Source organism: Saccharospirillum sp. MSK14-1 (genome assembly GCF_003054965.1).
In the GTDB taxonomy this organism is placed as follows: Bacteria; Pseudomonadota; Gammaproteobacteria; order Pseudomonadales; family Natronospirillaceae; genus Saccharospirillum.
This window is the reverse complement of sequence record NZ_MIES01000005.1, coordinates 1-83,347: the sequence shown is the minus strand read 5'-3', so window position 1 is coordinate 83,347 and position 83,347 is coordinate 1. Positions and strand designations below refer to the sequence as shown.

Sequence of the window (83,347 nt, the reverse complement as noted above, 5' to 3'; positions counted from 1 at the left end):
TTTGCTTGACGACCATAGAGCTGTGGAACCACCTGACTCCTTGCCGAACTCAGTCGTGAAACGCAGCCTCGCCGATGGTAGTGTGGGGCTTCCCCATGTGAGAGTAGGTCATCGTCAAGCTTTTAATACCGCCCCGGACCAGAGATGGTTCGGGGTTTTTTATTGTCTGCAACACAGGCACCACGATGACCTCCTCTACGAGTAGCGGAGTGCCGCCCAGCGGGATGCCGCCCAGCGGAACGCCGCCCGGGTCATCGTCTGCGAACCCCCGGTCAGAGATGGCTCGGGCGGTTCGACGACTCGACATTTTTGGACTCGAAGTTCACAGCCTTAACTCATTCACTGCCCTGCTCTACTGCGGTGCGCGATAGACCAATGTTCCGGTTTTTCAACGGCCCCGTTACTGGTTATACTTGCGCCACCTTCGAATACCTAAAGATGCAGGTCCGATAATGAAAAAACTGCTAGTGCTGATGACCTTCACATTGTTAGCTGGCTTGGCCTGGGGCGAGTCGTATGAAGACCAGGTGCGTGATCGTTTGACCCCTGCCGGTAATGTCTGCATTGAGGGGCAGCCCTGTGAAACGGCTAATGTTGCTGCGGCTTCCTCAGCGAATGAGGGTCCGATGAGTGGTGACCAAGTCTATTCTAATGTCTGCGCTGCCTGTCATGGCAGTGGCGTGCTCAACGCGCCGCGTTTGGGCAATGCTGGAGACTGGTCGGCACGTATCGATAAAGGCGTTGAAACGCTCTACGACCACGCCATTAACGGTTTTAATACCATGCCTGCGAAAGGTGGTAATGCTAGCCTGAGTGATGAAGAAGTTCAGGCCGCAGTGGATCATATGCTGGCATCCGTTCAATAAAGCGATGTTGAGCACTAAAAAGGCGGCTTAGGCCGCCTTTTTTGGTTTTAGGGGTAACCTTCCCAAATGACTCGGTCACGGCCTTCCGATTTAGCTTGATAGAGTGCCTTGTCGGCCCGGGCAAGCAGTTCGTCGGGGGCGACAGAGCCGGGCTTGCAACTGATGCCGCCAATGGACAATGTCAGACGGAAATCTGCTTCAAAACCAGACCAGCGATGCTCACCAACCGTTTTACGAATTCGTTCTGCGATTCGGTGCCCTTCCTGAGCCTGGGTATCGGGCAGAAATACAGCAAATTCTTCGCCACCGATCCGTGCTGCCTGATCATAGGGCCGTAGTAGGTCCGGAAGCAGATAACTGAATTCTTTTAACACCTGATCGCCACTGGCGTGGCCGAAGTTGTCGTTGATCGATTTAAAAAAATCTAAGTCGATCATCAACAAGCTGGAATCACCCGGTAAGCCGTCTTGTTGCGTCAGGGTGCGATGTAATTCTTCCAGAAAAAAACGTCGGTTATGCAGGCCGGTCAGGTCGTCGTGACTGACCAGTTCTTCAAGTTGCCGTTTGGTCTCGACCAATTGTAGTTCCAATCGCTTCTGGCGGGTGTTTTCCGTCGCCTGAAAAACTAAACAACCGGAAGGGTGGCGGTATTCCGAGCAGAGAAACCAGCGGCCATCACGTGTGTCCATTTCGAAGGTACGGTAGCGGTTGAATTGGCGTTTTTGACGAGCCGTCTCAAGCCAGCCTTCTATGTCGTCGGTATCGATCGCTAAGGTGCCGTCCCCATAGTAGCAATGACGCATGACGTCATACCAGGAACGGCCAAGCACGCCTTCGACAGGAAGATTAAACAACTGGGCACAGGCGGGATTGCAATAAATCAGTCGATCCTGAGGGTCGCAGATATTAATCCCCACCTGAGTCGCATCCAGCGTTTCGTTCAGGATTGTCTGAACATCCATTCTATGCAACGCAACTTCATCAGCTTTGCCGTAAGCATAGTTCAGCTTGCTCGTAACGTCCTTACGCAGCGCTTCAAATATTCTGAAGGCCAGCGTCAGGATGTTCTGCTGTGATTACAACGCATCGGAACTAACATAGCCTGAGGATAATGAATAAATCGATCAGTCAGTGCGTCTAAGGGTGCTGAAGCGAGGATAAGATGGGTCTTTTGGTTAACGGACAATGGCAAGATCGCTGGTACGACACCAGCAAGACAGGGGGCAAGTTTCAGCGCGAAGACGCCTATTTTCGTAACTGGGTGACGGTCGATGGCGAGCCAGGTCCATCCGGTCGCGGCGGGTTCATGGCCGAGTCCGGTCGTTACCACCTCTATGTTTCCATGGCCTGCCCCTGGGCGCATCGCGCGCTGATCTTTCGCAAACTGAAAGGGCTCGAGTCGCACATTGGTGTATCCGTTGTTCACCCGGATATGCTGGAGGACGGCTGGGTCTATGATGGTCCCGAATTGCCCAGCGCTACGCCAATCGGCGACGACCTCTACGGGCTCAAGCGTCATTACGAGCTGTATCTGCGAGCCAAAGAGGATTACACCGGCCGCGTTACCGTCCCGGTATTGTGGGACAAACAGCAACAAACCATTGCCAGTAACGAGAGTGCCGAAATCATCCGCATGTTCAACTCTGCCTTCGATGGTATTACCGGCAATACCTTGGATTATTACCCAGCATCACTGCGTGACATCATCGATGAAGTGAACGAACGCGTGTATCACACCGTTAATAATGGTGTTTACAAGGCCGGCTTTGCGACCACCCAGGATGCCTATGAAGCGGCTTTTAATGACCTGTTTGAAAGCCTGGATTGGTTGGAAGACAGACTGTCTCAACAGCGTTATTTGGCGGGCGATCAAATTACCGAAGCGGACTGGCGTTTATTTACCACTCTGGTTCGATTTGATGCGGTCTATATCGGCCACTTTAAGTGCAATCTGCGTCGTATTGCTGACTACCCGAACTTGCAAAACTACGTTCGCGATCTGTATCAGCAGCCAGGCATCGCTGAAACGGTCGATTTGGTTCACATCAAGCGGCACTACTACTACAGCCACGACACCATCAATCCGCATCGGGTTGTGCCAAAAGGGCCTCAGCTGAGCTTCGATGCGCCCCACGATCGGGATCGTTTCGGTCGTTGAATCGCTCGGCGAAACTGAGGACGGCAGTCATAGGAGCGCCATAGCGCCTCTGGTATGATGCCGTCTTCAGCATTGAGGACGCGCCGATGATTCACCCGCAATTTGATCCGGTTGCGCTGCATATCTGGGGACCAATCCAGGTGCAGTGGTATGGTTTGATGTATCTGCTTGGCTTTGTGGCCGGGCTGTACTTAGGCATATGGCGTGCCAAGCGCCAAAGCTGGCGTGGTTTTACACCGGAACAGGTCAGTGACCTGCTGTTCTATATTGTCCTCGGCATTGTGCTCGGTGGCCGTATTGGCTATGTCCTGTTCTACCATTTGGATCTGTTCTTCCAGAACCCGCTTTATCTAATCCGCATCTGGGACGGTGGCATGAGTTTCCATGGCGGGTTTATTGGCGTTGCTGTGGCCGTCATCCTCTTTGCCAAACGCCGTAACATGGCCATTTTCACGGTGGGCGATTTTGTCGCACCTCTGGTGCCACCAGGCTTGTTTTTCGGTCGTCTGGGTAACTTCATCAATGGCGAACTTTGGGGCCGGTCGACGGACGTTTCCTGGGGCATGATCTTTCCTCAGGTTGATGGCCTGACGCGCCATCCGTCTCAGCTCTATCAGATGGCCGGCGAAGGCCTGGTTTTATTTTTGGTGTTGTGGTGGTTCAGCCGCAAACCGCGTCCGCGTATGGCCGTATCGGGTTTCTTTATGATTGGCTACGGGGTACTGCGTATTGCAGCTGAATTCTTCCGCGAACCCGATGCTCATCTGGGCTTCCAGGCGTTAGGCTTTGTGACTCAAGGCATGCTGTTGTCCGTTCCTATGATTCTGATCGGCATTGGCATGTTGGTCTGGGCTTATCGTAAACCCGTTTATGAAACCGACGCAGCGGTACAAAAAGGCAAGAAGGCATGAAGCAATACCTGGATTTGATCCGTCACATCAAAGCGCACGGGGCGACGAAAGAAGACCGCACCGGCGTCGGCACAAACAGTGTGTTCGGTTACCAGATGCGCTTTGATCTGCAGCAAGGCTTTCCGTTGGTGACCACGAAAAAGCTGCACCTGCGCTCGATCATTCATGAGCTGCTGTGGTTCCTCAGCGGTGATACCAATATTCGCTATCTGAAGGAAAACGGTGTCCGAATCTGGGACGAATGGGCTGACGAGAATGGCGATTTGGGACCGGTTTACGGCCAGCAATGGCGCAGCTGGCGTACGCCGGATGGCGACACCATTGACCAGATCAGCCAAGTGTTGAATACGCTCAAGACCAACCCGGACAGTCGCCGCATGCTGGTGGTGGCTTATAATCCGGCCGATGTCGACCAGATGGCCCTGCCACCCTGCCACAGTTTGTTTCAATTCTATGTGGCCGATGGCCGGCTCAGTTGCCAGCTCTATCAGCGCTCTTGCGATGTTTTCCTTGGCTTACCGTTCAACATTGCCTCCTACGCATTGCTGACCCATATGATGGCGCAACAAGTGGGTCTGGACGTTGGTGATTTCGTCTGGAGTGGTGGCGATGTGCATATCTATTCGAACCACGCCGAACAAACCGATCTGCAACTGACCCGTGAACCATACCCGTTGCCACGCTTGTCGATTCACCGAAAACCGGCCAGTCTGTTTGACTATCGGTTCGAAGATTTCGAAATCCTCGACTATCAGGCCCACCCGCACATCAAGGGCGAGGTAGCCGTTTGACGTCGGGCACTGCCCGCTGAAGGACCTCCATGTCTCAGTACGACTCCGCTTCCTTGCGCCCTTTGGCGGCGCATCAACTCAAGGCTCAGGTCGACCTGAGTCATCTGAATATCGAAACCACAGCAGACCTCGAAGGAAACAGCGGTTTTCTGGGGCAGCCGCGCGCCAAGGAATCCCTGGAATTCGGCATCGCCATGCGCGGGACCGGTTACAACCTCTATGTGATGGGTGAATCGGGCACCGGACGGCAATCGCTGGTCTCGAACTACGTTAAGGATTTGGCCGAAAGCCAGGCGGCCCCCTCCGAGTGGGCCTATATCAACAACTTCGAAACCCCGCGCGAGCCAATGACGTTGGAGCTGCCTGCGGCTCGTGGCGAAGACTTGTCGAAAGCAATCAACAGCTTCATCGAAGACCTGATGGACACCTTCCCGGCGGCGTTTGAAAACCCAACGTATCAGCGCAAGCGCACCGCCCTCGATCGTGGTTTTAATCAAAAGTACGACGCCGCCATGGCAACGGTCGAACGTTTCGCCAACCAGCAGGACGTGGCCGTAGTTTCCGATTCGAACAGCGTCATGCTGCTGCCGGTCATTGATGGCAAAGCCTTGGATGAAACCGAGTTTGCCCAATTGCCGGAAGACCTGCGCACTGAGTTCCAAAAGCGCATTGGTGAAATTGAAGAATACCTCAACGAGCAGCTGCTTGAGCTGCCGACCTGGCGCCGTAATACCTCGGAACAGTTGCGTCAGCTGAACACTGAAACGGTGCAGCAAGCCATTAAACCCATGCTCAAAGAGCTGGAAGTAAAATACCAAAGCCAGCTCAGTGTTTTGCGATATTTGCGCGCCATTAAAACGCACTTACCACCATTAATTCTCGAGCTTTATGCCGATGAATTAGGCTTGGAAGCGCGCAGTGATCAGGAGCGTAAACAGGCGCTGCAGGCGTATCTGAAACCGAACCTGTTAACACAGCGTGAAATGAACGCCGGTGTGCCGGTTGTTTATGAAATGCTGCCGACTTATCAGAACCTTTTTGGTCGCATTGAGTACGCGACTCAACAAGGTATGCCGGTCACCAATTTCCAATTAATTCGCCCAGGCAGTTTGCTCAAAGCCAATGGCGGTTATTTGATATTGGATGCTGAAAAATTATTGATTGAACCCTTTGCTTGGGACGCATTGAAGCTGGCTCTGAAAACGCGCGAACTGAAAATGGAGTCGCCCTTTATCGACGCCAGCTTGATGCACTCGGTGACGCTCAGTCCGCAGAGCATTCCGTTGAACGTGAAAATTATTCTGCTTGGTTCGCGCGATATTTATTATCAGCTGCAAGAGTGGGATCCGGAATTTAATGAACTGTTTCGGGTACCTGTCGATTTCGATAATTTTATTCCGCGCAATCAAGAAACTGTCGATAACCTCATTCTGCGCATTAAAGCCTATGGTGAAGACAAAGGTTTGAGGCCATTAACGCGCAGCGCTCTGGAACGATTAATTGAGTACAGTTTGCGCGAAGCCGAACACCAGGGTCGGTTGTCAGCTCAGGTGATCAAAGTCTTTAAAGTTTTCGCTGAAGCTGATTTTTTGTGTCGTCACGATGAAGCCAAAGTGATTGATTACGAGCACGTTGAGCGAGCACTCACTGCTGCAGAATATCGCAATGGTCGTATTGCCGATCAGATGCTGACGGAGATTCAGGAAGGAACCGTTCTGATTGATACCACCGGTGAGCGAGTGGGGTGCGTTAACGGTCTGACCGTGATGGAAATTGGTGAAAGCCGTTTTGGTTCTCCGGCACGCATCACCGCGACGGTCCATGTTGGCGCGAAAGGCGTGGTCGATATTGAGCGTGAAGTTGAGCTTGGTCAGGCCATTCACTCTAAAGGTGTGATGATTCTCGGCGGCTTTTTAGGGCACGATTTCGGCCGGCGTTTTCCGTTGACACTGTCCGCTCACATCGCCATGGAACAAAGTTATGGTCATGTTGACGGTGACAGCGCAACCGTTGCGGAATATTGCGCGCTCTTGTCATCCATTGCACAAGCGCCCGTGCAACAATGTTTGGCTATTACCGGTTCGATGAATCAGTTGGGTGAAGTGCAAGCGGTCGGTGGCATTAACGAAAAGATCGAAGGCTTTTTCAAACTCTGTGAGCAGCGTGGTTTGACCGGTCAGGAAGGCGTTATTATTCCGGTGGATAACCTTAAGCATCTGATGTTGCGTAAAGCGGTGATTGACGCCGTCGAGGCCGGTCAGTTCCGTATTTTGGCCGTGCGTCACGTATATCAGGCATTGGAGATGTTAACGGGTCAAACACCCGGGCAAATGGACAGCAGCGGCCTGTTCCCGAAAGACACGGTGAATGGTCGTGCCCAGGCCGCACTTAAACAGCTGTTTGAGAATTATCAGGAGACCGAAGAAGATGGCTGAGCGCTGGTATCGCTGAGTAAAAATGCAGCGGTGGCTTAGGCCGATGGCCCGGCGATTGACCGGGCTTTAAATGCGGATCGACTAATGTCTCATTGTGAGTCGACAACGCAGCACAACAATGTAGTCCCTAAGACTGAACTTAGAACAAAAACAGGGGAAACAAAATGGAAAGCAAAGTCTATCCGGTGCCCAGTGCAGCCCGCGATCGGGCACTGATCAAAAGCGACGATTACCAGCGCCTCTATCAGCAGTCAGTCGATGACAACGAAGGCTTCTGGCGTGAACAGGGGCAACGGCTGGACTGGTTCAAACCCTACACTCAGGTTAAAGACGTCAGCTTCGACAAAAACGACCTGCACATCAAATGGTTCCACGATGGCACGCTGAACGTTGCTTACAACTGCATCGATCGCCATTTGGAAACTCGCGGTAACCAGCCGGCCATTATTTTCGAGCCGGACGAGCCGACCGATGAAAAACAAACCATCAGCTATCGCGAATTACACGGTCACGTCTGCCGCCTGGCGAATGCGCTGAAAGACCTGGGCGTGAAGAAAGGCGACCGGGTGACCATCTACATGCCCATGGTGCCGGAAGCGGCCTACGCCATGCTGGCTTGCGCCCGTATCGGCGCGATTCACTCTGTGGTTTTTGGCGGGTTCTCTCCGGATGCCCTGGCCGGCCGTATTGAAGACTGTACCTCCAATGTGGTGATTACGGCCGACGAAGGCTTGCGCGGCGCCAAGAAGGTCCCACTCAAGGTCAATGTCGATAAAGCATTGGAACAAGCCGGTACCGACTGTGTTGATAAGGTGCTGGTGGTCCGTCGTACCGGCGGCAAGGTTGATTGGAAGGACGGTCGTGACGTCTGGTATCACGATGCCGTCGCTCAGGCATCGGACGATTGCCCGGCTGAAGAAATGAAGGCGGAAGACCCGTTGTTTATCCTCTACACCTCGGGTTCCACCGGTAAACCGAAAGGCGTATTGCACACCACAGGCGGTTATCTGGTCTATGCCTCGATCACGCATCAATACGTGTTCGATTACAAAGACGGCGACGTTTACTGGTGCGCAGCCGATGTCGGCTGGGTCACCGGTCACTCCTACATTCTGTACGGACCTTTGGCCAATGGAGCCCAGACACTGATGTTTGAAGGGGTGCCGACCTATCCATCGGTCAAGCGTATTGGCCAGGTGATTGAAAAGCACAAGGTCAATGTCCTCTACACAGCGCCAACCGCCATTCGTGCGTTGATGGCTAAAGGCGATGAAGCTTACAAAGGCGTTGATCTGTCGTCACTGCGCCTGCTCGGCTCGGTGGGTGAGCCGATCAACCCGGAAGCCTGGGAGTGGTATCACCAGAACTTCGGTAACGCCAAGCTGCCCATCGTCGATACTTGGTGGCAGACCGAGACCGGCGGCATTTTGATCAGCCCGCTACCGGGTGCGACGGATCTGAAGCCCGGCTCAGCGACGCGTCCCTTCTTTGGTGTGAAGCCGGCATTGCTGGATAACGCTGGCCGTACGCTGGAAGGGGCCGTTCAAGGCAACCTGGTCATTACCGATTCCTGGCCAGGCCAGATGCGCACCGTTTACGGCGATCATGAACGTTTTATCCAGACCTACTTCAGCACTTACGAAGGCGTCTACACCACCGGGGATGGCGCTCGGCGCGATGAAGATGGTTACTACTGGATTACCGGTCGCGTTGACGATGTTCTGAACGTCTCCGGTCACCGTCTTGGTACGGCCGAGATTGAAAGTGCGCTGGTAGCGCACCCGGCGGTCTCTGAGGCTGCGGTGGTCGGTTATCCGCATGACGTCAAAGGTCAGGGCATATACGTCTATGTCAGTCCCATGGCCGGTATTGCACCGACGGATGAACTGACCAAAGAGCTGGTGCAGTGGGTGCGTAAGGAAATTGGCCCCATCGCCTCGCCCGATTTGATTCAGTGGGCCGATGGCTTACCCAAAACCCGCTCGGGTAAAATCATGCGCCGTATTCTGCGGAAGATCGCGGCCAATGAGCACGATGCTCTGGGTGATACCTCGACCTTGGCCGATCCGTCGGTGGTTGATGATTTGATTGAGCATCGTCTGAATCAGTAAATAACCATCTGTCGGGCATTGCCCGCCTCTCGAAGCCCGGTCTGACCGGGCTTTTTTATGTGTCACGGTTCACACTTGGTAAAAAAAGCGTCAAACTGCGACCGAACGAAAACAATAATACAGAACGGTCACCGTTAAGCTTCGCTCACCGTTCTGCGCCAGGAAACCCTTGATGTCTTACCAGTTACTTATTGCTGATGATCATCCGCTGTTCCGTGATGCACTGACCATGGCGTTACAGACCGGAGAACTGGCTGACAGCCGAATCGACCTGGCTTCGACGCTTGATGAAACCCGCCAGAGGCTCAGTGCCGGCGACGAATACGATCTGCTGCTGCTCGATTTGCGCATGCCCGGCAGTGAAGGTTTTTTCGGTCTGGTACAGATTCGCAAAGAATTCCCTGATGTGCCGCTGGTGGTGATTTCCGGCAGTGACGATCCGGCGATTATCGCCCGAACCCGGGCGCTGGGTGCGCTGGGGTTTATTGCCAAGTCGACCTCGACCCGTGATATTCAGGCCGCTGTGACTCAGGTGCTGGCGGGCGACGAAGTGTGGCCAGATGGTTTGCCCGATCGTGAAGACGACGCCGAGATGGCCGATATTGCTCAGCGCATTCAAGACCTGACTGACCAACAGTTGCGCGTTTTGCAGCAATTGCAGCGAGGTCGTCTGAACAAACAGATCGCCTATGATCTGAGCATTTCAGAAGCCACCGTCAAAGCGCATGTCACGGCCATATTCCGCAAGTTGGGCGTGCTCAATCGCACCCAGGCCGTGATATTGGCCAACCGCCTGGCGATGGAATCCGATCCTTCCTTACAGAACTAGCACCGGGCTGTTTAGCCGACGCGGGCGCGTAACAAGGCCCGCAACGCCGCCGGTTTGACCGGTTTGCGCAAGAAACCCAACCCCAACGCTTCCGCCTGGCCCCGCAGTTGCTCATCAGGATGGGCGGTGATCAGGATGCCAGGAATTTTCTCGCCCCACTGATCGAGCAAGCGCGGATAGAGACTCAGGCCGGTGTCGGCTTCGCCCAGGTGGTAATCGAGCAAGACCAAGTCCGGTGGGGGTGATTGCAGCGCCTGTTCACAGCGGTTGGCGAAATCTGTCTGGCAGCCCCAACGTTGCAGCAGTGTAACCAGCGCATCCACATTCTGGGGTTCGTTGTCGATGACCAGGACTCGGAATCCAAAATCGCCTTGCTCGCGCGCCAGTGTGGGCAACATAGGTACCACCCGATCGAGCTGGCCGCGAGGCAGGCTGACTTCAAAACACGAGCCAAAGCCTGGGCGAGAACGCACCGTTACCGGATGGTTCAGTAATTGACTGAGTCGAGCCACAACGCCCAGCCCCAGACCGACGCCTTGGGCTTCCTGACTGTGTTGATCGAGGCGGGTGAAATCCTGAAAGATGCGTTTGAGGTCTTGATCATCGATGCCCAGGCCGGTGTCCCACACCTGGATAACGACGCGGTCGCCGCGTAAGCGAGCGCCGAGCAGAACACCGCCGGAACGGGTGTATTTAATGGCATTGGACACCATATTCTGCAGAATCCTGCGCAGCGAATTGGGGACGGACATCACCGTCAGGTGACTCGCTCGTACGCGCAGAATGAGGTTTTTCTCTTCGGCGACGGGCGTGAATTCGTTACGAATGCTTTCGAACAGAGTGGCTAAGCTCAGCGGCTCCGGTTGGACCGGTTCGTCGTTACCATCCAGGCGGGCAATTTCCAGCAGCGTCGACATCAGTTCTTCTGTGGTGCGCAACGATTGGTCGAGCTTCAGCAAGGTGCTTTCGCCTGGCCATTGCTCACTCAATGACGCCGCATAGAGGCGCGCTGCGTTTAACGGTTGCAGAATGTCGTGGCTGGCCAACGCCAGAAAGCGAGTTTTACTGGCGTTGGCGCGTTCCGCGTCGCTCTTGGCGGCCAGCAGTGCCGATTCGGCACGTTCGCGTTCTTTGATTTCCTCACGCAATGCCTCGGTGCGTTCGGTGACGCGCAGTTCCAGCGTATTCTTGGCGTCTTCCAGTTCATCCTGCGCGCGAACGAATTCGGTAATGTCGTTGAAGGTGGTAACAAAGCCGCCGCCGGGCAGTGGGTTGCCGCGCATCTCGATCACGGAGCCGTCGGTGCGTACCCGGATAAACCGATGCGAGGAGCCTTGCTTGAGGTGGTCCAGGCGCCGGCGCACGTGTTCGTCGGGCGAACCCGGGCCGCATTCGCCACGCTCGGCGTTGTAACGCACCAGACTGGCAACCGGAACACCCACCCGGATCATGCCTTTGGGGTAGGAATACATTTCCAGGTATTTGCGGTTCCAGGCGACCAGGCACATATCACGATCAATCACCGAAACGCCGTGATCGATGTTTTCCAGTGTGGCCGACAGCACCTTTTGGTTGAACTGGATGGCCTGAGTGGTTTCATCGAAGAAGGTGACGACATCTTCAAAATTCAAATGCCGACCCGACAAGGCAGAATGCATCAGTGCGCGGGCTGAACTGGCGCCTATGACACCGGAAAGCGTGCGTTCGACGTAACGAATAAAATCCGGGGTCGGCGGTTCCTGATCGTGCAATTGCAGGTGGTTGACGCGTTCGAAGTCTTCCACCAGTTCGCGGCTGCGGCCGACCCCGGCAAAACGCTCCAGCATTGAAACCAGGTCGGCTACGCGAATGGTGCTCTTTTTGGGCAATTGACCGGGCTGATGCAGATGCTCGTCCATTTTCACATAAGCGGTGGCCTGCATGCGGTCGTTGAGACTGGGGTAAGTGCGTCGTGATACCCAGACATAGAGCGTGATGTTGGCGATCAGGCTGAAGAAAACGCCGTGGCTTAACGAATCGGAAAACTCAAATCCAAACATGGCTTCCGGGCGCAGCCAGCTCAGACCAAACAGTCCGTCGGTGAGCAGTGCTTCCGGGAGCATGGTCGAGCGCACCAGTGTGGGTACCATGAGCGTCCAGGCCCAGATCAGTGTGCCGACGGTCATGCCTGCGTAAGCGCCCCAGGCATTGCCTTTGGTCCAGTACAGGCCACCGAGCAACGCCGGCATCAGTTGTACGACCAGTGAAAAAGCCAGCAAACCGATGGTTGAGAGTTCATCAATGCCGCCAAAGGAATGGTGATACAGCCAGGCGGCAAGAATCACCGCGACGATGGCGCCACGGCGCAGCAGAATCAGCATCGGTCCAACCTGGGCGTGAGGTTCGGCCAGGCGGCGATGCATAACCAGCGGCAGCACCACGTCATTGCTGAGCATGGTGGACAGCGTGAGGGTGGTGATCACGATCATCGCGGTCGATGCCGAGAAACCCCCAATAAACATCAGTGCTGATAACCAGTTCTGTTGGCTGGCCTGTGGAATCAACAGCACGTAGGTATCGGCATTCACACTGCCGACGGGAAACAGCGATAGCCCAGCGGTGGTGATCGGCAGAATCACCAGGCTGATCAGTATCAGGTAGCCGGTAAATATCCATCGCGCGACCTTAACGTGGTCTCTGTCGGTATTTTCGACCACGGTCACATGAAACTGTCGCGGCAAAACCAGAATGGCACTGGCGGCGAGAATTACCTGCGTCAGAAAGTTCAGTGACATGCCGTGCCATTCAAAACGGCCCAGTTGCTGATACACCTGGGAAAATTCACTGGGCCCGGTGAAGAACACAAAAATGACAAAGACCGCCAGGCTGATCAGAGCGGCCAGTTTGACGATCGACTCAAAGGCAATGGCGAACATCATGCCCCGATGGTGTTCAGAGACATTGACCTGACGGGTGCCAAAGAGTGTGGCGAAACCGATCATGGCCATGGCCACCACCAGGGCGGTATCGGTAATGCCGTTTTGAACCATCAAGGCAGGGTCAACCAGTACTTCCAGACTGGTCGACACCGCCTTCAATTGCAGTGCGATATACGGCACACCGGCCAGCGTGCAGATGCCGGTGACCAGCAAGGCAATGCCATTGCGTTTGCCGTACCGGGAAGCGAGGAAATCGGCGATGGAGGTGGTGTTCTGGCGTTTGCCGATTTTCACAATCTTGTGCAGCAAAGAACCGCCAAACACGAACACCAGAATGGGGCCGAGGTAGATGGGCAGAAAATCCCAGCCGCTGCTGGCCGCGCGGCCAACACCGCCATAATAGGTCCAGCTGGTACAGTAAACAGCCAGAGACAGCGCATAGATGGTCGCGTTGACCCAGTTTGGCCAGCGACGTTCCTTTTGCCGATCACCAAAGAGCGCCAAGCCAAACAGCAGCGTCACATAGGCGATGGCCAGCATAAAGATGGACCAGGGGTTCATCACGATTGCAGCCTTGTCTTTGTTATTATGGCGCCGCTCGCGCCGGCAGTGATCCTGGACGGCGGCTTGAACGAATAGTACCAGAAAGCCTCAGCGGCGCCGCATCGCCTTGATAGGGCCGATCAATTTTAGGTCGGTGGTGTTCTGGCGTATAACGATCAAAAATACAACGCTCGTTATCGCCGATCATCCGTGAAAGCGGCGTGAAATTTTCTGTGCGTCATCGGTGTTTATGATGATCGCCATGTTCTGGATGCAGTGAATGAAAGACGCAGCGCAACACCCTCCCGTCTCCTATGGTCGTCTAGGCGTTTTGTTGGTCAACCTCGGCACACCCGATGCTACCGACTACTGGAGCGTGCGGCGTTACCTGAAAGAGTTTTTGTCCGATCGCCGGGTGATCGAACTGCATCCACTGCTGTGGTGGCCGGTGCTGAATGGTCCGATACTCACCTTCCGTCCGCGTAAATCGGCCGAGGCTTATCGCAAGATCTGGCTCGAAGAGAGCAATGAATCGCCGCTGCGTTACTACACGCGGCGTCAGGCGGAGCGGTTGCAGCAACGCTTTGACGATGTGGTCGTTGACTGGGCCATGCGTTATGGCAACCCATCCATTTCTGAGCGTCTGGATGCCTTAACCGACGCAGGCTGTGATCGGCTCTTAATTGTACCGCTCTATCCGCAATATTCCGCGACCACCACGGCTTCGGTGACTGATGCTGTCTTCGATGCGCTGAAAGCCAAACGTTGGCAGCCGACATTGCGGGTAGCGCATCCCTGGTACGATCACCCGGCCCACGTTCAGGCGCTGACCCAACGCATACGCAGTCAGTTGGCAACGCTGGAGCAGGAACCGGATGTCTTGTTGTTTTCCTTCCATGGGTTGCCGCAAAAATACTTTGATCTGGGCGATCCTTATTACTGCCATTGCCAGAAAACAGCGCGTCTGGTGCGTGAAGCTTTGGGCTGGCCGGAAGAGCGTGTACGAGTCACATTTCAAAGCCGATTAGGGCCAACCGACTGGCTTAAGCCCTATACCGCCGAGGTGCTTGAGCAGTTACCGGGTGACGGCGTTAAGCGCATTGCTGTGGTGATGCCGGCGTTTGTGTCGGATTGCATTGAAACACTGGAGGAGATTGGCATCGAAGGCCGTAAAACATTTCTCGAGGCCGGTGGCGAAGCCTGTGAGGTCTTGCCTTGTTTAAACGACAGCGATGACAGCATTGAGATGCTTGAAACGATTGTTACACAGGAATTGTCCGGCTGGCGTTGAAGCAACCGAGGCATAACGCTGAGGGGATGCAAATGAGAGAGGGTCGTGCGGACGTTAAGCGGGCCCTCTTATTGTTTTTGGAAGGCCTTAAATAAAAACAGCGCCCTTATTCTTGTTTTTGGATGGGCGCTTATCGTTCTTATCTCACCCCTTTATTGTTGTTATTGAGGGGTGTCTTTATCGTTGTGCGTTGTATAGAGCAGGTGCTGTGCCAGGTTTTAAAAAACCAATAAAAACAATAAGTTACGATCTTTCGATTAATAATCGATCAATTTCATTCTCGTTTACGGCTTCTTGACGTGTGAATCGGTAACACTTCACGGACGTCGGTAACATCAGCAGCGTGGTGTGTTCGAGTTTTGTAATCGATTTCAAAGCCCGTGATCTACGAAGGCGTATTTTTGACACCATCTGACGGCAAAGGCGTTACAATCCCGACCGATTTCTCGTAGGAAGGGTCAATCGATGTTCAAACGCATTAAAGATTGGTTAAGCAGTTCCGCTTCAACCGGTGGTCAGCAGGTTCAGGGCGAGGCGGTCGAATACAAAGGCTATCGCATTACACCAACGCCGCTGGTGGAAGGCGGTCAGTTCCGGGTCAGTGGCATCATTGAGTCGTTGACCGATGCGGACAAACGCCACACCTTTATCCGATCCGATTTGGTGGCGGGTCAGGATGAAGCCTGTGATTTTACCGTGGTAAAAGCTCGGTTGATGATCGATCAGTTAGGCGATTCACTGTTTGATCGCTGAGTGATCCGGTTGCTTAGCGGTCATCCTTTAACCCATAGTGATCAAGAAAGAGCGCTACGCTGCTCTGAGCAATGCGAGCTTGTTCCGCGGCGGTTGGAATGGGCGCGTGCTCAATCATCTGGGGCCAGAATGCCCGTCCTTTGATCAGGCTGAAAAATTGTGTGGTGGCGGTTTCGGCGTCGTCTGTATTCAGGCGTCCTGCTGCTACCGCCTGATCCATCCAGCGCCGTGCACCGCTCTCCTCCTGCTTTACCCAATCACGAGCCTGGGTCGCTAACTCCTGTGACCGGGCAAATTCGGCCAGTACCACAGCCGTTAGCCTCAGGTAGTGGGGCGATTCCAACAAGGCCAGCTCGCGTTCGGCAATGTTCAGTAATTGGTCGGCGATGGCGACGTCTGCCTGAAACGGCACATCGGTCGCCGTCTGAGCCTGATGCCAGATTTGGCGAGTAATGCTCTCAAACAGGCTTTCTTTGCTGGCAAAGTGGTTATAGACGGTGCGCTTGGAGACTTCAGCCCGGCTGGCCACTCGGTCCATGTTGGCACCCTGAAATCCAAACTCCATAAATTCTTCGGCTGCAGCGTCAAGGATGGCCTGGTGTTTTCGCTCGCTAAGGCGTTTTTTGGTCACAGTCATAACAGGCAGTCGGTCTGGGTAAGAAGTCACTATATTACACTGAGCGGTTTACTCTGTGCATCCGAAAAGTAAACTGGCGCGTATAGTTTATGGTTGTCGGGTGATTGCCTGGCATTTCCCTTGATTGATGATGCAACTGAGATTCGCCAATGAAACGCTGGATATGGCTGATGGCCATCGTGGTGATACTTCTGTTGGGAGGCTTTATGGCACGAGAACTCACAGCACCGCAACCAACCGCAGATACCGCCGATGGTCGCTACGCCAACATCGACCCGATGCGACCCAATGCATCCGGTTTTCGCATGTTCAGGCGCTTCCTGTTTGAAAAGGATGACCGCTCTCAACCCGAGGCCGGGGTCGTGCCGGTGGAGCCTATGTCGGCAGCCGCGTTATTGAAGGATGCCGAGGATCAGCTCTACCGACTGGGGCACTCATCATTGTTGCTGCGCCTGGACGGCGATCTGTGGTTGACCGATCCGGTGTTGTCCAAGCGAGCGTCACCGGTGCAGTGGGCCGGCCCGAAACGGTTTCACGAATTGCCCATGAACCCAGCCGACTTGCCGCCCATCAAAGGTGTGCTGATTTCACATAACCACTACGATCATCTCGACAAAGCCAGTATTCGCCAACTGAAAGACAAAGTGTCGCAATTTTTGGTGCCCGAAGGCGTGGCGACCACCTTGGTGAGTTGGGGGGTTGCGCCGGAGAAGATTCAGGAGTTTCGCTGGTGGCAAGAAACCACCGTTGGCAATGTGCGTTTTACCTCAACGCCAGCGCAGCATTTTTCCGGGCGTGGGCTGTTTGATCGCAACATGACGTTGTGGATGTCGTGGGTGATTGAAACGCCAACACAGCGAATTTTCTTCAGCGGTGACAGCGGCTACTTCTCAGGATTTAAAACCATCGGTGCGGCTTTCGGTCCGTTTGATCTGGCTTTAATGGAAACCGGCGCCTATGACCAAGCCTGGCCGGGTGTGCACATGACGCCTGAAGAAACCTGGCAGGCCTATCGTGATCTGGGTGCGCGCCGCCTGTTTCCTATCCACAACAGTACCTTTGATTTGGCCTTGCACGCCTGGTTTGATCCGCTGGAGCGCCTGGCAACAATTGCCGAAAGCAACGGCCAGCAACTGCTGACACCGCGCATTGGTGAAGCGATGCCGCTGGCCAATGTTGGTGATATTCAAACCGACGCCTGGTGGCGGGCGCTGATTAATTGATGGTCAGGACCGTCTGAACTGAGCGCTGGGCTCAGTTCAGATTCTGGCGATACTCTGCAAAGAGCGTGGTGATGTCGTCTCGGTCAAAGCGGTATTGCTGGTGGCAGAATTGGCAGTCACTGTGTAAGACGCCTTCTTCTTCTACCACGTTGAGTGCTTCTTCCTCACCCAGCGTCAGAATGGCATTGGCGCAGCGTTCGCGACTGCAGGTGCATTCAAAGCGCAATTCATGAGATTCAAACAGACGCAGTTGCTCTTCGTGGAACAACCGGTGCAGCAAGGTCTGGTTGTCGAGTTGCAGTAACTCGTCGTTGGTCAGGGTGTCGGCCAAATGCGTAACCCGATCCCAGGCGTCGGTGTCTGGGTTTTCGAGGCTGCCTTCACTGGCTGATTCCGGCATGGCCTGAATCAACACGCCGCCAGCACGCTGGCCGTCGGCCGCCAACCAAAGCCGGGTACGAATCTGTTCGGATTGGCGGAAATAATCTTCCACGGCGCGACTGAGTGACTGGTCTTCGTCATCGATCGGCACGATACCTTGATAACGCTTGCCTTGGTCCGGTTCGATGGTGATCGCCATCTGGCCTTGTCCCAACAGCGGCGCCTGGGCGCTGAAGTCGTCGGTGTACTGAGCGATGGCGCGCACCGCTTCGTGGTTACGGCATTCAGCCATCAACATGCGCACCTGACCGGCACCGCGCACCTGAAGGCTCAGTCGACCCTCGAATTTCAGTGTGTCGCTGAGCAATGCCACCGCTGCCATAAATTCACCCAACAGGCGTTGTACCGGTTCGGGGTAGTTGTGCTTGTCCAGCACGTCCAGGTAGCTCTGGTTTAAGCCGGTGATTTCGCCGCGAATCTGCGATTGATCGAAAAGAAAACGTTGCGTTTGGTCTGGGCTGCTCATGAAACTCGGGTCATCCGCGGTCAGGTATTAAGAGTGTCTTTAAGGCGACGAATATCACGTCGCTGTTTTTTGCTCGGTCGTTGGTCCGGTGCCAGCCGGTGCGCCTGTTCGGCTTTGCGCTGGGCAGTGCGTTGCTCGCGTTGCTCTACCGAGTCGGCCGTTTCGTTGTAGAGCAGCCGGGCTTCGGGTGCGCCACGGCGTTTGTCGCTGATGGCTTCGATCACCACCGTCATCTCATCCCAGCCTAGACGTAACCGAACCGTTGCGCCGGTTTCTATGGTGCGACTGGGTTTGGCTCGAGCACCGTTGTAATGCACTTTGCCGCCTTCAATGGCTTCTTTGGCGAGGTTGCGCGTTTTGTAAAAACGGGCGGCCCAAAGCCATTTGTCGAGCCGCACCGGCGTGCTGTCGTTCATGCCGATTCCGCTGTTGATGCATGAAGCGCCCAAGATGCGGGCCCCGATCGCCTTCTGCAAGGGGTGGCGTGTTAAACTCAGGGTTCACTCTGACCGCAAGTTGTCCTCTTATGTCGCTCGATCCTCAATTTGGCCCAGATCGCATCGCGTCGCTGTACCGGCTGATGCAAAGCGCCGGGGATCGTATTCTGGCGGTCTATGGCGATGCCAGTCGTTGGCAGACCGACCATAAAGCCGATGATTCGCCGGTGACGGCCGCCGACATCGCCGCCAGTGAAACGCTGGTGGCGGGCTTACCTAAGCTGATAGACCGGCCGGTATTGTCCGAAGAAGCGGTGGTTGCCTGGGAAGAACGACGCCATTGGCAGCAGTATTGGCTGGTCGATCCGATGGATGGCACGCGGGAATTTCTGCATCGCAGCGGCGAGTTTGTCATCAACGTCGCTTTTATGGACGACAACCAGCCGGTGTTTGGCATGCTCTACCAGCCAGTGACAGGATTGGCCTGGTGGGGCGGATTAGAAGTTGCACCTCAGATAGGTCATCCCGATGAGTGTCAGCCATTGCGGGCCGGTCGTTCGGGGGAGGCGGTGCGGGTGCTCGGCAGTCGTCGTACCGACTGGCGAGGACAGTGGCGGCCACGATTGGAAGCGGCGGGGTATCAGGTGGAAACTCAGTCGTTGGGATCGGCGTTGAAATTTATGCATCTGGCCGAGGGTCTGGCTGACTTATATCCGCGCCTGGGACCGACCAGTGAATGGGATACCGCAGCGCCACAAGCCATTTTGGAAGCAGCGGGTGGCGCCTTGGTGCAGTGGGATGGCTCGGCGTTGGAGTATGGCAAAGCCAATACGCTCAACCCCGAGTTTGTCGCCGTGTCCGATCCTGATTTATTGCCGACGTTGCTTAACCCAAAGTAACGGGTTTACTCGGTAAATAAATCCAAACCCAATTGGCGTGACAGCGTGTTGAAGTCGACTGCGACTTGAGCCACTGCCTGACGGGTACTCTGCCACGTGTCCGGGTCGATCTCGCCAAAGGTATAGTCTTCTGGCAGGGCGGATATCGCCGTTCGTGCATTGGCCAAGTGCTCATTGACCAGGTCGCTGGTTATGTCGGTATCGGCACGGTCGAGCCAGGAAGCCAGGGAGCCAGCGTCTTCCTCGTTCGCTTGCATCAACGCTTGAATCCCATCCAAACGCGCCAGCAAATGACGGCGGCCCTGGCCAGCTTCGGCGCTGAGGTGATGCCAGCTGCTTTCGTCCAAAGTGCCGTCGGCAAAGCTGTAACTGAGCAGCTCAACCTGAGCCAGGCGTTGCAGACTTTGCCAGATCAACCGCAATTGACCTTCTTCGGTGAGCACATCAAAGCCGGTTTCGCCCTGCCAGCGGTTGGCCGCGCTTTGCAGTTGCGTCAGCAGGTGTTCGGTCGCCAGACGCAGATAGCGATGGCGGCGTTCAACCACGGCGGCATCGTTGTTAGCGACCGGTAACCAGGATTCGGTGAGCGGTTCGCGCCAGAGAAATGTTTCCACCACTGGAAATCCCAGAGACGGCGATTCGGCATCCATCATTTGATGCTGATCGACGAGGTTTTCCAGGGTCAGGTCCAAGCCACTTTCATGCACGAGTCCGCTGTACGGGTAGTCGGGCAGGCCATCGATATAACCGGGTTGGAAAGGCCGGATATTGATCAGGCTTTCAGTGCGGCGGAATTGCGCTTGCTCAGTCACGGTGAACGCGCGCTGATTAAACGGACGGAAACGATTCCATTGTTCATAGCAATGATGCCAGGCGGCGCGCGCCAGATCGCGATTGGCGCTGTTGGGCTCGGCGAGAAAATCGGTGACGCCTGCCTCAAGATCGGAGCAGGCTTGCATCAGCGACGCACCCTGGCGTTGCGCCGTCGAGCGCACGAGGTCGGCTGCGGCTGCAAAGCGCGGTCCGCTGTCGACGGTCTCGTCCTGGGCGGCTTCTGATGGCAACAAAGACTCCAGCTCGATCGCCTCCGGGTCGGGGTCTGAGCAGGCGCTGAGAAAGAATCCCAGCCCGATCAGGATAGCGCCGTGTCGAATGCCGGAGCACTTAAAATTCGGCATGTGTTTCCCTCAAACTGATGATGGACCAACCACGTTGTTCTGCTTCGGCCTGCAAGCGAGCGTCTGGATCGACGGCAACCGGGTGATCGACCAATGACAGCAAGGGCAGATCATTGTGCGAATCGCTATAAAACCAGGCACCGTCCAGCGTTTCAGCGTGTTCTTTCAGCCAGGCTTCCAGGCGCGTCACCTTGCCTTCGCGGAAGCTGGGAACGCCTTCGGGGCGGCCGGTGTAGCGACCATTAACTTGCTCAGCCTCGCAGGCGATCAGATGTTCAATGCCGAGATATTGGGCGATAGGGCCGGTAACAAAACGGTTGGTGGCGGTGATGATCATCAAGGTGTGACCAAGATCACGGTGCTTATCGAGCAACGCCTGAGTACCTGCCTGAATCATGGGGATGATTTTGGCGTCCATAAAACGACGATGCAGTTCGGCCAGTTCGGCGGGATCTTTGTGTGCCAGGAATTCCAGCACGAACAGCAGGTAAGCCTGAATATCGAGCCGACCGGCTTGATAGTCAGCAAAAAACTGGTCGTTGGCGGTTAATACGGTTTCCGCATCAACGAGACCGGACTCAACCAGAAATTCGCCCCAGGCGTGATCGGAATCGCCGGTTAGCAAGGTTTGGTCAAGGTCAAAAATGGCCAGGGTCAAGACAACTTCCTTAGAGACAAAACGCGCCCAGAACGGGCGCTCAAGGGTGCTAAGAGTACGGATTCTAACCAGGCGGTACAAGCGTCAGGCGGTCTCAGGCGCGCCCGTTTGGTGTTTGCCAAGGCTTGTGGAACAATGCCTGCATGGGGGTTTGGCTTCAGGGTCGCCCCCACAGACCCCTCAGGGGCCCGGTTAACCGGCCGGCACCCCGTGCCGGCCCTGCGATAAAGCGGCAGTGGCGATGATCGATTCTGATGGCTATCGCCCCAATGTGGGCATCATTCTGACTAACGGCCAGAACCAGGTTCTGTGGGCTCGTCGTATCGGTCAGGATGCTTGGCAATTTCCTCAGGGTGGTATTCGCGCTCAGGAGACGCCGCTGGACGCGCTTTATCGCGAATTGCGTGAAGAAGTTGGCCTGGGTGAGGACGACGTTGAAGTCCTCGCCTGCACCCGCGACTGGCTGCGTTACCGCCTGCCCAAACGCATGATTCGTTATAACGCCCTGCCCATCTGTATCGGACAAAAACAAAAGTGGTTTTTGCTGCGCATGCTGTGCGCCGATGAAGACGTTCAGCTTAATGGCAGCGATGACCCGGAATTCGATGGCTGGCAGTGGGTGTCTTACTGGTACCCGCTGGCCAAGGTCGTGTCGTTCAAGCGGTCGGTTTACCGGCAGGCGTTGGCTGAATTGGCACCACGCATCAATCGGGAGCAGCGTATTCGTGGCTGACATGTTGCACCTGCTTCGCCAGGTAGTCGAAGAAGTCAACAGCGCGCGGGATCTGCAAAGTTCTCTGCGCACTCTGGTTGGCCGCATTCGCGCCGGTATGGAAGTGCAGGTGTGTTCGGTATTCCTGTGGGATGCGCATGTCGAACGTTACGTCTTGATGGCCACCGACGGCTTGAGTGCTGACGCCATTGGCAAGCTGACGCTCACTCAGAATCAGGGCCTGATCGGTTTGGTCGGCAAGCGTGAAGAGCCGATCAATCTGGGCGATGCCACTCGCCATCCTAATTATCATCTGGTGCCTGGCCTGGGCGAAGAGCCCTACAAAGGCACCTTAGCGGTTCCGATTATTCACCACCGTAAATTGCTCGGTGTGTTGACCATCCAGAAAACCGAAGCCGGTCGCTTTGGCGATGAAGAAGAAGCCTTCCTGGTGACGTTGTCGGCTCAGCTGGCGGGTGTCATTGCCCACGCTGAAGCCACCGGAGCCCTGTCAGGCTTGAACTTGCTGGGTGATGAGCAAACCGATGTGCGCTTCCAGGGCGTGCCCGGTGCGCAGGGTGTTGCCATCGGTCAGGGGCATGTGTTGTTGCCGCCTGCCGATCTAAAAGCCGTGCGCTATCGCCCAACTGACGACATCGAAGCTGAGGTGGCCCTGTTTCATCAGGCGCTGGGCGGCGTCCGGACTGAACTGCGCGCCACCCGGGATAAATTGCAGATCGAGCTGCGCCCGGAAGAGTTGGCCCTGTTTAACGTGTATGTCGATATTCTTGATGATGCTGCCTTGGGCGAAGCCGTTATCGAGCGCATTCGTCAGGGTGAGTGGGCGCAAAGTGCTCTGGCCGGAGTGATGCGCGGTTACATCGATCATTTTGAGAAAATGGACGATGCCTACTTGCGCGAGCGCGCGGCGGACATGCGCGATCTGGGCCGGCGCGTGCTGGCTTATTTGCAAGAATCAACACCGACTCAGGCCATCCCGGACGATGCCATCCTCATCGGCGAAGAAATCTCGCCGACGGTCTTTGGTGAACTGACCGGTGCCAAAATTGCCGGCATCGTCTGTACTCGCGGCTCCGCCAACTCCCACATTGCCATTCTGGCGCGGGCGCTGGATATCCCGACGGTGATGGGCGTTCAGGAATTGCCCTGGCAGGCGTTACAGGGCGAGGCGCTGGTGATCGATGGCTATCGCGGCCATCTGTATTACCGCCTGTCGGATGAAAAACGCCGACATTTTGAAGCCGTGTGTCGTGAAGAGGCCGCTCGTGAGGCCGGGCTTGAATCGCTGAAAGATGAGCCGGGCACTACGCGGGATGGGCTGGCCATTACGTTGCTGGTTAACACCGGTTTACAGACCGACATTCTCCGCTCGCAGGACAGAGGCGCCGACGGTGTGGGTCTGTTCCGGACCGAAGTGCCCTTTATGATGCGCCAGCGCTTTCCGTCGGAAGAAGAGCAGGCGGCGATCTATCGCGCTCAGTTAGAGGCATTTGCGCCGCGCCCGGTCACCATGCGGACACTCGACGTCGGGGGCGATAAAAGCCTGACCTATTTCCCCATCGTTGAAGACAACCCCTTCCTCGGTTGGCGCGGTATTCGCGTAATGCTCGATCACCCTGAGCTGTTTATGGTTCAGGTGCGGGCCATGCTGCGTGCCAGCGAAGGGCTGAATAACCTAAAGGTCATGCTGCCCATGGTGACCAGTGTCAGCGAAGTCGAAGAAGCGCTGGCGATCATCCATCGGGCGGCGATGGAATTGAACGAAGAAGGCCTGTCGGTTCGGGTGCCGGACGTGGGTGTTATGGTCGAAGTGCCGTCCGCGGTCTATCTGATTTCCGAACTGGCCAGCCAGGTGGATTTTATTTCCGTCGGCAGTAACGATCTGACCCAATATTTGCTGGCCGTCGACCGCAATAACCCGCGTGTTGCCGCCATCTACGATGCCTTGCATCCGGCTGTCCTCAAAGCGCTCAAAGTGGTGATCGATGCGGGCAACCATGCCGGGGTTCCGGTCAGTTTGTGTGGTGAGTTGGCCGGTGATGCGTTAGGCGCGGTCATTTTGGTCGGGCTGGGCTATCGGCAACTGTCGATGAGCAGTTCTAACTTATTGCGTGTTAAATCGGTGTTGCGACAAATTGATACCGATTGGGCCGAACAGGTGGTGGCGGGCCTACTGCATCTGGACAACCCGCGCCTGGTTCGCTCGACGCTGCAATTGGCGTTGAAGAAAATTGGCATTCCGTTGTCGGCGTTAGGCCTGGCCCCTGCCGGGTGAGTTTTTTCCCACAAATCTCCCATTTATGACAACCTGGTCTAGGCTTAGTGGATTGCAATAATTGCTTTGCCCGGGAGGCGTGGCGGTTGTGAAAGTAAGTACCAACCGGGTGGTTCTGAGTCTCGCAGTGATCGGGGTCGGTTGTTTGGCCGTTTTGTCGCGCAGTCTGTACAACAATGAAAGCGCGGCAATACAGCAAAGCTTTCAAGCCGAAGTTGACCAACACGTCGTGGCGTTTGAACGTGAAGTGTTGCTTAACCTGGAAATTCTGTACGCCCTCAATCAAGCCTTGTCGACGGTTGATAACATCAATCTGCCGTTATTCAATCGTGTGACCCAAGGGGTATTGCGGCGCTCCCCAGCGATCCAGGCGTTTGCCTGGGCGCCCTGGGTGAATCAGTCACAGTTGCAGCCTTTAGAGCAGCAAATGCGTCAGTCGATACCCGATTTCGAAGTGTTTGAACGGGCCGATACCGACAACGGCAAGGCTGTTGTGGCGCAACGTGACCGCTATGTTCCGGTTGTTTTCATCGAACCACTGGCCACCAATCAGGCCGCCGTTGGCTATGATCTGGCGAGTGAGGAGCGTCGTTTGCGCGCCCTGCTCGAAGCCCGCGACAGCGGACGATTGGTTGCGACGGCAGGCATTCAGTTGGTACAGGAGCCGGAAAATCAGCAAGGTTTTCTGGTGTTTTCCGCGCTCTATGACGGCCTGCCAGAGCAGCCGCAGGAACGACGCGCCCAATTGCGAGGGTTTTTTAATGGCGTGTATCGGGTTGCTGCGTTGTATCAGCAATCCATAGGTGCGTCCTCTTCGGGTGATATCTGCATCCGCATCATCGACCGGAGCAGTGGCACCGATGAAGTGCTGTTCGAAAACATTCCGCCGGGCGTTAAGGCCTGGCATCTACCCTGGCGTTATGAATCAGAGGCGTTTGATGTCGGCGGCCGCCAGTGGCTGATTGAAGCCATTCCCGCTCGAGGGTTTGCTGTGGGGCAACGCAGCTACCTGCCCTGGTTGGTGTTTGGTGGCGGCCTGCTGTTTATCGTCCTGATCAGTGGCTATGTCATTGCCACCTTGAAGCGCAACCGCGAGTTGCAGGCCGCGCGTGATCAGTTGGAACGTATTTCCTTGACCGATGGGCTGACTGGCTTGGCGAATCGGCGTCACTTTGATCAACACTTGTCACAGGAATGGGCGCGGGCTCAGCGTGAGGGGACGGCCGTCGCGCTGGTCATGATCGACATTGACCACTTCAAAAACTACAACGATGAATACGGACACCCGGCCGGTGATCAGTGCCTGCGTCGTGTGGCCGAAGCACTGCAGAGCATCGCTCAGCGACCGCTTGATCTGGTGGCGCGTTATGGTGGGGAGGAATTTGCCATCATTTTGCCGCACACTGAAGCGCCGGTTCAGGTGGCTGAGCAATGCCGACAGGTGGTGGAGAATTTGCAGTTGCCGCATGCCTTCTCAGAAGCAGCGTCAGTGGTGACCATCAGCGCCGGTGTGTGTGCCGGCCAGCCTGGGCTCAATGATTCACCGGAGATGCTGACCGAAGGCGCCGACGACGCCCTTTATGAAGCGAAAGAAGCCGGGCGCAATCGGGTAGTGGCGTGTCACAAGTTACAGGAGGTGGATTAAAAATCGCGCACCAGCGCACCCACATCGGTGTGCTGGCCGATCAATTGCTCTAACCCGGTCGGATTGATGAGTTGGTAAAGGCGGCCGTCGCGCTCTGCCGTGGCCTGAATATAACCACCAGCCATATTGGTGTCGGCGTCTTCGGTATTGAAGTATTGCACCCCTTCCACGCGCGCCACGGCCAGGCCCATACGCGACTCCGGAAAATCGACAATCAGCATAAACTGTGGATCATCCAATTGGCCGTGTCCGGTCATGCGCAACAGATCGATCACCGCCAGTGTTTCACCGCGCAATCCCACCAACCCCATGACGCCCAGCGCCGTGCTGGGTACTGGATTGAGCGGTTGCCAGGGCACCACTTCTTTGATCAGCGTGGCCGGAAAGGCCAGCGGTTCTTGGTCGAGAAACACCACGACCCACATTTCGTTCGACATCGTCATCGATCGGCTCCTTATGGTTGGTTCACACCAACCCTCCTATTCAGCCTAGTCAGGGGTCCGCCAAGCTGCAAACCAGAACATCGGCCGGGTGGCGTCAAGCTTGAGACTGAGTCGCGGATGACTAAGACATCGCAAGGCGCTTCTGGTACCTTGAGCGCCCGCCGCGAGGACCGCCATGCACTTCACCGACGAACAACTCGCCATCATTGCACATCCGGCCGGCCACGCCCGCATCGTGGCGGTTGCCGGCTCCGGTAAAACCTCGACACTGACGGCCTATTTAGCGCGTCGTTTAAACGAGGGCGCCAATCCGCGCCGCCTGCTGGTGCTGATGTACAACAAGGCGGCACAGCAAGACGTGTCACGGCGTCTGGCGAGCGAGCAACCCCAGCAGACACTGCCCGAAGTGCGCACCTTTCATTCGTTGGGGTATCGCATTCTGCAACGGCTGGTGCACGACGGTGACCTGCCGCCGGTGCATTGGGATTTACTCAATGACGCTCAAATTGAGCCGGTGGTGTGGCGCTTGCTGCGCGCGGCAGCGGTGGACGAGGAACAAGCCGAAGACATCCTCAGTCGTAAGAAAAAATGGGTCGAGCCAGCGCTGAATTATTTTGAGCTGGTGAAGAGCAGTCTGGCGAGTCCGGCTGAAGTCTTTGAGCAAAGCGGCCTGCCCAAAGTCTGTCGGATTTTTATCGACGTGTTTGCGCAGTTTGAACAGTGGCGCGCCGATCAGCGTCGGCTGACCTTCGCCGATTTACTGTACGACCCGGTGCGGTGTTTGATCGCCAAGCCAGACGTCGCGCAGCGCTTTGCCGGCCATATGGACGAAATTCTGGTCGACGAATATCAGGACATCAACCCAATTCAGCAAGCGTTGCTGGACATCCTCCACGGCGGGCGCGGTCAAGTGATGGTGGTCGGTGATCCGGACCAGACCATTTACGAATTTCGCGGCTCTCAGCCGTCTTTGCTGACCGAAGCCTTCCAGCAGCAGTTCGCGGACCCGCAGGATTACCAACTGAGTTGGACCTTCCGTTACGGCCATCAATTGTCGCTGCTGGCCAACCATTTGATTCAGGCCGGTGCAGATCGCACCGCGGCCTCGACCTTGTGTTTTTCGCACGCCAGTACAGCCAACACCCGAGTGCGGCAAATTCGCAGTGACGACAGCGCTCAGGCCGCACTGGACTGCATTCGTCACTGGCAGGGTGAACGCCCACTCACCGACATCGCCGTGCTTAACCGGCTCTGGGCCAACAGCGCCCGGCTGGAGTTGAAACTGCTGGCGGCGAATCTGCCGTATCGGCTGGAGAGTCATCGCACGGTTCTGGAACGCTTTGAGCTGTCGCCATTTTGGGTGTTGCTCGATTTAGCCAGCGGCGAGTTCAGTTGCTACAACGAAGAACAACGACGCCAGGCGTGGCGCACCTTGCTGACTCAGCCTTACCTGAAAATCCGCAAAGCGGTGGTTGATGACCTGCTTAGCCGGCTGGCGGGGGTCGCCCATGACACCGCCCGGCATCTGCGCAATGCATTGCCGGAGAATCTGACCAGCTTTCAGGCCGACCAATTGCTCGAACGCGCCCGCTTGATCCAGCGAGCAGAAGAAGGCCGGGTGAACGCCAGTGAGTTGGTCAGCGGCTGGATGATCGGCACCGATTATCTGAATGCGCTGCGCGATAACGCCTTTTCGGCCCAGCAGGTCGACGACCAGGTAGCCACGGTCACCGCCTTTGTCGACTTTATCGCCGCGCAGCGGTGGCCAGCGGCTGAAGCCGGTGATCAACTGCGCGCGTTGCAGGCGCAGCGACGGGCCTCCGGCCAGAACGGCGTAACGCTGACCTCGATTCACAAAGCCAAAGGCCGCGAATGGCCCTGTGTGTTGATTCCGGAACTGAATGCGCGTTTCTATCCCTACCACCCCGAAGGCGATTTAAGTCGTCCGGCGTCGGAAGACAGCGAACGCCGCCTGCTCTATGTGGCGCTCACCCGTGCCCGTGATGAGGCCATTCTGCTGACTCCGCTGACGCGGCAGGACACACCTGACAGTCCGTTTTTAAAGGAAATGAATTGGGACGGTTGCCGGACATTGGCTGAAGCTCTGGCGCAATCGCACAGCGAAGTCAGTCTGCCAGCCTCGATGAATTCTCAGGTCGTCGAGCGGTATCTCAAGGCCCAGCAAAGCGCGTTGCAGATTCATTGGCAGGCGCCACAGGCTGAAGACCCGAGCACCGAACCGCAGCGTCGTTTACGACACCCTAAATTCGGTGCGGGACGTCTGCTCGACGATGATGGCACGCGACTCAGCATCCGTTTTGTGCGCGATGGTCAGGTGCGGCAGTTTGATCGGGCTCAGGCCTGGCCCATGCTGGAATGGCTCGACGACTAACATCCGTTGCGCGCACTGGCGCGTATTCTCTGCTCCGTCATCTGTTCAGGAGCGTCCTTGTGTTTCGATTACTCAGTGTTGCCGTTTTGGCGATCATGCTGACCGGCTGTGCCGGTGTCTCGGTGTCTGACTACGCCGATCGTGAACCCACCTTCGATCCCTTGGTATTCTTCAATGGCCCTCTGCAAGCTCAGGGTGTGGTATTCAGTCGCAGTGGCGAAGTGCGACGCCATTTCACCGCGACCATCGACGCCCGCTGGAATGCTGACGGCGGTGTCCTTGACGAAGTGTTTCAGTGGAGCGATGGCGAACGCCAGACGCGGGTGTGGCGCTTTGAACGCGACGGTGAGCGTTCCTATGTCGGCCGTGCCGGAGACGTGAAAGGCACCGCGCAAATGCGGTATGCCGGCAACGCCGTCAACATGAATTACCGCTTGCTGGTGCCTTTGTCGAGCGGCCGTACCATTGCCGTGAGCATGGATGACTGGCTCTATCAGGTGGACGCCAATACCCTGATTAACGTGACCGATATGAGTAAGTTCGGTTTTGATGTCGGTCAGGTGGTGCTCACCATGCGCAAACTCTAAGCGCATTGGGCCGCGGCTGTTCAACGGCGGTTACCTCTGGCTTAATACGGCCTCATTTTTCTGGAGCAGGGCGTTATGTGGTTAGCCTGGTTGGCGGTTCTTATCGGTTTGGTGGTGCTGGTCTGGAGTGCGGATCGCTTTGTCGATGGTGCGTCTGGAACGGCCCGCTACGCCGGAATGTCGCCGTTGTTGATCGGTATGTTGATCGTCGGTTTTGGCACCTCGGCACCTGAGCTGGTGGTGTCGGTGATCGCCGCAACCGATGGCAATCCAGGTCTGGCATTAGGTAACGCCTACGGTTCTAACATCACCAACATTGGTTTGGTGGTGGGCTTGGTGGCGGTGATTGCCCCCATCCAAGTGCAGTCCGGCATTGTGCGTCGGGAGTTGCCCATCCTGTTGATGATCACCCTCTTTGCTGGCTGGCAATTGCTCGACAACGATTTGTCGCGGCTGGATGGCTTCCTGCTGTTGCTGCTGTTTGCCGGCACCATGGGTTGGTCCGTGTTGCAGGGGCGTCAGCCCGGCGATGTGCTCGAAACCGAATACACCGATCAATTAGACAGCCACGCCATGACCCTGCGTGCGGCGTTACTTTGGCTGGTCGTCGGCTTGGTGGGTCTGGTGCTCAGCTCGCGCGCCCTGGTCTGGGGCGCGGTGGAAATCGCCATCAATCTCGGGGTCAGCGATCTGATTGTTGGTTTAACAGTCGTTGCCATCGGTACTTCTTTGCCGGAGCTGGCGTCATCGCTGGCGGCGATTCGTAAAAACCAGCACGACCTGGCACTGGGGAACGTGATTGGCTCGGGGTTGTTCAATACCTTGGCCGTGGTTGGTCTGGCGGCGAGCATCAGCCCGATGCAAACCGAGTCAGCCGTGCTGACCCGAGACTGGGTGTTGATGACGGCGCTGACCGTTCTGTTGCTGATCATGGGCATCGGCACGCGTAAGCGTCAGGGTCGTATTAACCGGGTAGAGGGCAGCGTTTTGCTGGTGATTTACCTGGCATATACAACCTATTTGGTTCAGTTGGCGTTGAGCGGTGGTGCCTCTCCTGTGGGCTGAATGGTTTCGAAATGACGCGATCTTTATTTCATTTGGCGTTTAACGTCACCAATCTGGATGAAGCTCGTCGCTTCTATGGCGACGTGCTCGGCTGTACCGAAGGCCGATCGACCGACACCTGGGTCGATTTTGAATTTTACGGCCATCAATTGTCGTTGCATCTGGGGGAGGTCTGGACCACTCGCAACACCGGCCAGGTCGATGGCGTCGCTGTGCCCATGCCACATTTCGGTGTGGTGTTACCGCTGGCGGACTGGCAGACGTTGGCAGCGCGTTTGGAACAGGCAGGCACGGACTTTGTGATACCACCAACCCAACGCTATGTCGGCCAAGCCGGGGAACAATCCACGTTGTTTTTCTACGATCCGTTCGGCAACCCGATTGAAGTCAAAGGCTTTGCTGATTTTGCCGGACTGTTTGAACGCGGACCGCAGTCAGGCTGATCGAGACACGGCACGGTCATCGATGCCGTAGCGGTGTTTAAACGCACGTTCTCCCGCGGTACTGAAGCTCAGACTGCGCGATTGCAGATCGCGTTTGGCCCAGCCGCGTTGCAGTAAATCCTCGACAATCCATTGCCCCAATTGACCGGCCAGATGACTGCGCCGTTCACTCCAGTCCAGACAGGCACGACACAGCGGACGTCGGCTGCGTTGGGCCACAAAACCCCAGTGTGCGAAACGGGCAGAGCCTGCGGTGGTGAGCTGACACTGGTCGGCGTTGCTGTCGATAAGGCCTTGAGTGCACAGCGCGTCGTGCAATTGCACGCCCAATTGGCCCGCCAGGTGGTCATAGCACAGCCGGGCATAGCGCAAGGCTAAGTCGTCGGGGCCGGTTGCCACCGTCGGCGCCTGAGCCGCCGATATTGCCAGCAATTGCTCTAATAACGCGGCCAACGATGCACCGCTGAGTTCGAAATAGCGATGCCGACCCTGTTTGCGCAATTGAATCAGACCACAGCGTTCCAGGCGGGCCAAATGGCTGCTGGCCGTGGATGGACTGATCTCGGCGCACAACGCCAGTTCGGTCGCTGTAAGCGCTTGGCCCCCCAGCAGAGCGGTGAGCATTTGGGCGCGGCTGGGGTCGCCGATCTCGGCGGCCAGTAATGCGATATCCGGTTGCATGCTGTGGTCTCATCGTTGTTGCTGACAGGGTGCGCTGTGTCAGTGGTCGATACTTCGATGATCATCGAAGCGACACAGACGCTGAGGACCTAGGCTGACGGCTCCCATGATCAGGAGTTTTGCCATGACCATCAGCTGTTTAATTGAGTATCGCATCGATCCGACCCAGCGCGAGCAATTCGCCGAATACGCACGCAATTGGGGCCGTATTATTCCCGCCTGCGGGGGACAATTACTGGGTTATTTTCTGCCCTGGGAAGGCACCAACTATCAAGCCTGGGGGCTGATCAGTTTTGCCAGTCTGGCCGATTATGAAGCCTACCGAGCGCGCTTGCGAACCGATCCGCAAGGTCGCGCCAATTTCGAGTTTGCCCAGCGCGAAGGTTTTATTCTCGAAGAACGACGGACGTTTTTAGCGCCGGTGCCGGAAAGTTGTGACTGGCTGACGGAGGCCACGTCATGATCGCGGTGATCTTCGAAGCGCTGCCCAACGAAGGCCAACAAGAAAACTACTTGGCCACTGCTGAGCATTTACGCGCGTACCTGATAACCCAGTCGGGCTTTATTTCCATAGAACGGTTTCAGAGTTTGAGCGAGCCGACCAAATTGTTGTCGCTGTCGTTTTGGCAAGATGAAACCGCCGTGCGTTTGTGGCGTGAGCAGAGTGATCATCGCCAGGCACAGCAGGCAGGACAAGAGTCTGTGTTTGCGGATTATCGATTGCGAGTGGCGCAGGTAATGCGTGATTACGGTAGGTTTGACCGCGCACAGGCGCCGGCCGACTGAGCCGGCGCCTGCGATCGATCAGAACAGTTGCTTGGTCGCCAAGGCCGCGCCTTCGGCCAGTGACGCCAGCTTCTTCCAGACGATTTTGGAGTCGACCTTGCCAACACCGGCAAAGGTGGCGAAACCGCAATCGGTGCCGGCCATCACCCGTTCACGACCGACGATGTCGGCGAATTGGGTGATGCGCTGGGCAATCAGTTCTGGGTGTTCGACGTAGTTGGACGTGGAATCAATCACGCCCGGAACCAGAATTTTGTTGTCCGGCAGCTTGGTGTCTTTCCAGATTTGCCATTCGTGGGCGTGACGCGGATTGGAGGCCTCAAACAAAATCGCCGACGGCTTGGCTTTCAAAATCACGTTCATGATTTTGCGCAGGTCGATGTCGTGTGTGTGCGGGCCTTCATAGTTACCCCAGCAAACGTGCATGCGCAGTTTTTCCGCAGGGATGTTCACCAAGGCGGCATTCAGTGCTTCCACCTGCAACTCGGCCTGTGCCAGGAATTCCGCTTCGCTCAAATCCTGGAAACCGGTGTGGCGCGCCATGGCGAGATCCGGGCAATCCAGTTGCAGAATAAAACCAGCATCGACAATGGCTTCGTATTCGGCCTGCATCGCTTTGCTGATGGCTTCGAGGTATTCGGCAATGCTTGGATAGAACTGGTTCGGCTGAAACGCAGAAACCACGCCTGGGGAGGCCGCGTTCATAAAGGCCTCGGTGACGCCGGCGCCATCGACCGCGCTTTTGAAATTCTTCAGATCAAATTCCAGTGGTTCGGTGGTCGACACTTCGACCGGGCCGGTGCAGCACAGACGTTTAAAACTCTGCTTGCCGGCGACCAGCGCCATCTTTTCCTGATATTCCGGATAGTCGGCCAGATCCAGTGCAACCTTGCGCGCCTGGTGACCGTCAAAGCCTTTAAGCCGATCTTTGATGTAGGTGGCGTAACCGATCTTGCTCAACTCGCCATCGCTGATGACATCGATGCCTGCTTCGGCCTGCAGTTTCACCACCTCACGTACGGCTTCAGCAACCACCGCTTCAAATTTGCCGCGATCGGTTTCCTCGCCGTGTTCGCGGGCCATCAGCACATCCACCACCGCCTGCGAGCGTGGCAAGCTGCCAACATGGGTGGTGAGAATGCGGTCAGTGCTCTGTTTCATCGGAGTTTCCTTTTTGTTAGGCCGCGGCGCCGCTCGGCACCGGTGTTAATGGACGGCAGTGTACAACCTCAGGCACGGCTCGGCATCTTAAGCGAGCCAGAGCTGGTAGGCGTGCAGGGCGATAAAGTCGATGGCCAGCACCGTGGGGGCGTACAGTCGGTTTAGGCGCAACAGCGTTCGGGCGGAGACGCCATAACGCGATTGCAGTGCCAATTGAATGCCAGAAAATGGCGACAGCGCCACGCCCAGCGACCAGCTCATTAAAAACACCAGCCCGAGTAAATTGGGATCGTCGATGGCCGGCATCAGTAAACTGCCCGCCAGCGCGACCGTGGTGACCGGATGCATGCCGATCATCGCCAGACCAATCATAATGACCAACACCGCGAAGGCTTGATTGGCACCGAAATGCTCAAAGCGCACTTCGACGTTAAACGACGCCAGCGTTGCTGCGACGCCAGCGGCCATCACCGCGGCGGCCAAAAACAGTGAGACCTCGCCGCCCAGTCGCGGCAGGCCAAGCTGAATGTGGTCGAGGGTAGCGCCAACACCGGCGCGGCCCTGACGCAGGGTCACCCACAACGGGGCAAACAGCACGGCGATCATCGTGACCAGCGTCAGCACCGACACATCAGGCCACCATCGATGCGCCGCCATCACCAGAACCGCAAGCAACATGGGCAGCCAGAGCGAGCCCAGATGCATGGGATAACCGAGCGTATGGTCAACCTCAGGATGTCGGCTGATCTGCCAGACGGTAAAGGCTAACGCCGCTGCAGCGGCGGGCAAACCCACGGTCACCAGCGTGGCCAAATGCGCGCCCGGAGCGCTGATCAAGGCAATGCCCATGGCCGCAAAAAACGGCGACCAGAACGCTGCTGTGCTGAAGCCGCGCAAAATAACCAGCGCTTGCAAAGCACTGAGTCGACCGGCCTGGGATAATCGGTCGCCGAGAATGGCGATGGTCGACATATTGATGACTGAGCCGATGAGGTGTCCGCCGAGCAATGTGCGAATCAACGCGCTTTTACCGGTGGGGCGATCATCGCTGCCGTCAACCGGTGCGCTGCCGACCAGCCGTAAAAAGCTGACGCCCATCAGCATGGCGATGACGGTTTGATTGGCGTCCAGTGCCTGACGCAGGTAGAGCCAATCGGCGCCACGTAACAGGCCCAAACAGAGGCCAATCACGCCGGTGGCAAACATGGCGCGGACCTGCCAGCGTTGAGGGCCTTTGAGGCTGCCCAGCAGCAGGAGTGCGGCGAACCACACCAAGGCGCCAGCCGACCAGGCAGGCCAGGCATCATAGAGCGCAGCGGTGATGGCCAGAAAAATAACCCCAACCAAGGTCCAGCCGGCCAAGCGTAAACGCCAGCGCGATAGGCGGGATGGGGGTGTTGAGGTCATGGCAGGAGGGCGGCTGTTTGCATCCGCCAAGCATAACCGAAGCCGTTGGGTGGACTCGACCGCTGCCTTTGAATGGAGCGTTCCAACGCAGCAGCGATCCGACGTTGCGGCAATTGCGTATTGTGGCGGTTAATAACGCAATGTTTAACGAGGTTTGCATGCGCTTGAACGCACCCTGCATCGGTCAGGACTTTGCCGTCACCGACGTCTACGGTCAGCCAGTGAGGCTGAGCGACTATCGTGGCCGCCGGGTCATGCTGAGTTTTTTCCGCGATGCGGCCTGCCCGTTTTGCAGCTTTCGTGTGCATGAACTGACGCATCGTTATGCCCAATGGCAGCAGCAGGGTTTGGAAATTCTGGCTGTCTTTAGCTGTTCCGATCAGGATGTGCGCCAGCATGTGGCGCGCCACCCGCGTCCATTCCGGCTGATTGCTGACCCGCAGTTGGCGATCTATAACGACTACGGCGTTGAGCAATCGACGTCAGCGTTGTTCAAGGCGGTGCTGTTTAAATTGCCGCGCATCCTGCGCAGTTTGATGGTGGGCGGTCGTCCCGATCCGAACAATCCGCACATCCGCCTGGTACCGGCTGACTTCTTGATTGACGAAAACGGCCGGGTGGTCGATCTGTGGTATGGCCGCGATACCAGCGACCACATTCCGCTGCAGCGTGTTGATGCGTTTGTGCAGGGTCAAAACCGGTTGTTGTCGAACGCTGCCTGACCACCCTTTGCACGACGCCGGTCAGGCCCTAGAATCAGAACAAATATTAGCCACAGGCGTGCCATGACCACCGATCGTTCCCTGTCCAGGCTGCGCACCGCGCTGCAGACACGCATTCTGGGTCAGCCGGAGCTGATCGAGTCATTGATGTTGGCCTTGCTGGCTGACGGCCATTTACTGGTAGAAGGCGCGCCGGGGCTGGCTAAAACGACGGCTATCAAGGCGCTGGCGGCTGCGATTGACGGCGATTTCCAGCGCATTCAGTTTACCCCCGATTTGTTACCCGCCGATGTCACCGGTTCGGACATCTACCGCGCGCAAACCCATCAGTTCGATTTCCAGCCGGGCCCGGTGTTTGCCAATCTGGTGTTGGCCGACGAAATCAACCGTGCGCCCGCCAAAGTGCAGTCGGCGTTGCTGGAAGCCATGTCGGAGCGTCAGGTAACGGTGGGCGGCACCACCTATTCGCTGCCCGATCCGTTTCTGGTGATGGCCACCCAAAACCCCATTGAACATGAAGGCACCTATGCCTTGCCGGAGGCGCAGCTGGATCGCTTTCTGATGCGCGTTCGGCTGGATTATCCCGATGCCGCCACCGAACGCCGCGTGCTGGAACTGGCCCGGCGACGTGAAGCGCAGGTCGAGGCTGAGCCAGTGACCCTCGCCAGCCTGGCTGAATTGATCGACGCGCGGCGGGCGCTCAGTGATGTTCATGTTGCCGAAGCCGTCAGTGATTACATCGTGCATCTGGTCGATGCCACCCGACGCCCGGCCTATTACAGCGGACGTCTGGCCGATGTGATCGAATTCGGCGCTTCTCCGCGTGCTACCTTGGCGCTGGAACGTTGCGCCCGTGCCTTGGCCTGGCTCGAAGGCGAAGACTTTGTCACCCCCGATCAGGTGCACCGGTTGGCGCATCGCATTCTTGAGCATCGACTGGTGTTGTCGTTGTCCGGTCAGGCGGAAGGCTGGACGCCCAGTGCCGTTGTCGATCATCTGCTGGACAGCGTGGCGGTGCCCTGATGCAGCCAGACCTGGCGCCAACGGGCACCGAAGTCCGTCTGGCGGAACTATTGGCGTTACGGCTGATCGCGACCGATTTGTCTCGACTGCCTGCGCGACTGTCACGTCATCACCTCGATGGCGAACAACGCAGTCGACAGCGCGGTCAGGGGCGGGAATTTGCGGAACTGCGTGCTTATCAAGGCGGCGACGATGTACGCCGCATCGATTGGCGCGTGACCGCCCGGCGCAATGAACCCTACCTGCGGGTGTTTGAGTCAGAGCGGCGTCAGCCGCAACTGATCTGGCTTGATCTCAGTGCCAGTCTCTATTTCGGCAGTCGCACAGTTTTTAAGTCGGTCTTAGTCAGTCATTGGGCGGCCTTTCTGGGCTGGCGCCTGGTCGGTCTGGGCCAGCCAGTGCGATTGTTGGTGACCGGACCGGGCATCGAGTTGTGGCTCAACCTGCGTCGCCCAGCCGATGTGGCGGCCGCTTGTCAGCGCCTGGCGCAGGCCCATGCTCAATTAGCGCACACCCATTTGCGCGATAGCGAAGCGCCGGCCGTCGGCCGGATCCAGGCTGTGTTGGCGGGGCGGCCGACGCTTTGGATGCTGTCTGACCTGGATCACTGGACACCGGCCTCACTGGATCTGGCTTTGCCGATGCAGCGGTTAAATGCCTTGACCCTGTTGCAACCCATCGATGCAGTTGAAGCCGAGTTGCCCGCCGTGGGAACGCTGTCGGTTGAAAGCCGGTCGGGCGATCGTAAAGCCCGTGAACAGCGCCTTTCGACGGACTCTGCCCGGGTTCGGCACCGTCATCGCCAAGCCTTTAACGAGCGTCAGGACAGCTGGCAACAATGGTCCGGACGGCGCCAGGCTCGCTGGTTGCCGATAACCAGCCAAACGTTTAACTGGTCGGAGGTGCGCCAATGGCCGCTGCCGATCTGAACCGTCTGAGCGAGCAACTGCTGGCCAACACCGCACCGCCAGCTCCCTCGGCCTGGCCGCCTCCCTGGCCGGTCTGGGCTTTGGGTGTGTTGCTCGTGGGTGCGTTGCTGGCGGGGTGGTATTACCGGCACCGCAGCAAACGCCAGCGTCATTATCTGAAGGCGTTGCGACACCTGAAAAAACGCCCGCCACAAAGTCGCTTACGTTTGTTGCATGCCTTGTTGCGCAATGCCGGTGGCGCCCAGGTGCGACAGCTCAGTGCCGAGGCGTTTGCCGAGCAAGTCGCCCGGACCTTGGGGCAATCGACCGCTCCGGCTTGGGTGAATGCTCACTATCGGCCGCGTACCGTGCGCATTAATTGGCGCGACGCGCGCCGGCTGATTCGTCGGTGGTGCCGGTGATCTTTGCCTGGCCCTGGGCGTTATTGGCGCTGCCATTGCCCTGGTTGCTGTGGTGGCAATTGCCCGCGCGCGCAACGGCCGACCGTTTGCAGCATCCTTTGATGCAACGGTGGTTGGGGTCCCATCGTGATCAGGAACCGGCTCGGTCCGGCCGCAGTGGTTTTTGGTTATGGCTGGTGTGGCCTTTGTTGATCGTGGCGCTGGCGCGACCCCAGACGCTGGGACCGCCACTCATTCCGGCGCAGCCGGGTCGCAGCCTGATGCTGGTGGTCGATCTGTCGATGAGCATGGCTGAAGCCGATATGCGTTGGCAGAACCAGACGATCAGTCGCTATCAAGCAGTCCAGGCCGTGGTCGGTGATTTTGTACGGCAGCGTCGCGGCGACGCTTTGGGACTGATCGTTTTTGGTGATTTTGCGGCCTTACAGGCGCCACTCACTCCGGACGTTGATGCTGTTGAAGGGGTGCTGGCCACCTTGCAGCCGGGCATGGCCGGCAGTCGCACCGCCATTGGCGATGCACTGGCACTGGCGGTGCAGCGACTGCGCCAGTCACAAGCCGACAATGCGGTGATCATTCTGCTGTCCGATGGCGCGAACACCACGGGTGAAGTCTTGCCGGCACAAAGCGCGGAAGCGGCCGAGGCCAGTGGTATTCGGGTGCACAGCATTGGTTTTGGTGCCGAACCTCGGTTGGGTGTGTTTACCATGAGCAACAGCGCGGTCGATGAAGCCGCGCTGTCAGCCATTGCCGACCGAACCGGCGGACGCTATTTCCGCGCCCGCTCCACCGAAGAACTGGCGGCGGTGTACCAACAGCTCAATGCGTTGGAGCCCAGCCCGCAGCGATCTCTGAACAGTCGCCAAACCCACGATTGGTTTTGGGTGCCCGCGCTGGTGGCTCTGGTGCTGTTGGCATTAGGCCGTTGGTTGAGCGGCCGAAGGAGCCGCGCATGACTTGGTTGCGTCCCTGGCTGTTGCTGCTGATTTTGCCTTGGGTTCTGGGCTGGCTCTGGTGCTGGCGTCGGCGCCGCAGTGGCAGCTGGTCACGGCTGATTGAACCGGACTTGCTGAAAGCGCTCGATCATCAGGCCGGACGTGACCCCGTGGGTCATCAATGGATGCTGGGTCTGGCGGGTGTACTGATCATCGTCGCCTTAGCCGGACCGGCACGGACCCAGACCAGCACGACCGGTTTGAGTACCGGCAATCTGGTGGTGATCCTGGACAATACACTGTCGATGGCGACGGAAGACCTGACGCCGTCACGGCTGGAGCGAGCCCGCCGTACCGTACTCGACTGGGCCGGCTCCGGCTTGTTTGAACGCACCGCCGTCATTGTCTATTCCGCCTCAGCGCATTGGTTGATGCCTTTGACCGAAGACGCCCAGACTCTGGCGTTGCAGTTGGAGCAGCTCGATCCCTTTCAAATGCCACGTTACGGCAACCGCCCGGATCTCGCCTTCCAGTTGCTGGCGGAGAAAGAGGCGCAACTGGCTGGCCAACCGCTGCATCGGCTCTGGCTGACGGACGATCCGGGCGGCGACAGGCTCGACGTGATCAACAGTGACAACAGCAGCGGTGGCAGCACCTGGATTATGCCCGTCGGGACCGAAGAAGGTGGGCCGATATCCTTGCCCAATGGCGATGGGTTTGTGACCGACGGTGACCGTCTGGTGGTCGCCAGTCTGAACCGCGACGCCTTTCAACGCGCGGCCCGGCGACTCGATGGTCAATTGCTGGCGTTGGGGTCTGAACCACCCGTTGAGTGGTTGACGGTTCGCCGCAGTATCGGTCTGGCCGGGTCGTCGCTTCAGGATATCGGTCCGTGGTTATTGCTGCCCGCCCTGCTGTTGCTGCTGCCCTGGTATCGACGAGGGCTGGTGTTCCTGGTGCCATTGATGGGCACCTCGGCATTGCTTTGGCAGCCGCTGCCGGTGGCCGCCGACACACTGTGGCAAAACGCCGAACAAAAGGCTTATCAAGCTTGGCGTCAGGGGGATATCGATCGGGGACGAGACTTAACCGAGCGCCCAGAATTACAAGCTCAGCTCGCCTTCGAAGCCGGTGACTATGCCACGGCTGCGCAGTATTGGGCGCAGCTCAATGATGCCGATGCACATTACAATCGCGCCAATGCACTGGTGCATCTGGGCGAACTGGAGGCGGCGCTGGAGGCTTATGATCAGGCGCTGGCTCAGAGTGATCACCCGGCGGCGCAGTACAATCGCCAGTTGGTGGCCGACTTTCTGGCGCGGCATCCGCCGCCACAAGCGGATGAGTCGGAAGAGGCAGACGACCGACCGAGTGAATCGCTCGACCTTGAGCAAGGTGACTCTTCCGCCCAATCGTCAGCGGGCGAAAACTCCGCCGAAGCCGCCTTGGAGGCCCAGCAGCGGGTGCAGAATGCGCGGCTCGAACAACTGCTGAATCGAGTGCCACCACCCCGGGGCAATCTGTTAGAACGCCGGTTGCAGCAGGAATACCGGCAGGCACCGACTACCGATCCAGGGGCGACGCTATGGTAGCTCGTCGGCTGTGTCTGGTCTTGGCGCTCGTATTGGCTCAGACAGCCGCCCGGGCGGCGGTGGAGGCCGAGGTCGACCGCACTCGGCTGTATCAGGACGAACACCTGGAACTCACCATCCGCGCTAATCCGGACAGTGCTCGTTACCCGCTGGATCTAACGCCCCTGTCGGCGCTCTTTGACATCGATCAGCAAACCCAGGGGCAGCGTCTGCGTCGCTCCAGTAACGGCAGTATTCAAGCGTGGCGCGAATGGCATCTGTGGTTACGCCCGCGTCATATTGGCACCTTGCAGGTGCCGTCCTTCCGTTTTGGGGATGAGCGCAGTGAACGCATTCTAATTGAGGTGCTCGACCCGGCTAACCGAGGCGATGCCTTACCGGCCGATGCGGTCCGGCTGGAGGTCACGGTTGATGAACGCGAGCTTTATATCGGACAGCCCACCCAGATAACGCTCGACCTGTGGTATCAGGTGCGTTTGCAGGGCGAATACGACGATCTGAGTTTTGGCGATTTCAACATCGAGCTGCTTGATGAAAGCAACGTCACTGAATACCGCAATGGCAGCCAGATTCGACGCTTTCGGCTGAAGTACCGCCTGATCGCGGACCACCCCGGGCAACTGGAGATTCCGCCGATTCGCTTTGTGGGTCGGTATCAGGCCGGGCCTTATGGCGAGTGGCGGTCGGTGGAGCGGACTCATCCGGGCATCCACATGGCCGTCAAACCCATCCCCGATGAATACCCCGATGACGCTGCCTGGTTACCTGCCAGAACCTTAACGCTCAGCGATAATCTGCCCGAGCAGTTACAACTGACCGCTCATGCGCCCCAGGACTGGACCGTGATTACCGAGGTCGATGGGTTGCCGCCGACGCGGCTGCCCGATCCCCTGGCCAATATGACGGACGAAAGCTGGCGGCTGTATCGCAACGCACCGGAGTTCAATGATCGTCAGCGCCGCGATCTGGCGGCCTTGGTGTTGACGGACCCCGGTCGTCAGCGTCTGCCGGCCCTAAGGTTGCCCTGGTGGGATCTGCAGCGCGATCAGTTAGCCTATGCGGAGTTACCTGCGCGGACCATTGACGTACTGCCCGAAGCCAGTCAGGCATTGCAGCCAACGCCGCTGCCGACCGAGGCGCTGCCGGAATCCGTCCTGCCTGTGCGCACCATCTGGCCCTGGATCAGCCTTGCCCTGGGTTTGGGCTGGTTGCTGACGGGTATGCTGATCTGGCGTAAGCGCCGCAGCCGGCCCGCCGCGCCATCCACGCGGCCCGTTAAGCCAAAGCCATTGCGACCGGCCCAGTTACTGGATGAGCGTGATCCATTGCGCTTTCGACGGGCCGTACTGGATTGGTTGGTGCAGGAAGGGGTTGAGCCCTACCAATCACTGGCGCAACTGCCCGCGTCCGCAGCCGCCATTTGGGGGCGAGTAAATGCCAGCCTCTATGGCCCCGAACCGTCTGCGGCGCCCAGTCGCGCCGAGCGGAAGCGGTTATTGAGCGCGTTGCTAAAGCAACAGCGACAGGGGTCACCGAGCAAAGCCGATCCGGCGCAGCTTTACCCCGACTGATCCGACGGTAACCAGCGCGCTAACATGGCGGCTAATGCCTGGCGGCGCAGGGGTTTGGTCAGATAACCATCCATGCCCGCCTCCAAGGCTTCGCGCTGATGGTCCATCATGGCGTGAGCGGACAACCCGATGATGGGAATCTGTCGCAAGACATCATCCTCAAGCGCGCGAATCCGCCGCGATGCTTCGTAGCCATCCATCACCGGCATTTCGCAATCCATCAACACCAGATCGAAGGGCTCGGACTGCAGCCGATTCAGGGCTTGTTCGCCGTTGACGGCCAACACCACTGACATGCCTAAAGAATGCAGCATGCCCTCGGCCACCCGTTGATTGACCACGTTATCTTCAACCAGCAACAGGTGAGCCGGACGCAACGGACGCTGAGGTGTTTCAGGGTGCGGCAATGACGACGGCTGAGCGACTTCGCCCTGATGCTGGCTCAGTTCAATCTCGAACCAGAACGTCGACCCTTGCCCCACCTGGCTGGTGAAACCGATCTGGCCGTTCATTAACTCCACCAGTCGTTGGCAGATGGCCAATCCCAAACCGGTGCCACCATATCGGCCCTGACTGTGAGCCTGAAAAAAGGCATCGAACAGCGCGTTCTGACGATCCTGGCGGATGCCAATACCGGTGTCGCGAATTTCAAAATGCATCTGATCGGCACGATCGGTAGAGCGCACTCGCACCTCAATCTGCCCATGATCGGTAAATTTCAGCGCATTGCCGAGCAGGTTTAACAGCAGCTGACGCAAGCGATTGGGATCACCGTTGACGCGTCGCGGCAGATCCGGGTCGAGCGATACAGTCAGCGCGATACCTTTGTCTTCTGCCGGCTTAATAAATAATGCCAGCGTTTCATCAACCAGGTCGGGCAGATCGAAATCGATGATTTCCAATTCCAGTTTGCCCGCTTCAATTTTCGACAGGTCGAGGATGTCGTTCAAAATGGTGGTCAGCGCTTGAGCCGAATTGAGAATGGTGGCCAGGTAGTCGTGTTGAGTCGGGTTTAATTCGCTGTCTTGCATCAGCTCGGCCATGCCGATAATGCCGTTCATCGGTGTGCGAATTTCATGGCTCATGTTGGCCAGAAATTCATTCTTGTGCGCATTACTGATGCGCAACTGCGTCAACGTATCTTCCAGCTCCTGCGTGCGTTGTTGTATCTGTAACTCGAGGTTTTGCTGATGTTGTTTAATGCGTAAGGAACGGTCGGCCAGTTGTATTTGTAAGCGATTCAGCGTGACTGCTAACAAGCCAATTTCGTCTTCTTCGCGGGCCAGCCAACCCGGTAACAACTGAGCGCGAAAGACATCGTCTTCGGGTTCGATGGTGGCAATCACATCTTGCATAGCGCGCAGTCGGTTCTCAACCAGGTAGCGCACTGAGATGGCCGTCACCAAGATCAAGATAAAACACAGCAAGATCGAACTGAGGACGGTAAAGACCAGGTTGTTCAAGCTTTCACCGAGAATAATACCCGCATCGGAATACACCACCGCACGGCCGACGGAATACTCCACACCATTGGCGGGGAAGACGATGTCGAGCGTAAAACGCAGTCGTTTATTGAACAGATTGCCGATGCTTTCAACGTGGATGTCGGGGTAACCAGGCAATTCGAAATGTTGGCTGACACCGGGCCAAGTCCGTGAAGGACCACGCCATTCGTTGAGCGAAATGTCTTCGGAAATGATGTACACCGCGGTGATCAGCGCGTGTTCATAGAGCAGGTCGGCAGACGCCTGGATCTGAATGGGGTCAAAACTCCATAAAGCGTTGGCGAGAACATCCCGGCTGCTCGCCAGCGTGAAGGCAATTTCACGAGCGCCCGATTCCTCTTCTTCGGAATACTCAAGGCTCAATTGTATCGTGGTGGTGATGACAACGAGGGTGACGAACAGGCCAGCGATCCAGACCAATAAACGTCGAGATAAGGAGGGTCGTTTCCGGGATGGGGCCAAGACAGAGTTGGGCACAGCGCTCTTCCACTAAGCGAACAGACAACAAGTGGAAAGAGTGTAGTTCAGCTCACTGCAGAATGCCGTGAGCTGAGAAGGAAAGCGGGCAATACCGTGGCGTTGCCCGATTTTTTATCAGCCTTTGCCGCGACCGGCGCGTTTGCGCTCGTTTTCGGTCAGCAGCTTTTTGCGCAGACGGATGGATTCTGGGGTGACTTCCACCAGCTCATCGTCTTCGATAAATTCCAGCGCCTGTTCCAGAGTATGACGAATCGGCGGGCTCAGCGTGGTGGCTTCGTCAGTACCGGAGGCACGCACGTTGGTGAGCTGTTTGGCCTTGGTCGGGTTCACCACCAGGTCGTTATCGCGGCTGTGAATACCGATGATCTGACCTTCGTAGATTTCTTCACCGTGACCGAGCAACAGACGGCCGCGATCCTGCAACTGGAACAAGCTGTAGGCCAGCGTCTTGCCTTTGGCCATGCTCACCAGTACGCCGTTTTGGCGACCGGACATTTCGCCACCTTTAACCGGGCCGTAGTGATCGAAGATCGAGGTCATGATGCCGGAGCCGGAGGTCAGTGTCAGGAACATGCCACGGAAACCGATCAGGCCACGTGACGGCACGATGAACTCGAGCTTGATGCGGCCCTTGCCATCGTTTTCCATGTTGGTCATCTCGGCTTTGCGCAAACCGAGTTCTTCCATCACACCGCCCTGGTGCTGTTCTTCGATGTCGATTACGACATGCTCGTACGGCTCCTGAACTTCGCCGTCGATCACTCGTTGCACCACTTCCGGACGCGATACTGCCAGTTCAAACCCTTCGCGGCGCATGTTTTCGATCAACACCGACAAGTGCAGCTCACCGCGACCGGAGACTTTGAATTTGTCCGCAGTTTCGCCCTGTTCAACGCGCAGGGCGACGTTGGCAATCAGTTCCTGATCCAGGCGATCTTTTATATTGCGCGAGGTCACAAACTTGCCTTCCAGACCGGCGAAGGGTGAGTCGTTAACCTGGAAGGTCATGCTCACTGTTGGTTCATCAACGGTCAACGCGGGCAGTGCTTCAGGGGTGTTCGGTTCGCAAATCGTATCGGAGATGTTCAAGCCTTCGATGCCGGTGATGCAGACGATGTCGCCGGCTTCGGCTTCAGGCACTTCAACACGCTCCAGACCGTGGTAACCCATGACCTGCAGGATGCGACCTTTCTTCTTGCTGCCATCGCGGCCAACCACAACCACCTGATCGTTGGTCTTCAGCTTGCCGCGCTTGATGCGGCCGACACCGATAACACCGACGTAAGAGTTGTAGTCGAGGGCGGAAATCTGCATCTGCAGCGGGCCGTCCATTTCGACGTTGGGCGCTTTCACCTGCTTGGTGATCATTTCGAACAGCGGCGTCATGTCGTCAGCCATGCTCTCCGGATCATCACCGGCGATGCCGTTCAACGCAGAGGCATAGATGATCGGGAAGTCCAACTGTTCGTCAGTCGCGCCGAGGCGGTCAAACAGATCGAAGACCTGATCCATGACCCAATCCGGACGGGCGCCCGGGCGGTCGATCTTGTTGATGACAACAATGGGGTTGAGGCCTTTTTCGAACGCCTTGGAGGTCACGAAACGCGTCTGTGGCATCGGGCCGTCGACGGCGTCGACCAGCAACAGCACCGAGTCGACCATCGACAATACCCGCTCCACTTCGCCGCCGAAGTCGGCGTGTCCGGGAGTATCGACGATGTTGATGCGATAGTCCTGCCACTTAATGGCCGTGTTTTTGGCCAGAATGGTAATACCGCGCTCACGCTCCTGGTCATTGGAGTCCATGATGCGCTCGGCGCCCTGGTCCTTGCGGCCGAGGGTGCCGGACTGCTGCAGCAGCTTGTCGACCAGGGTGGTTTTACCATGGTCAACGTGGGCGATGATGGCGATATTACGCAGGTTCTCGATCACAACTTCAGGGTCCGGGGGAAATAAGGGGCGCGCATTATAACCGCTTAGGCTGAATAAAAAAGGATCAGTTTGGCGCTGTGCGCCGGAAGACGCGAAACGGGAGACGCTGGACGCTGTGTTAGTGGTCTTTGGCGTCTCCCCTAAGCGTTTAGCGTCTATGGATACAACTGCACTATCCCGCTACTGGCATACATATCCGCCACCAGCCAGATTTGTTCGAACGGGTGGCCGTCGGGCACGCTGATGTGGTGTTGCAGCGCTTCGATGTCGGTGCGCGACCAGTGCGGGTTGGCGTTGCGGATGACCAGCCAGACGCGGTCGCTGTTGTAAGTTTTCTCGGCTTTCATCGCCAGGATGCGATTTAACGCCCGCAGCAGACGTCCATCGGTATCGCTGGCATTGAGTTCGGCCAGCTCGCGCACCGTCGCGTCGCTGAGGTCGCGGCCGAGAATGGCCATGGCTTCGGCTTCACTGCCGTAGAGGTGAGCGATTTCCAGGTCCAGACGTTCGCCATCAAGAAAACAGGAGACATCGGGCTTATCCGGCCGGTTGTGCCAGATATGCCGAATGGGCACCCCCTGATTGCGCTCCCAGTGGCGCATAAACAGCCGCGCCGCCTGATGTTCCAGTTCTATTTTTTCCTGTTCGGCGGGCGACATGGCGGGCGGTGTTTTGGGTGAGTTTGGGAGTATAGCGGGAAGTGGGAGCGTTACGCCGTCCGGACGGAAGACGCTTAACGGATTGGCGTCTCCCGTCTCCCGATGCGCAGCACCTAAGCGCCCTCCAGCGTGTTACCCCAGGAACACGCTGTAAACCGGATTCTCAGACTCATCCCAATACGGGTAGCCCAGTTCATCCAGCTTGGTGCGGAAGTTTTTCATGTCCGACTTGGGCACCTGAATGCCAGCCAAAACCCGGCCATAGGCCGCACCGTGGTTGCGGTAGTGAAACAGTGAAATGTTCCAGTTACCGCCCAGCGTGTTAAGGAATTTACCCAGCGCGCCCGGTCGTTCCGGGAATTCAAAGCGATACAGTCGTTCGTCGGCAATGTCGGGCGCATGGCCGCCTACCATATGGCGGATGTGCGATTTCGCGACTTCGTTGTCGGTTAAATCTAGCACCGCATGATCGGCGTCGCGCAGCGCCTGCACCAGTTCCTGGCGCTCTTCGTTGCTGCTGATTTTCACACCCACGAAAATCTTCGCTTCGTTGTCGTCGGCGTAGCGGTAATTGAATTCAGTCACAGCCCGTTTGCCGATGATCGACACAAACTGCTTAAATGCACCGGGTCGTTCCGGAATGGTGACCGACAAAATCGCTTCGCGGTGTTCACCGACTTCGGCGCGCTCGGCAACATAACGCAGGCGATCAAAGTTGGTGTTGGCGCCGGAGGAGATGGTCACCAGCGTCTTGCCTTCCCAGCCTTCGCGGGCCACGAATTTCTTCATGCCCGCAACGCTGGTAGCACCGGCTGGCTCGGTGATGGAACGGGTGTCGTCAAAGATGTCTTTAACCGCTGCGCAGATTTCATCGGAGCTCACGGTGATGACTTCATCGATGTGGTCTTTGCAGATCTTCCAACCGTGTTTGCCGATTTGGGCCACCGCAATGCCGTCGGCAAAGATGCCAACCTGATCCAGGGTCACTCGCTTTCCCGCTTTCATGGCGGCGGACAGGCAAGCGCTTTCCTCGAATTCAACGCCGATGACTTTGATCTGCGGTTGCAGGTATTTGATGTAAGCCGCCATACCCGCCGCCAAGCCGCCGCCGCCAACCGGAATAAAAACGGCGTCGATGGGTGCGCCACGGTGCTGATGCAGAATTTCGCGCGCCACTGTGCCTTGACCGGCGATGATGTCCGGGTCGTCGAAGGGGTGAATAAAGGTCAGGCCTTTTTCGGCTTCCAGTTTTTGCGCGTGGGCCAGGGCTTCGTCGAACGAGTCGCCCACCAATACCGCTTTACCGCCACGCGCACGGACGTTGGCGACTTTGATGTCCGGCGTGGTCTTGGGCATGACAATGGTGGCTTTCACGCCCATCAGCCGCGCCGCTTCAGCCAGGCCCTGAGCATGGTTGCCCGCTGAGGCGCAGATAACGCCTTTGGCCAGTTGTTCTTCGTTCAGCGTGGTCATCTTGTTGTAGGCGCCGCGCAGCTTAAACGAGAACACCGACTGCAGGTCTTCGCGTTTAATTAAAATCTGGTTATTCATCCGGCGGCTGAGAAAGGCGGCGGGTTCCAAAGGCGTTTCGATAGCAGCATCGTAGACTTTGGCGTTGAGGATTTTCTTAACGTACTGTTCGAGCATGAACGAATCCTACTGTCCGGATGAATGGGGCGCGCTGGGCGCTTTAGGATTGTACGGTTTTTGCTACAGCCCGGAAATGCACGACGGCCGCGAATTGCGGCATACTGTTTTTCAACCTAGGTCCCTTTGCGGGCTATAATGCAGCCAGAGATGACGAGAGACCGATATGGATCAGAACGAATTGAAACAAGCTGTCGCCGAGGCGGCACTCAAGTTCATTAAGCCGGACCTTAAGCCTGAGGCCATTATTGGCGTCGGCACCGGCTCTACTGCTAATTGCTTTATTGATGCGCTGGCCACTGTCAAAGACGAGTTTCGCGGCGCGGTCGCCAGCAGTGACGCCACCGCTGAGCGGTTGCGCGGTCATGGCATTGAGGTGTTTGAGCTGAACGAGGTCGACAAGTTAACGGTCTATGTCGACGGTGCCGACGAAGCCAACCGTAAGCTGCAGTTGATCAAAGGCGGTGGCGCGGCGCTGACGCAGGAGAAAATTGTCGCTTCTGTGGCGAAAACTTTTATCTGCATCGCCGATGAATCCAAGGCGGTGCAAAAGCTCGGCAGCTTCCCCTTGCCAGTGGAAGTGATTCCGATGGCACGCAGTGCTGTGGCCCGCAAACTGCAGGCCATGGGGGGAAATCCGGTGTATCGCGAAGGGGCTGTGACTGATAACGGCAATCAGATTCTCGATGTCTTTGAACTGGATATCGACGACGCTGTCGCGCTGGAAAAAGAGATCAACAACATTCCCGGCGTGGTGACCAACGGCTTGTTTGCGTTGCGTCCGGCCGATGTTCTGTTGTTGGGAACACCTGATGGCGTCAAGCAACTCACTGTCATCAACACCATGGCCGAAGACGGCGAATTTTACTGAGGCGTACCTCAGTCAGCCCTGGGCCAGGACGGCCCAGATGGCCCAAAACGCAATCAGCACCAATAGTAAACCCAGTCCACGACCCCAGCGCTGTTGCGTGCTTTCCTGCACCAGCCATTCCCCGGCGCGCGGTGAACGACTTCCCCAGATCAGAATCAGAGCGTCGGCCAGCGGCCAGATCAGTGCCAGCACAAACAGCCAGACCGATGCTCCAGTCCAGGCCAACAGCAAAGCCGTGTGGGTAAACAGCGCCAGCCAAAGCGTTACCGACAGCACCGTTGCCAGCACAATGGCGCTGCTGGTGGTTCGGAACAGGGGATGGTCTGGGTCGGCAATAAAGGTACGGGTCCAAAAGCGCGTCCATAACCACAGCGCAGTCATCACCCCACTGAACACCACCATTGCCGGACCGGCCGGATTTGATGCGGCCCAGTGGAATAACAGCCAAGCCAGGAGCAATGCCAGAACAGTGGTTGCTACAAAACGCGAGATAACGACAGGCAACAGGCGGTCGGGCTGTGCGCGTAGGGCGCGAATCAGTTCAAATCGGAGGGCGTCAGGCGAAGCGACCAGGGCAACGGCCAGAACGAGGGCAATCAACAAACTCACAACCGGGCATCCAAGGGTTAGCTTTGCGCCGCATTCTAGGCTGCTCGGCTGCACTAAGGCCAGTCAGCGGCAACCGCTTTACGGTTGCCGCCGGCGTTATTAGTCGACGCGGTGCCAAGTCTGGGTGCGACCGATCAAGGCGAAACCGAGATAGCCACGGACTTCCAATTGGCTGCCACCTTCGGTGACTTTGAGTTGGGCGCTGTATTCTTTGCCGTTTTGAGGATCGAGAATATTGCCGTCGACCCACTCGTCGCCATCTTGCTCCAGGCCCCAGATGATGTTCAGGCCAACCAGCGGCTGGTTGCGACGTGACCCTTTGCATTCGGTACAGACCGGGTTGGGTTCGGTCGGGTTGAGCAGCTCAACGATTTCACCTTTCAGTTCACCGCCATCGTTCCAGATGCGCACGATGCTTTTGGCTTCGCCGGTTTCATCGTCGATGGTGCGCCAGTTGCCTTCAGCGGACATGGATTCGGCAAAAGCAGTCAGGGGCAGCAACATGCCCAGGGTGATCACAGCAGAAATAAGGCTTTTCATTGTTGTTGTACCGTTTGTGATAAGGATGCACGCAACATAGCAAATTCCGACCCCGGCTCAAGCCCGGATGAGCAGTTCGTGACGTTTATTCAACATTACTGCGAGGACTGTAACGATCCGCCGAATCGCTGCGGGCAATCGGGCTACTGTCCGGCTTCAACGTCCAGCGTGATATCGGCCCCGGCTTTGGCGGGCTGACCATGCAACAGCGCCCACAGTGGCCGGGCGACAATATCGGTTTCGGCAAAGCGGTAGTGTTCGCCGAAGGTGTCGACGGCCTGTTGCTGTTGCATGAGCATGGCTCGGTCTTGACGAAAGAGGGTCTCGGCAAAGGGTTTAAACAACGCAAAACGCAGGCTGGCGGGCAGCCACGACTTGGGTGCATAAAGACGGGCAAACATGCCGGTTTCGCGATCGCTGCGGGGCACAAAGAACAACACCACGCGCAGCAGAATTTTGCCCTGTTTCAGATAATCCAACTCGACCCGGCCGGGCAAATCAAAACGGCCAACGTTGACGTCAACACCCGGATCAAATAACCGGTTAATCCAGCCATTCTGTTGTTGGGTTAATGTGAATTCAGTACGAAAGCCGCCGTCATGGACGCTTTGTGAAGTCGCCATCTGTTGTGCACCGCGATTACGCAACAGGCCTTTATGCACATAGGGTGTGTGACACGGGTCGAGAAAATTTTCGATGCTTTGAAAAAAGTTGCAGGGCAGACGGCGGTAAGCACTGGCGTAAACGTAGTCGGGTAAGTCGGAATATCCTAATGGACTGTCTTGACCGTCTTGCAAGCGTGTCCATAACAAACCGTCGCGCTCAACCAGCGGGTATGCCTCCAGTTTGGCGTGGGTACGGCACCTGGCTGTGCCGGGTGTGTGTTGTAACTGACCGGCGGCATCAAACGCCCAGCCATGATACGGGCAGACCAGTTGATCACTGGCAATAAACCCCTGCGACAGCGGAATTAACCGGTGCGGACAGCGATCGGAAAACAAGCGCGGCTGACCGTCCAGTCGGGCCAGCACCAGCGGCATGCCCATCAGTGAAACGGCGACGGGCTTGGTCGTTAAATCCCGGCTGGCCAATAGAGGATGCCAGCAACCGGCGACACCGGAGTAGGGGAAATCGGCAACTGGCTTCACAGTTTGAATCGCTCCAGCAAAGGTCGATAAAAATAACGGCTGAGCCCGGATAACAAACGCCAGACAGAACGCCGGTAGAAGCTGAGATGACGCACATAAATATAACTGTATTCAATGGCGGCTTCACCGCCCCGGCGACGTTTAAAATCGGGCGAGCCAGCGCTGAGATTGAGTGTTAACTGACGATCCATGGCGTAGCGAATCACAAAGGCAATTAACCGACGGTAGAGTGCCCGTTGAATGGGCTGGTCGGTGTCGTAGCCGATCACCGGCGCAGTCAGTGTTTGGTCGACACCATAGAGGCCTGCAATGCCGACAAGCTGGTTGCGATAAAAAAGGCCGTAGAGTTCGAGTAAGCCGTTGGCCGAAAAGACACGAAACCAGTCGGCACTGAACTGAACATTGTGGCGGCTGTATTTATCGATATAAAGCTGGTTATACAGGCGCTCAGCGCGCGCCATTTGCGCTTTGTCGTTCGGGTCTAATAACTGGAAACGCCAGTCGGGCTGTTGCAGCAATCGATCATCAATGCGTGCATTGTGACGCGCCCACCAGCGATCGTGATCGCGATACAGATACACCTGACGAGTCACCACGGGCAACCAGCCGTCTTGCTGTGCTTGGTGAATAATGGCTGCATTCTGAGTGGCGTTGAGCGAACGCAACATGACAGTGTGATGTGGAAATTTTTCCACCGCTAGTTGACGCAATTGAGCGAGGTTCAGGTGCTGCCATTGGTCTGAGTAGACATTGGTCGACAAACATTGATTGTTCAGCACCTGCAGTCGATCCAGCTTTGCCAACCGCAACGGTCCCGATAAAACCGCAATGAGTATTCTGCTTAAAGCGCGCAGTGCAACCGACCGCAGTTTGGGCAGTTCATCCTGGGCGTAACCGATGATCTGAGTCAGCGGAGACACCACCCAGCCATTATCTGGATGCGCTTCATTAACACTGGTGGGGACCAGTACATCGCCTTGTTGGTAAAGCACAAAGTCGGTTTGGACATTGCGGATCAGGTTGGGTTGCTGCATTTGCTCAAAGAAACAGCGATTCTGTTCGGTCGCGTTCAACATAAGGGAGTGCCCTTCGGTTGTGGACCGTTCCATTCGATATCGAAGGTGCTGACATCGGTCATCGGTTTGCGCCAGCGGATCATGCGAACCACCATCTCCAACAGTGCAAGCCAGGGCGCTCGTCGTTTTAACGGTGCTTGTTTATCTTTGAGCACATCGTCGGCGCGACGATAATCGTGTAGCAGTTGCCTGAAGTGACCTTGCCTCAATGCCGGTAAACCAAACATCACCGGTAAAGAGAAGCCCACCCGGAATGCCCGGGCATTACCGTCTGCAACGTGAAAATGACCTTCGCGATTAAGCTGCAAGCGCTCTCTTAAAAGATGCAGACCGCTGGTTGCTCTCGGGTTGCATTCGAGGCAAAAAAGCTCGCCGTCTCGGTCGATAAAATCGAAAGCCGCCTGACCGTGAAAACCGGTTTTCTGGCCAAACTGTTGTGCAAACGCCTGCAGTCTTGAGTCGCTTATCGGATCGAAATAACTGGACGCCGCCTGGTTTAATAAATAACACGGTTGATAGGCCTGATGGGCCATCAACTGACCGTTTTCGAACAACGCATAATTACACAGCGCACGGCCCTCAATCCGTTCTTGTTGCACCCACGGATAGTCAGTATGGATTTGATCGGTACGCAGTACCCCAGGCTTTGCTTGGGCGACAAATTGCCGACCAAAACGTGAATACACCGGTTTTAAGATGGTGTTCTGTTCGTCGGTTATTTGCTCAGCGGATTCGCATAAACGGGTAGCCGGCGTTCGAACCGACGCCAAGCCATCGAGCAGCGACAATGACTGATATTTATGATGCAGCTGAAACAGTAATGACTGTTCGGGCATCAACCATTTAGCGCCCGATCCACACTGAGCACGCGCCTGTGCCAGATAAAAAATTTCCTCACAGGTTGGGATCAATAAATCGATGTTCTGACGGTGTAAAAACTGCTTCAGTTGCAGCGTGAAAGCATTCATTTCTAATGCTGGTGGTGGTAATTGCAAGTAGCCTTGAATGCCATTTACGAAGCGACCCAACGGCCACTTCAGGCTGTCGGCCAGCCAGACGTTATGACCCCCTGCCAGTGCCAGTCGCGCCCACTCCAGGGCGACCGGTGCCCGAGCGCCGGTAATCAGGACGTCCATAAATTCATGACTCGGCGTTGTTTATTCGTGGCTGTCCAAAGTGGCGCAGGTGCTTTATCGATTTGCAGCGTGTCGATCACTCCGAGACTGATGAATAAGGTGCGCAATGCTTGTTCGATGTCGCTGTGGCGGTCATCGCTTTCGATGCGAATTCGGGCTGCGTCGATTTGACTGATGCGATAATCCAACGGCTGGTCGCTGGCTAAGGCGATGGCGCGATAGATCAAGTCGGGCAGAACGGTTATATCGCTTTCAATGCCTGGCAGTTTTAACACGTCGCCACTGCGGCCACCGATGCTGGCGATGGCGCGGAATACGCCGGGTGCATCGCCTGCTTCAATCACATCATCGAGGTGGTAGCGAATGATGGGCTGTGTGCGTCGCCGGAAGTCGGTGATGATGGGGGAAAAATGAGTGCGTTGCTGATTAAGCCAGTGCGGTTCGATATGCACCGCATCTTCGTTCCAGCGCAACACACCATCGCGATGCGTACAGGCCAGAAAACCTTCCGTGCATTGGTAAATTTCGTGAATCGGGCACGCAAAACGATGGGCCAGCAATTGACGGTCGCTCGGTGTCAGAACCTCGGCACCAGAGATTACCAGAGAGGGGCTTAATGTCTGGCTGTGATGGGCACACCATTGCAACGCCTGTGCACTACCAACCAGCAAGGTCGGCTGAAAGGCTTCCAACTTGGCCAGCCACTGTTCGGCGGGTTGAGTGACATCGGCGTAGTGAAATTGAATGCGGCCTTTGCCTACGGTTTGATACAGCGGGCTGTCGGCGCGCAAGAGCAACGCAACGCGCTGGCGTGCAAAAAGTGAGGGTAATAATTTAGCGAGAATGACACCGGCCCACTCTAAGCGTTCTTGGCGTGATACCAAAAATAAGCCCCGTTGACCGGATGTGCCGGACGACAAACCCACGGTGACATCACCCAGGTGTGATTGACTGAAATCGCGACTCAGTTCTGCTTTCAACGCGCGTTCGAATAAGTGATCGCGTTTCAGGTTGCGGGTGTTCAGTTGATCGAAGTTCGCCATCATCGTGGCTTTATCCATCAACGGAAACGCCTCCAGCGGTTGGCCTTGATAGTCACGGTACAGTGGTGAGTGTTCACAGACCCAATCAAGGTGCTGACGCAGCTTTTTCTGTTGCCAGTTTTCCAGGTGCGAGCGTGAGGAAAACTGCCTTAAGCGTGTCGCTGCCAGGTGGCGCAGGATGGTCAGCTTTTCCATAACTCTGATTCCTATTAGCGATCAGCGCATCCAGCCTTGTTTCAATAACTGCTGTGATGTTTCCTGGCAGTGTGATGGCACAAATTGAACACGGTCGGCCGTTTGTTCGTAACACTGTCTGAGTTTGTTCAGAGTGTCGACGTAAACCCGGCGATCATCACACAGAATATTGGCCAACCAATGCTGGTTAATGCCATCGCGCAGATTATCGATCAGCCAACAGGCATCAGCGAGGAAGAATATAAAGCTTTGCTGCAATCGAACCAGTAACCCAATTTGTCCCGCGGCGTGCCCAGGTAGATTGACCAGATACAATAACTGGTCGTTAAAAAGATCGGTCGCGGATAGACCCACTGGTCCACTGTCCATTTGCAGAATGTCGCCGAGGTCTAATTCAAATTGATCGGTAAACGTCAGACGGTTTTCCGCCTCAGCGGGCAGTAATTCGCGCAGATAACCTTTTTGTAAACGTTGCAGACGATTGCGTTCGGTTAAGAATCGATAACCACCTGGATGACAATGCAGACGCGCCTGGTCAAAGTCGCAGATCCCCGCAACGTGGTCGCCGTGAAAATGCGATAACACCAGATGCCGAATGTCAGACGCATCGATATCCAAAGCCGCCAGTTGTTCTTTGACGCTGTCTCCACCGGCCAGGGTGTGAGGCGTTACCAGCGCGTAAAAACGTTCTGGAAAATGCTGGGTACTGCGCGCGAACTGAGCGTGGTAGCCGGTGTCGAATAACAGTTTGCCTTCGCTGGGGTGATCGACCAATGCGACGCCGGCGGGAAAGTGCCGCGGTGCCAGGCCCGAACCGGGCTTCACCATGAAACCGGGGTGAACACAGTGACCGGATTCAAACCAGCGAACGCTGACGCCAGTGGACATAGCGTTGAATTCCTTCATCGATAGAAACGGTGGGTTGGTAACCTAATTCGTGGCGCGCACGGTCAATATTCAAGGTCTGATGAAAGTGAAACAGCGCCGCGCTGTAGCGCGTTAAAGTGGGTTCTGGTTGGCCAGGCCAATAGTGATGCAATTTTTCGGCAGCGGAAATAACCGGAGCCAGCAATGGATAAGGCAGGGGGCGAATACGTGTCGGCTCACCCAACTGTTCAAACAGTCGCGACAGCACATCGAGCAACTGCACCGGTTCACCATTGCTGATGTTATAGATCGATTCGGAGGCGACCTCACGGGTTGCTGCCAAAATGGCCGCGTCGGCGACGTTGTCGACATAGGTCAGATCAACGCGAGGATTACGCCCCGAAGGTAACCACAAATTACCATTGCGCACGGCCGCAATAATCCGCGGCAAAATGGCATTGTCGTGCGGGCCAAAAATACCCCGCGGTCGCAAAATAACGCTGTGCAGTGAACTGCGTTTAACCGCTTGTTCGGCGATGGCTTTGGTGGCGGCGTAGTGATTGCAAAAACGCTTTGGCAGGGTCTGGCTTTCGTGAATATCCAGCGCATCGCGAAATTGAAAATACAGACTGGGCGTGGAGATGTGCACAAAGCGTGGCACCTGCTGACGTTCAGCGGCAGCGAGCAAGTTGTCCGTGCCCTGAACATTGGCCTGATTAAAAGCGGTAAAGGATCCCCAAGGGCTGGACAGCGCGGCGCAATGAATGACGGCATCCACCGTGTGACAGGCTTGTTCGAGCGCCGACTTGTCGGTTAATTCAAGGGGGAAAAATTGCGCCGAAGTTTCGCTCGCCAGGGCATGGCCGAGGGCGCGATTACGGCCAGTGAAGGCGATTTCAAAACGGTCGTGATAGCGGCGGAGCAACGCTTGACCGAGCATGCCGGTGCCGCCGGTGATTAACAATTTCACAGTCGTAATACTCCCATTCCCAAGGCTAAGCCGGCCGCCGAACCAAAGAGTAACACGGTCTGCTGATCGCTCGTTGGCCGGTTGCGCAGTAAGTCGTCCAATGCGATGGGAATGGAGGCGGCGATCTGGTTGCCCAGGGTGGCAAAACGATTGATGACTTTATGGTTATCCAGGTTCAATTGCCGTACCAGATTGACCAGTCCGGCGTGGCTGGCCTGATGAGGCACGTAGTAATCGATGTCGGCGAGTGTCAGGCCCAACGGGGCTAATCCCTGTTGAATAAAGTCAGGCGCCAGTTGCGCGACCAGCCGGTACAGCGCTTTACCCTGCATTTCAAAATAGCTGCCTTCAGCGGCCGCCTCGGCACCGTATTGGCGTGGATGCAGGCCGCTTCCCCCGGCGCGAATCTGACACAGTTCATAGCCTTCGGGGTACGTACGAAAACGGCTGGTGAGCAGCCCGCTTTGGCACTCGCTGGCGTCGAGAATAAAAGCCGCTGCGCCGTCGGCAAACAAAGTGGCGGCTTCGATTTCGTGATCGTGCACCCCGATTTTGGCGACTTCGCTGGAGACGATCAAAATGCGTTGATAACGGCCGCGCGCCAAAGCGGCGTCGGCCAGATCGAGTGCCGCCAAAAACGATAAGCAGGTCGCGTTCACATCCATGCTGGCGATGGGCGTCGACGCGTTTAAGGTGCGTAATAAACCGGCCGCGTTATAGGGCAAGGCTTGATGATTGGTGCCGCTGGCGCACAGCAGTAAATCGACGTCGGCTAGCGAAAGGCCGGCGTCATTGAGCGCCCGTTGAGCCGCATGTGCGCCCATATAGAGTGAGGTTTCGTCGGGGGCGGCGTAGTGGCGTTTTTCCACGCCGAAACGCGAGCGGCAGCGGCCTTCGGGCAGGCCTAATCGCTGATCCAGTTGCTCGGCGCTGATGGCATTGCGAGGCAGGTAGCTGGCGCTGGCACGAATGATAAAAGACATGGCTTGGTCTCTTGTACGCTGCCGCTGCAGCTTAGTCGTTAACCAGCATGGCGAAGCGCGCACCGGTCAGCTGTTGCAGGGCCGGGGTCGCTAATTCTAGATCCAGACCGCGCTTGCCGCCACTGACAAAGAGTGTGGCTAAGTGTTCTGCGCTGCTGTCGATGACGGTCGGCAAGCGCTTTTTTTGTCCCAATGGACTGATGCCACCCACCACATAACCGGTGGTTTTTTCGGCGATGGCCGGATCCGCCATTTGTGCCGACTTTTGACCGTGCGCTTTGGCGGCCCGTTTGAGGTTCAACGTGCCGGTCACCGGCAAAATACAGACGCCGAGCGATTTGGCGTCGCCGTTAAAACTGATCAATAGGGTTTTAAACACCCGTTCCGGCGCCACGCCCAAAGCTTTGGCGGCCGCCAGTCCATAGCCTTCGTCGCTGTCGGCGACTTCAAAGCGATGCAGCTGGTAGTCGACCTTAGCTTTGTCGAGTTGTACGACCGCCGGAGTCATAGACAACGCTCGAACTGAGCGGCCATCTGAGTGAGACCGTCACCGGTGACCCGCTTGGTCAGCCAGCCATCAAGAGCCTGAGCACCCAGGGCGCGATAAAACTGACGAGCAGGTTCGTTCCAGTCCAGTACCTGCCATTCCAGACGACCGCAGTTGCGCTCCACCGCGAGCTGTGCCAATCGGGTGATCAGTGCTTTGCCCAGGCCCAGGCTGCGATGCGCGGGTTGCACGTAGAGATCTTCCAGATGAATGCCGGGTTGCGCCAAAAAGGTGGAGTAGTTGTGGAAGAACAGCGCCATACCGACGGCGTTGCCGTCGACTTCGGCGAGAATCACTTCGGCGTAGCGCTGTTCGCCAAAGAGACTGGCATGCAGTTTTTCTTCGGTCGCGGTGACTTCGTGGCGCAGGTGCTCGTAGTCCGCCAATTCGCAGATAAAACCGAGGATGGCCGGCACATCGGCTTCGGTGGCTGGACGTAATTGGGCGCCGGAGGCGAGGCGGATAACAGACATAGGAATCTCGATAACAACAGACGTGGAGCGAGTATCGAAAATAGCGACCCGGCTGACAACTGCTTGGCGGGAAATGACAGCCGTGCACATCAACGCTGCTCCTAAACTTTGCGCCCTGAGATCAATCGAATGAGGCGTTATGAAACAGTCCTACCTGCTGGTGATGTTGGCTGCCTTGCTGACGCCACTGGCACACGCATCCGAGCTGGAAACGCTCTGGCACCAGGTCCAACTCGATCATCCGGGATTGCAGGCGCAAAGCGCGGCGGTCAACGCTCAGCAGGCACAGGCGCGTTCGGAGCGTTGGCGTTATGGACCCACCCTGACCCTGAACAGCCGCTATACGCAGCTGAATGATGATTTGTCGTTAACGGTCGACATCAGTGCGCTGAATCCAATGGCGCCGCCTATGAGCGAAACCATTCAGCAGGATCAGTACACCACCGCCACACTCGAAGCGACCTTACCGGTCTACACCGGTGGGCGATTGCAGGCGGCGGTGACGGTCGCTGATGCGCGGCACGATGACCAGCAGGCTCAGGCTGAGCAGTATCAGCAGAGCGTTCTGCTGCAGCTGGTCGACCGGTATTACAGCCTGGTGCTGGCGCGGGAAGCGATCGATATCCGTCAGCGCCGGCTCGACAGTCTGGATCGCCAAGTCTACAGCGCCACGCGGCGTGAGCAGGAAGGACTGATTGCCACGGCGGATCGTCTTGCGGTGGCGGTGGAGCGCGATGAAGCCCGGCGCGAACTGTCCAATGCCCAGGCCGATTTGGAATTGGCCACTCTGGTTTATCGTCAGTTGGTCGGGACGGCTGTCCCCTTGCCGCAGCCCGGCCAATTGACGTCTTTGTCGGCGCATCCGGACCTGGATCGGTTACACCAAACCTTACTGACGCAATCACCGGAAATTGCACAGTTGCAGGCCCAGGCCGATTTAGCAGCCGCTGGTGCTGACGCCAATAACGCAAGCTGGTTACCGACGGTGGCGCTGTTTGGTCGCTACGAATTGCTGCCCGATGGTTTGACCGCCCTCGATCCGCGCTGGGCGGCGGGGGTGTCGGTGCAATGGGCGTTGCTCGACAGCGGCAATCGGTTGCACCAACGCCGAGCCGCCCTGGCGCGCGTGGATCAGGTGCAACAGCAGCGCGTTCAAAGTGAGACTGACTTAACCAGCCGGCTGCAACTGGACTACCGCGATCTGCGTCGTGCCGAAGCCAATATCGACTCACTGGCCTCGACCGAAGCGTTGGTGCAACAGCGCGTCGAACTGACCCAGCGCGGTTATGACCAGGGGCTCAGTACTGACCTGGATCGTATCGAAGCAGAAACCGCCCTGGCGGCGGTTCGGATGCAACGTTTGCAGGCGGTGGTGGCGCAGCATCAGGCATTGGCGCGGCTCTATATTCGCGCCGGTGACAGCCGTTCCTTCTTTGCCCTACTGGACCGTCAGGCGGCGCGCTAAACGCTAACTTTCTTTTTCCTTATTGAACGCAGGAACCGATCTCAATGAACAACAAAGCCATGATCGTCAGTCTGGCCTATCTGGCCGCTTTGGGTGGCATTCTCGGCTACGGCTATGTCACCCAGGCGCAAGCGCCGGAACCTTTGCTGCAAGGCACGGTGGATGCTCAAACCATCCGTGTCAGCGGCAAAATCGCAGGGCGTGTCGCCCAGGTCGCCGTGCGTGAAGGTGACCAGGTTGAAGCCGGAGAATTAGTATTTGAACTGACCAGTCCGGAATTGCAGGCGCGACTCGATCAAGCCCAGGCGGCGGTGGATGCGAAGCAGGCGATGAGTGAACGCGCCGATCGCGGAGCGCGCCAAGAAGAATTAGCTCAGGCGCGGGACCAATGGCAACGCGCTCAGGCCGCTGCCGACTTAGCCCAGACCACTGCCGAACGATTGCGCAATTTGCACGCGGATGGTCTGGTCTCTCAGCAGCGTCTGGACGAGGCCGAAACCCAGGCCGAGTCGGCTGGATACGCCGCCGAGGCTGCGCATCAGCAATTCCTCCAGGCGCAAAACGGAACTGAAGATGAACTGCGCACCGCAGCCCGCAGCGAAGCCAATGCGGCGCAGGCGCAACTGGCCGAAGTGCAGTCACTCTATGCAGAAACTCGGATCACTGCGCCCGCGGCCGGTGAAGTCACCGAAGTGTTGATTCACCGTGGCGAAATCGCTCCGGCGGGTTTTCCGGTGGTGACGCTGACTAACCTCGACGATGCCTGGGTGCGTTTCCACGTGCGTGAAGATCGTCTGGTTGAGTTTGCACCGCAGTCGGTCATTCGCGGTTATCTGCCTGCGCTGGATCGGAGCGTGGAATTGCGCGTCAGCTATGTTTCGCCGTTAGGTGAATACGCCACTTGGCGTGCCACTCACAGCGGTGAAGCGGACTTGCGGACTTTTGAAGTGCAGGCTCGTCCGGTCGAGCCGGTGAATGACTGGCGCGCGGGTATGACGGTCATCATCGAAACGGCGGCTGAGCATGGCTGAACTCGCCGTGATCAAAGTACTGCAACGTGAGTTGCGTACCCTGGTGCGCCAGCCCAGCTATCTGTTCTTGTTGTTTGGCGCTCCGGCGCTGGCAGCGATTCTGCTGGGCGGCATTATCGCTCAGCCTGCGGTGCAGTCGGTGCCGTTTCAGGTCGTCGACGAAGACAACACGCCGGCCAGTCGTGATCTGGCTTATCGCCTTAACAGTTCGCCAACTCTGGACGTCAGTGTGGTTCACAGCGGCAGCCAGGCGGCGCTGGCGCACGTGCGGGCGCAGCGCAGTTTTGGGTATCTGGTGATACCCGATGGTTTTGCCGAGCAATTGCAGATTGGTTTGCCACAGCAGATTCCTGCCTATGTGAATCAGCAAAGTTACATGATGGGTACCTTGCTAACCAATCAGCTGGTGCGCTTTGTCATTGAAAGCAGCCTGCGCGAAACCGCCAGTCAATTTGTGGTGCACGGCCAGACGATGACCCAGGCCAAAGCGCAGGTGGTGCCGATCAGCGCTGAGCGTTCGGTCGCCGGAAACCAGTGGCTGAATTATCAATCCTTTCTGCGTGCTTCATTGCACAGCCATGTTTGGCATGTGCTGCTGGTGCTGAGCACGCTGTACGCTTTGGGTCGGGAATTTCGCGAAGGTTCGGCACCGCAGTGGTGGCGGCTCAGTGGTGAGCGCCTGAGTGTGGCCTTGGTGGGCAAATTGCTGCCTTTAACGCTGGTGCTGCTCGGTTGGGCGGCGGTCTTTCATCTGCAGGCGTTGCACGCGTTGCAACTGCCCTGGGGTTGGCGTCTGCCCAGACTGATGCTGCTGAGCACCTGGGTTGCGGCGTTTTATATCAGTGCGGCTGTGTTGGCGATGGCCTTGTTGCATAACCTGCGCAAGGCACTGTCAGTGGCGGCGGCCTATACCCTGCCCGCCTTTGCTTTTATCGGGGTGACTTTTCCGGTGACCAATATGATTGGCGCGGCGCGGTTTTGGCAGTCGTTGTTGCCAGTGGGTAGCCTGATTCGCTGGCAAGATCAGGTGCTGCACTTTGATGTCAGCTTGAGCTTTTTATGGTCGCAATTATGGCCCTTGGGTTTGATGACGTTATTGCTGTGGCCACCGGCGGTGCTGTTATTGCGCCGTAAAGTGGCCGAGCCTAAATGGACGGGGCACTTCTGATGGGATTGAAGCTGATGTGGTCTGGTTTGAAAGCCGAATGGGCATTGCTGTTTCGTTATCGAGGCATTCTGCTCATTCTGATCGGCGCCCCGCTGTTTTATTCGTTGTTTTATCCCCTGCCTTATCAGGCGGGCGTGGTCACTGAGGTGGCGCTGTGGGTGGTGGATGCGGATCAAAGTCAGGCAAGCCGGCGGTTGATTGACCGGCTGGATGCGACACCGCAACTGCGGGTGACGCAGGTGACGGCCACCGATGCTGGTCGTTCCGAGGCGTTGATGGTCGGTGACGTCCAGGCCTATTTAAATATACCCGGCGGCATGCAGGCGAATCTGGAACGCGGCAAGGCCGTCACCTTGGCTTATGGTGGCAGCGCCAGCAATTTTCTGGTGTACGGTACCGCGGCGCGCTCGATGGCGCAGGTGATTCGGGCGGAATCGGATCGATGGGCGCAACCGCATCGTTTGCAAACATTGGGCAATGCGATTCAAGCCGAGGCGCGCGCCGAGCCGTTACAGCTGGCACTGACGCCGCTGTTTAATTCGGATCGCTCTTACCTGCAGTATTTGGTGCCGGGCGTGTATCTGTTTTTGGTGCAGCAGGTATTGATGCTGGCGGTGGGTATGCATTGGGGCGCTCAGCGTGAAGCCGGTTCCCTCACCAAGCCGCTTCTTGGCTTCGTTGCCCAAACCCTGATCTACGGAGTGCACGGTTTGGCGTTGGTGCTCTATCTGTTTCGTTGGGCGTTGCCATTGGAAGGCGTATGGCCGGCGCTCGATGGGGCTCAGTTGTTCGGTTTCGGTTTGCCCTTTGTGCTCAGTGCCATCTGGTTCGGGATGATTGTGTCGCGACCGATGCAGCGACTGGAAACACCGCTGTTGTGGTTGTTGCCGCTGTCGGTACCCCTGTTATTGCTGACCGGTATCAGCTGGCCGCACTTTGCCATGGCCGATTGGCTGTTGCCTCTGGCGGATGGATTACCAGCCACCCGGGCCGCTGAGGCTTTGTTGGGTACGGCATTTATGGGCGTCGAGGCATCGGCTTGGGCGCAGTGGCTGTTGGCGTTGTTTTACGGCGGTCTGGCTATGGTGCTGCGCTGCGTGCTCGTTCGCGAAACCGCGCCGGCGCTTCCCCGGTCCATTGACGAAACGCCCGCGTGAAATTGGCCGGTTCGCTGAAACCGAGCCGGTAGCCAATCTCCAGAATGGCAATGTCGCTGTGGCGAATGTACTGCACCGCCAGCTCTTGACGCGCTTGCTGCAGCAGTTCTCGAAAGCTGATGTGTGCTTCATTCAAGCGCCGTTGCAGCGTGCGTGAGGATAAATTCAGCGCCTGCGCCACGCTCTGTTGAGTTACCTTGCCCGCAGGCATCTGCAAGATGATTTCCGAAACCACCTGGCTGGGCCAATCTTGTTGCAGCAAACGCAGATAACTGGCTACCACCTGCTCATTGACGGTCGCTAAATGGGCGTTGGCGGAAGGCAGTGGCCGGTCGAGTAATTCGTTGTCAAACCAGATGGTGTCCTGGTTGGCGTTGTCCTGCACCGGGCAACCGAGGATGTGAGCATAGTCGTCTCGGCTGGTGCCAAGATGGCGTCGGAAACTGACCGAATGCGGGGTGAAGCGCACGCCGAAGTAGTGACGGCACAGTGAAACCAGAGCCAGAGCACCGGCTTCACGCAATTGGCCGAGGCTGTCGTTCAGATCGGCTTCGGCAAAGTTTTCCAACAGGTGATGCAGTAAGGGACTGGAGTGCATGCGCAGACCGCACTGGCCCGGTTGTTCGACCCGATGCAGCTGGATGGTTGTGGTCATCAGCGAGTAATACCGCTCCAGCAAGGCCAATGCATCGCGTCCGGTGTCGCTGCTGGCCATGGCAAAACCGAGAGCGTGAAAGGTACCGGCATTGACGTGCTCGGCGATGGCCAGTGGCAGATTGGTATCCGTTCGAGCCAGACCCAGTCGCCACAGTTGGACCACTGCCATAGACGGCACTCGAGCGTTGGCATCCGCCAGTTGTTCCGGAATCAGGCCGGCTTCGCGGGCCAATTGATCAGCGGGAAGGTCGAGCCGTTCGAACGTCTGTAACAGCAATCGCGGCCAGCTGGCCAGAACGGTCAGTCGTAAGGGAAATTGAGTCGCGTCCGTCAGCGTCATGGCTGATCGCTGATTAGGCGTTTGCCCAGACTGACCGCTGCATCGACCTGATAACCCAGAGCGTCATAGAACGCCATGACGCGCGTGTTGGTGCTGCGCACTTGCAGGTTGATTTTGGGGCAGCCGAGTGTGATCAACTTTTGTTCCAGGGTGTGCATCAGTTGCTTGGCGTGGCCCTGACCCTGATGGTTGGGATCGACGGCCAGGTAATTTACCCAGCCGCGATGGCCTTCATAGCCGCCCATGACGGAGGCGATGAGTTTGCCATTGGTTTCGCCGACTAAAAATAAATCGGCACCGACCTGGCATTTGCGATCGATGTCTTTGTTGGGGTCGTTCCACGGAACAGTGAGCCCGCAATCCTGCCAAAGCTGGATGACGGCGGCCCGGTCGGCTTCTTGAAAGGGGCGAATCTGCACGTGACTGACTCCGCTAAAGCGCAACAGGCTAGCGATTCAATAGAAAGGCAGCAAGCTGCGCGTTAGCGCTGGCGGGATTTAGGCAGCACGATGCGCACACAGAGCCCTCCGTCGGCTCCATTAAAGGCACGGATTTCGCCTTTGTGCGCCTGGATGGCGTGGCGGGCGATGTTCAGGCCCAGACCTGCACCGGGGTTGCTTTGGTCGAGCCGGTAGAACGGGTCGAACAACTGTTCCAGTTTGTCATCCGGTACACCCGGTCCCTGGTCAGACACTTCGATGGTGGCGTGATGACGGTCGCTTTTCAGTTCGATGCGTAACTCACTCTCATCCGGCGAAAAGCGCAAGGCATTCCGGACGACGTTATCCAACGCGCTGTGAATGAGCTGGCCGTCGCCATAGACCGTCATCGGTTGATCGATGGTTTCGATGATGTTGACCTGGCGCTGGCGCGATTCGAAACGGGCGTCTTCAGCGACTTGGTGTACCAGATCGTCCAGTTGGATTTCGCTGGGATCGAGCTGCTGCATATCGTTTTCGAAACGCGACAGTTTGAGCACCTGAGCAATCAGGCTTTCCAGGCGATCGCTTTCGCGTTCAATGCGATTGAGGGCGCTTTCCAAGTCTGTCGGCGCTTTCTGCCGCACGATACCGAGCGCTACCTGCAGTCGGGTCAGCGGCGAACGCAGTTCATGGCTGACGTTGCTGAGCAGACGTTGTTGTGCGGAAACCAGTTGCTGCAGCCGTTCGGCCATGTCGTCAAAGTCACGGCCCAGTTCGCCGACTTCATCAGCACGAAGCGTCACCGAATCACCAACGCGGGCGTCTAAATTGCCGCCGGCCAGTTGTCGGGAAACCCGGCGTAAGCGCTCCAGCGGTCGAGTAAAGGACCAGGCGAGCAGCAAACTCATTAAACCGGAGACGACCAGTCCAAAAATGATGCGCAGCCATTGGCTGTCGAGCCAGAGCGGCAGATTGGGAGGTGGCAGCGGTGGCACACCGCGAATAAACATTCGGTACACTTCACCGCCGACCGACATGGTGATCGGCCCCATCCAGGTTTCCTGACGCCATTGCCCGACTTTGACGCCTTCCATCTCCATCATTTCTGACAGCATGACCAGAATGCGCCGGGGCGGGCGCGGTGTGCCCAGCAGATGGTAGGTGTCATCGACCAAGTACCATTGATAGCTGGATTGGCTGTTAAAGCGATCCAGCTCATCAATGATTTCCTGACGACTGCTGGCCAGACGATCAATATTGGGCAGTTTGACGCGGTTGAGCAGGCGGATGTGGTTGGAGTTGGGCGCGCCGATCTGATAGACCTGCGCGACCTGGTGCGAGACAAAGGCAACGGCCAGCACGATAAGCAGCAGCGTGACCCAGAAACTGATCCAGATCTTGCCAAAAACAGACCCCAGTGGATTCAGCTTGGACCAGGTCACGGATGGTACGGGGAACGGCATTTAGCTGGCTTCTACAAAGAGGTAGCCGATGCCTCGAATGGTTTGGATCTTGGGATCTTCGGTTACGGTCTGAATCTTCCGACGCACGTTGGAGACGTGCATATCGATAGAGCGATCGTAAGCCATGATTTCACGACCCAAAACTTCGCGATAAAGGTCTTCTTTGGGAACCGCCTTGCCGGCACGGCTCATCAGAACACGCAGCACTTTAAATTCGCTGGTTGTCATCGGCAGTGTCTGACCGTCGCAATCGACTTCGTAGGTGTCGAAGTTCAGGGTGACGCCGTTGCACTCCAGCGTGCCGGTATCGTTTTCCTTCTGGGCACGATCGAGTTCGATACGACGCAGCAGCGCTTTAATGCGGGCCAGCAGCTCACGGTGGCTATAGGGTTTGGCCAGGTAGTCGTCGGCGCCCAGTTCGAGGCCGAGTACCCGGTCGGTTTCCTCCCCCTTGGCGGTCAACATCAGGACCGGTACGGAGGAGGTGTTGCGGATTTGTTTAAGGGTTTCAAAGCCATCAATGCCCGGCATCATGACATCCAGCAGTACCAGGTCGTATTCGCCCCGGCCCAATTCCTGAATGCCTTCTTCACCGCTGTGGGCGGCGCTTAGGCGGAAACCTTCGGCGTCGAGATACTCGCCGAGCAATTCGGCCAGATCACGATCATCGTCAATGAGGAGGATATGCGCTTCATTCATAGCTATTAGTTTGTCCCAACCGGTTGAGGCTCGCGATTCCTTTTACCGCTCGTTTACACCGCCCCGAGCGCCTTAGGCGGCGCTTGTACTAGCTGATAGAATAGCGCTAAAAGCTTTAGGTGTCCTATGAGTGACGATGATGAACTGGATCTCTTCCGCCAGGAGATGAAGGGTGTCCAGCCGTTGAAAACCAAACCCAAGGTGGACCTTGCGAAAGGTGCAACGCCGCAGCCGAGTTTGATTCATCGGCGACAGATGGCAGTGACCACGACGGAAAAAGACAGCAACCACCTGACCGAAGAAATCATCGATCTGGTGCACCCACTCGATGTGCTTGAATATCGCACCGACGGTGTTTCGCACGGTGTTTATCGCAAGCTCAAACGCGGCCAATACCCGATTGATGCGCGGTTGGATTTGCACCGAAAATCCATGCAGCAAGCGCGAGCGGAGGTGTTTGGTTTTATTGAAGACTGTCTGAAATACGACGTTCGCTCGGCCATGATACTGCACGGCAAAGGTGAGCGCAGTGAGCCCCAGGCGTTTCTAAAAAGCTGTGTGAATACGTGGTTGAAACAGATACCGGCGGTTTTGGCGTTTCATTCGGCGCAGAACTTTCATGGTGGTGTGGGTGCGCTTTATGTGCTGCTGCGTAAGAGCGAACGCAAGAAAAGCGAGAACCGTGAACGGTTTATGAAAGGTCGGACTGAGTAAGAAAAACGGGGGAGAGATGGTGCCTGGGAGAGGATTTGAACCTCCACGGGGTTGCCCCCACTAGCACCTGAAGCTAGCGTGTCTACCAATTTCACCACCCAGGCAGAGCGGTCGCGGGGAGAGAGTCATCCGGGTGAAATGGTGCCTGGGAGAGGATTTGAACCTCCACGGGGTTGCCCCCACTAGCACCTGAAGCTAGCGTGTCTACCAATTTCACCACCCAGGCATTCCGGATGCACTCACCGTCGGTAAGCAGGCGCGCATCTTAGTGAGCGGCCCGGCCGCTGTCAACAGTCTTTGCCGTTTTCCACGAAAAACCACTGCCAAAACAACGGCTTGAGGCCGGTTTACTGGTCCTGGCCTGTCATTTTCCGACCGTCAATGGCTTCTTCCAGCCAGCCCAGTTTCATCTGCGGTACCGACCGTAATAACAGGTCGGTGTAGTCATCGAAGGGGGCTGTGAGTACCTGCTCGTGAGTGCCATAACGCACGACTTCGCCTTGCAACATCACGGCGATGGAATCAGAGATGGCACGTACGGTCGCCAGATCGTGAGTAATGAACAAGTAGGCAACGCCAGCGGACTCTTGTAATCGCAGCAGCAATTTAAGAATGCCGTCGGCCACCAGAGGATCGAGTGCAGAGGTCACCTCGTCGCAAATGATCAGCTTCGGTTCTGCGGCCAGCGCCCGGGCAATACAGACTCGCTGCTTCTGGCCGCCAGAGAGTTCGGCTGGGTAGCGGTCGTAATATTCCGGACCCAGTTCGATGGCATCGAGCAGTTCCAGAACGCGCTTACGTCGGGCGGCGCCTTTCAAGCCGAAATAGAACGTCAGCGGGCGTCCGATGATGGTTGCCACCGTATGGCGCGGGTTCATGGCCACATCGGCCATCTGATACACCATCTGCAGCTGGCGCAGTGTTTCCTTGTCGCGGCTTTTTAAGGCCTTAGGCAAGGACTGGCCAGCAAAGCGGATATCGCCTGATTCGATGGGCAACAAGCCAGTAATACAGCGCGCCAAGGTTGATTTGCCGGATCCGGATTCGCCCACCACAGCGAGCGTCTGGCCGGCGGAAAGCTGCACCGAAACCTGGTTTAGGACCGGCGGTAAGTCGGCGCTGTAGCGTGCACTGACGGCATCAACATCCAACAATGGCTGCGATTCGGGCTGGCGTGCATGGTGGTCAATGGAACGCACCGACACCAAAGCCCGGGTGTAGTCTTCTTTGGGCTGTTCGATGATGTCACGGGTCGGACCGTATTCCACCGCTTCGCCGTTACGGAGCACCAGAATATGGTCGGCTACCTGTGCGACGACCGCCAGATCGTGGGTGATGTAGAGCGCGCCGACACCGGTATCGTGGATGGCATCTTTGATCGCCGCCAGCACATCAATTTGGGTGGTCACATCGAGTGCTGTCGTCGGTTCGTCAAAGATGATCAGGTCGGGTTCCGAGCACAGCGCCATAGCCGTCATAGCGCGTTGCAACTGACCGCCGGATACTTGGTGAGGATACCGCTGACCAAAGTGTTCCGGGTCGGGCAATCCCAGTTTGGCGAACAACTCTACAGCACGCGCTTCAGCGCTGGCGCGATCGAGTACGCCATGCGCCAGCGTTGCTTCGACGACCTGATCCATCAGTCGATGGGCCGGGTTAAAGGCGGCGGCAGCCGATTGGGCGACGTAGCAGACGGTTTTGCCGCGCAAGCGACGCAGGCCGCTTTGGCCGTTGGCCAGAATGTCTTCGCCATTGACGGTGATGGTGCCGCCGGTTATCCGTACACCGCCGCGGCCATAGCCGGCGGCGCTTAAACCGATGGTCGATTTGCCGGCGCCGGATTCACCGATCAGACCCAGAACTTTGCCCTTTTCCAACGTCAGGCTGACGCCATCGACCAGAGTGACATCACGCGGCTTTTCGCCAGGTGGATAGACGGTGGCGCCAATGCGCAGATCGGCAATTTCTAATAATTGATCAGCCACTGCGGCCTCCTTTGAGATCGGTGGTGCGACGCAACACCCAGTCGGCAACCAGGTTGACGGAGATGGCCAGCAAGGCAATGGCGCCGGCGGGAATCAACGCGGCCGGAACACCGAAGACAATACCCTGGCGGTTTTCACGCACCATCGAGCCCCAGTCGGCTTCGGGCGGCTGAACGCCCAAGCCCAGGAAGGACAGCGATGACAAGAACAACACCGCAAAGATAAAACGCAGGCCCAGTTCCGCCACCAGCGGCGATAAGGCGTTGGGCAGAATCTCGCGGAAGATGATCCACACCCGACCTTCGCCACGCAGTCGGGCGGCTTCGACAAAATCCTGAACATTGATATCAACCGCCACGGCACGGGCTATCCGGTAGACGCGGGTGGAATCGAGAATGCCCATGACCAGCACCAAAATTATTGTGGTACTGGGCATTACAGAAAGCACAACCAACGCGAAAATCAGTGTGGGAATGGACATCAACAAATCGATGGTGCGCGACATCAGCTGGTCGGCCCAGCCGCCGAGCACCGCCGCGAGAATGCCCAAAATCGATCCCAGACTGAATGCCAAAGCGGTCGCCAGCGCGGCGATGGTCATGGTGGTGCGGGCACCATAGAGCAGGCGCGAAAACAGATCACGGCCGAGATTGTCGGTGCCCAACCAGTGAACAGCAGAGCTGGATTCCCACATATCGCCGACCGATTCGGACAGACTGTAAGGGGCGATCCAGGGCGCAAAAACGGCGGCTACTACAAACAGCGTGGTCAATATCAGCCCGATCAAAGCCGCGATGGGAATATTGGCCAGAGGGTTATTGGGGAGTTTCATCGGCTGCGCCTCACTTCGGATGCCGCAAGCGCGGATTGGAAAGAATGGACACCACATCGGCGATGAGGTTTAAGCCGATATAAACCGTCGCGAAAATCAGCCCGCAGGCCTGTACGACTGGAACATCGCGCTTGGCTACGTGGTCAATCAGATACTGACCCATGCCGGGGTAGACGAAGATCACTTCGATCACCACCACGCCAACCACCAAAAACGCCAGGTTGATCATGACGACGTTGATAACCGGGGCGACGGAGTTGGGAAAGGCATGACGCCAGATGATTTTCAGTCCGCCCAAACCTTTCAGCTCGGCCGTTTCGATGTAAGCCGATTGCATGACATTCAAAATCGCCGCACGGGTCATACGCATCATGTGCGCCAGAATGATCAGCGTCAGCGTAAACGCCGGCAGTGCGATGGCACGCATACGTTCGACGAAGGGCATGCCGTCATAAACGGTGGACACGCTCGGAAACCAGCCCAGTTTGACAGCGACGAAGTAGATCAGCAGATAGCCGATGAAAAAGTCGGGCAGTGAGATGGTGGTTAAGGTGGCGCCGGAAATGACTCGGTCTGGCCAGCGATTTTGATAACGCACAGCCAGAAGTCCCAGCAAAATTGCCATCGGCACCGCAATCAACGCCGTCCAGAACGCGAGGAAGAAGGTATTGCCTGCACGGCCCAAGAGGGAGTCCGCAATGGACTGACCGTTGGATAACGACGTTCCCAGGTCGCCGGTCAGGATGCCACCCAGCCAATCGAGATAACGCATCCAGGCCGGATCGTTCAGCCCCAGCTCAGCGCGTAAATTAGCGACGGCCTGATCGGTGGCGGATTGGCCCAGAATCGCCTGGGCAACATCGCCCGGCAGCATCATGGTGCCGACAAAGATCAGGATGGAAACCGCGAACAGCAGTAATAAGCCCAGCGCGAGGCGCTGGGCTATCAGTCTTGCGACGATTAGATTCATGGTTTGGTCGCTCAGGCACTCAACCAGCAACGGCTCAGAGCGAAGCCAGACATCATCTCAAACTGCGGATGATCGACCCAGCCCTGAACCTGGTTGTTATGCGCTTCGATGTAGTCGTTGAACATCGGCAGCAACAGGCCACCTTCGTCACGCAGAATCATCGCCATGTCGTGGTACATCAGAGCACGCTTGCCTTGATCCAGTTCACCACGAGCCTGAACGGCCAGTTGGTCAAACTGCTCATTGAAGAAGCGAGTGTCGTTCCAGTCAGCGCCAGACACATAACCGGTGGAGTACATCTGATCCTGAGTCGGACGGCCGCTCCAATAAGAGGCGCAGAACGGCTCTTTGTTCCAGACATCGGACCAGTAGCCATCACCCGGTGAACGCACGATTTCCAGATTGATGCCGGCCTGGGCGCAGGTCTGCTGATACAGCTGTGCGGCATCAACGGCGCCGGGGAAGGCAACGTCAGAGGTGCGCAGTACAACCGGGCCACTGTGGCCGGAGCGCTCGTACAGGAAGCGGGCTTGATCTGGATCGAATTCGCGCTGAGGAATATCGGTCGGAGCCAGCGGGTAAGCGCCGTTGATCGGGAAGTCGTTACCGACGCTGCCGTAGCCGCGCAGGATACGCTCAACCATATCTTCACGGTTCATCGCCAGTTTCAACGCCATGCGCAGATCGTTGTTGCTGAACGGTGCGGTGTCGCAGTGCATCGGGAAGCAGTAGTGCGCTGGGCCAGAAACGTTGTGAACTTCAATGTTGGCCAGACGTTTCACCATGTCGACCACGCGCGGTTCAACGCGGTTAATCATATGCACTTGGCCGCTTTGCAGCGCCGCCATGCGCGCCGTCGGATCGTTGATGACGGTGATTTCGATTTCGGCCGCATGGCCCCATTCGTCCAGGTTCCAGTAGTCTTCAAAACGCTCGGCGCTGTGGCGCACGCCCGGTTCAAATTCCGTGACTTTGTAGGGACCAGTTCCGATACCGGCATCGGGGGCGTCTTTGCCGCCGTTGGGCTGGATCATCAGGTGGTAATCGGAGAACAGGTATGGCAAGTCGGCGTTGGCTTCGGTGGTGGTGACGACCACTTCGTATTTGCCATTGGTACGAATGTCTGCCAGACCCCGCATGATACCCAGTGCGCCGGATTCTGAGGCTTCGTCGGAATGGCGCTCCAGAGTGGCCACGACATCGGCGGCGGTCATTTCCTGGCCATTGTGGAACAACACGCCTTGGCGCAGTTTGAAGGTCCAGGTTTTGGCGTCGGCGGATGAGCTGACTTCTTCAGCCAGGCGCGGCACCAGGTCGCCATTCGGGGCAACGTTGGTCAGGCATTCGCCCCAGGACTTACCAAACATGAATTGCACCTGGCTGGTCCAGGAGGCCGGGTCCAGGCTGTCGGTGGATGATCCACCCTGCATGCCGGCTTTGAGCAGGCCGCCTTTGATCGGAGTGCCGGAAACGGCTTCGGCAAACACGCTGCTGGCGAAAGGCAAGGCCATGCCCAATGCCATGGCGCGGCCGAGAAAGTCGCGGCGGGAAAGTCGGCCGCGGCGGGCTTGTTCAGTTAAAAAATTCAGTTCGTTGGACATCGTCCGTTCTCCTCGTTGTTGTTTTCCGTATCGCGCAGTTCTTATGGGTTGGATTGTCCATTGCGCTGCCGAGGCAAACGCTGGACATCCAATCTAATGTTTTGCGTAGGACGGGCTAACCGGGGGAGTCGTCGGCCAACCAGCGGAATAACTCACCAGACTCGCTGCGAGCGATGAGTTTCTCCAAAAAGTGATAGTAATGCTTGGACTCGTCGATCTTGGCCAGATCGCGTTCAATCTCGCGCTCAGAGTCCGCGTCCAAATCGGGGTCATTGAGCAGTTTCTGATAGTGACGTTCGGCTGCCGCGATGGCTTTGCCGTTGATGGTGACTTCTTCTTCCCAGCGTCGACAGAAGAAGTTGATGAAGTTTTTATGAAAGTCTTCTTCGGCGCGGTAGAGATCTTTGCGGCTGCCGGGGCGAAACACCCGGTGCACCATCCGGTTGTCTTGAAGCTTGCGTACGCCAGTACTCATGCTGGCCTTGCTCATGCCCATCTTGTCACACATCTCATCGAGCGTGATGGGGTCGTTGTGGAAATACATCAGGCCATATAGCAGTGCCGTGGACGCGTTAACGCCGTAGTGATCCATCGTCTGGGCGATGGCATCCACAATCAGACTGCGGGTCGCATCAAGGCGCTCGGGTATCGACAGAGTGTCGTCCCCGGCGCTGGCATGTAATGGCGTCGATGGTGGCATGATTGGGTCCAAATCCGGTTAAAAATCCGGCGTTCTGAACGTTCAGTATTTTTTAAACGTTTTTTCACCTTACCAGACTGAACTCAGATGTGAACCGTTACTCAAGAAACAATTGGTATTGAACAGGCAGGAATTGGGAGGGAATGTCTTCGAAAAGCGATAAATTCGGAATATGGCCACCTACTGGTGGCCATCTGCATTTAACTGGCTGAGTTATGCCAGTTGATCGAAAGCGCTTTGTGCGGCTTGCAGTGTTCGCTCAATGTCTTCTTCGCTGTGCGATAACGACATAAAACCCGCTTCAAAACTCGACGGTGCCAAATAAACGCCTTGATCCAGCATGGTATGGAAAAAGCGGTTGAAGCGGTCACTGTTGCAGGCCATGACCTGGCCGAAGCGGCTGATGGTGTCTTCGTCACTGAAGAACAGACCGAACATACTGCCCGCGGCGTTAGTGGTGAAGGGAATGCCAGCGGAGTTCGCCAGATCGCGCATTCCCTGGGTCAGCGCTGTGGTGCGGTCGGTCAGCTGTTGGTACACACCGGGCTGGTCAATCTGGTTCAGCACGGCCAGACCAGCGGCCATGGCAACAGGGTTTCCGGCCAGCGTTCCTGCCTGGTAAACAGGACCGATCGGAGACAGGTGGTCCATGATGTCGGCGCGGCCACCAAAGGCGCCAACGGGCATACCGCCGCCAATGACTTTACCCAGCGTGGTCAGATCGGGTTTGACGTTGAAGTATTGCTGAGCACCGCCCAATGCCACTCGAAAGCCGCTCATCACTTCGTCGAAGATTAAGACCGCACCGCTTTGATCGCACTGCTCACGTAAGGTTTCCAGGAAGCCGGCTTCGGGCAACACGCAGTTCATGTTGCCGGCGACGGGTTCGACGATGACCGCTGCAATGCGATCGCCCAGTTCAGCAAAGCAGTCGCGCACCGCATCGGCGTTGTTGTATTCCAGCGTCAGGGTGTGCTCGGCGACATTAGCAGGCACGCCCGGCGACGTGGGGACGCCGGTGGTTAGCATGCCGGAGCCGGCCTTGACCAGCAGACTGTCGGAGTGGCCGTGGTAATTGCCTTCGAATTTCACCAGCAGATCGCGTCCGGTAAAACCGCGCGCTAGGCGAATGGCTGACATGGTGGCTTCAGTGCCGGAATTGACCATCCGGACTTTTTCTATAGACGGTACCAAGCTGCAAACTTTCTCCGCCATCACGGTTTCAAGTTCGCTGGGAGCACCAAACGTCAGTGCCTGATCGACCTGATGATGAATGGCTTCGCGCACGCTTTCATCGCCATGACCGAGGATCTGTGGTCCCCAGGACAAGACGTAATCGATGTAAGCTTTGTCGTTAGTGTCGTAAAGGCGAGAGCCTTCGGCGCGTTTAAAAAAGACGGGAGTGCCGCCAACGCCCTTGAATGCGCGAACCGGTGAATTAACGCCGCCGGGAATGACTTTCTGGGCGCGTTCGAACAGCGCTGCAAAGGAATCGGTCATGGTCTGTAGTGCCTGTTGGTTATGCGATGTGGGCCATTGTCCTGCTTCAACACAACACTGGCAAACGCGGGCTCTGGAGTCGATGACGTTTAGCGTCTAGACTCGCGCTGATCGTCAGATTTTGTCATCTGAGGATTGTCTGGGGAGTCTGGAAACAGACTTTCTAGTTGATAGGTAGTCATTGGCCAACGACCTGGCGGTCGTTGGCCTTTTTTATGGCATCGCAATGGCCGTTAAAACGGTTTTAGCACCACCAACAGAACAATGCCCACCAGCGCAATGACCGGCATTTCATTGAACCAGCGGAACCAGCGATGTGAATGACGATTGGCATCGGCGGCGAAAGTGCGTACCAGTCGGCCACAGGCGTGGTGGTAACCGATCAATGCCAGCACCAGGGCCAGCTTGACGTGCAACCAGCCCATGCTCAGCCAGACCTGTCCGCTGGCGGTGAATAACATGCCAATACCAAAGGCTAATGCCAGTACCATCGAGGGTGTCATGATGCCCCGGTAGAGCTTGCGCTCCATAATCTTGAAGCGTTCTTTGCTGGCGTCATCGTCGGCCATGGCGTGGTAAACGAACAGTCTGGGCAAATAAAAAATGCCGGCGAACCAGGTGATGACGGTCATGATGTGGAAGGCCTTGAGCCACAGGTACAGCATTATTGGATGTCTCCTTCAGAGGTAAGTACCGAAACCAGCTGGGCACGGGTAACCAGTCCGGTGTTGCCATCATCCAGCGGCAGTAAGAAACCGGCGGTCTCTTCCTGTTGCAGGGATTTGACGGCTTCAAGCAGGGTAATATCGTCGGCTAATGGATGCAGACGACTGTAGGGGCCGATCAGCGATTGAACCGCCTCGGCGAAGGGCGGGCGCACCTCAGGCTCCAGTTGAATCCAGTCCTGATGGCAGGCGGCAAAGCGCTCTCGAGCGATCAAATAGGCTTTGTTATCGAGTTGCAACACCACCCATCGATATGGGCTCTTAGCCAACGCAGCAATGCGATCGCCTTCGGTCGCTGGATCGCAACTGCCAAACTGTCGGGTGCCTAGTTCAGAAAGGTAGCGTTGCGCCAGCGCGGTGCGAACGGGGTGCGTTTGAATCGATAATCCCTGGGCTTCGAGGATGCCGCGAAACAGTGACGGCAAGCGGAAGCCGTGTTGGCAGACCAGGTTTGCTGACAGCACCACAATCATTGCCGGGAACATGGCTTGAGCGCTGAGCGATAGCTCCAGTACGGCCGCTAAAGCAGCCAACGGCGCATGTAATACAGCGCTCATCATCCCGGCCATTCCCAGCAGGGCATAAAGCGCCATATCGGATGCGCCAGGCAACAAAGCGGCCATCAATGCACCACCGCAGGCGCCAATGACCAAGATGGGACCAATAACGCCCGCCGGGATGCCTAATCCGACCGCACAGGCCGTCGCAATCATCTTGGCAATCAGTATCAGCGCCAGGGTTTGCCAGGGCTGAGGGTCGCTCAGAGTTTGATTCACCGTATCAAAGCCAGAACCCAGAATCTCCGGAACGACCATTGCCATACTGCCGACCAGCAGCCCTGCCAGTAATAAGCGGGTCGCGCGTCGGGCCGGGCCATGGCGTTGCATCAGCCGAACCAGGTGGTGGAAAGCCACAGCCAGTAAGCCGACGGCGAGACCGGTTAATACCAGCAACGGCCAATCGGAAATCTGTGCTGATTGCAGTTCAATGGCAATAAAGCTGGGGTGTTCGCCAATCAACCATCGGCTGGTTGCAGAAGCGGTGACAGCCGCTGCAATGATGGGGGTGAAACCGAGCAGGCTGTACTCCATCAACACCACTTCCATGGCGAATAAAACGCCGGCCAAAGGGGTGTCGAAAGCCGCAGAAATTGCGGCGGCGGTGCCACAGCCGATGAGCAGCCGAAGTTGGCTGGGCACTCGGTGTGTACGTTGTCCCAGTTGATTAGCAATACCGGCGCCGATATGCACCGCCGGACCTTCTTTACCAACCGAATGGCCACTGCCCAGTGCCAGCACGGCCGCTGCAAGCTGAAAGAAAACATTGCCGGCTGCCAGCCGGCCACGACCGCGTTGCAGGCGATCGATCACGTGAGCAATACCGACGTTATGGACTCGCGCTGGCGTCCATCGATAAAGGGCGATTAAGGCAAGGCTGCCGAGTAAAGGAAGCGCAAAGCGCATGGGCAGTGATAGAGACTCAAAGTCTTCCAGGGAATCGCCGTTGAGCAGGCTTAAGAGGCCATTAAGCAGTAGCAAAAAACCGGTCATGACAAGCCCTGTTGCGACGCCGGTCAGCATGCCGAGCAATACCAGTACTAACAAACTTTCAGGCCGACCCAGCCAGGTCCGAAACAAAGTAAAACGAAGATTTGGCATGGAGGGCGGCTTGTCACTGGCTTCGGTCGGCCCTTATCATAGGGGGCTTACGCATTGATTGCCACGGCCCTCAGGGTCACCGGTTACAGCCGGTCAGTGCAGTGGTGCCTTGTTGTGGTACGCATCGGTTAATGGTGCGCTACGCTGCAAGTTGCACTGGACGTCTTCATTGGCCTCGGAGTCCTAATGGCGAAAGAACAGCTGTCGCGCTTTGACCGGATGTCGGTCGTTCCTTATCAACCCTGGCGACGCAGGGTCGTTTCGGCCATCGGAACTGTGATTCTGATCCTGGTGGTGTATTGCGCTTACCTGTATGGTCGCCAGGCTGGGTTTGATGCCCAGGTCGATTTGGTGGCCGAGCGCAACCAGTTACAAACGGCGTTGCGTCAGTCGTTGCAGCGCAGTGAAGAATTGCGACTGCGCGTGGCAACCTTGGAACGGGGTTCCGATGTGGATCGCCAGGCGACCGAAGAGGTTCGTCAGGTGAACCGCGAACTCAGTGATAGAATTGCTCGCCTTGAAGAAGAAGTGACTCTTTATCAAGGCATTATGGCGCCCTCAATGAATGCCGAAGGGTTGCGTGTGCAGGAGGTTCGGCTGGAACCGACCAGTTCACCCGATCGTTATCGGTATAACCTGATGCTGACCCAGGTTGGCAACAACACTCAGTATCTGCAGGGGTTTGTTGGCGTTAACTTGGTGGGCAGCCAAAACGGTGAGCGGGTTGCGATGACGCTGGCCGATGTATCGGATGATGTGGATGAAGTAGATATCCGTTTTCGATACCGCTATTTTCAAGAAATCGCAGGTGACTTAGTGTTACCGGAAGGGTTCATTCCCGACCAGATTCAAGTCGTGGCGCAGGCAGTGGGCAATCGCTCCGCTCGAGTAGAACGCGCTTACAGCTGGTCGGATTTGGAGAACGGAAACAATGTGGGGCAATAAGAAAACAGTGGCTAACGACGTAACTCTTATCTCAGTAAAGGCCGAAATCAACGGTGACATCCGGGTTTCGGGAGGCCTCCATGTCGACGGTCGCATCAAAGGCAATATCCTGGCCGATCCGGACAGTGGTGCTGCGGTGCGTATCAGCGATAAAGGTCTGGTGGAAGGTGAAATTCGTGCCCCCAACATCGTCATTAATGGCGAAGTCAAAGGTGACGTTTACTCTTCCGAGCACATTGAACTGGCCAAAAAGGCCGTGGTCACCGGTGACGTTCATTACGTCATGATGGAAATGGTCATGGGTGCCAAGGTCAACGGTAAGTTGCTGCATGTGGCGACCGACAAGAGCAAGAAGGCTAAGCCAGCGGCGGCTGATAGTACGGCCGATACAAGCTCTACTACCAGCACGTCAGGTTTGTCGTCTTCGGCCGCGAACCTTCAGTCTGGCCCGGGTTCTAGCGACAATAAGCCCAAAACGGCACCGACTGGCAGTTCAAGTTCTACACTCAAGTGAGAACAGCGGGCCATTGAAAAACGATTCTTTGGCCCTGATCTCGTCGTTCATCAATAAGCGTGCTCTTGGCAGGCTTATGTTGGCTGACTGATGATTGAGTAATGGTGATGACTGAAGCTGCAATTCAAGATGATGCACTGTTGGTGACGGATCAAGCCGCCATCAAAGTCCGTCAGCTGGTTGAAGAAGAAGGCAATGAGCAATTGATGCTGCGGGTGTTTGTCACTGGCGGCGGTTGTTCCGGCTTTCAGTATGGTTTTACCTTTGATGATGAGCTGGCTGATGATGACACCGTGATCGAGCGCGAAGGCGTTCGCTTCCTGGTTGATTCGTTGAGTGTGCAGTACTTGCATGGCTCAACGGTCAATTATACCGAAGGGCTCGATGGCAGCCGCTTCACGATTGATAATCCGGCTGCGGAGACGACCTGTGGCTGTGGGTCTTCATTTTCTATCTAGTTCTCGGTTTCCGCTTCGGCGGCTGGCAGCGCTGACCCTGGTGCTACAGGTTGGTTTCTCCAGCGCAGAAACACCGAACCTCTACGCGGCTGACAAGCACTGGATTGCCTATTTGCAGGCCCATACACCCGAAGAAGTATCCTCGATTTTAGGCCGTGCTGAATCGTTGCTCGATTCGGCTGAAGGCTATCCCAGTCAGAGCCCGATCGCGTTAATTCTGCATGGAGAAGAAACGCGCGCCTTTCTGAAAGCCAATTATTCCACGAACAGAGCGCTGGTCGATCAGGCGGCGCGCCTGGATGCGTATAACGTCATTGATGTTCAGGTATGTGAAACCTGGATGCGGGATAATTCGGTGTCTGCGGATCAGCTGCCACCTTTCGTTTCTACGGTTCCCTATGGTCCTGCCGTCGAGCAACAATTGCTTGAGCAGGGCTATGATCATTTCTGATCGATAGCCCATTCAGTTAAAAGGTGAAAGCGGTTGTGCGGCGTGCGACTTGACGGTCAGTCGCTGTTGGCCTGAGCGTAATTGCCGTTGAAGACGTCTAACTGTCCCATCATATTGGATGCGAAATCCTGGAAGGCTGGAAGGTATTCTTCCGCCAAAGGTTGTGCCGTTGGTAGAGGGACTGTTTGTGGGTTGCGATGAACACCGTTTACCAGGAATTCGTAATGCAGGTGTGGGCCGGTGGCCAGCCCTGTGGAGCCGACATAACCAATGATTTGACCCTGGCTGACACGGTTACCGACGCGCGCATAGCGAGAAAACTGGTTCATGTGAGCATAGAGGGTACGCATACCGCCGCCGTGTTGAACCACAACCACATTGCCGTAGCTGCTGCTGCGACGAGCGGAGATAACCTTTCCATCACCGGTCACCTTGATGGGTGTGCCGGTTGGTGCAGCATAGTCGGTGCCGCGGTGGGCGCGAATGGTGTTCAGTACTGGGTGGCGACGACTCAGGTTGAAGCCCGAAGATATCCGGAAGACATCCATTGGTGTGCGCAGGAATGCCTTGCGGATGCTGTCACCATTGGGTGAATAGTAATCGGTGCGTCCACCCGCGTCAGAGTATCGAATCGCCGTGACGTCGCGGCCCTGGTTGGTAAAGCGTGCCGCCAGGATTGGACCATCGCTGAGTTTCTTACCGTCCAGGAAATGCTCTTCATAAATGAGCGAGAAGGAGTCTCCCGCTCGGATGTCGAGTACAAAGTCGATATCCCAGCCGAACAGCGTGGCCAATTCCATGATCATGTTATCGCTGAGGCCTGCATTTTTGCCGGCGAGATAGAGCGACGTATCGATCGTGCCTTGAGTGAAGCGGGTATGTATTTCCGGTTCGCGGACAATCTGTTCGATCTCGAAGCCTTCGTCGCCCAAGGTGATTCGATGCTGAACCATTTGGGATTCGCTGAAGGTGACTTCTCGCAATGCCTCGGTGCTGTCGAAACCAAAACTAAAAGATTGCCCTGGGTAGATGCGATCCAATGATTGACTGATGTCGTCATCTGCCAGCATGCGGTATAGGACGCTGACGCCGGCGCCGGCCCGTTCGAACAGTGTCGACAGGGTGTCGCCGGGACGAACCTCGGCAGCAACTTGACTGAATGAATCGGCCGTATCTCCAGCGGGTGGTGACGATTGCAGCTGCAAGCTCGCTGGGATCTCAACGATGACGGATTCACTGGTGGCAGGCCATAGCGTTAATAGCAGCATCAATACAGTGAGGCTGCCGACGCCGATGGCATGCCAGCGAGGGAAGGCTTGGATACGGTAAAGGAGCGTACTGATCATCTTGAAAACAGGTAATTGGCTCGTAAAGTTAATCTAATATCTTAACAGTGGATCCGTCGAGTGCTAACTGATAGCACATACTGGTATAATACGTCTTCTGTTTATATGTAAATTCTTTTGAGGTCCCTTCATGTCTCTGGAGCAGACACTGGCGGAAATTCGACGCGGAACGGAAGAGATTCTGCTGGAAGACGAGCTGGTTGAAAAGTTGAAAAGTGGACGGCCGTTACGAATCAAGGCGGGCTTTGATCCAACCGCCCCAGATTTGCACCTGGGTCATACGGTTCTTATTAATAAGATGCGCCAGTTTCAGGAGCGCGGGCATACGGTTATTTTTTTGATCGGTGATTTTACCGGCTTGATCGGAGACCCATCCGGTAAAAATGCAACTCGTCCGCCGCTGACACCTGAAGAAGTGGCGCAGAATGCTGAAACCTATAAAGAGCAGGTCTTTAAGATTCTCGATCCGAAGAAGACCGAAGTCCGCTTCAATTCCGAATGGATGCACAAGCTCGGTGCGGCCGGCATGATCAGGCTCGCTGCGCAGCATAGTGTGGCACGCATGCTGGAGCGGGATGATTTCAAAAAGCGCTATAAGTCGAACCAGCCCATCGCCATTCACGAGTTTCTCTACCCGTTAGTCCAAGGTTACGACTCAGTCGCATTGGAAGCCGATGTTGAGCTGGGTGGAACGGATCAGCGTTTTAATTTGCTGGTAGGGCGTGAGCTGCAAAAGGCCGAGGGACAAGCACCTCAGGTTGTGATGATGACGCCGCTGCTCGAAGGTTTGGATGGCGAGAAGAAAATGTCCAAATCCTTAGGTAACTACGTCGGCATCACCGAAAGCCCGGGTTCCATGTTCCAAAAAATCGTTTCCATCCCGGATTCGCTCATGTGGCGTTGGTACGAGTTGCTGTCTTTTAAGACCCTGGACGAAATTGATTCGTTAAAGCAGCAAATCAGTGATGGTGCTAACCCGCGTGACATCAAAATCGAACTGGCACGAGAGCTGGTAGCTCGCTTCCACGGTGAGGAGGCGGCTGCTAATGCACACAAAGGTGCGGGTAATATTGTCCGCGAAGGTGAGGTGCCGGAAGATACTCCGGAAGTCTTGTTGGAGCTGGGCGATCAGCAAGCGCTACCGATTGCTGCAATCGTAAATCAAGCTGGCTTGGCCACCAATGCCGCGCAAACGCGAGACATGTTGAAGAATGGCCGCGTCAAAGTGGATTGGCAGGTTGTAGAGGCGGGTTTGAAATTGGGTGCGGGTGATTACCTGATCCAAGCGGGTAAGAAAAAGCTGGCTCGCGTCACTCTGAAATAAAGTCCCCGGGCGGTCCTGAATAGTTGCTGTCATCTTTCTTTCAACTTTCCCTGCAGCGGCCGTTGACAGCGGCCGCAAAAAGACTATTATACGCCTCCCTCGCCGCTGAGCGCGGTTGGGGAACGAAGTTTTCCAGTCTTTCTTCTCTTGGTTCGGTGCTTTCTAAGTGCCTGTTTTGAAAAGAAAAAATCTGAATCTTCGGTTG

The 83,347-nt window shown here is 56.7% G+C and carries 77 protein-coding genes, 2 tRNA genes and 1 rRNA gene; 39 read left to right on the top strand and 41 right to left on the bottom strand.

Annotated features, from left to right (window positions below):
• The first annotated feature begins 4 nt into the window (after positions 1-4).
• Both rrf and BGP77_RS01535 read left to right on the top strand, forming a co-directional pair.
• Positions 5-120: ribosomal RNA gene (rrf, locus tag BGP77_RS01540) — 5S ribosomal RNA — on the top strand.
• Positions 121-452: 332 nt separating this feature from the next.
• Positions 453-866, top strand: a complete 414-nt coding sequence (locus tag BGP77_RS01535; RefSeq protein WP_108162979.1) for a cytochrome c5 family protein — start codon at positions 453-455, stop codon at positions 864-866.
• 47 nt (positions 867-913) lie between these two features.
• Here BGP77_RS01535 and BGP77_RS01530 read toward each other — a convergent pair whose 3' ends face one another.
• Positions 914-1,828 carry a diguanylate cyclase gene (locus BGP77_RS01530; protein ID WP_108162978.1) on the bottom strand — a complete coding sequence of 305 codons (915 nt, stop codon included), beginning with the start codon at positions 1,826-1,828 and terminating at the stop codon, positions 914-916.
• A gap of 200 nt (positions 1,829-2,028) precedes the next feature.
• Between BGP77_RS01530 and BGP77_RS01525 the strand changes: the two genes are divergently transcribed.
• From BGP77_RS01525 to BGP77_RS01500, 6 genes are all read left to right on the top strand, one after another.
• The gene (locus BGP77_RS01525) at positions 2,029-3,024 is read left to right on the top strand and encodes a glutathione S-transferase family protein (RefSeq protein WP_108162977.1); all 996 of its coding nucleotides are present in this window, start codon (positions 2,029-2,031) and stop codon (positions 3,022-3,024) included.
• A gap of 86 nt (positions 3,025-3,110) precedes the next feature.
• Positions 3,111-3,935: a prolipoprotein diacylglyceryl transferase gene (lgt, locus tag BGP77_RS01520; protein ID WP_108162976.1), complete on the top strand. Its 825-nt coding sequence runs from the start codon at positions 3,111-3,113 to the stop codon at positions 3,933-3,935.
• Positions 3,932-4,726, top strand: a complete 795-nt coding sequence (gene thyA / locus BGP77_RS01515) for a thymidylate synthase (protein ID WP_108162975.1) — start codon at positions 3,932-3,934, stop codon at positions 4,724-4,726. Before lgt ends, thyA begins: the two co-directional genes overlap by 4 nt.
• A 29-nt stretch (positions 4,727-4,755) precedes the next feature.
• Positions 4,756-7,161, top strand: a complete 2,406-nt coding sequence (locus BGP77_RS01510; RefSeq protein ID WP_108162974.1) for a Lon protease family protein — start codon at positions 4,756-4,758, stop codon at positions 7,159-7,161.
• Positions 7,162-7,325: 164 nt separating this feature from the next.
• The gene (gene acs / locus BGP77_RS01505; RefSeq protein WP_108162973.1) at positions 7,326-9,272 is read left to right on the top strand and encodes an acetate--CoA ligase; all 1,947 of its coding nucleotides are present in this window, start codon (positions 7,326-7,328) and stop codon (positions 9,270-9,272) included.
• A 172-nt stretch (positions 9,273-9,444) separates the two neighbouring features.
• The gene (locus BGP77_RS01500; RefSeq protein ID WP_108162972.1) at positions 9,445-10,101 is read left to right on the top strand and encodes a response regulator transcription factor; all 657 of its coding nucleotides are present in this window, start codon (positions 9,445-9,447) and stop codon (positions 10,099-10,101) included.
• Positions 10,102-10,112: 11 nt separating this feature from the next.
• Here BGP77_RS01500 and BGP77_RS01495 read toward each other — a convergent pair whose 3' ends face one another.
• Positions 10,113-13,580 carry a PAS domain-containing hybrid sensor histidine kinase/response regulator gene (locus BGP77_RS01495; protein WP_108162971.1) on the bottom strand — a complete coding sequence of 1,156 codons (3,468 nt, stop codon included), beginning with the start codon at positions 13,578-13,580 and terminating at the stop codon, positions 10,113-10,115.
• A 262-nt stretch (positions 13,581-13,842) separates the two neighbouring features.
• Here BGP77_RS01495 and hemH point away from each other — a divergent pair, with 262 nt between their 5' ends.
• Positions 13,843-14,853, top strand: a complete 1,011-nt coding sequence (hemH, locus tag BGP77_RS01490; RefSeq protein WP_108162970.1) for a ferrochelatase — start codon at positions 13,843-13,845, stop codon at positions 14,851-14,853.
• 465 nt (positions 14,854-15,318) lie between these two features.
• The gene (locus BGP77_RS01485) at positions 15,319-15,606 is read left to right on the top strand and encodes an HlyU family transcriptional regulator (protein ID WP_108162969.1); all 288 of its coding nucleotides are present in this window, start codon (positions 15,319-15,321) and stop codon (positions 15,604-15,606) included.
• Positions 15,607-15,619: 13 nt separating this feature from the next.
• Here BGP77_RS01485 and BGP77_RS01480 read toward each other — a convergent pair whose 3' ends face one another.
• Entirely contained in the window at positions 15,620-16,243 is a 624-nt protein-coding gene (locus BGP77_RS01480) for a TetR/AcrR family transcriptional regulator (protein WP_108162968.1), read from the bottom strand.
• Between the two features lie 149 nt (positions 16,244-16,392).
• Here BGP77_RS01480 and BGP77_RS01475 point away from each other — a divergent pair, with 149 nt between their 5' ends.
• Complete coding sequence (locus BGP77_RS01475) at positions 16,393-17,466, top strand: MBL fold metallo-hydrolase (protein WP_108162967.1); 1,074 nt, start codon at positions 16,393-16,395, stop codon at positions 17,464-17,466.
• Between the two features lie 31 nt (positions 17,467-17,497).
• Here the strand turns inward: BGP77_RS01475 and hslO are convergent, their stop codons facing one another.
• Positions 17,498-18,373, bottom strand: coding sequence for an Hsp33 family molecular chaperone HslO (gene hslO, locus BGP77_RS01470; RefSeq protein WP_108162966.1), 876 nt, complete (start codon positions 18,371-18,373; stop codon positions 17,498-17,500).
• Between the two features lie 20 nt (positions 18,374-18,393).
• Complete coding sequence (hslR, locus tag BGP77_RS01465) at positions 18,394-18,789, bottom strand: ribosome-associated heat shock protein Hsp15 (protein ID WP_108162965.1); 396 nt, start codon at positions 18,787-18,789, stop codon at positions 18,394-18,396.
• Between the two features lie 110 nt (positions 18,790-18,899).
• Here hslR and BGP77_RS01460 point away from each other — a divergent pair, with 110 nt between their 5' ends.
• Entirely contained in the window at positions 18,900-19,709 is an 810-nt protein-coding gene (locus tag BGP77_RS01460; RefSeq protein ID WP_158269235.1) for a 3'(2'),5'-bisphosphate nucleotidase CysQ, read from the top strand.
• Positions 19,710-19,714: 5 nt separating this feature from the next.
• Here BGP77_RS01460 and BGP77_RS01455 read toward each other — a convergent pair whose 3' ends face one another.
• Together BGP77_RS01455 and BGP77_RS01450 are read right to left on the bottom strand one after the other, a co-directional pair.
• Positions 19,715-20,887 (bottom strand): imelysin family protein, encoded by a 1,173-nt coding sequence (locus BGP77_RS01455; RefSeq protein WP_108162963.1) that lies wholly within the window; start codon positions 20,885-20,887, stop codon positions 19,715-19,717.
• On the bottom strand, positions 20,874-21,545 hold the full coding sequence (locus BGP77_RS01450; RefSeq protein WP_108162962.1) for an HAD family phosphatase: 672 nt from the start codon (positions 21,543-21,545) through the stop codon (positions 20,874-20,876). Before BGP77_RS01450 ends, BGP77_RS01455 begins: the two co-directional genes overlap by 14 nt.
• Before the next feature lie 241 nt (positions 21,546-21,786).
• On the opposite strand from BGP77_RS01450, the gene BGP77_RS01445 reads away from it, so the two are divergent.
• The 3 genes from BGP77_RS01445 to BGP77_RS01435 all read left to right on the top strand — a co-directional run bounded on the left by BGP77_RS01445 (position 21,787) and on the right by BGP77_RS01435 (position 26,198).
• Positions 21,787-22,278: an RNA pyrophosphohydrolase gene (locus tag BGP77_RS01445; RefSeq protein WP_108162961.1), complete on the top strand. Its 492-nt coding sequence runs from the start codon at positions 21,787-21,789 to the stop codon at positions 22,276-22,278.
• A gap of 1 nt (position 22,279) precedes the next feature.
• Positions 22,280-24,553, top strand: a complete 2,274-nt coding sequence (gene ptsP / locus BGP77_RS01440; RefSeq protein WP_108162960.1) for a phosphoenolpyruvate--protein phosphotransferase — start codon at positions 22,280-22,282, stop codon at positions 24,551-24,553.
• An 88-nt stretch (positions 24,554-24,641) separates the two neighbouring features.
• Positions 24,642-26,198, top strand: a complete 1,557-nt coding sequence (locus BGP77_RS01435; RefSeq protein WP_158269234.1) for a diguanylate cyclase domain-containing protein — start codon at positions 24,642-24,644, stop codon at positions 26,196-26,198.
• On the opposite strand, the gene BGP77_RS01430 is transcribed toward BGP77_RS01435, so the two are convergent.
• Complete coding sequence (locus BGP77_RS01430) at positions 26,195-26,641, bottom strand: chemotaxis protein CheW (protein WP_108162958.1); 447 nt, start codon at positions 26,639-26,641, stop codon at positions 26,195-26,197. The genes BGP77_RS01435 and BGP77_RS01430 overlap by 4 nt on opposite strands.
• A 175-nt stretch (positions 26,642-26,816) precedes the next feature.
• Between BGP77_RS01430 and BGP77_RS01425 the strand changes: the two genes are divergently transcribed.
• The 4 genes from BGP77_RS01425 (at position 26,817) to BGP77_RS01410 (ending at position 31,128) form a co-directional block, all read left to right on the top strand.
• Positions 26,817-29,033, top strand: a complete 2,217-nt coding sequence (locus BGP77_RS01425) for an ATP-dependent helicase (protein WP_108162957.1) — start codon at positions 26,817-26,819, stop codon at positions 29,031-29,033.
• Positions 29,034-29,092: 59 nt separating this feature from the next.
• Positions 29,093-29,620, top strand: coding sequence for a DUF3833 domain-containing protein (locus tag BGP77_RS01420; RefSeq protein ID WP_199224163.1), 528 nt, complete (start codon positions 29,093-29,095; stop codon positions 29,618-29,620).
• 75 nt (positions 29,621-29,695) lie between these two features.
• Entirely contained in the window at positions 29,696-30,685 is a 990-nt protein-coding gene (locus tag BGP77_RS01415; RefSeq protein ID WP_108162955.1) for a calcium/sodium antiporter, read from the top strand.
• A gap of 11 nt (positions 30,686-30,696) precedes the next feature.
• Positions 30,697-31,128: a VOC family protein gene (locus tag BGP77_RS01410; protein WP_108162954.1), complete on the top strand. Its 432-nt coding sequence runs from the start codon at positions 30,697-30,699 to the stop codon at positions 31,126-31,128.
• Here BGP77_RS01410 and BGP77_RS01405 read toward each other — a convergent pair.
• A complete protein-coding gene (locus BGP77_RS01405) occupies positions 31,120-31,809 on the bottom strand; it encodes a helix-turn-helix transcriptional regulator (protein WP_108162953.1) in 690 nt (229 codons plus the stop codon). The genes BGP77_RS01410 and BGP77_RS01405 overlap by 9 nt on opposite strands.
• Positions 31,810-31,933: 124 nt before the next feature.
• On the opposite strand from BGP77_RS01405, the gene BGP77_RS01400 reads away from it, so the two are divergent.
• Both BGP77_RS01400 and BGP77_RS01395 read left to right on the top strand, forming a co-directional pair.
• Positions 31,934-32,272: an NIPSNAP family protein gene (locus tag BGP77_RS01400; protein ID WP_108162952.1), complete on the top strand. Its 339-nt coding sequence runs from the start codon at positions 31,934-31,936 to the stop codon at positions 32,270-32,272.
• Entirely contained in the window at positions 32,269-32,595 is a 327-nt protein-coding gene (locus BGP77_RS01395; RefSeq protein ID WP_108162951.1) for an antibiotic biosynthesis monooxygenase, read from the top strand. The genes BGP77_RS01400 and BGP77_RS01395 overlap by 4 nt, the downstream gene beginning before the upstream one ends.
• 18 nt (positions 32,596-32,613) lie before the next feature.
• Here the strand turns inward: BGP77_RS01395 and BGP77_RS01390 are convergent, their stop codons facing one another.
• Both BGP77_RS01390 and BGP77_RS01385 read right to left on the bottom strand, forming a co-directional pair.
• Positions 32,614-33,756 (bottom strand): cobalamin-independent methionine synthase II family protein, encoded by a 1,143-nt coding sequence (locus BGP77_RS01390; RefSeq protein WP_108162950.1) that lies wholly within the window; start codon positions 33,754-33,756, stop codon positions 32,614-32,616.
• Between the two features lie 87 nt (positions 33,757-33,843).
• On the bottom strand, positions 33,844-35,118 hold the full coding sequence (locus tag BGP77_RS01385) for a hypothetical protein (RefSeq protein WP_108162949.1): 1,275 nt from the start codon (positions 35,116-35,118) through the stop codon (positions 33,844-33,846).
• 203 nt (positions 35,119-35,321) lie between these two features.
• On the opposite strand from BGP77_RS01385, the gene BGP77_RS01380 reads away from it, so the two are divergent.
• The 7 genes from BGP77_RS01380 (at position 35,322) to BGP77_RS01350 (ending at position 42,336) form a co-directional block, all read left to right on the top strand.
• On the top strand, positions 35,322-35,885 hold the full coding sequence (locus BGP77_RS01380; RefSeq protein ID WP_108162983.1) for a peroxiredoxin: 564 nt from the start codon (positions 35,322-35,324) through the stop codon (positions 35,883-35,885).
• Positions 35,886-35,948: 63 nt separating this feature from the next.
• The gene (locus tag BGP77_RS01375) at positions 35,949-36,908 is read left to right on the top strand and encodes a MoxR family ATPase (protein WP_108162948.1); all 960 of its coding nucleotides are present in this window, start codon (positions 35,949-35,951) and stop codon (positions 36,906-36,908) included.
• On the top strand, positions 36,908-37,837 hold the full coding sequence (locus BGP77_RS01370; protein ID WP_108162947.1) for a DUF58 domain-containing protein: 930 nt from the start codon (positions 36,908-36,910) through the stop codon (positions 37,835-37,837). Before BGP77_RS01375 ends, BGP77_RS01370 begins: the two co-directional genes overlap by 1 nt.
• Positions 37,819-38,238, top strand: coding sequence for a DUF4381 family protein (locus BGP77_RS01365; protein ID WP_108162946.1), 420 nt, complete (start codon positions 37,819-37,821; stop codon positions 38,236-38,238). The genes BGP77_RS01370 and BGP77_RS01365 overlap by 19 nt, the downstream gene beginning before the upstream one ends.
• Entirely contained in the window at positions 38,235-39,194 is a 960-nt protein-coding gene (locus BGP77_RS01360) for a VWA domain-containing protein (protein WP_146171160.1), read from the top strand. Before BGP77_RS01365 ends, BGP77_RS01360 begins: the two co-directional genes overlap by 4 nt.
• A complete protein-coding gene (locus tag BGP77_RS01355) occupies positions 39,191-40,765 on the top strand; it encodes a VWA domain-containing protein (protein ID WP_108162944.1) in 1,575 nt (524 codons plus the stop codon). Before BGP77_RS01360 ends, BGP77_RS01355 begins: the two co-directional genes overlap by 4 nt.
• A complete protein-coding gene (locus BGP77_RS01350) occupies positions 40,759-42,336 on the top strand; it encodes a BatD family protein (RefSeq protein ID WP_108162943.1) in 1,578 nt (525 codons plus the stop codon). The genes BGP77_RS01355 and BGP77_RS01350 overlap by 7 nt, the downstream gene beginning before the upstream one ends.
• On the opposite strand, the gene BGP77_RS01345 is transcribed toward BGP77_RS01350, so the two are convergent.
• From BGP77_RS01345 to ilvA, 4 genes are all read right to left on the bottom strand, one after another.
• Positions 42,324-44,261 (bottom strand): ATP-binding protein, encoded by a 1,938-nt coding sequence (locus BGP77_RS01345; protein ID WP_108162942.1) that lies wholly within the window; start codon positions 44,259-44,261, stop codon positions 42,324-42,326. The two genes, BGP77_RS01350 and BGP77_RS01345, sit on opposite strands and share 13 nt — an antisense overlap.
• A gap of 174 nt (positions 44,262-44,435) precedes the next feature.
• Positions 44,436-46,253 (bottom strand): translational GTPase TypA, encoded by a 1,818-nt coding sequence (gene typA / locus BGP77_RS01340; protein WP_108162941.1) that lies wholly within the window; start codon positions 46,251-46,253, stop codon positions 44,436-44,438.
• A 155-nt stretch (positions 46,254-46,408) separates the two neighbouring features.
• Complete coding sequence (locus BGP77_RS01335) at positions 46,409-46,912, bottom strand: hypothetical protein (protein WP_108162940.1); 504 nt, start codon at positions 46,910-46,912, stop codon at positions 46,409-46,411.
• A 132-nt stretch (positions 46,913-47,044) separates the two neighbouring features.
• On the bottom strand, positions 47,045-48,559 hold the full coding sequence (gene ilvA / locus BGP77_RS01330) for a threonine ammonia-lyase, biosynthetic (protein ID WP_108162939.1): 1,515 nt from the start codon (positions 48,557-48,559) through the stop codon (positions 47,045-47,047).
• A gap of 166 nt (positions 48,560-48,725) precedes the next feature.
• On the opposite strand from ilvA, the gene rpiA reads away from it, so the two are divergent.
• A complete protein-coding gene (gene rpiA / locus BGP77_RS01325) occupies positions 48,726-49,430 on the top strand; it encodes a ribose-5-phosphate isomerase RpiA (protein ID WP_108162938.1) in 705 nt (234 codons plus the stop codon).
• A gap of 12 nt (positions 49,431-49,442) precedes the next feature.
• Here rpiA and BGP77_RS01320 read toward each other — a convergent pair whose 3' ends face one another.
• The 11 genes from BGP77_RS01320 to BGP77_RS01270 form a co-directional block, all read right to left on the bottom strand.
• A complete protein-coding gene (locus BGP77_RS01320) occupies positions 49,443-50,039 on the bottom strand; it encodes a hypothetical protein (RefSeq protein WP_108162937.1) in 597 nt (198 codons plus the stop codon).
• A 99-nt stretch (positions 50,040-50,138) separates the two neighbouring features.
• The gene (locus BGP77_RS01315) at positions 50,139-50,579 is read right to left on the bottom strand and encodes a DUF2147 domain-containing protein (RefSeq protein ID WP_108162936.1); all 441 of its coding nucleotides are present in this window, start codon (positions 50,577-50,579) and stop codon (positions 50,139-50,141) included.
• A gap of 143 nt (positions 50,580-50,722) precedes the next feature.
• On the bottom strand, positions 50,723-51,727 hold the full coding sequence (locus BGP77_RS01310; RefSeq protein ID WP_158269233.1) for an aromatic ring-hydroxylating dioxygenase subunit alpha: 1,005 nt from the start codon (positions 51,725-51,727) through the stop codon (positions 50,723-50,725).
• On the bottom strand, positions 51,724-52,803 hold the full coding sequence (locus BGP77_RS01305) for a GNAT family N-acetyltransferase (RefSeq protein ID WP_158269232.1): 1,080 nt from the start codon (positions 52,801-52,803) through the stop codon (positions 51,724-51,726). Before BGP77_RS01305 ends, BGP77_RS01310 begins: the two co-directional genes overlap by 4 nt.
• Entirely contained in the window at positions 52,797-53,939 is a 1,143-nt protein-coding gene (locus BGP77_RS01300; RefSeq protein ID WP_108162933.1) for a carbamoyl-phosphate synthase large subunit, read from the bottom strand. The genes BGP77_RS01305 and BGP77_RS01300 overlap by 7 nt, the downstream gene beginning before the upstream one ends.
• Positions 53,927-55,177, bottom strand: coding sequence for a F390 synthetase-related protein (locus tag BGP77_RS01295; protein ID WP_108162932.1), 1,251 nt, complete (start codon positions 55,175-55,177; stop codon positions 53,927-53,929). The genes BGP77_RS01300 and BGP77_RS01295 overlap by 13 nt, the downstream gene beginning before the upstream one ends.
• Positions 55,178-55,198: 21 nt before the next feature.
• Positions 55,199-56,065 (bottom strand): MBL fold metallo-hydrolase, encoded by an 867-nt coding sequence (locus BGP77_RS01290; protein WP_108162931.1) that lies wholly within the window; start codon positions 56,063-56,065, stop codon positions 55,199-55,201.
• Complete coding sequence (locus tag BGP77_RS01285; RefSeq protein WP_108162930.1) at positions 56,034-57,014, bottom strand: NAD(P)-dependent oxidoreductase; 981 nt, start codon at positions 57,012-57,014, stop codon at positions 56,034-56,036. Before BGP77_RS01285 ends, BGP77_RS01290 begins: the two co-directional genes overlap by 32 nt.
• Entirely contained in the window at positions 57,011-57,997 is a 987-nt protein-coding gene (locus tag BGP77_RS01280) for a 3-oxoacyl-[acyl-carrier-protein] synthase III C-terminal domain-containing protein (protein ID WP_199224162.1), read from the bottom strand. Before BGP77_RS01280 ends, BGP77_RS01285 begins: the two co-directional genes overlap by 4 nt.
• A gap of 31 nt (positions 57,998-58,028) precedes the next feature.
• Positions 58,029-58,505: a Cys-tRNA(Pro) deacylase gene (gene ybaK / locus BGP77_RS01275; RefSeq protein WP_108162929.1), complete on the bottom strand. Its 477-nt coding sequence runs from the start codon at positions 58,503-58,505 to the stop codon at positions 58,029-58,031.
• On the bottom strand, positions 58,502-59,017 hold the full coding sequence (locus BGP77_RS01270; protein ID WP_108162928.1) for a GNAT family N-acetyltransferase: 516 nt from the start codon (positions 59,015-59,017) through the stop codon (positions 58,502-58,504). Before BGP77_RS01270 ends, ybaK begins: the two co-directional genes overlap by 4 nt.
• A gap of 139 nt (positions 59,018-59,156) precedes the next feature.
• Here BGP77_RS01270 and BGP77_RS01265 point away from each other — a divergent pair, with 139 nt between their 5' ends.
• From BGP77_RS01265 to BGP77_RS01250, 4 genes are read left to right on the top strand one after another with little or no spacing between them, the layout of a single operon-like run.
• Positions 59,157-60,482 (top strand): TolC family protein, encoded by a 1,326-nt coding sequence (locus tag BGP77_RS01265; protein ID WP_108162927.1) that lies wholly within the window; start codon positions 59,157-59,159, stop codon positions 60,480-60,482.
• A 44-nt stretch (positions 60,483-60,526) separates the two neighbouring features.
• On the top strand, positions 60,527-61,513 hold the full coding sequence (locus BGP77_RS01260) for an HlyD family secretion protein (protein ID WP_108162926.1): 987 nt from the start codon (positions 60,527-60,529) through the stop codon (positions 61,511-61,513).
• Positions 61,506-62,681, top strand: a complete 1,176-nt coding sequence (locus BGP77_RS01255; RefSeq protein ID WP_108162925.1) for an ABC transporter permease — start codon at positions 61,506-61,508, stop codon at positions 62,679-62,681. Before BGP77_RS01260 ends, BGP77_RS01255 begins: the two co-directional genes overlap by 8 nt.
• The gene (locus BGP77_RS01250; RefSeq protein ID WP_158269231.1) at positions 62,681-63,838 is read left to right on the top strand and encodes an ABC transporter permease; all 1,158 of its coding nucleotides are present in this window, start codon (positions 62,681-62,683) and stop codon (positions 63,836-63,838) included. Before BGP77_RS01255 ends, BGP77_RS01250 begins: the two co-directional genes overlap by 1 nt.
• Here BGP77_RS01250 and BGP77_RS01245 read toward each other — a convergent pair.
• The 4 genes from BGP77_RS01245 to BGP77_RS01230 form a co-directional block, all read right to left on the bottom strand.
• Positions 63,762-64,835: an AraC family transcriptional regulator gene (locus BGP77_RS01245; protein WP_108162923.1), complete on the bottom strand. Its 1,074-nt coding sequence runs from the start codon at positions 64,833-64,835 to the stop codon at positions 63,762-63,764. The two genes, BGP77_RS01250 and BGP77_RS01245, sit on opposite strands and share 77 nt — an antisense overlap.
• A complete protein-coding gene (locus tag BGP77_RS01240; protein WP_108162922.1) occupies positions 64,832-65,254 on the bottom strand; it encodes a GNAT family acetyltransferase in 423 nt (140 codons plus the stop codon). Before BGP77_RS01240 ends, BGP77_RS01245 begins: the two co-directional genes overlap by 4 nt.
• 62 nt (positions 65,255-65,316) lie before the next feature.
• Positions 65,317-66,720: an ATP-binding protein gene (locus BGP77_RS01235; protein ID WP_108162921.1), complete on the bottom strand. Its 1,404-nt coding sequence runs from the start codon at positions 66,718-66,720 to the stop codon at positions 65,317-65,319.
• The gene (locus tag BGP77_RS01230) at positions 66,721-67,419 is read right to left on the bottom strand and encodes a response regulator transcription factor (protein WP_108162920.1); all 699 of its coding nucleotides are present in this window, start codon (positions 67,417-67,419) and stop codon (positions 66,721-66,723) included. It abuts the gene before it with no gap.
• Positions 67,420-67,545: 126 nt separating this feature from the next.
• On the opposite strand from BGP77_RS01230, the gene smrA reads away from it, so the two are divergent.
• Complete coding sequence (gene smrA / locus BGP77_RS01225; protein ID WP_108162919.1) at positions 67,546-68,133, top strand: DNA endonuclease SmrA; 588 nt, start codon at positions 67,546-67,548, stop codon at positions 68,131-68,133.
• Between the two features lie 17 nt (positions 68,134-68,150).
• On the opposite strand, the gene BGP77_RS01220 is transcribed toward smrA, so the two are convergent.
• From BGP77_RS01220 to BGP77_RS01175, 10 genes are all read right to left on the bottom strand, one after another.
• Positions 68,151-68,237 (bottom strand) — tRNA-Leu (locus BGP77_RS01220).
• A 35-nt stretch (positions 68,238-68,272) separates the two neighbouring features.
• Positions 68,273-68,359: transfer RNA gene (locus tag BGP77_RS01215), tRNA-Leu, on the bottom strand.
• Positions 68,360-68,480: 121 nt separating this feature from the next.
• On the bottom strand, positions 68,481-70,118 hold the full coding sequence (locus BGP77_RS01210; protein WP_108162918.1) for an ABC transporter ATP-binding protein: 1,638 nt from the start codon (positions 70,116-70,118) through the stop codon (positions 68,481-68,483).
• On the bottom strand, positions 70,111-70,950 hold the full coding sequence (locus BGP77_RS01205; RefSeq protein ID WP_108162917.1) for an ABC transporter permease: 840 nt from the start codon (positions 70,948-70,950) through the stop codon (positions 70,111-70,113). The genes BGP77_RS01210 and BGP77_RS01205 overlap by 8 nt, the downstream gene beginning before the upstream one ends.
• A gap of 10 nt (positions 70,951-70,960) precedes the next feature.
• Positions 70,961-71,920 carry an ABC transporter permease gene (locus BGP77_RS01200; protein WP_108162981.1) on the bottom strand — a complete coding sequence of 320 codons (960 nt, stop codon included), beginning with the start codon at positions 71,918-71,920 and terminating at the stop codon, positions 70,961-70,963.
• Between the two features lie 11 nt (positions 71,921-71,931).
• A complete protein-coding gene (locus BGP77_RS01195) occupies positions 71,932-73,521 on the bottom strand; it encodes an ABC transporter substrate-binding protein (RefSeq protein WP_108162916.1) in 1,590 nt (529 codons plus the stop codon).
• A 115-nt stretch (positions 73,522-73,636) separates the two neighbouring features.
• Positions 73,637-74,221, bottom strand: a complete 585-nt coding sequence (locus BGP77_RS01190; protein WP_199224161.1) for a GbsR/MarR family transcriptional regulator — start codon at positions 74,219-74,221, stop codon at positions 73,637-73,639.
• Between the two features lie 213 nt (positions 74,222-74,434).
• Entirely contained in the window at positions 74,435-75,721 is a 1,287-nt protein-coding gene (gene hemL, locus BGP77_RS01185; protein ID WP_108162915.1) for a glutamate-1-semialdehyde 2,1-aminomutase, read from the bottom strand.
• Between the two features lie 233 nt (positions 75,722-75,954).
• A complete protein-coding gene (hemJ, locus tag BGP77_RS01180; RefSeq protein ID WP_108162914.1) occupies positions 75,955-76,386 on the bottom strand; it encodes a protoporphyrinogen oxidase HemJ in 432 nt (143 codons plus the stop codon).
• The gene (locus BGP77_RS01175; RefSeq protein WP_108162913.1) at positions 76,386-78,104 is read right to left on the bottom strand and encodes a chloride channel protein; all 1,719 of its coding nucleotides are present in this window, start codon (positions 78,102-78,104) and stop codon (positions 76,386-76,388) included. The genes hemJ and BGP77_RS01175 overlap by 1 nt, the downstream gene beginning before the upstream one ends.
• Positions 78,105-78,290: 186 nt before the next feature.
• Here BGP77_RS01175 and BGP77_RS01170 point away from each other — a divergent pair, with 186 nt between their 5' ends.
• The 4 genes from BGP77_RS01170 (at position 78,291) to BGP77_RS01155 (ending at position 80,472) form a co-directional block, all read left to right on the top strand.
• Positions 78,291-79,049 carry a DUF6776 family protein gene (locus tag BGP77_RS01170; protein ID WP_108162912.1) on the top strand — a complete coding sequence of 253 codons (759 nt, stop codon included), beginning with the start codon at positions 78,291-78,293 and terminating at the stop codon, positions 79,047-79,049.
• 7 nt (positions 79,050-79,056) lie between these two features.
• Complete coding sequence (locus tag BGP77_RS01165; protein WP_233252270.1) at positions 79,057-79,563, top strand: polymer-forming cytoskeletal protein; 507 nt, start codon at positions 79,057-79,059, stop codon at positions 79,561-79,563.
• Between the two features lie 107 nt (positions 79,564-79,670).
• Positions 79,671-80,021 (top strand): iron-sulfur cluster insertion protein ErpA, encoded by a 351-nt coding sequence (gene erpA / locus BGP77_RS01160; RefSeq protein ID WP_108162910.1) that lies wholly within the window; start codon positions 79,671-79,673, stop codon positions 80,019-80,021.
• Positions 79,993-80,472, top strand: coding sequence for a hypothetical protein (locus BGP77_RS01155; RefSeq protein ID WP_146171159.1), 480 nt, complete (start codon positions 79,993-79,995; stop codon positions 80,470-80,472). Before erpA ends, BGP77_RS01155 begins: the two co-directional genes overlap by 29 nt.
• Before the next feature lie 56 nt (positions 80,473-80,528).
• Here BGP77_RS01155 and BGP77_RS01150 read toward each other — a convergent pair whose 3' ends face one another.
• Complete coding sequence (locus tag BGP77_RS01150; protein ID WP_108162908.1) at positions 80,529-81,818, bottom strand: peptidoglycan DD-metalloendopeptidase family protein; 1,290 nt, start codon at positions 81,816-81,818, stop codon at positions 80,529-80,531.
• A 130-nt stretch (positions 81,819-81,948) separates the two neighbouring features.
• On the opposite strand from BGP77_RS01150, the gene tyrS reads away from it, so the two are divergent.
• Positions 81,949-83,142, top strand: a complete 1,194-nt coding sequence (gene tyrS, locus BGP77_RS01145; RefSeq protein WP_108162907.1) for a tyrosine--tRNA ligase — start codon at positions 81,949-81,951, stop codon at positions 83,140-83,142.
• The last annotated feature ends 205 nt before the right edge of the window (positions 83,143-83,347 follow it).

Coding starts and splice junctions, on each gene's coding strand:
- BGP77_RS01270 (WP_108162928.1), bottom strand. CDS start 59,017: ATGTCTGTTATCCGCCTCGCCTCCGGCGCCCAATTACGTCCAGCCACC.
- BGP77_RS01430 (WP_108162958.1), bottom strand. CDS start 26,641: ATGACGATGTCGAACGAAATGTGGGTCGTGGTGTTTCTCGACCAAGAA.
- BGP77_RS01495 (WP_108162971.1), bottom strand. CDS start 13,580: ATGAACCCCTGGTCCATCTTTATGCTGGCCATCGCCTATGTGACGCTG.
- hslR (WP_108162965.1), bottom strand. CDS start 18,789: ATGAACGACAGCACGCCGGTGCGGCTCGACAAATGGCTTTGGGCCGCC.
- smrA (WP_108162919.1), top strand. CDS start 67,546: ATGAGTGACGATGATGAACTGGATCTCTTCCGCCAGGAGATGAAGGGT.
- BGP77_RS01260 (WP_108162926.1), top strand. CDS start 60,527: ATGAACAACAAAGCCATGATCGTCAGTCTGGCCTATCTGGCCGCTTTG.
- hemH (WP_108162970.1), top strand. CDS start 13,843: ATGAAAGACGCAGCGCAACACCCTCCCGTCTCCTATGGTCGTCTAGGC.
- rpiA (WP_108162938.1), top strand. CDS start 48,726: ATGGATCAGAACGAATTGAAACAAGCTGTCGCCGAGGCGGCACTCAAG.
- acs (WP_108162973.1), top strand. CDS start 7,326: ATGGAAAGCAAAGTCTATCCGGTGCCCAGTGCAGCCCGCGATCGGGCA.
- BGP77_RS01395 (WP_108162951.1), top strand. CDS start 32,269: ATGATCGCGGTGATCTTCGAAGCGCTGCCCAACGAAGGCCAACAAGAA.
- BGP77_RS01170 (WP_108162912.1), top strand. CDS start 78,291: ATGGCGAAAGAACAGCTGTCGCGCTTTGACCGGATGTCGGTCGTTCCT.
- BGP77_RS01265 (WP_108162927.1), top strand. CDS start 59,157: ATGAAACAGTCCTACCTGCTGGTGATGTTGGCTGCCTTGCTGACGCCA.
- erpA (WP_108162910.1), top strand. CDS start 79,671: ATGACTGAAGCTGCAATTCAAGATGATGCACTGTTGGTGACGGATCAA.
- BGP77_RS01280 (WP_199224162.1), bottom strand. CDS start 57,997: ATGTCTTTTATCATTCGTGCCAGCGCCAGCTACCTGCCTCGCAATGCC.
- BGP77_RS01250 (WP_158269231.1), top strand. CDS start 62,681: ATGGGATTGAAGCTGATGTGGTCTGGTTTGAAAGCCGAATGGGCATTG.
- BGP77_RS01305 (WP_158269232.1), bottom strand. CDS start 52,803: ATGTTGAACGCGACCGAACAGAATCGCTGTTTCTTTGAGCAAATGCAG.
- BGP77_RS01410 (WP_108162954.1), top strand. CDS start 30,697: ATGACGCGATCTTTATTTCATTTGGCGTTTAACGTCACCAATCTGGAT.
- hemL (WP_108162915.1), bottom strand. CDS start 75,721: ATGACCGATTCCTTTGCAGCGCTGTTCGAACGCGCCCAGAAAGTCATT.
- BGP77_RS01425 (WP_108162957.1), top strand. CDS start 26,817: ATGCACTTCACCGACGAACAACTCGCCATCATTGCACATCCGGCCGGC.
- BGP77_RS01475 (WP_108162967.1), top strand. CDS start 16,393: ATGAAACGCTGGATATGGCTGATGGCCATCGTGGTGATACTTCTGTTG.
- BGP77_RS01190 (WP_199224161.1), bottom strand. CDS start 74,221: ATGCCACCATCGACGCCATTACATGCCAGCGCCGGGGACGACACTCTG.
- BGP77_RS01150 (WP_108162908.1), bottom strand. CDS start 81,818: ATGATCAGTACGCTCCTTTACCGTATCCAAGCCTTCCCTCGCTGGCAT.
- BGP77_RS01375 (WP_108162948.1), top strand. CDS start 35,949: ATGACCACCGATCGTTCCCTGTCCAGGCTGCGCACCGCGCTGCAGACA.
- BGP77_RS01400 (WP_108162952.1), top strand. CDS start 31,934: ATGACCATCAGCTGTTTAATTGAGTATCGCATCGATCCGACCCAGCGC.
- BGP77_RS01175 (WP_108162913.1), bottom strand. CDS start 78,104: ATGCCAAATCTTCGTTTTACTTTGTTTCGGACCTGGCTGGGTCGGCCT.
- BGP77_RS01380 (WP_108162983.1), top strand. CDS start 35,322: ATGCGCTTGAACGCACCCTGCATCGGTCAGGACTTTGCCGTCACCGAC.
- BGP77_RS01415 (WP_108162955.1), top strand. CDS start 29,696: ATGTGGTTAGCCTGGTTGGCGGTTCTTATCGGTTTGGTGGTGCTGGTC.
- BGP77_RS01205 (WP_108162917.1), bottom strand. CDS start 70,950: ATGAAACTCCCCAATAACCCTCTGGCCAATATTCCCATCGCGGCTTTG.
- BGP77_RS01335 (WP_108162940.1), bottom strand. CDS start 46,912: ATGTCGCCCGCCGAACAGGAAAAAATAGAACTGGAACATCAGGCGGCG.
- hslO (WP_108162966.1), bottom strand. CDS start 18,373: ATGAGCAGCCCAGACCAAACGCAACGTTTTCTTTTCGATCAATCGCAG.
- BGP77_RS01405 (WP_108162953.1), bottom strand. CDS start 31,809: ATGCAACCGGATATCGCATTACTGGCCGCCGAGATCGGCGACCCCAGC.
- BGP77_RS01195 (WP_108162916.1), bottom strand. CDS start 73,521: ATGTCCAACGAACTGAATTTTTTAACTGAACAAGCCCGCCGCGGCCGA.
- BGP77_RS01255 (WP_108162925.1), top strand. CDS start 61,506: ATGGCTGAACTCGCCGTGATCAAAGTACTGCAACGTGAGTTGCGTACC.
- BGP77_RS01365 (WP_108162946.1), top strand. CDS start 37,819: ATGGCCGCTGCCGATCTGAACCGTCTGAGCGAGCAACTGCTGGCCAAC.
- BGP77_RS01290 (WP_108162931.1), bottom strand. CDS start 56,065: ATGTCCACTGGCGTCAGCGTTCGCTGGTTTGAATCCGGTCACTGTGTT.
- BGP77_RS01480 (WP_108162968.1), bottom strand. CDS start 16,243: ATGACTGTGACCAAAAAACGCCTTAGCGAGCGAAAACACCAGGCCATC.
- BGP77_RS01235 (WP_108162921.1), bottom strand. CDS start 66,720: ATGCCGTTCCCCGTACCATCCGTGACCTGGTCCAAGCTGAATCCACTG.
- BGP77_RS01445 (WP_108162961.1), top strand. CDS start 21,787: ATGATCGATTCTGATGGCTATCGCCCCAATGTGGGCATCATTCTGACT.
- BGP77_RS01295 (WP_108162932.1), bottom strand. CDS start 55,177: ATGGAAAAGCTGACCATCCTGCGCCACCTGGCAGCGACACGCTTAAGG.
- ptsP (WP_108162960.1), top strand. CDS start 22,280: ATGTTGCACCTGCTTCGCCAGGTAGTCGAAGAAGTCAACAGCGCGCGG.
- BGP77_RS01300 (WP_108162933.1), bottom strand. CDS start 53,939: ATGGACGTCCTGATTACCGGCGCTCGGGCACCGGTCGCCCTGGAGTGG.
- BGP77_RS01245 (WP_108162923.1), bottom strand. CDS start 64,835: ATGACGCTGACGGACGCGACTCAATTTCCCTTACGACTGACCGTTCTG.
- BGP77_RS01200 (WP_108162981.1), bottom strand. CDS start 71,920: ATGAATCTAATCGTCGCAAGACTGATAGCCCAGCGCCTCGCGCTGGGC.
- BGP77_RS01460 (WP_158269235.1), top strand. CDS start 18,900: ATGTCGCTCGATCCTCAATTTGGCCCAGATCGCATCGCGTCGCTGTAC.
- BGP77_RS01485 (WP_108162969.1), top strand. CDS start 15,319: ATGTTCAAACGCATTAAAGATTGGTTAAGCAGTTCCGCTTCAACCGGT.
- BGP77_RS01230 (WP_108162920.1), bottom strand. CDS start 67,419: ATGAATGAAGCGCATATCCTCCTCATTGACGATGATCGTGATCTGGCC.
- BGP77_RS01355 (WP_108162944.1), top strand. CDS start 39,191: ATGACTTGGTTGCGTCCCTGGCTGTTGCTGCTGATTTTGCCTTGGGTT.
- thyA (WP_108162975.1), top strand. CDS start 3,932: ATGAAGCAATACCTGGATTTGATCCGTCACATCAAAGCGCACGGGGCG.
- ilvA (WP_108162939.1), bottom strand. CDS start 48,559: ATGCTCGAACAGTACGTTAAGAAAATCCTCAACGCCAAAGTCTACGAT.
- BGP77_RS01525 (WP_108162977.1), top strand. CDS start 2,029: ATGGGTCTTTTGGTTAACGGACAATGGCAAGATCGCTGGTACGACACC.
- ybaK (WP_108162929.1), bottom strand. CDS start 58,505: ATGACTCCGGCGGTCGTACAACTCGACAAAGCTAAGGTCGACTACCAG.
- BGP77_RS01390 (WP_108162950.1), bottom strand. CDS start 33,756: ATGAAACAGAGCACTGACCGCATTCTCACCACCCATGTTGGCAGCTTG.
- BGP77_RS01530 (WP_108162978.1), bottom strand. CDS start 1,828: ATGGATGTTCAGACAATCCTGAACGAAACGCTGGATGCGACTCAGGTG.
- BGP77_RS01370 (WP_108162947.1), top strand. CDS start 36,908: ATGCAGCCAGACCTGGCGCCAACGGGCACCGAAGTCCGTCTGGCGGAA.
- BGP77_RS01535 (WP_108162979.1), top strand. CDS start 453: ATGAAAAAACTGCTAGTGCTGATGACCTTCACATTGTTAGCTGGCTTG.
- hemJ (WP_108162914.1), bottom strand. CDS start 76,386: ATGCTGTACCTGTGGCTCAAGGCCTTCCACATCATGACCGTCATCACC.
- tyrS (WP_108162907.1), top strand. CDS start 81,949: ATGTCTCTGGAGCAGACACTGGCGGAAATTCGACGCGGAACGGAAGAG.
- BGP77_RS01350 (WP_108162943.1), top strand. CDS start 40,759: ATGGTAGCTCGTCGGCTGTGTCTGGTCTTGGCGCTCGTATTGGCTCAG.
- BGP77_RS01510 (WP_108162974.1), top strand. CDS start 4,756: ATGTCTCAGTACGACTCCGCTTCCTTGCGCCCTTTGGCGGCGCATCAA.
- BGP77_RS01455 (WP_108162963.1), bottom strand. CDS start 20,887: ATGCCGAATTTTAAGTGCTCCGGCATTCGACACGGCGCTATCCTGATC.
- BGP77_RS01315 (WP_108162936.1), bottom strand. CDS start 50,579: ATGAAAAGCCTTATTTCTGCTGTGATCACCCTGGGCATGTTGCTGCCC.
- BGP77_RS01500 (WP_108162972.1), top strand. CDS start 9,445: ATGTCTTACCAGTTACTTATTGCTGATGATCATCCGCTGTTCCGTGAT.
- lgt (WP_108162976.1), top strand. CDS start 3,111: ATGATTCACCCGCAATTTGATCCGGTTGCGCTGCATATCTGGGGACCA.